This window comes from Fictibacillus marinisediminis (assembly GCF_023149135.1).
GTDB lineage: Bacteria > Bacillota > Bacilli > Bacillales > Fictibacillaceae > Fictibacillus_C > Fictibacillus_C marinisediminis.
The window spans coordinates 397,262-512,604 of the sequence record NZ_JAIWJX010000002.1; the positions used below are offsets into that span (position 1 = coordinate 397,262).

119 protein-coding genes, 4 pseudogenes and 2 riboswitches (2 of these 125 running past the window's edge) are annotated in these 115,343 nt (G+C 41.6%); of the genes and pseudogenes, 84 read left to right on the top strand and 39 right to left on the bottom strand.

Annotated elements, in window-relative coordinates:
• From LCY76_RS02310 to LCY76_RS02320, 3 genes are all read right to left on the bottom strand, one after another.
• Window positions 1-2,509: the 5' portion of a hypothetical protein gene (locus LCY76_RS02310; protein ID WP_248251284.1), read on the bottom strand. Its footprint begins 809 nt before the window's first position; 2,509 of the gene's 3,318 nt are visible here — the first part of the coding sequence; the start codon lies at window positions 2,507-2,509; its stop codon lies off the left edge, out of view.
• On the bottom strand, window positions 2,509-3,375 hold the full coding sequence (locus LCY76_RS02315; protein WP_248251285.1) for a DUF4007 family protein: 867 nt from the start codon (window positions 3,373-3,375) through the stop codon (window positions 2,509-2,511). Before LCY76_RS02315 ends, LCY76_RS02310 begins: the two co-directional genes overlap by 1 nt.
• A gap of 419 nt (window positions 3,376-3,794) precedes the next feature.
• The gene (locus LCY76_RS02320; protein WP_248251286.1) at window positions 3,795-4,019 is read right to left on the bottom strand and encodes a hypothetical protein; all 225 of its coding nucleotides are present in this window, start codon (window positions 4,017-4,019) and stop codon (window positions 3,795-3,797) included.
• 456 nt (window positions 4,020-4,475) lie between these two features.
• Here LCY76_RS02320 and LCY76_RS02325 point away from each other — a divergent pair, with 456 nt between their 5' ends.
• The 3 genes from LCY76_RS02325 to LCY76_RS02335 all read left to right on the top strand — a co-directional run bounded on the left by LCY76_RS02325 (window position 4,476) and on the right by LCY76_RS02335 (window position 9,507).
• Window positions 4,476-5,189: a hypothetical protein gene (locus tag LCY76_RS02325; RefSeq protein ID WP_248251287.1), complete on the top strand. Its 714-nt coding sequence runs from the start codon at window positions 4,476-4,478 to the stop codon at window positions 5,187-5,189.
• A 908-nt stretch (window positions 5,190-6,097) separates the two neighbouring features.
• Window positions 6,098-6,517, top strand: coding sequence for a hypothetical protein (locus LCY76_RS02330; RefSeq protein ID WP_248251288.1), 420 nt, complete (start codon window positions 6,098-6,100; stop codon window positions 6,515-6,517).
• Between the two features lie 179 nt (window positions 6,518-6,696).
• On the top strand, window positions 6,697-9,507 hold the full coding sequence (locus tag LCY76_RS02335) for a DEAD/DEAH box helicase (RefSeq protein ID WP_248251289.1): 2,811 nt from the start codon (window positions 6,697-6,699) through the stop codon (window positions 9,505-9,507).
• An 18-nt stretch (window positions 9,508-9,525) separates the two neighbouring features.
• Here the strand turns inward: LCY76_RS02335 and LCY76_RS02340 are convergent, their stop codons facing one another.
• Window positions 9,526-9,927 (bottom strand): (deoxy)nucleoside triphosphate pyrophosphohydrolase, encoded by a 402-nt coding sequence (locus LCY76_RS02340; RefSeq protein WP_248251290.1) that lies wholly within the window; start codon window positions 9,925-9,927, stop codon window positions 9,526-9,528.
• A 168-nt stretch (window positions 9,928-10,095) separates the two neighbouring features.
• On the opposite strand from LCY76_RS02340, the gene LCY76_RS02345 reads away from it, so the two are divergent.
• The 8 genes from LCY76_RS02345 to LCY76_RS02380 all read left to right on the top strand — a co-directional run bounded on the left by LCY76_RS02345 (window position 10,096) and on the right by LCY76_RS02380 (window position 20,419).
• Window positions 10,096-11,160 carry a hypothetical protein gene (locus LCY76_RS02345; RefSeq protein WP_248251291.1) on the top strand — a complete coding sequence of 355 codons (1,065 nt, stop codon included), beginning with the start codon at window positions 10,096-10,098 and terminating at the stop codon, window positions 11,158-11,160.
• 2 nt (window positions 11,161-11,162) lie between these two features.
• The gene (locus LCY76_RS02350) at window positions 11,163-13,169 is read left to right on the top strand and encodes an McrB family protein (RefSeq protein WP_248251292.1); all 2,007 of its coding nucleotides are present in this window, start codon (window positions 11,163-11,165) and stop codon (window positions 13,167-13,169) included.
• Window positions 13,153-14,937 (top strand): DUF2357 domain-containing protein, encoded by a 1,785-nt coding sequence (locus tag LCY76_RS02355; protein ID WP_248251293.1) that lies wholly within the window; start codon window positions 13,153-13,155, stop codon window positions 14,935-14,937. The genes LCY76_RS02350 and LCY76_RS02355 overlap by 17 nt, the downstream gene beginning before the upstream one ends.
• A gap of 242 nt (window positions 14,938-15,179) precedes the next feature.
• Window positions 15,180-16,229 carry a LacI family DNA-binding transcriptional regulator gene (locus LCY76_RS02360; protein ID WP_091008341.1) on the top strand — a complete coding sequence of 350 codons (1,050 nt, stop codon included), beginning with the start codon at window positions 15,180-15,182 and terminating at the stop codon, window positions 16,227-16,229.
• Between the two features lie 324 nt (window positions 16,230-16,553).
• Window positions 16,554-17,900 carry an L-fucose:H+ symporter permease gene (gene fucP, locus LCY76_RS02365; protein WP_248251294.1) on the top strand — a complete coding sequence of 449 codons (1,347 nt, stop codon included), beginning with the start codon at window positions 16,554-16,556 and terminating at the stop codon, window positions 17,898-17,900.
• A gap of 64 nt (window positions 17,901-17,964) precedes the next feature.
• Window positions 17,965-18,987 (top strand): aldose 1-epimerase family protein, encoded by a 1,023-nt coding sequence (locus LCY76_RS02370; RefSeq protein WP_248251295.1) that lies wholly within the window; start codon window positions 17,965-17,967, stop codon window positions 18,985-18,987.
• A gap of 12 nt (window positions 18,988-18,999) precedes the next feature.
• The gene (gene rbsK, locus LCY76_RS02375; RefSeq protein WP_062238998.1) at window positions 19,000-19,920 is read left to right on the top strand and encodes a ribokinase; all 921 of its coding nucleotides are present in this window, start codon (window positions 19,000-19,002) and stop codon (window positions 19,918-19,920) included.
• Between the two features lie 103 nt (window positions 19,921-20,023).
• Window positions 20,024-20,419, top strand: a complete 396-nt coding sequence (locus LCY76_RS02380) for a VOC family protein (RefSeq protein WP_248251296.1) — start codon at window positions 20,024-20,026, stop codon at window positions 20,417-20,419.
• 165 nt (window positions 20,420-20,584) lie between these two features.
• Here the strand turns inward: LCY76_RS02380 and LCY76_RS24105 are convergent, their stop codons facing one another.
• The 6 genes from LCY76_RS24105 to LCY76_RS02410 form a co-directional block, all read right to left on the bottom strand.
• Window positions 20,585-20,716, bottom strand: a complete 132-nt coding sequence (locus LCY76_RS24105; protein ID WP_419714971.1) for a branched-chain amino acid transport system II carrier protein — start codon at window positions 20,714-20,716, stop codon at window positions 20,585-20,587.
• A 288-nt stretch (window positions 20,717-21,004) separates the two neighbouring features.
• Window positions 21,005-21,343: a hypothetical protein gene (locus LCY76_RS02390; protein WP_248251297.1), complete on the bottom strand. Its 339-nt coding sequence runs from the start codon at window positions 21,341-21,343 to the stop codon at window positions 21,005-21,007.
• A gap of 442 nt (window positions 21,344-21,785) precedes the next feature.
• A complete protein-coding gene (locus LCY76_RS02395; protein WP_248251298.1) occupies window positions 21,786-23,351 on the bottom strand; it encodes a SagB family peptide dehydrogenase in 1,566 nt (521 codons plus the stop codon).
• 22 nt (window positions 23,352-23,373) lie between these two features.
• Complete coding sequence (locus tag LCY76_RS02400) at window positions 23,374-25,314, bottom strand: TOMM precursor leader peptide-binding protein (protein WP_248251299.1); 1,941 nt, start codon at window positions 25,312-25,314, stop codon at window positions 23,374-23,376.
• Window positions 25,311-27,218: a putative thiazole-containing bacteriocin maturation protein gene (locus tag LCY76_RS02405; protein ID WP_248251300.1), complete on the bottom strand. Its 1,908-nt coding sequence runs from the start codon at window positions 27,216-27,218 to the stop codon at window positions 25,311-25,313. The genes LCY76_RS02400 and LCY76_RS02405 overlap by 4 nt, the downstream gene beginning before the upstream one ends.
• Window positions 27,148-27,636: a hypothetical protein gene (locus tag LCY76_RS02410; protein ID WP_248251301.1), complete on the bottom strand. Its 489-nt coding sequence runs from the start codon at window positions 27,634-27,636 to the stop codon at window positions 27,148-27,150. The genes LCY76_RS02405 and LCY76_RS02410 overlap by 71 nt, the downstream gene beginning before the upstream one ends.
• 344 nt (window positions 27,637-27,980) lie before the next feature.
• Here LCY76_RS02410 and LCY76_RS02415 point away from each other — a divergent pair, with 344 nt between their 5' ends.
• Window positions 27,981-28,850 carry an AraC family transcriptional regulator gene (locus LCY76_RS02415; protein ID WP_248251302.1) on the top strand — a complete coding sequence of 290 codons (870 nt, stop codon included), beginning with the start codon at window positions 27,981-27,983 and terminating at the stop codon, window positions 28,848-28,850.
• A gap of 39 nt (window positions 28,851-28,889) precedes the next feature.
• On the opposite strand, the gene LCY76_RS02420 is transcribed toward LCY76_RS02415, so the two are convergent.
• Window positions 28,890-30,917: a Na+/H+ antiporter gene (locus LCY76_RS02420; RefSeq protein ID WP_248251303.1), complete on the bottom strand. Its 2,028-nt coding sequence runs from the start codon at window positions 30,915-30,917 to the stop codon at window positions 28,890-28,892.
• A 130-nt stretch (window positions 30,918-31,047) separates the two neighbouring features.
• Between LCY76_RS02420 and LCY76_RS02425 the strand changes: the two genes are divergently transcribed.
• Window positions 31,048-31,239 carry a hypothetical protein gene (locus tag LCY76_RS02425; protein WP_248251304.1) on the top strand — a complete coding sequence of 64 codons (192 nt, stop codon included), beginning with the start codon at window positions 31,048-31,050 and terminating at the stop codon, window positions 31,237-31,239.
• 47 nt (window positions 31,240-31,286) lie between these two features.
• On the opposite strand, the gene LCY76_RS02430 is transcribed toward LCY76_RS02425, so the two are convergent.
• Window positions 31,287-31,940, bottom strand: a complete 654-nt coding sequence (locus LCY76_RS02430; protein ID WP_248251305.1) for a spore coat protein — start codon at window positions 31,938-31,940, stop codon at window positions 31,287-31,289.
• 442 nt (window positions 31,941-32,382) lie between these two features.
• Between LCY76_RS02430 and LCY76_RS02435 the strand changes: the two genes are divergently transcribed.
• The 3 genes from LCY76_RS02435 (at window position 32,383) to LCY76_RS02445 (ending at window position 34,185) form a co-directional block, all read left to right on the top strand.
• A complete protein-coding gene (locus LCY76_RS02435; RefSeq protein WP_248251306.1) occupies window positions 32,383-32,781 on the top strand; it encodes a DUF1761 domain-containing protein in 399 nt (132 codons plus the stop codon).
• A gap of 165 nt (window positions 32,782-32,946) precedes the next feature.
• Entirely contained in the window at window positions 32,947-33,723 is a 777-nt protein-coding gene (locus LCY76_RS02440; RefSeq protein WP_248251307.1) for a helix-turn-helix domain-containing protein, read from the top strand.
• 27 nt (window positions 33,724-33,750) lie between these two features.
• Window positions 33,751-34,185, top strand: a complete 435-nt coding sequence (locus LCY76_RS02445; RefSeq protein WP_248251308.1) for an SRPBCC family protein — start codon at window positions 33,751-33,753, stop codon at window positions 34,183-34,185.
• A gap of 68 nt (window positions 34,186-34,253) precedes the next feature.
• Here LCY76_RS02445 and LCY76_RS02450 read toward each other — a convergent pair whose 3' ends face one another.
• The gene (locus LCY76_RS02450) at window positions 34,254-35,132 is read right to left on the bottom strand and encodes a metallophosphoesterase family protein (RefSeq protein WP_248251309.1); all 879 of its coding nucleotides are present in this window, start codon (window positions 35,130-35,132) and stop codon (window positions 34,254-34,256) included.
• A 169-nt stretch (window positions 35,133-35,301) separates the two neighbouring features.
• On the opposite strand from LCY76_RS02450, the gene LCY76_RS02455 reads away from it, so the two are divergent.
• From LCY76_RS02455 to LCY76_RS02490, 8 genes and pseudogenes are all read left to right on the top strand, one after another.
• Window positions 35,302-35,775 (top strand): GNAT family N-acetyltransferase, encoded by a 474-nt coding sequence (locus tag LCY76_RS02455; RefSeq protein WP_248251310.1) that lies wholly within the window; start codon window positions 35,302-35,304, stop codon window positions 35,773-35,775.
• A gap of 71 nt (window positions 35,776-35,846) precedes the next feature.
• Complete coding sequence (locus tag LCY76_RS02460; RefSeq protein ID WP_248251311.1) at window positions 35,847-36,146, top strand: antibiotic biosynthesis monooxygenase family protein; 300 nt, start codon at window positions 35,847-35,849, stop codon at window positions 36,144-36,146.
• Window positions 36,147-36,155: 9 nt separating this feature from the next.
• Window positions 36,156-36,923: an alpha/beta hydrolase family protein gene (locus LCY76_RS02465; protein ID WP_248251312.1), complete on the top strand. Its 768-nt coding sequence runs from the start codon at window positions 36,156-36,158 to the stop codon at window positions 36,921-36,923.
• Window positions 36,924-37,072: 149 nt separating this feature from the next.
• Window positions 37,073-37,537, top strand: coding sequence for an SRPBCC family protein (locus LCY76_RS02470; RefSeq protein WP_248251313.1), 465 nt, complete (start codon window positions 37,073-37,075; stop codon window positions 37,535-37,537).
• A 32-nt stretch (window positions 37,538-37,569) separates the two neighbouring features.
• Window positions 37,570-38,535: a DMT family transporter gene (locus tag LCY76_RS02475; protein WP_419714916.1), complete on the top strand. Its 966-nt coding sequence runs from the start codon at window positions 37,570-37,572 to the stop codon at window positions 38,533-38,535.
• Window positions 38,536-38,738: 203 nt separating this feature from the next.
• Window positions 38,739-39,782: pseudogene (locus LCY76_RS02480) on the top strand (alkene reductase); the annotation flags it as partial.
• A gap of 216 nt (window positions 39,783-39,998) precedes the next feature.
• Complete coding sequence (locus LCY76_RS02485) at window positions 39,999-40,421, top strand: DUF1801 domain-containing protein (protein ID WP_248251314.1); 423 nt, start codon at window positions 39,999-40,001, stop codon at window positions 40,419-40,421.
• A gap of 37 nt (window positions 40,422-40,458) precedes the next feature.
• On the top strand, window positions 40,459-41,088 hold the full coding sequence (locus LCY76_RS02490) for a YczE/YyaS/YitT family protein (RefSeq protein ID WP_248251315.1): 630 nt from the start codon (window positions 40,459-40,461) through the stop codon (window positions 41,086-41,088).
• A gap of 171 nt (window positions 41,089-41,259) precedes the next feature.
• Here LCY76_RS02490 and LCY76_RS02495 read toward each other — a convergent pair whose 3' ends face one another.
• Window positions 41,260-41,685, bottom strand: a complete 426-nt coding sequence (locus LCY76_RS02495; RefSeq protein ID WP_248251316.1) for a hypothetical protein — start codon at window positions 41,683-41,685, stop codon at window positions 41,260-41,262.
• Between the two features lie 269 nt (window positions 41,686-41,954).
• Here LCY76_RS02495 and LCY76_RS02500 point away from each other — a divergent pair, with 269 nt between their 5' ends.
• The 6 genes from LCY76_RS02500 to LCY76_RS02525 all read left to right on the top strand — a co-directional run bounded on the left by LCY76_RS02500 (window position 41,955) and on the right by LCY76_RS02525 (window position 46,298).
• Window positions 41,955-42,491, top strand: coding sequence for a GNAT family N-acetyltransferase (locus tag LCY76_RS02500; RefSeq protein ID WP_248251317.1), 537 nt, complete (start codon window positions 41,955-41,957; stop codon window positions 42,489-42,491).
• Window positions 42,492-42,644: 153 nt separating this feature from the next.
• Entirely contained in the window at window positions 42,645-42,911 is a 267-nt protein-coding gene (locus tag LCY76_RS02505; RefSeq protein WP_248251318.1) for a hypothetical protein, read from the top strand.
• Window positions 42,912-43,056: 145 nt separating this feature from the next.
• Window positions 43,057-43,160: riboswitch (purine riboswitch) on the top strand.
• A 138-nt stretch (window positions 43,161-43,298) separates the two neighbouring features.
• On the top strand, window positions 43,299-44,180 hold the full coding sequence (locus LCY76_RS02510) for a 5'-methylthioadenosine/S-adenosylhomocysteine nucleosidase (RefSeq protein ID WP_248251319.1): 882 nt from the start codon (window positions 43,299-43,301) through the stop codon (window positions 44,178-44,180).
• 323 nt (window positions 44,181-44,503) lie between these two features.
• Window positions 44,504-44,893: a YybH family protein gene (locus LCY76_RS02515; RefSeq protein WP_248251320.1), complete on the top strand. Its 390-nt coding sequence runs from the start codon at window positions 44,504-44,506 to the stop codon at window positions 44,891-44,893.
• A 29-nt stretch (window positions 44,894-44,922) separates the two neighbouring features.
• Window positions 44,923-45,342 carry a GNAT family N-acetyltransferase gene (locus LCY76_RS02520; protein ID WP_248251321.1) on the top strand — a complete coding sequence of 140 codons (420 nt, stop codon included), beginning with the start codon at window positions 44,923-44,925 and terminating at the stop codon, window positions 45,340-45,342.
• Between the two features lie 116 nt (window positions 45,343-45,458).
• The gene (locus LCY76_RS02525; RefSeq protein WP_248251322.1) at window positions 45,459-46,298 is read left to right on the top strand and encodes a DUF2935 domain-containing protein; all 840 of its coding nucleotides are present in this window, start codon (window positions 45,459-45,461) and stop codon (window positions 46,296-46,298) included.
• A 76-nt stretch (window positions 46,299-46,374) separates the two neighbouring features.
• Here LCY76_RS02525 and LCY76_RS02530 read toward each other — a convergent pair whose 3' ends face one another.
• Together LCY76_RS02530 and LCY76_RS02535 are read right to left on the bottom strand one after the other, a co-directional pair.
• Window positions 46,375-47,439 (bottom strand): DmpA family aminopeptidase, encoded by a 1,065-nt coding sequence (locus LCY76_RS02530; protein WP_248251323.1) that lies wholly within the window; start codon window positions 47,437-47,439, stop codon window positions 46,375-46,377.
• A gap of 30 nt (window positions 47,440-47,469) precedes the next feature.
• Entirely contained in the window at window positions 47,470-47,823 is a 354-nt protein-coding gene (locus LCY76_RS02535) for a VOC family protein (protein WP_248251324.1), read from the bottom strand.
• Between the two features lie 284 nt (window positions 47,824-48,107).
• Here LCY76_RS02535 and LCY76_RS02540 point away from each other — a divergent pair, with 284 nt between their 5' ends.
• Window positions 48,108-48,551, top strand: a complete 444-nt coding sequence (locus LCY76_RS02540; protein ID WP_248251325.1) for a DinB family protein — start codon at window positions 48,108-48,110, stop codon at window positions 48,549-48,551.
• 26 nt (window positions 48,552-48,577) lie between these two features.
• On the opposite strand, the gene LCY76_RS02545 is transcribed toward LCY76_RS02540, so the two are convergent.
• On the bottom strand, window positions 48,578-48,961 hold the full coding sequence (locus LCY76_RS02545; protein WP_419714972.1) for a ribosomal maturation YjgA family protein: 384 nt from the start codon (window positions 48,959-48,961) through the stop codon (window positions 48,578-48,580).
• A gap of 633 nt (window positions 48,962-49,594) precedes the next feature.
• Here LCY76_RS02545 and LCY76_RS02550 point away from each other — a divergent pair.
• From LCY76_RS02550 to LCY76_RS02575, 7 genes and pseudogenes are all read left to right on the top strand, one after another.
• Window positions 49,595-50,155: pseudogene (locus LCY76_RS02550) on the top strand (GNAT family N-acetyltransferase).
• Window positions 50,156-50,216: 61 nt separating this feature from the next.
• Window positions 50,217-50,354 (top strand): annotated as a pseudogene (locus tag LCY76_RS24230) (DinB family protein); the annotation flags it as partial.
• Between the two features lie 141 nt (window positions 50,355-50,495).
• A complete protein-coding gene (locus LCY76_RS02555) occupies window positions 50,496-51,338 on the top strand; it encodes an aldo/keto reductase (protein WP_419714917.1) in 843 nt (280 codons plus the stop codon).
• Window positions 51,339-51,468: 130 nt separating this feature from the next.
• Window positions 51,469-52,953 carry an FTR1 family iron permease gene (locus LCY76_RS02560; protein ID WP_248251327.1) on the top strand — a complete coding sequence of 495 codons (1,485 nt, stop codon included), beginning with the start codon at window positions 51,469-51,471 and terminating at the stop codon, window positions 52,951-52,953.
• Between the two features lie 2 nt (window positions 52,954-52,955).
• Complete coding sequence (gene efeO, locus LCY76_RS02565) at window positions 52,956-54,116, top strand: iron uptake system protein EfeO (protein ID WP_248251328.1); 1,161 nt, start codon at window positions 52,956-52,958, stop codon at window positions 54,114-54,116.
• 15 nt (window positions 54,117-54,131) lie between these two features.
• On the top strand, window positions 54,132-55,403 hold the full coding sequence (gene efeB, locus LCY76_RS02570; protein WP_336606240.1) for an iron uptake transporter deferrochelatase/peroxidase subunit: 1,272 nt from the start codon (window positions 54,132-54,134) through the stop codon (window positions 55,401-55,403).
• Window positions 55,404-55,451: 48 nt separating this feature from the next.
• Window positions 55,452-56,006 (top strand): recombinase family protein, encoded by a 555-nt coding sequence (locus tag LCY76_RS02575; protein ID WP_248251329.1) that lies wholly within the window; start codon window positions 55,452-55,454, stop codon window positions 56,004-56,006.
• Between the two features lie 111 nt (window positions 56,007-56,117).
• On the opposite strand, the gene LCY76_RS02580 is transcribed toward LCY76_RS02575, so the two are convergent.
• Window positions 56,118-56,699, bottom strand: coding sequence for an LOG family protein (locus LCY76_RS02580; RefSeq protein WP_248251330.1), 582 nt, complete (start codon window positions 56,697-56,699; stop codon window positions 56,118-56,120).
• A gap of 126 nt (window positions 56,700-56,825) precedes the next feature.
• Here LCY76_RS02580 and LCY76_RS02585 point away from each other — a divergent pair, with 126 nt between their 5' ends.
• From LCY76_RS02585 to LCY76_RS02595, 3 genes and pseudogenes are all read left to right on the top strand, one after another.
• Entirely contained in the window at window positions 56,826-57,761 is a 936-nt protein-coding gene (locus LCY76_RS02585; RefSeq protein ID WP_248251331.1) for a phosphotransferase, read from the top strand.
• A gap of 4 nt (window positions 57,762-57,765) precedes the next feature.
• On the top strand, window positions 57,766-58,353 hold the full coding sequence (locus tag LCY76_RS02590) for a DUF4937 domain-containing protein (protein WP_248251332.1): 588 nt from the start codon (window positions 57,766-57,768) through the stop codon (window positions 58,351-58,353).
• Between the two features lie 28 nt (window positions 58,354-58,381).
• Window positions 58,382-58,447 (top strand): annotated as a pseudogene (locus LCY76_RS02595) (VOC family protein); the annotation flags it as partial.
• An 86-nt stretch (window positions 58,448-58,533) separates the two neighbouring features.
• Here LCY76_RS02595 and LCY76_RS02600 read toward each other — a convergent pair.
• The gene (locus LCY76_RS02600) at window positions 58,534-58,917 is read right to left on the bottom strand and encodes a VOC family protein (RefSeq protein WP_248251333.1); all 384 of its coding nucleotides are present in this window, start codon (window positions 58,915-58,917) and stop codon (window positions 58,534-58,536) included.
• Window positions 58,918-59,357: 440 nt separating this feature from the next.
• Here LCY76_RS02600 and LCY76_RS02605 point away from each other — a divergent pair, with 440 nt between their 5' ends.
• The 4 genes from LCY76_RS02605 (at window position 59,358) to LCY76_RS02620 (ending at window position 62,498) form a co-directional block, all read left to right on the top strand.
• Window positions 59,358-59,924, top strand: a complete 567-nt coding sequence (locus LCY76_RS02605) for a class I SAM-dependent methyltransferase (RefSeq protein WP_272885547.1) — start codon at window positions 59,358-59,360, stop codon at window positions 59,922-59,924.
• Between the two features lie 105 nt (window positions 59,925-60,029).
• Window positions 60,030-60,773: an ABC transporter ATP-binding protein gene (locus LCY76_RS02610; protein ID WP_248251334.1), complete on the top strand. Its 744-nt coding sequence runs from the start codon at window positions 60,030-60,032 to the stop codon at window positions 60,771-60,773.
• Window positions 60,751-61,803, top strand: coding sequence for an ABC transporter permease (locus LCY76_RS02615; RefSeq protein WP_248251335.1), 1,053 nt, complete (start codon window positions 60,751-60,753; stop codon window positions 61,801-61,803). Before LCY76_RS02610 ends, LCY76_RS02615 begins: the two co-directional genes overlap by 23 nt.
• 29 nt (window positions 61,804-61,832) lie before the next feature.
• Entirely contained in the window at window positions 61,833-62,498 is a 666-nt protein-coding gene (locus tag LCY76_RS02620) for a TetR/AcrR family transcriptional regulator (protein ID WP_248251336.1), read from the top strand.
• A 1-nt stretch (window position 62,499) separates the two neighbouring features.
• Here the strand turns inward: LCY76_RS02620 and LCY76_RS02625 are convergent, their stop codons facing one another.
• Window positions 62,500-62,994 (bottom strand): hypothetical protein, encoded by a 495-nt coding sequence (locus tag LCY76_RS02625; RefSeq protein WP_248251337.1) that lies wholly within the window; start codon window positions 62,992-62,994, stop codon window positions 62,500-62,502.
• 96 nt (window positions 62,995-63,090) lie between these two features.
• Between LCY76_RS02625 and LCY76_RS02630 the strand changes: the two genes are divergently transcribed.
• Window positions 63,091-63,675 (top strand): vWA domain-containing protein, encoded by a 585-nt coding sequence (locus LCY76_RS02630; protein ID WP_248251338.1) that lies wholly within the window; start codon window positions 63,091-63,093, stop codon window positions 63,673-63,675.
• A 50-nt stretch (window positions 63,676-63,725) separates the two neighbouring features.
• Here LCY76_RS02630 and LCY76_RS02635 read toward each other — a convergent pair whose 3' ends face one another.
• Window positions 63,726-64,280, bottom strand: coding sequence for a helix-turn-helix domain-containing protein (locus LCY76_RS02635; protein ID WP_248251339.1), 555 nt, complete (start codon window positions 64,278-64,280; stop codon window positions 63,726-63,728).
• Between the two features lie 111 nt (window positions 64,281-64,391).
• Here LCY76_RS02635 and LCY76_RS02640 point away from each other — a divergent pair, with 111 nt between their 5' ends.
• Window positions 64,392-64,979, top strand: a complete 588-nt coding sequence (locus tag LCY76_RS02640; protein ID WP_248251340.1) for a LysE family transporter — start codon at window positions 64,392-64,394, stop codon at window positions 64,977-64,979.
• Between the two features lie 141 nt (window positions 64,980-65,120).
• Here LCY76_RS02640 and LCY76_RS02645 read toward each other — a convergent pair whose 3' ends face one another.
• Entirely contained in the window at window positions 65,121-66,566 is a 1,446-nt protein-coding gene (locus tag LCY76_RS02645; protein ID WP_248251341.1) for a DEAD/DEAH box helicase, read from the bottom strand.
• A gap of 270 nt (window positions 66,567-66,836) precedes the next feature.
• Window positions 66,837-67,027, top strand: a riboswitch (Lysine riboswitch).
• Between the two features lie 94 nt (window positions 67,028-67,121).
• On the opposite strand from LCY76_RS02645, the gene LCY76_RS02650 reads away from it, so the two are divergent.
• The 4 genes from LCY76_RS02650 to LCY76_RS02665 all read left to right on the top strand — a co-directional run bounded on the left by LCY76_RS02650 (window position 67,122) and on the right by LCY76_RS02665 (window position 71,381).
• Window positions 67,122-68,585, top strand: coding sequence for an amino acid permease (locus LCY76_RS02650; protein WP_248251342.1), 1,464 nt, complete (start codon window positions 67,122-67,124; stop codon window positions 68,583-68,585).
• 140 nt (window positions 68,586-68,725) lie between these two features.
• Entirely contained in the window at window positions 68,726-69,286 is a 561-nt protein-coding gene (locus tag LCY76_RS02655) for an MEDS domain-containing protein (protein ID WP_248251343.1), read from the top strand.
• Window positions 69,287-69,435: 149 nt separating this feature from the next.
• Window positions 69,436-69,981 (top strand): sigma-70 family RNA polymerase sigma factor, encoded by a 546-nt coding sequence (locus tag LCY76_RS02660; protein ID WP_248251344.1) that lies wholly within the window; start codon window positions 69,436-69,438, stop codon window positions 69,979-69,981.
• Window positions 69,963-71,381, top strand: coding sequence for a DUF4179 domain-containing protein (locus LCY76_RS02665; protein WP_248251345.1), 1,419 nt, complete (start codon window positions 69,963-69,965; stop codon window positions 71,379-71,381). Before LCY76_RS02660 ends, LCY76_RS02665 begins: the two co-directional genes overlap by 19 nt.
• Before the next feature lie 152 nt (window positions 71,382-71,533).
• On the opposite strand, the gene LCY76_RS02670 is transcribed toward LCY76_RS02665, so the two are convergent.
• Together LCY76_RS02670 and LCY76_RS02675 are read right to left on the bottom strand one after the other, a co-directional pair.
• Window positions 71,534-72,061 carry a hypothetical protein gene (locus tag LCY76_RS02670; protein WP_248251346.1) on the bottom strand — a complete coding sequence of 176 codons (528 nt, stop codon included), beginning with the start codon at window positions 72,059-72,061 and terminating at the stop codon, window positions 71,534-71,536.
• Window positions 72,062-72,290: 229 nt separating this feature from the next.
• Window positions 72,291-73,259, bottom strand: coding sequence for a Gfo/Idh/MocA family protein (locus LCY76_RS02675; RefSeq protein WP_248251347.1), 969 nt, complete (start codon window positions 73,257-73,259; stop codon window positions 72,291-72,293).
• 290 nt (window positions 73,260-73,549) lie between these two features.
• Between LCY76_RS02675 and LCY76_RS02680 the strand changes: the two genes are divergently transcribed.
• Both LCY76_RS02680 and LCY76_RS02685 read left to right on the top strand, forming a co-directional pair.
• Window positions 73,550-74,770 (top strand): MDR family MFS transporter, encoded by a 1,221-nt coding sequence (locus LCY76_RS02680; RefSeq protein WP_248251348.1) that lies wholly within the window; start codon window positions 73,550-73,552, stop codon window positions 74,768-74,770.
• A gap of 64 nt (window positions 74,771-74,834) precedes the next feature.
• A complete protein-coding gene (locus LCY76_RS02685; RefSeq protein ID WP_248251349.1) occupies window positions 74,835-75,659 on the top strand; it encodes a helix-turn-helix domain-containing protein in 825 nt (274 codons plus the stop codon).
• Between the two features lie 35 nt (window positions 75,660-75,694).
• On the opposite strand, the gene LCY76_RS23765 is transcribed toward LCY76_RS02685, so the two are convergent.
• On the bottom strand, window positions 75,695-75,826 hold the full coding sequence (locus LCY76_RS23765; RefSeq protein ID WP_272885548.1) for a Z-ring associated ZapG family protein: 132 nt from the start codon (window positions 75,824-75,826) through the stop codon (window positions 75,695-75,697).
• A gap of 27 nt (window positions 75,827-75,853) precedes the next feature.
• Window positions 75,854-76,231 carry a DUF2500 domain-containing protein gene (locus LCY76_RS02690; protein WP_248251350.1) on the bottom strand — a complete coding sequence of 126 codons (378 nt, stop codon included), beginning with the start codon at window positions 76,229-76,231 and terminating at the stop codon, window positions 75,854-75,856.
• A gap of 161 nt (window positions 76,232-76,392) precedes the next feature.
• Between LCY76_RS02690 and LCY76_RS02695 the strand changes: the two genes are divergently transcribed.
• Both LCY76_RS02695 and LCY76_RS02700 read left to right on the top strand, forming a co-directional pair.
• Window positions 76,393-76,833 carry a hypothetical protein gene (locus LCY76_RS02695; RefSeq protein WP_053355865.1) on the top strand — a complete coding sequence of 147 codons (441 nt, stop codon included), beginning with the start codon at window positions 76,393-76,395 and terminating at the stop codon, window positions 76,831-76,833.
• Window positions 76,821-77,117, top strand: a complete 297-nt coding sequence (locus LCY76_RS02700; RefSeq protein ID WP_248251351.1) for a YxcD family protein — start codon at window positions 76,821-76,823, stop codon at window positions 77,115-77,117. The genes LCY76_RS02695 and LCY76_RS02700 overlap by 13 nt, the downstream gene beginning before the upstream one ends.
• Window positions 77,118-77,134: 17 nt before the next feature.
• On the opposite strand, the gene LCY76_RS02705 is transcribed toward LCY76_RS02700, so the two are convergent.
• Window positions 77,135-77,629: a PaaI family thioesterase gene (locus LCY76_RS02705; protein ID WP_248251352.1), complete on the bottom strand. Its 495-nt coding sequence runs from the start codon at window positions 77,627-77,629 to the stop codon at window positions 77,135-77,137.
• Window positions 77,630-77,795: 166 nt separating this feature from the next.
• On the opposite strand from LCY76_RS02705, the gene LCY76_RS02710 reads away from it, so the two are divergent.
• From LCY76_RS02710 to LCY76_RS02725, 4 genes are all read left to right on the top strand, one after another.
• A complete protein-coding gene (locus LCY76_RS02710; protein ID WP_248251353.1) occupies window positions 77,796-78,332 on the top strand; it encodes a dihydrofolate reductase family protein in 537 nt (178 codons plus the stop codon).
• Between the two features lie 390 nt (window positions 78,333-78,722).
• Window positions 78,723-79,058: an ArsR/SmtB family transcription factor gene (locus LCY76_RS02715; protein WP_248251354.1), complete on the top strand. Its 336-nt coding sequence runs from the start codon at window positions 78,723-78,725 to the stop codon at window positions 79,056-79,058.
• A gap of 12 nt (window positions 79,059-79,070) precedes the next feature.
• The gene (locus tag LCY76_RS02720; RefSeq protein WP_248251355.1) at window positions 79,071-79,595 is read left to right on the top strand and encodes an SRPBCC domain-containing protein; all 525 of its coding nucleotides are present in this window, start codon (window positions 79,071-79,073) and stop codon (window positions 79,593-79,595) included.
• Window positions 79,596-79,912: 317 nt separating this feature from the next.
• Window positions 79,913-80,521: an SAM-dependent methyltransferase gene (locus LCY76_RS02725; protein ID WP_248251356.1), complete on the top strand. Its 609-nt coding sequence runs from the start codon at window positions 79,913-79,915 to the stop codon at window positions 80,519-80,521.
• Between the two features lie 38 nt (window positions 80,522-80,559).
• On the opposite strand, the gene LCY76_RS02730 is transcribed toward LCY76_RS02725, so the two are convergent.
• Window positions 80,560-82,065: an NCS1 family nucleobase:cation symporter-1 gene (locus LCY76_RS02730; RefSeq protein ID WP_248251357.1), complete on the bottom strand. Its 1,506-nt coding sequence runs from the start codon at window positions 82,063-82,065 to the stop codon at window positions 80,560-80,562.
• Window positions 82,066-82,274: 209 nt separating this feature from the next.
• On the opposite strand from LCY76_RS02730, the gene LCY76_RS02735 reads away from it, so the two are divergent.
• Window positions 82,275-83,366: a threonine aldolase family protein gene (locus LCY76_RS02735; protein ID WP_419714918.1), complete on the top strand. Its 1,092-nt coding sequence runs from the start codon at window positions 82,275-82,277 to the stop codon at window positions 83,364-83,366.
• A gap of 239 nt (window positions 83,367-83,605) precedes the next feature.
• On the opposite strand, the gene LCY76_RS02740 is transcribed toward LCY76_RS02735, so the two are convergent.
• Window positions 83,606-84,061 (bottom strand): SRPBCC family protein, encoded by a 456-nt coding sequence (locus LCY76_RS02740; protein ID WP_248251359.1) that lies wholly within the window; start codon window positions 84,059-84,061, stop codon window positions 83,606-83,608.
• Window positions 84,054-84,383 (bottom strand): ArsR/SmtB family transcription factor, encoded by a 330-nt coding sequence (locus tag LCY76_RS02745; RefSeq protein WP_248251360.1) that lies wholly within the window; start codon window positions 84,381-84,383, stop codon window positions 84,054-84,056. The genes LCY76_RS02740 and LCY76_RS02745 overlap by 8 nt, the downstream gene beginning before the upstream one ends.
• Before the next feature lie 204 nt (window positions 84,384-84,587).
• Between LCY76_RS02745 and LCY76_RS02750 the strand changes: the two genes are divergently transcribed.
• Window positions 84,588-84,899 carry a hypothetical protein gene (locus tag LCY76_RS02750; protein WP_248251361.1) on the top strand — a complete coding sequence of 104 codons (312 nt, stop codon included), beginning with the start codon at window positions 84,588-84,590 and terminating at the stop codon, window positions 84,897-84,899.
• A 130-nt stretch (window positions 84,900-85,029) separates the two neighbouring features.
• Window positions 85,030-85,866: a KPN_02809 family neutral zinc metallopeptidase gene (gene ypfJ / locus LCY76_RS02755; RefSeq protein ID WP_248251362.1), complete on the top strand. Its 837-nt coding sequence runs from the start codon at window positions 85,030-85,032 to the stop codon at window positions 85,864-85,866.
• 66 nt (window positions 85,867-85,932) lie between these two features.
• Here the strand turns inward: ypfJ and LCY76_RS02760 are convergent, their stop codons facing one another.
• From LCY76_RS02760 to LCY76_RS02785, 6 genes are all read right to left on the bottom strand, one after another.
• Window positions 85,933-87,432, bottom strand: a complete 1,500-nt coding sequence (locus LCY76_RS02760) for a sodium:solute symporter family protein (RefSeq protein ID WP_248251363.1) — start codon at window positions 87,430-87,432, stop codon at window positions 85,933-85,935.
• A 1-nt stretch (window position 87,433) separates the two neighbouring features.
• A complete protein-coding gene (locus LCY76_RS02765; RefSeq protein ID WP_272885550.1) occupies window positions 87,434-87,634 on the bottom strand; it encodes a DUF3311 domain-containing protein in 201 nt (66 codons plus the stop codon).
• Window positions 87,635-87,868: 234 nt separating this feature from the next.
• Window positions 87,869-88,417 carry a histidine phosphatase family protein gene (locus LCY76_RS02770; protein WP_248251364.1) on the bottom strand — a complete coding sequence of 183 codons (549 nt, stop codon included), beginning with the start codon at window positions 88,415-88,417 and terminating at the stop codon, window positions 87,869-87,871.
• 21 nt (window positions 88,418-88,438) lie between these two features.
• Window positions 88,439-89,035 carry a TetR/AcrR family transcriptional regulator gene (locus tag LCY76_RS02775; protein WP_248251365.1) on the bottom strand — a complete coding sequence of 199 codons (597 nt, stop codon included), beginning with the start codon at window positions 89,033-89,035 and terminating at the stop codon, window positions 88,439-88,441.
• Between the two features lie 69 nt (window positions 89,036-89,104).
• Entirely contained in the window at window positions 89,105-90,568 is a 1,464-nt protein-coding gene (locus LCY76_RS02780; protein ID WP_248251366.1) for an FAD-dependent oxidoreductase, read from the bottom strand.
• Window positions 90,569-90,571: 3 nt separating this feature from the next.
• A complete protein-coding gene (locus LCY76_RS02785; RefSeq protein ID WP_248251367.1) occupies window positions 90,572-90,982 on the bottom strand; it encodes a hypothetical protein in 411 nt (136 codons plus the stop codon).
• Window positions 90,983-91,165: 183 nt separating this feature from the next.
• Here LCY76_RS02785 and deoR point away from each other — a divergent pair, with 183 nt between their 5' ends.
• From deoR to LCY76_RS02830, 9 genes are all read left to right on the top strand, one after another.
• Window positions 91,166-92,110, top strand: a complete 945-nt coding sequence (gene deoR / locus LCY76_RS02790; protein ID WP_248251368.1) for a DNA-binding transcriptional repressor DeoR — start codon at window positions 91,166-91,168, stop codon at window positions 92,108-92,110.
• Between the two features lie 178 nt (window positions 92,111-92,288).
• A complete protein-coding gene (gene deoC / locus LCY76_RS02795; protein ID WP_248251369.1) occupies window positions 92,289-92,966 on the top strand; it encodes a deoxyribose-phosphate aldolase in 678 nt (225 codons plus the stop codon).
• 260 nt (window positions 92,967-93,226) lie between these two features.
• On the top strand, window positions 93,227-93,622 hold the full coding sequence (locus LCY76_RS02800; RefSeq protein WP_248251370.1) for a cytidine deaminase: 396 nt from the start codon (window positions 93,227-93,229) through the stop codon (window positions 93,620-93,622).
• Window positions 93,623-93,671: 49 nt separating this feature from the next.
• Window positions 93,672-94,853: a NupC/NupG family nucleoside CNT transporter gene (locus LCY76_RS02805; protein ID WP_248251371.1), complete on the top strand. Its 1,182-nt coding sequence runs from the start codon at window positions 93,672-93,674 to the stop codon at window positions 94,851-94,853.
• 318 nt (window positions 94,854-95,171) lie between these two features.
• Entirely contained in the window at window positions 95,172-95,804 is a 633-nt protein-coding gene (locus tag LCY76_RS02810; RefSeq protein WP_248251372.1) for an AmiS/UreI family transporter, read from the top strand.
• Between the two features lie 89 nt (window positions 95,805-95,893).
• Window positions 95,894-96,472, top strand: coding sequence for a YdeI/OmpD-associated family protein (locus LCY76_RS02815; protein WP_248251373.1), 579 nt, complete (start codon window positions 95,894-95,896; stop codon window positions 96,470-96,472).
• Window positions 96,473-96,511: 39 nt separating this feature from the next.
• Complete coding sequence (locus LCY76_RS02820) at window positions 96,512-97,204, top strand: pseudouridine synthase (protein ID WP_248251374.1); 693 nt, start codon at window positions 96,512-96,514, stop codon at window positions 97,202-97,204.
• 25 nt (window positions 97,205-97,229) lie between these two features.
• The gene (locus LCY76_RS02825; RefSeq protein ID WP_248251375.1) at window positions 97,230-98,099 is read left to right on the top strand and encodes an SPL family radical SAM protein; all 870 of its coding nucleotides are present in this window, start codon (window positions 97,230-97,232) and stop codon (window positions 98,097-98,099) included.
• Window positions 98,100-98,288: 189 nt separating this feature from the next.
• Window positions 98,289-99,230, top strand: coding sequence for a transporter substrate-binding domain-containing protein (locus LCY76_RS02830; RefSeq protein ID WP_248251376.1), 942 nt, complete (start codon window positions 98,289-98,291; stop codon window positions 99,228-99,230).
• Between the two features lie 236 nt (window positions 99,231-99,466).
• Here LCY76_RS02830 and LCY76_RS02835 read toward each other — a convergent pair whose 3' ends face one another.
• Entirely contained in the window at window positions 99,467-100,261 is a 795-nt protein-coding gene (locus tag LCY76_RS02835; protein ID WP_272885551.1) for a peptidoglycan-binding protein, read from the bottom strand.
• A 254-nt stretch (window positions 100,262-100,515) separates the two neighbouring features.
• Entirely contained in the window at window positions 100,516-101,049 is a 534-nt protein-coding gene (locus tag LCY76_RS02840) for a GNAT family N-acetyltransferase (RefSeq protein ID WP_248251377.1), read from the bottom strand.
• Window positions 101,050-101,261: 212 nt separating this feature from the next.
• Between LCY76_RS02840 and LCY76_RS02845 the strand changes: the two genes are divergently transcribed.
• From LCY76_RS02845 to LCY76_RS02900, 12 genes are all read left to right on the top strand, one after another.
• Window positions 101,262-101,924 carry a 5-bromo-4-chloroindolyl phosphate hydrolysis family protein gene (locus LCY76_RS02845; RefSeq protein ID WP_248251378.1) on the top strand — a complete coding sequence of 221 codons (663 nt, stop codon included), beginning with the start codon at window positions 101,262-101,264 and terminating at the stop codon, window positions 101,922-101,924.
• Entirely contained in the window at window positions 101,914-103,092 is a 1,179-nt protein-coding gene (locus tag LCY76_RS02850; RefSeq protein WP_248251379.1) for a toxic anion resistance protein, read from the top strand. The genes LCY76_RS02845 and LCY76_RS02850 overlap by 11 nt, the downstream gene beginning before the upstream one ends.
• Window positions 103,093-103,470: 378 nt before the next feature.
• On the top strand, window positions 103,471-104,424 hold the full coding sequence (locus LCY76_RS02855) for a heme-dependent oxidative N-demethylase family protein (protein WP_248251380.1): 954 nt from the start codon (window positions 103,471-103,473) through the stop codon (window positions 104,422-104,424).
• Window positions 104,421-104,882: a hypothetical protein gene (locus tag LCY76_RS02860; RefSeq protein ID WP_248251381.1), complete on the top strand. Its 462-nt coding sequence runs from the start codon at window positions 104,421-104,423 to the stop codon at window positions 104,880-104,882. Before LCY76_RS02855 ends, LCY76_RS02860 begins: the two co-directional genes overlap by 4 nt.
• A gap of 16 nt (window positions 104,883-104,898) precedes the next feature.
• Window positions 104,899-105,864: a PDR/VanB family oxidoreductase gene (locus LCY76_RS02865; RefSeq protein WP_248251382.1), complete on the top strand. Its 966-nt coding sequence runs from the start codon at window positions 104,899-104,901 to the stop codon at window positions 105,862-105,864.
• Between the two features lie 20 nt (window positions 105,865-105,884).
• Window positions 105,885-106,067: a hypothetical protein gene (locus tag LCY76_RS02870; RefSeq protein WP_248251383.1), complete on the top strand. Its 183-nt coding sequence runs from the start codon at window positions 105,885-105,887 to the stop codon at window positions 106,065-106,067.
• A 210-nt stretch (window positions 106,068-106,277) separates the two neighbouring features.
• Window positions 106,278-108,332, top strand: coding sequence for a BglG family transcription antiterminator (locus LCY76_RS02875; RefSeq protein WP_248251384.1), 2,055 nt, complete (start codon window positions 106,278-106,280; stop codon window positions 108,330-108,332).
• 20 nt (window positions 108,333-108,352) lie between these two features.
• Window positions 108,353-108,634, top strand: coding sequence for a PTS sugar transporter subunit IIB (locus tag LCY76_RS02880; RefSeq protein WP_248251385.1), 282 nt, complete (start codon window positions 108,353-108,355; stop codon window positions 108,632-108,634).
• 21 nt (window positions 108,635-108,655) lie between these two features.
• Window positions 108,656-110,026: a PTS ascorbate transporter subunit IIC gene (gene ulaA, locus LCY76_RS02885; RefSeq protein WP_248251386.1), complete on the top strand. Its 1,371-nt coding sequence runs from the start codon at window positions 108,656-108,658 to the stop codon at window positions 110,024-110,026.
• Between the two features lie 27 nt (window positions 110,027-110,053).
• On the top strand, window positions 110,054-110,905 hold the full coding sequence (locus LCY76_RS02890) for a transketolase (RefSeq protein WP_248251387.1): 852 nt from the start codon (window positions 110,054-110,056) through the stop codon (window positions 110,903-110,905).
• The gene (locus LCY76_RS02895; RefSeq protein ID WP_248251388.1) at window positions 110,902-111,864 is read left to right on the top strand and encodes a transketolase family protein; all 963 of its coding nucleotides are present in this window, start codon (window positions 110,902-110,904) and stop codon (window positions 111,862-111,864) included. Before LCY76_RS02890 ends, LCY76_RS02895 begins: the two co-directional genes overlap by 4 nt.
• A 287-nt stretch (window positions 111,865-112,151) precedes the next feature.
• Window positions 112,152-112,754, top strand: coding sequence for a YiiX/YebB-like N1pC/P60 family cysteine hydrolase (locus LCY76_RS02900; protein WP_248251389.1), 603 nt, complete (start codon window positions 112,152-112,154; stop codon window positions 112,752-112,754).
• Between the two features lie 43 nt (window positions 112,755-112,797).
• Here LCY76_RS02900 and LCY76_RS02905 read toward each other — a convergent pair whose 3' ends face one another.
• Window positions 112,798-114,948 (bottom strand): SH3 domain-containing protein, encoded by a 2,151-nt coding sequence (locus LCY76_RS02905; RefSeq protein ID WP_248251390.1) that lies wholly within the window; start codon window positions 114,946-114,948, stop codon window positions 112,798-112,800.
• 257 nt (window positions 114,949-115,205) lie between these two features.
• On the opposite strand from LCY76_RS02905, the gene LCY76_RS02910 reads away from it, so the two are divergent.
• Window positions 115,206-115,343: the 5' portion of a fatty acid--CoA ligase gene (locus LCY76_RS02910; protein WP_248251391.1), read on the top strand. The gene runs 1,422 nt beyond the window's last position; only the first 138 of its 1,560 coding nucleotides appear in the window; the start codon lies at window positions 115,206-115,208; its stop codon lies beyond the right edge, outside the window.

Sequence of the window (115,343 nt, forward strand, 5' to 3'; positions counted from 1 at the left end):
CATTAGAATAAAATGCCATCTGATGCCACTTATCTTTAAGTAATGCAACGATCAATAAAGGCACTAGTGGTGCACGAATTCCGAATGGTTCTAATAAAGCAATTGAAAATAAACTATAAATAGAATTTCGCTTCGAACTTTCTAAATGGCCTAGAAGTCTTTTACGCAATTCTGCAAGTTCACGGACGGGTTGTTTGTCTAAATCAACAAAGTTAAAGTTTAAATTTTTAAAAGTGGTTGCATAAATTAAATAATCCGGTCCATTCCCGGATAACTCAAATGTACCATCAAATGTTTGTTGGAGAATTTGTTCTAAAATACTTATTGCTGATTTGCGTTGAATCGCCATAATAGTTCGTTTATTAAAGCTTTCGTTTCGGATTTCTGGTGTATAAGGGAAACGATCAAACATCCATTTATCTAGGAATGATTCAAATTGATGCATGTTGTTAAACGAGACTTCTTGTCTTCCTAAATAATAACAAACGTCGTCTTTGTTAAATTTCTTTAATGGCTTAAACATTTGTTGGATAACAAATGTGATTGATTCAATTTGAAGCGTAATTTCTTTTTCTAAATTTGCATCTCTTTGTAAAATATCAGGCTTTTGTAGCATGTTATTTAAAACTAAATATTGATTGATATGCTCGCTTAATTTTACGAAATCAATGTTAGTTACACCGAACAGGATATCTTTGTTAATGTAATTCTTAATTCTTTCTTCTACTTGCTCTCGTTCATTTTGACTTCGAGTTATCACGTACAGGAGCATCCCGTCTTCATACGGATCTATTTCGAATGGCTGCTCTCCAAAGATAAATCGTATTTCAAAGTAACGAGTAATAGCTTTTGCATTGTTATAACCTAACGGAATGTAATATTTCTGTCCAAAAAGATTTTCAATCGCTTTAATTCGTAACTCATCGTCTAAAACCGATGATTTTTCAACCTCTTTATATATATCTTCCAATGCTATTAAAGAGCCTTCAAATAACTCATATGCTTTAGTAAAGGGATTTAAGCGCAATAACCTTACTTGGACTAACTCTTCAATTGATTTTTGTGCAGTCGCTTGATCGATGCCTAATGCAAATTGTAAAAAATCCGTTGTAATTGTAAAACGATTATTTAATATCTTCAATAACGTCGCTAATTTAACAACACGCAAAGATGGTTTCGACACTTTATAGCTAATCGCTAATCGATAAAATTTCATTGTATCGAGTGTTAAAATCATCGATTCGTCCGGATAAAAATATTCAAATAATTGATCTGCATAATACCAATTTCCCTGCATATTTTCTATTTTAAATTCATTTAGAAACATATACAAAGTTCTATCATTTTGTCCAAGTAAGTTTGAAATACCCGGTAATAGTTGTATTGTTACAGGATGAATTGGCTGACATCCTTCAATGATTGTGCCACCTATTTCTTCGGTTGTCATATTTGGAAAAAGGTTGTATTTCATAATTAAATATTGAAACTGTTCATAGTCGCTTGCTAAAAACATATCTGGCTTATAATCTTTAGGTTTGTTGAGTAATTTATGAGCAGAACGATAAAAGATAGATGAATCGCTTTCTAAACGATGCTCTAAAAAACGCTTCTCTACCCGTTCTAATTCATCTTGCGTTAAGTTCGTATTAGCATTTACATATTGCTGTAAACCCGTGTGTGTTATCATTAACAAAAATGCATTTTGTTGTCGATTAACTAGCTCTGCTAAGTCCTGAATATGCTGCATAGTTAAATGAATTTGCGCATTAGAAACTGTTTGTAAGAACCTTCCAAACTCATCGAATACAATTAATAAACCGGCCTTCTTCTTAGCCAGCTGTTCAAATATGTACTGTAATTGTTCTGTAAACGCAATTTTATGAGGATTATAATACACGGTTCCAAAAGCAATAGTAGGATAGATTTCTTTAAATAAATGAACTGCTGACTCAGAATTATTGTTTAATTCCTCTTTAAATTGTTCAATCGTGTACTGTGATTTCTGAAGATGATTTTCCAAACTTACATAAATATCATTGAAATCCTGTTCCCAAATATCTATTAATTCTAATATATATACTATGTCATTCTTGAGCGTTAATCCTATGCCATTTTCTTCGCATTTCCTTTGAATGCTTTCTAAAAGAATTGATTCAAAATCGCCCGTTTTGCCTGTAATCAATATAGGCAACCATTTTATTTTGTTTTTTATTAATGTTTCGCGTAAATCCATTTCTAATTCTGGACTTACAGTATTTACATCTTGAAAAAATTGCTTTATCGCTTTATTAATTTTATTTTGTGTGAGTAAAGATGTAATCATCGCACCAACTAAGGATTTTCCAGCCCCGTATGGTCCCACTAGCAAATGTGCATGTTGCTCTGTTTCAACTAAATCTTTAATCATTTGATCCATTATATCTAATTGTTTTATATTAGGAACATAATTCTCAAATAATTGGACTTTCCCGATATCATACATAATATTTATACTTGGTTGAAAGGACATTATTTAAATACCTCGTTTTTGTAAGCTACTTTAATTTCATTTAACCATGATGAATCTGTATTTAAACGAATAACATCTAAACGATTTGTTCTCGTAAAAATAACTGGGTAGTGTTTTTGTACTTCTTCTAATTGCTCAATAATTGCATCACGATTCAAATTAAATACTTTTCCCCATAACTCTTCCCCATTTATTAGATCGTTCAGACTCACTTCTTTTATGTTATGTTTTTCTGAATACCTTAAGAGGGTAATATACAGAACGTTTGATATTAAACTATAATGCGTTTCTGATTTAACGAAATTTGTACCTATCGTTTGATGTATTAATCCTAATGATTCAAATGGGCTTTTAATTACATCTTCAGGCGTTTGGTTAATATATTCTTTCGCTGTATAAAGTTGAATAAGACAATCTACATCTCGTTTTAATGAGTTTAGCGATACTTCTTTTTCAAAGTTCTCCTCCACCCAGTTTTTCAATTTTTCTACAAGCATTTGTTTGGAAAAAACACGCTCATTGAATACATTAAAAAACCAATACCAAGTGGATGCTTCGTTTTTTTCGGTTACTAGTAAATAGTGCAATATATATAATGTATACCTTGTTTTTATATAAGGATCATATTGAAAAATGACTTTTGCTAAATCAGTCATGACAAATTCAGTTTTAATAGAACGTTTTTCCTCGATTAATTGTGTTACGTTTAGCCAATGCCTAATTGATTTGGCCATGTTTTTTCCTACACCTAAAATTTCAAAATGTTCAGGTTCATAAAAAAAACGGGGGTTCTTTTTTATTTCTGTTAAACCTTTGGTAATCCATTGCTGCCTTAAATAGAATGTTTGGTGTTGACCAAAACCCATTTTTAAACGCCACCTTAAAAGCTTTTATTTTTCATAATAAAACAATTCACTTCAATTTTAACCTAAATAATACTCTAATGAGAGGCTTATTTTAAGGATATATTCTTTATATTTTACAATGAGTTATAAGGTATAAGAGGAAGGCTTGATTGATTTAATTCGAGGGCTTTTCATATTGGTGATTTATTTCCCATTTTATGGGGTTGATCTTACAAATGTATAGAGGTGAATATCATGATATAGTGTTGTCTGGAAAAAACATAAATGGACAAGCCCGTTAGGGTTTGCAGAAATATTAGAAAAAATTTATTCTTGAAACAAAGACGAAGAGTAATTGCTTATGCTGATATTTAACCTTTATAGAAATGAAAATTTAAAAACACGACAATTTGACAATAGAAGCATCCTTAATAATCTCATTATGTTTCTTCTTCCATTAATTGTTGCCGTTTTAATTCATAATCTTCTTCTGTTCCATATTTCCATTGAGCATCCAATAGTATTTCAGACCATTCATTTATTGGTATATTAGAATCTAAATACAACTTTTTAAGCATGAACTTCATCTGATGTTCATTGTATAGCCCATCATAATAATCAAGATATATTGCTTCTAGACAAGCTATTATTTCATGTATGTGCATAACATTTACATCCTTTTTTAAAGTTTTCTTCCGAACATCACAAAGAATAGACTAGTTTCATTATATCCTTTTTTATAGAATAAATCGTATAGCTAAGCGAATATCTATCACACATTCTTTAAACTACTTCATAATAAAAAATTTTGTTTCTACGTTGCTCCACGGGGTAGTGGTTGAAGAGAAAGCAGATGAATATATATGGACTGAAATAAAGGAAAAAACCAAGCGTGACAGCTCGCATAAAAAAATATAAATTCAATATAGTTAAAGGATTAAAAGAGCGTTTGGAGGAAATAGAAAATACATTGTATCTTTAATTTTGGATTTTAAGACTTTTGTTTAAAAATTTAAATTAAATTCTAACAAAGCTCTGTTAATAGCTTATTAAAAAGTTAACCAATTTATTTAAATACCGATACTATTATTAACTACTTAATAATAGATGAGGTATCTAAAATGAATAGAACTCTTACAGAAATAGAACTCGATTGTTTTGATCCTGGAGCTGCGATATTCTATTGTCTTGAAAATGCAGCAGAGACAATATTAATTGCAGAAGAATCTATATTTATTCAAGAGTTAAAAGAGGTTTTTAATAAATATGGGCAAATTTATAATGAAATTGAAGCTGTTAATGATGGAGTAAAAATTGAGAGATGTTTTTTTAAAGGGATCACTATACAAAGAGACAGGTTTAATAATACTGAAATACCAGACTTTTCAAATGTAGCGTGTCAAATTGATGGTTGCCTTGAAGAGTTATATCATATTTTAGATATTATTAATACAGACTGGTTATTAAAAGAAATATTAGAATTCGAACAAATACTTTTAGAATTTGGGGAAAAATGCAGAAAAGCAGAGATGTTTTTCAAAGATGTTCCTTGGTTTGAAAAAATTTTTAACCCAATAGTCTTTTATAAAACAATGATTGAAAGTGGTGATCCACAATACAAAAATTACTTTAAGAAGAAGTTAAGCCTTGTTGCTGTAATTAAACCTAAATCGAAAAAAATACATTCAACCAATAGGTGGAATTTTAGCAAAACCTCTTATCAATCAAGTGCTCCATTATTTGAACATGGTCGTTCACGAAATTCAATTAGAGTAAATAAATTATTTAATCCACAAGGAATTTTATTAGTGGGACCGTATAGCCGGTATAAATAAGAATGTTGGAACAACTAATCAACATGCATATTTAGAAACCGGATTTCTAAAACAAGTCCATTAAGAGGATAAAATCGGATATTGAAAAGTATTGTAGAATGGAAAGCATTTTAATATTCCTCAGTTAACTGTTCAGGTAGTTTCTCATAGGCATTTAAGACTCAGTTAAAAAAAACAGATGCAGCATCTAATTCGCTGCATCTGTTTTTTATTAATCACCTAATACTTTATTGATTTTTGACATGGATTTGTAAACTTGATTTTTCTTAGACTCACTAAATTTTTTTCGTGGAACGGTTTCTAAGTCTATTTTTACATCGATTAAATCATCCATTCAATTTTATGTAATTCAAATATGATAGTCCACGATTCGTATTTCTCTTCTGTATGCATCCACATAGTGAAATTTCCCAATAAGTAAATGAAAACTATCTCTTTGAAAGTATGTAAAGTATACAAATGGTTTCTTTAATCATTTCTAATTGTTGCTCATCAAGTTCCAGGTTTAACTTTTTTCTTTTGATCCCAATAAAGTTCACGTAACTGTTTTACATGTTCAGGTAACATTAATGAAATCCATTTCTGTCATGAAGGGGCATCTTACATCAACTCCTTACTTTAGTATACACCGCAAAATAGGAATGTAAGTTCCCTTTTTATTTATTTATCTTAGTAAGTACCGATATATTTATCAGGTGGGGTTAAATGGATAGTAATCTAAAAGTATTGAGACAGGTTACACTGATTAGTAAAATCATAATATAGGTTGGTGTTAATACTTTTGTTCATATCTGAACTTTGGTTTTATTCTCTTGGATTAGGAAGTTAATAAATAAATGATCTAAGATCTAGATTACCGGAATTTAACAATAAATTCTTTTACGTCTAAAAAATTGGAGGATCCAATATTGCAGGAACAGATAAGACATATGAAAAACGCCTACGCTCAACTTTATGAAATAGAAAATACTCTACGTTTAATCATTACTTCAACAATGGAAACAAAATACGGGGCTAATTGGTATAACATCATTTCAATTAAGCTTTTAAAAAGGAGACCTCATAAAGAGTTTATAAATCTTAATTTCCATGAATTAATTACTCTATTTAGAATCTCTCCTGAATTAATTAAAATTTTTCCAATAAATATAATTAAATCATTTCCATCAATCTATCCTATTCGAAATAAAATTGCACATTGTAAATATTTAAATGACGATGAATTATTAAAGTTAAATAATTTTCACCTTAGATTTATAAATGTACTCTCCAGTATGCAAAAGGTAAAAATTGACCGGTATAGTATTGAAACCTTTGGTAAGCATTGATTTAAGCAAATACATAGAATTTTTGTTTTTTGAATTTTTATTCTATATGTATATTGATTCCATTTTATTTTAAATTGATTATATGTAATACTTTTGAATAAGTGATTTTTAAAAACCGAACAAATGATGTTTGTAAATTGTAAACATTTGTTTAAAACCTTAAAAAGGCTGGAGTTAGTATGAACTTTGAAAAGAAATTAATTGTCAACTCAGACAAAGAGAATTTACTTACAGAATTAATAACATCTATGAATGAATGTGTTTCCTTTTATTTTAGCGTAGCCTTCGTGAATTTTAGTGGACTTCAACTTTTATTAGATCCTTTAAAAGAAGTGCAGGAGAGAGGGATTAAAGGGAAGATAATTACCTCTACATACCTGAATTTTACTGATGCCAAAGCTCTCGAAAGGTTAAGTGAATTCAATAACGTCGAACTTAAAGTTTTTGTCACAGATAAGGAACTAGGGTTTCATACTAAGGCCTATATTTTTGAATACAGTGATTGTTATAAGGTAATCATTGGTTCTTCAAATATTACGCAGAGTGCACTAAAAAGTAATATAGAGTGGAATGTTGAGATCATTGCTAAAGAAGATGCTCATTTTATCAAAAAGGTGCTAAATGAATATAATAATCTTTGGGATTATAGTACGTTGGCTAACGCTGAGTTTATTGCTCATTATGAAGAGTTTTTGAAGAGCTTAAAGAGAAGTCAGCTGACTCAGCAGATGATTTATGAAAATAAAGATTATATTATTCCTAATCGAATGCAGAAACGAGCGATTGAGAACTTAGATCGTCTAAGACATTTTGGAGAAAGTAAGGCATTGGTCATTGCAGCAACTGGAACAGGAAAGACATATATGTCAGCTTTTGATGTGAAAGCGTATCAGCCTAAAAAGCTATTATTTATTGTACATAGAGAAGAGATCTTACGAAAAGCAAAAGAAACCTTTGAAACCCTCCTACCTAATAGTAAAAAGACATTTGGCTTATTAACAGGGAATTACAAAGAAAAACATGCCGATTTTGTGTTTGCTACTATTCAGACGCTATCAAAATGTTATCACGAATTCTCTAGAAGTCACTTTGATTATGTCATTATCGATGAAGCGCATCATGCAACTAGCCCTTCTTATCAAGGTGTGATTGATTACTTTACTCCAGACTTCACTCTCGGTATGACAGCAACGCCAGAGCGTAGTGACAGCGGTAATGTATTTGATTTGTTTGATAATAATGTAGCGTTAGAAGTTCGGTTACATGAGGCATTAGAGGATGTATTAATTATTCCTTTTCATTACTTTGGGATTACAGACATAGAGTCTGTAGATTTAAGCGATGTAAATATTGATGATATTGCTGAGCTTACGAAACGACTTAAAGTAAATGAACGAGTAGATTTTATTATTGAGAAAATGAACTTTTATGGCCAAGATGGAGAGAAAAGGAAGTGTCTAGGATTTTGTGCAAGCATTGAACATGCTCAGTATATGGCTGCTGAATTTAATGCTAGAGGCTATAAAAGTGTCTGCTTATTTGGTAGTCATTCTCCAGAACAAAGGGAACGGTATGTTCGGAGGTTAGAAGATGATCAAGATGAGTTTGAATTTATATTTACAGTTGATATTTTTAATGAGGGGGTAGATATTCCTTCCATTAATTTAGTATTAATGTTGAGGCCAACAAACTCTCCAATCGTATTTATTCAGCAGCTAGGACGAGGGCTACGAAAGCATGCGAATAAATCATTCCTAACAGTTCTTGATTTTATAGGCAATCATAACAAAACGTTTTTAATTGCTATGGCCTTAAACGGAAGTCGTTATTATGACAAAGAAAGCTTAAAGGTTGCTATTGTGACAGGCTTTGCCAATGTGCCCGGATGTACTCATATTCAGATGGACAAAATCTCTCAAGAACGCATTTTACAACAAATCGATAACGAAAACTTCAATTCAATGAAGTATTTAAAGGAAGAGTACTTTGAATTTAAGAAACTAAATCAAGGTCATATTCCTTATTATCTAGTTGATTACTTAAAATATGACGGTGCTCCAGATCCGATTAAATTCATTGATAAAGAGAAGTCGTACTTACAATTTGTAGCCAAGGTAGAAAAGCATGATAAGTTAAAAACTCTATTACTAGATGATTTGTTTGAAAGCGCGATTAAAGAATTATCTAGCATGCTCCCTCTCAAGAGAATCTATGAGTTCGTTGTTATTAAGTATCTATTAGATTACGACGAAATGGATATCCATACAGCAAAAATGGAAATCTTAAAAATGATTAAGCATGTGGATGATGATAGCATTCTGCATGCCTTTGAGTGTCTTAATCAAAACTATTATGATAGTGGTCAAAAGAAAAGTAAGCCAAAGCTATTTCAGTTACAAGATATGGTGCTCAGGAAAACGGAGCCTTTTGCAAATCTCTTACTGAATGAGGAGTATAAAAGGTATATTGAAGATGCTATATTATACGGTATCTTCAGATATGAAAAAGAATATAAAGAAGAGTATTACGGTGTTCCTCACTTCAAGCTATATGAACAGTATCAAATGATGGATACCGCATTTCTTTCAAACTTTAGAAAGACTCATAGCTCTTTTCGGGGATCTGGTTTACTAGCCAATGGTAAAGAATACTTTTTATTTATCGATTTACATAAAGAAGAGAGTATTAAGGAGAGCTTAAACTATAAAGACAAGTTTCTTGATGAGCAACATTTCCAATGGCAATCTGTAAATAATACAACACAGGCGTCAGAAAGAGGACAAAATATCATTAAGAATAAAGAGAGAGGCGTAAATCTCCATTTATTTGTTCGCAAATTTAAGCAACTAGATAATAAAGTGGAGCCCTACATTTATATAGGGAAAGGTGATTCTATTGCCTATGAAAGCGAACGGCCTATAACTGTAAAAATTAAATTAGAGAATGAAGTGCCCGCTAGCCTTTATAATGAATTCACTATACAAGTATAGACTTCTCAGTTGAGAAGTCTATTTTTTTAGTTCTTCAATTAATCCTTCAACAGCTGGTATGTCAGCAGGTGCCCACTTTAATGACGATAAGTTATCTCTTTTTAACCAAATAAGAGTGGAATGCTCACTAGGTATAGGAGTCCCCTCGACAATTTTACTTTTAATCGCAATTAAGTTGATGGTGAAGGAGTCATATTCGTGAGTGTGATCATTAAAGTAATCAATAGTCTCAATGGTGCACCCTAACTCCTCTTTAATTTCCCGCTGAAGTGCAGAAAACATATCTTCACCTGACTCAACCTTTCCTCCAGGAAACTCCCACATGTTGGGTATAGACATTTCCGGTGACCTTAAGGCACATAAAATTTCATCTTTTTCATTTTCAATAATTGCAGCAACAACTTTAATGATTTTTTTCAAAACGTTCCTCCACAGAGATTAAAAGTTTATTTTGTATATAATAACATAGTTTTGAGGAGGGGAATTTATCATTTATTATTAGAAATTATCAAAATATGTTAGAAATTGTAATGTTTTGTTGGTATAATTTATCTAGGTAAAAATTACCACGAAACAAGGGGGATCATCATGAATGAAAAGGAAATATGGAAATGGATATTCGAAACAATGCCTCAGGGAGAGTTATTAACACTAGGAAAAACATGTAAAGTTAAAATAGCAGGGTTCAGGCAAATCAATTGGAAATCACAATTCAAAATCCTTAAACCAAAATTAATTAATAGTCTATTAGAACCACTTAAGATTAAAGCAATAAAAGAAATTACCAGAATGGAAGTTGAAGAAAATGATGAATATTACGAAATATTGACCAGTACAGAAACAAATTTAATTAATAATATATCCAATCAACAAGATGGAAGAAAAATATTGAGAATTTTATTATCTTCAATAGAAGAAGATAAACACAAACTGGCTTACACTTTGTTTGAAAATAAAGTACAAGGACTCCCAAATGAAGAGATAGAGGGGAAAAATGAAAAAAGTGAAGTAAAAACAGATGAAAAAAAAGAAAGAATTGTAAGTAAAGATATCAAATCACTTGAAACTCAAGTAAAGAAAAAAGAGATACAAATACAAGAATTGCAAAAGATAGCTTCAAAGGCAGAAAACAATTTAAAAAAAGAACGAGATAAGTGGGAGAAGGAAAAAAAACAATATCTTGAACAGATCCAGAATCTTAGAGAAAAAACTACAAATCAAGAAAATCAAATAAATGAAGATTTATCCAAAGTAAATTCGTCAAGTAAGGAAATATCTAAGCTTAATCAAATTCTCGTGGAAAAGCAGGATGAAATAAATCGCCTTCATGCTATATGCTTAACATTAAAATCGAACGAGCAAGTGGCTGTTACTGTAGAAAAACCCAAAAAGAAAATAGCTCTAATTGGGAATGAGAGAAGTCTTAAAAATGTTAACTGTTACAGCCACAATCCTGAAATTATTGAACCCGCAACTATTGATGAAATTGATAACAATGAAATTTGGAGTAAATTTGATGAAATTCATGTTATATCATTCGAATTAACATCAGGTAGACTTAGAAAACTTAGAAATATGGCATCTAATGAAGTATTAAAAGAATTTAATACAATACATAACTTAATTAGCTATGTAGATGCACAGGGGGTATAAGAATGATTAATCACAAAACATGGGATGTATTTTTATTAGGAACTTTAGCTGAAGATGAATATGTTGAACAGGAAACAGGCCGTAGAAAAGGTATATTTATTAACAGCCAGAATGTCATACAATTCTTAATAAAAGTTATTTCACAAGAACCGGATAATTTTCCAAATGAACGGTTATTTACGGGCTATGCTACAGATTTGGAGCCTTATGGATTTGTTGATGATTTAACAAAAATGGATTACCAAAGAGAAGAAAATTTTGTGAATTTTATTAGCGACTTTGTCCTTGTTTTTAGTCCTGCCAAGAAAATGACTACATCACAAAATGAGGTATATCATGCTAAAGATCTACAATTAAAAAGAAAAGTTGATAGCCATCTCGACAACGACACTTTGGTTCCCTTACCAGTTTTTAGCCAACAAAAGCATGGATATGACTATGAGGAATTTATTCAGCGTTTGTTGTCCAAAAGGTATGTGGGAAAAGTAGATAAGCTCTCTATCGAGCAGAATGATACACCACAATATATTTTATGGAAAGACGATAATGGTTCATACAAGGTAGTTGGAGATTTTGATAATCACTCATATGCACATGGGGGTTTTTGTTTTACATATGCAGATCAATTAAGATTAACAAGCTTAACGGATGACTGGATCGATGAATCTTATGAAGTAAATGATTCTATTATTTTTATAAATATTAATATGTTTGATTCATTGGAAGATCTGTTAAATCTGGATAATGCAGAAATTTTGGAACCAATAACTATTGCATCTGAAGAAGTTGCAGCTGCAGTTGCTGATCCTCCGGTACAAAAAGTAAGCGACTTAACGATGAACACCTTAAATACTTCTATATTGCCTGTTGATCATCAACCGATAGTAATAACTGATGAAACTGAGGACGAAGAGCATAAATTCATTGAACAGTTTATTCTTGTTACACGCGATAATGGGTTGCAGTATGAAGAAAAAGATTTAATTAATTTTCATACCGCAATGAAAACTTCTAATCTTGTTATTCTTCAGGGAATGAGTGGGACCGGGAAATCAAGATTGGTTTCCTCCTACGCAAAGGCACTCCAGATTCATAATGATGAGCAGCTAACCATTATACCTGTACGTCCTGCCTGGAGTGATGATGCAGACTTAATTGGTTATGTAGACTCCATGCACATGGTCTATCGACCAGGTGATTCCGGTTTGGTTGATACATTAATTAATGCATCCAAAGAAAGAAATAAGTTGTTTATTATAGGATTTGATGAAATGAATCTTGCCAGGGTAGAACATTATTTTTCTCAATTTCTATCTGTACTTGAAATGGAACAAGGTCGACGCGTATTAAAGCTTTATAATGAGAGCCTTGAAAACCGTCTTTACAATTCAGCCCAGTATCCTTCTTCTATTCCAATAGGAGAGAATATTATGTTTGTTGGGACTGTTAATATTGATGAATCAACTTATCACTTTTCTGATAAGGTGCTTGACCGCTCAAATGTTATTTCATTAAACGTGCTTCCTTATGATCAATTGAGAGAAATAAAAGAGGAACGGAAAAGAAATGACAGTTATGATAAAATCTCCATTCAGGCATTTAGTGGGTTTAAAAACAACAGCCAGGTTTTGCAACTTACAAGTGAAGAAACTGATTTACTTTGGGAACTACACACGGAATTTCAAAAAATTACTGTTAATATGGGGATCGGCCCACGTGTTGTGAGACAAATTGATATGTATCTAAAAAATTTACCACATAGTCTTTATTTAAATAGAAGACAAGCCTTTGATCTACAGCTGGTACAGCGTATTTTAACAAAAGTAAGAGGGCCGGAAGAATTCTTAAAAAATTTAATTGGGACTTACAATATAGAAACAGATGAACTCTCTGAAAGTTTATTAAGTGATATTTTATTGAAAAATAATAATGTATCTGATTTTGAAAAAACATTTAAAATTTTAAAGCATAAAGCGAAAGAGTTGAAAGTTAATGGATACACTTTCTAATCTCCCATTTATACTGGAATTTAATATTGGAAATAAACTTCCTAATCGAATTGTAGACTTTTATAGTGATGAAAACTCTGTCTCTGAAGATACTTTGTTAGAAATTACTGAAAATGTACCAGTAGAAGTTCTTTTTAAAAGTGAACATGAAGATTCAAAATTATTTTTTGAGGGTCTGGAGTCTATTCCAGAAAGGTTTGTCGAGGAGGAGGATGGAATACCTTATCTTGCGCCTGCTGAGTATCCTATTAAAATTTTTAAACAAGAATCTTACCCATTAATACCAGGAAAGTACCTATTGCGTGTGGACTGTCTGAGTATTAGTTATTACACTCTTGTAGCAGTAAAGCCTAATCGTGTTACGGAAGAACAGTGGGAGATAATGAAGGAAGAGGTTGAGGAGCAACTTTCGGGATTAGCACAAGATCTTATAAAAAGCAGAATGGGGTTAGTATATAAAGAGTTGAAAATGCTTGCTCCAAGGCAAATCAGTCAGTTTCTCATCCTTCAAAAACATTATGCAAAAGCACTTGCCGCTATTACTGATTTATATACGAAAGCAAACTATAGGATCAAGAAGAATTATCAAATGGTTCCTATTGAGAGGGTTAAAACAACTGATGAAAAGTCAGTAATTCATCGATTAAAATATCCTGAAAAACAGACCGAGCTTAAATCTCCAATTAACACATTTGAATATGATCTACCGGAAAATCGTTGGGCCAAAAAAATTGCTCAGTTTGTAATTATTAATTTGAAAGAATTTAATAATTTAGTTACAAGTTATGCAGAAAATATAAAGTTCGAAATTGACTATGAATTAAGGCCGTATGCTGAATTTCAAGAAAACACTAGGAACGTATTAATCGAAAAAGAAAAAGTACTATCAAAACTTGAAGAGTATTTAATTGTTACAAAAAAAATACAAAATGCTTTTCAAATGCTTCAGTCTGCTAAATGGTATCATGAAGTAAATGAACACAAGCCATGTCCTTTACCTCATGTTATGCAGCTAGATGCACGTTATAGAGTGCTTTACCAAATGTATAGAGAAATGAAGCAGGAAAAGCCTGAACTAGGCATTGATCCTATTTATGCTTTGCAATGGAAACGAACAGACAAATTATATGAAATCTGGGGATTTGTCCAACTCGTAAATGCAATTAAAGAGCTGGAGTTTAATCCGATAAACGGCTGGATATATAGTGGAGCGTTTAACCAACAAAAAAACTTAATACCGAATTTAAATGGTGGAACTACCATAACTTTTAGAAATGAAAAATTAATTCTCAAGTTAACATATGATGGAAAAATTCCTTATCAGCGGCAGGATACAGATCCTTTGAGTGAACCTTTATATATAAGTAGTAATAATAACCGTCCTGACTCCAGATTAGATGTATATGAGGAAGATATATATATTGGCAGCCTTATTATTGATTTTAAATATAGGTCAAAAAGAAGTGTATGGGATTTAGGGATCGTAAATACCAGTCATAAAAGCAAAACAATGTCTCAATTGTTAAGCTATGGGAGTTCATGTAAATCTATTCATTTATATGGTGCAAATAATGGTATAACCCACAATAACCCAATTCAAGAGGTATGGGCTATATATCCATCACAATACAATTCCAACCATCCTATAGAAGATTATGAGGATCATCATTTGCGTTTGATAAAGCTTAGTCCAATACACAATAAAGACTATTTGAAGACAGCTTTTCAAGAAGTAATAACAAAATTAATAAGCAGAAGAAATAAATAGAGATTTAGATGATTCACTTTGAAATAGCTCCCACCCAAGGGAGCTATTTCATTTAGTATGATTTAACATGTAAACGCATACAAAAACTTCTTGCTTTCTATCTTTAGTCATGCTAAATTATACCCAAGAACAAAAATCTAAACGTTTACATTATGGTTCAACCGGTCAACTAAGAATATTGCATATAAATTCTATTTTTTTCTGTATAAATCTAAACGTTTACATTTTAGGAGTTTTGTCCAATGGAAGGTAAAGCGAATATTCAGGATGTGGCCAGGCGGGCGAATGTGTCGATTGCGACGGTTTCTCGGGTAATCAATAACCAGGGCGGCGTGCGCAAGGTGACGGAGGAGAAGATCCTTAAGGCCATTCAGGAGCTCGGGTATATCCGCAATGCGGCGGCCCGCACGATGAAGAGCAAGGATACGAAGACGATTGGTGTCATTGTCCCTGACATCAGCAACCCGTTCTTTCCGCTCGTCATGGCTGGGATTGAACAGAAGGCCCGGGAGAAAGGGTACTTTGCCATTTTGAGCAGTACGAATGAGTCGCCGGTCGTGGAGGAAGAGATTCTGAAGAACTTCATCGAGCGCGGCGTGGATGGTGTCATCATTACGACGGCCAACGAGAACGGCGACCATCTAAAGCAGCTTCACGAGCAGGGCATTCCGATGGTGGCGGTCGACCGCAGTATTCAAAGCTATGATGTCGATACGGTGCTGGTGGATAACGTGAAGGGCTCGTACCAGGCGGTTCAGCACATGATCCTTCAGGGGCATGAGAAGATCGCAATCATATGCGGTCCGCAGAACACGACGCCGGGGCGTGAACGGTTCATCGGCTACAAAAAGGCACTCGAAGATTACAACTTGAAGCTGGACGAGCGTTACATCTTTCAAGGGGACTTCGGAGAGCGAAGCGGCTATCAGGCGGCTCACGAGTTTTACTCCCAGAACGACCGGCCGACCGCCATCTTCTCGTCCAACAACTTGATGACGACCGGGTGTGTGAAAGCCATCGGTGATCTGGACTGGAAGCTTGGCGAGGAAATCTCGTTTTTCGGCTTTGACGATGTGGATATTGCCACGTTCCTGAACCCGAAGCTCAGTGTTGTTTCACGTCCGATGAATGCGGTAGGGGAGATTGCGTTTCAGCTCCTGCATGAACGAATCCATTTTAAGGGTGAGATGCCGAAGCGGGAGTACAATCTGTCACCGGAACTCATTATTCGTGATTCCTCCCGGCTGCGTTTTCCGAAAGGTGCACACACTGGACAATCTCTTAAAAAGTAAATGAGGCACTGGAGCAGGTCACTCTGTGCCTTCTTGTTACCGGTTATCTGTAAGCGCTTTAATAAAGGCTCTTTTCTCAAAGATTGTTGCTTTTGGAGTTTATTATATACTTCATTGCTAAGAGTTGATTGGAGTGCAAGGTGCGAGACTCCTGCGGGAGTAGCGTGACAGGTGAGACTAGGTAGGCGTTTACGCCGGTCACAGGCTCACCGCACGCTCCGCGGAAAGCGAGCGGCCTGGAACGGAAATCAACGGCCCACAAGTGCAACAAAGATTAAGAAAACAGCCTTAATAAACTAAAAGTTAGAAAAGGGGATGTTACACATGAAGAACAACCAATTGATTCAACTGCCGGACGGTTACTTGAACCGCACACCGATTTTCCAGTTTATCCTTGTTTCCATGCTGTTTCCGTTATGGGCGGTTGCGGCGAGCTTGAACGATATTCTCATCGCGCAATTTAAACATGTGTTTGAATTGAGTGATTTCGCAAGCGCTTTCGTACAGAGTGCGTTTTACGGAGGCTACTTCCTCGTAGCGATTCCGGCGTCGATGGTTATTAAGAAAATGAGTTATAAGTTTGCGATCATGACAGGGCTTCTGTTTTATATCGTTGGCTGCTCGTTGTTTTATCCGGCGTCACACATGGGGACGTACACGATGTTCCTGTTTGCGATCTTCGCGATTGCGATCGGGCTAAGCTTTTTGGAAACAGCGGCCAATACGTACAGCTCGATGATCGGGCCGCGTCAATACAGCATTCTACGCTTGAACATTTCTCAAACGTTTTATCCGCTTGGTTCTATCGCAGGGATTTTACTCGGAAAGTACCTGGTGTTCCAGGAGGGGGCAAGCCTTGAATCACAGATGGCGAAGATGTCTCCGGCTGAAGCACAGGCATTTGGCTTGAAGATGCTGCAGCATACGCTTGAACCATATAAATATATTATTTTCGTACTGATTGCCATGTTTGTCTTGTTTGCCTTGACGAAGTTCCCGATCTGTAAGCCGGTTGCGAATCGTGCAAAGAGCGCAGAAAAGGCACCAGGAATCGGTCAGACGCTCAAATATTTGGCAGGCAACAAACGCTTCAAAAAAGGGATTGCAGCACAGTTTTTATATGTAGGAATGCAGGTAGCCGTTTGGTCGTTCACGATCCGTCTGGCACTTGATCTGAACCCGGATTTCAATGAGAGAACGGCTTCCAACTTCATGGTCTATAGTTTTGCGGGCTTCTTTGTCGGCAAGTTCATCGCGAACTTCCTGATGGCACGCTTCTCATCTTCAAAGGTCTTGTTCGGTTATTCCATTCTCGGATCGGCGATGCTGGCATATGTCATTCTCGTGCCGAACATGACGGCAGTTTACGCGGCCATCGTAGTAAGCATGCTGTTTGGACCTTGCTGGGCAACGATTTATGCTGAGACGCTTGAAGTGGTAGATAAGAAGTACACGGAAACAGCAGGGGCGATCCTGGTAATGTCGATCGTCGGTGGCGCGGTCATCCCAGCTCTTCAAGGGTACGCGTCTGACGCATTCGGCTCCATGCAGACGGCGTTCCTCGTATCGATGGCGTGCTTCGTATATGTCGGCATTTACTTCTTTGGTGAAATGAAGAAGCAAAAATCTGGAGTGAAGAAGACTGACGAAACGATCGAAGTGGCTCAGTAAAAATAGCAAACCTGCGTGGCAGCCGTTGCTGGCTGCCTGGACGGGTTAATTTAGCAGGAAAGGGATGCTAGAAATGAGAGGAACCATTGAACTTCAGCGCGAATTTTTTAAAGAAAGCAAAAAAGTAATCTATCGAGATCATGAATTTACAGCAAGCCTGTTCCGCTATCCGTCAGGGGTGGAGGCGATTGAGCTGACCAACTCACGGGGGCGAATGGTTGTGCTGCCGTATATGGGACAGATCATCTGGGATCTTGAGTTTGACGGTACAGATCTGAAGATGAAGAACATGTTCTCACAGCCGAAAAAGGTTAATGCGATCGTTGATACATACGGTTGCTTTGCGTTCCACTCCGGCTTGATCGCCAACGGCTGTCCTGGACCTGACGATGACCATGAACTGCACGGTGAAATGGCGTGTGCCGAGATGGACCGGGCATGGCTGGAAATCAGTGAAGAAGGAATCAGTGTTTGTGGGGAAACGGAGTATGTGAAAGGTTTCGGACATCACTATTTAGCGTCTCCGAGTGTTAAAATGATGAAGGAAAACTCATTCATTGAGATGAATATGAAGGTGAAGAACCTGTCAGGGTCCGGCATGCCGCTTCAATACATGTGCCACACGAATTATGCGTATGTGGATGGTGCAGAGATGAAGCAGAGCATTCCGGACGATTGCTTAGTGCTTCGGGAATCGATTCCAGCCCACGTGAAGCCGACCGAACAATGGCTGGCGTACAATAAAAAGCTGTTGAGCGGGGAAGAAACGCTGAACGTGCTGAACAAGCCGGAGATGTATGACCCGGAGATTGTCTTTTTTGCCGATAAGCTGGATGCCTACGGTGAGGAAGCAGAATTTGAGATGACGTCACCGGATGGCACGTCATTTTTCACGAAGTTCTCAACTGCGGAATTGAACCATGCGACGCGCTGGCTTTTGCATAACAGCGACCAGCAGGTAGGAGCGTTCGTCCTGCCTGCGACATGCCGGCCGGAAGGATTTTTGGCCGCAGAAAAAGCAGGAACATTGATCACGTTAGGTGCCGGGGAAGAGCGTTCCTTTACGGTCGTGACCGGGAAGAAATAAGGAGGAAGAAACATGGATATTGCAGTCATCGGATCCAACATGGTGGATCTCATTTCATACATTGATAAGATGCCGAAAGAAGGAGAAACACTTGAAGCGCCGGATTTTGAAATCGGATGCGGCGGAAAAGGAGCGAACCAGGCAGTAGCGGCAGCGAAACTTGGCTCCAACGTCATGATGGTTACGAAAGTCGGAGATGATTTGTTTGCCGACAACACGATCAACAACCTGGAGAAGTACGGCATTGATACGGAATTTACCGTCAAGGTGCCTGGTACCTCAAGCGGGGTTGCGCCGATCTTTGTGGACCCTGAGTCCAAGAACCGCATCCTGATCATTAAGGGAGCGAACCAGCATCTTTCACCAGAGGATGTGGATGGGGCGGCAGAAAAGCTGAAACAGTGCTCGCTTATCGTCCTGCAGCTGGAGGTTCCGCTACCAACGGTTTACCGTGCGATTGAGTTCGGAAACGAGCATGGGATTCCGGTGATCTTGAACCCGGCACCAGCTTCCAAGGAACTGGATTTTGAGTATGTTTGCAAAAGCGACTTTTTCATTCCGAACGAAAGCGAACTGGAAATCTTAACAGATATGCCGGTGGACACCGACGACCAGATTCGAGTGGCTGCCATGACCTTGATCGAACGGGGCGTGAAAAACGTGATCGTAACGATGGGAAGCCGGGGAGTGATGTGGGTGACAAAGGATGATGTTCAAACGGTAGCTTCACATAAGGTTGATGCAATAGACACAACGGGTGCCGGCGATGCGTTCATCGGCTGCTTCTCTCATTATTTTGTACAGAGCGGTGATGTGCTGGAGGCGATGAAAAAAGCGACGGCGTTTGCGGCATTAAGTGTGATGAAGCGCGGGACACAGACTTCATATCCAGGTTTGGAAGAAGTTGAAGAGTTTTTAAAAGAGAGAGTTTAAATTAAGAAAAAAGCAAGAAAAAGAAGGGAAGAACTTATCGTAAATCGAATTATTCCATGTTCTTATACTATTGAATAAGTAAGGTGAAAAATAGGAGGGAATCATGGGAAGATTAGTTCATTTTGAAATTCATGTAAGTGACATGGACCGTGCAAAGAAGTTTTATGGAGAGGTATTCGGATGGTCATTTCAGGATTGGAGTGAGTATGCAGGAATGCCTTACTTTGGAGCAGTAACTGGCGATGAGAGAGAACCTGGAATCAATGGTGCTTTGATGCAAAGGCAAAGTGCTTCCCCGGAAATCAACCAGGCGTTAAATGGATTTGCTTGTACAATGGGAGTGGAAGATTACGATTCCACGGAAGCTAAAATTATGGAGAATGGCGGCAAGGTGGCAATGCCCAAATATGCCCTGCCAGGAATGGCGTGGCAAGGATACTATATTGATACAGAAGGAAATATATTCGGAATTCATCAACCCGATGAGAATGCAAAATAGAATCTATGAAATTGAAGCAAGCACTATATCGGGTTTCTTAAATTAAATACGTAAACAAAGAAGCAGGTCCATTTTGGATCCTGCTTCTTTGTTCTATTATCCTCTTACACGGCTTATGAAGCTTTCAGTTCCTCTCCTACATCTGAAGGTTTCCTGCTGAATCGACTAATCCAGCCCTGCAGCTGTACCAACAAGTGCGGGTACGACCCATCCTAATCCTACAGAAGACAACGGCAGGAAGTCAGTCATCGTTTGAACAGGTTCCAGCTTCAGTCCAAACGCCTGTAACCCGCCGATGACGGCAAATACATCTGTAAATAAGAGGGCACTTCCGCGATCAACACGTCGTTAACGGATAAGCTGTGACAAGGACCGGCACTGAAACTTTAAGGATTGGGTTTAACCCCAGGTTTTAACAATTCAAATTATTTAATAGGAACGACTAGCACCTGTTACTTGAATATGACATATTATGCAGTAAACCCATGCTGACAAAAAGCACGGGTCTTTGGATAAGTTTAACTATCAGCAAATAAAGCTGGTGATAGGTGGACTTAGCAGGAAATAAAAAGAAAATATGTTTTCTTATTTGTTTCCGCTTAACGATTTAAATATATCATCACCTGGAGCAACAGGGGAAGAACAAGGAGCATCACCCTGCATAACACCAAACTCTGTTATTTCACAAATACTTATTACTAATTCTGTAAATGATATATAACCTGCCTGAAAACAACAACTCATCTTATCTGCATTCTTAAGGATAAGAACCGAATCGCACTTTACATCTTTTATAGTGCCGCGAGCTATATCGCCATTTCTTTCATAAACAACAACGAAGTCTCCTCTTCTTTTTTCTAGTTGTTCTGCCAGTTCTTCCACACAGTCACATTGACAATTTGATTTTTTATGGCTGCTTGACAAAGTACCCAACTCTCCCTTCAAGAGTAATGTAAATGAAATTTCTATATTCAGGATTCTTGCTTTTTGTTTCTATGTTTTATAGTTTAAAAGAAATTTCTATTTAAGATATTCAAGATTCATAGTTTTTGTTTGTATGCTTGTCTATTAAAACCAAAATCATTTAATAGATTCTAAAGAAAAATTGTAAAAAATGCCCATGACAAATTGAAAATGGCAAATAGAAAACATGCAAAAAAAGAGTGAAGGGCTGTAAGGCCCATCACTTTTTGGGGGATTTGGTGAGATTGAAGGCTCGTTTTTTCCCGGCTTTTTCTCCGAGCGTGGAGGAAGTGGAAGAGTTTAATCAAACGATTGTTTAATAAATAGTAAACCCTGTAAAGCGAACATAACCAATCTCTGCTTTACAGGGCTTGAAGAATTTCATCTAGTATAGGTAACCGCATCAGCCATGCAGGCTTCCCTGTAATCTGGGATGTGGGCTGAAATGGCCCAAAGGGATTTGGAGCAGGCTGGTTTTTCCTTTTCCACTCAGTTTATAGAGGTCATCATAGGATTGGACATCAAATCCGAGAAGGGGATGCCCGCCCATATTTAATGCCGAAGCTGCCAGAAGCAGGTGCTGAGACAGAATTCCAGCTTCCATGTGCTGAATGCGATGTCCCCTGTATCCATAAGCGTTCTTGTAATGATCCTTAGGGCCGGAGATCGTGAAGGAAAGTGGAACTTGAGTCATGTTTACAGTATCAGCAAGCAGTCCGTCTTGCAGCCGGCATCGGAAATCACCCTCCTGAATAGGCTGTAATGCATGGTTGGATCCATCATAAGAATAGGAGCCATTGGGTACACCTTTTATGTTATACATACAACAATAGAGTGAAACACGGTAAGGAGGTTTCTGAAAAGAATTGTCTAGATCATTTCGGTAAGAAAAAGTGGAGAAGGCTTCGAATAGAAGGGCTGATAAGGTTTGTTGGTTTACGGGTTTTTGAACAAAGTCCATTCCAGGCGAATATCGATTTCGGCAGGCGGAAGAGAAATCATACGATAACCGGTCTACACGAGGCAGCAGGTGAAACGGATGTGCTGGCTCTTCTTTCTTTTCTTTTTCCATTTGCTCATGAGTGGGGAACGAGTCCAGCATGCACGCTTCATTCATCTTAATCAGCATGGGATAGTCGCTGATTTTCTTGGAACGGACGTAATGCTGATGGTCAAGTGGTTTCAGTTCACCGCATAACGAAGCAGCAGTGGAGGGTTCCTCTGTTTCATCACTCGTAAACCAGTTCATGGCTGGATCAACGGAAAGAGGAATCACCGCATACACACTTTCTTCTTGCTCGGATAGTCCTAAAAGATGATGAATGGCACGGTCAAGAAAATGGTAATACACCCCCGTCTCAAAGCCCATGCGTCTTCCTGTTTCCAGCAGCTGACCGATCATAAAGCCGGTATCCAGCCCTTGCAGACGGTAAGAAAAGTTATGGTATTTGAAAAAATTCTTCCAAAAAAACGTGGAGCTAAATACGGTGCCAAAAGTGGAGGACACGTCACAGCGATTGCCCAGAGCTCTGTTCAAGTAGCTGTCAAAATTCCCTTCCCTTAAACAAACTAAACGATGGTGTGCAGCATCATAGTGATAAATGCCTTCAGGGAGATCCTTGATTTTCAAATAGATGTAAAGTTCGCTTGGATACAGTGCACCGCCGGATGGAGCAAAGCGCCGGTATGCTGTCCATTCTTCGGTTTGTTCACCAAAAGGAAGCGTTTGGCTAACCTGTGTAAGCCCGTAGGTATATTTAAGAAAGTGACTCATTTCTTGGAGATTCGGTTTGGCGTTTCTTTTCTTTTGTTCGAGATGGAGCGGAATATCTGCGGGTAATTCCACTACAGGCAACCCCCGGTAAAGCTTATAGGGAAGGGGGGCGTCGTCCCAATTCGCCTCCCATTCCCGGGGTTTTATTTTGTCAGATTCATAATGCAGGTTATGCAAAAATTCATCGAGGTTCATTCCTTTTCCCCCTTTGGGACTGCTATGGAAATGGATGAGGATACGGGTTAAGGCTGCTATAAGTCAGCGGCTTTCTCGCATATCCGAGTTTCGCTGGTATGTTCAACACCCGATCCAATCCCTTTAGCCGGGTAAGGTGATGTCCAAATGTCATAGGCAGCATCCCGGGTATCACTACTTTTACACAATGTAGCCCGTTTCGTTTCAGTTCAGGGCTTGTTTGGTCCACAACAATGACCTCCAGCTGAAGCTGGCGAAAAACTTCCAGGATCTCCACAACATCATCCAATAAATCAGCGGATTTACGAACGGTGTGAAATTCCTGTTGAAAGCTCCTTTTCGGGCGCTGATCGAGAAGGAAGAATAAGCGTTCCTCCGCTTCCTTTAACCCGTATAGCATCGAATGGTCTTCCATATGATGAACGAGTAACGAATCATCATACATCTGCCTATATTTCTCCCGATCTTTTTCCAGCTTATCGTCCATGTTGAGAAGCATGCCTGAGAGTTCTTGAACGGCTCCTTTTACCGCTCTTAAAGGATCAATGTGGGCTCCAGCGGCACATAAAAGATTCATGCCCGTTTGCTTCGTGTTTTTGGCAAGCGCCCAAATGCTGGGAATGCCGTTCTCGGTCGTCGAATTAAACAAATGCACCTCATATCCGGTCACTGCGTGTATGCGCTGGATCATGAGCTGAAGCTCCAGGTCGTCTATGGTAGACAGATCCAGACGAGGAATAGGGAGTTGGCCGTACCATGTCATTAAAAATGAATCCCGCTCAACAATTTCGAAAATACCGTAAAGAATCGCTTCCTCCATGCTTCCGCCGAGTGCACAGCCGTTAGAGGTTTCATAAACAAAGCCTTCCCCGCCACCCAAGCTGTAATAAGCGAACGTCTCTGGTACCAGGATGGGCCGGTTCTGTGATAAAGAATAGCCCCAAACCCAATGAATGGGCCGGTCGGGGTCCAATGGCCTGAAAGGAAATCCTGGCATGTCATATTGTTCCTTTGTATGAAGTCCTATTGATCCAGGGTTAAGGGCATGCTTTTCCACCTTGGAATACGGTTCATAAACCATGGTCCGTTTACCCATTGGGGAATAGCCGCAGTATCTCTCCAGTCCTTCTAAGATGGCGGATTGTTCACTTTGAGCATACGAATGGGTTCGCCCACCCGTTAACTCGTCGCCTGATAGTAGAGGAAGATTGACAATCGTATCGGCAAAAGGGGAAATGAAGTCATATCGTTTATGATTAAGAAGGCCCGTTCTGCTATCCAAGTAATCCTTGCCCAGAACCTTCTCCATATCTTCCAGCGAGCGGCAGCGATAGCTATCGATTGATGTCTTCGGGCTTTGTTTCAGTATGATCTCTGCGGTATCCGCTGTATCCTCTGGAAGATCGCCGCACACAGGGCAGTATGGGTCAGGCAAAAAGAAATGATAGGATAGCCGGAGCGTATTTAACTGCAGAAGAAATACATGTTCATACGTGCGGGCTTTTTCTCCTTTTAACAATCTATGGACCTCTTCTTGAATGAGATAGGAAGTTTGCAATAATCCTGAAGCGGAAGCCCAAGGATCTTTCTCGATACCAGGTTGATCCATCTTGTATTCTTTCATTTGGAATTGTTCTCTCCGGTCAGAACCCGCCATAAAACGTCGCCTATCCGCGCACTGAGAACACCCCTGTTTGTCTGGAAGAACAAGCGGTCCAATGTTGGCTTCACCAAATGATACGAATCCCCGAAGCCAAGGGATGCCAAAGAACGAAAAGGCCTCATCGGCTTCTAGGTGTTCAGCCGGAACCCAGGAATCGTGGAGCACTAATGCCAGATTTCCTTGATTCGGAACGGCTTCTTTTACAGTGGCCCAGCGTGTAATGGAATAGAGCCCGCTCAATTGTTCGCTAACGGTGTCAGCTAACATTCCGTTTCCGATGATGATGATGGAGTGGCTCATGGAAGTTCCTCCCCGCTTAACGCAATCCCATAAATGCCAGCCGTATTCTCTTTAAAAATCGCTTCCAGATGAAGTTCAAAGATGTTTGCTTGTTTTTTATTCTGCCTTAATCGATGTATTGCAGAATGGAAGGTTTCGTCTAACGGCTTTTCTTCAAAAGAAGGAACCGGAACCTTCTGTTGAGCATCCTTTTGCGATGTAATGGAGGAAACCACAACCCCGTAGGGATAATGTGAGGTTTCTCGATTTTGAGAATCCATCACAGCCGTTTGTAATGCTCTGCTTAAAGCCATCTGCATATTCAATCCAACGCTTCCATACCACTTGCCGTTTGATTCAACCCAAACGACAGGAAAATCCAGTACTTCACGGCCCCAAAAAAATTCTGGTTCAGACTTCTTGGTTCTCAGAGCCTGCAGAAAAAATTGGCAGCGATGATCATTGACAAGGCTTACATCCAATGTGGCTTTAGTGACACCGTGATCTGCTTGCTTCACAAATTCTTCATGAAGTGCGTTTTGCAGTGCCCTGCATAACCCTTCTGCAGGGGTCTTGCCCATCCCGATTCCCCATGATAAAGGATGCTCACTGAAAAAGTCATTCCCAAAACTCCTGGCATACGTTTCAATTCCAAGCAGACCTGCCTCCAGGCGAGCTTCTTCATGCGTGAGTCCTGAACAGACAGTCTCAGGATAGAGCTTGGCAGGGCCTTCTGAACGCGGATCAGCAACCTGGACTTTGCATTGGGATAACGGAAGCTGGAGTAGATCTGCTTCCTCCCAAAGATGAAAAACACCACATTCTTTTGAAGTAATCCGGTAAAACAGGGAATGCAGGTCCATTTGTTGATGATTGCCTGTTTCAAGGAATGTAGCCGGGTCCTTAATCGGTTCGGCATAAACACGCCCGGTAACCAGCGGGTGAGGGAGAAAGGTGTGCCAGCTTCCTTCGAGCGTTTCCAAGTTAAGCAAGTAAAATGGTCTTTCTTTTTTTTCCTCATGTACGCCCGTGATTTCTTTAAAAAGCTCAAAAACCGCCACATTGGCTAATAGAGCACCTGCTGTTAGTGATAAGGAGTGAGAACCATTGCCTTCTTCATTCAGCGTCTGGTGCAGTCTGCGGAAGGCAGACTCCCAGCACGAATCGGATTCAGCAGAAACGAGCGGGCCAGCAAAGGCTAAGTCTTTTAAAATAGTAACGGGAAGAACAGTCTTCTTTTGTTCCTTGCAGATGGCCAGAAGGGTACGAAGTTGAGATAAATCACTGTCCTTGCATCCATATAGGATGCAATCAAACGGTTCTGCATTTTCTCTCCATGAATTTTTCCCGGAACTTAAGATGGTGATTTTGGTTTCGGGCTCTGACTTGCGTGCTTCAGCTATCATCTCATTTAACCGCTGCTGAATCGTTGGGTGTGATTCAGTGAGTATGACGCTGAAAGAAGGAAGCCCTGATTCAATCAATGATCGAACGAGAGAGAGGAGAAGCGAATCCGAACCGATCACCGCTACTTTTGCATGGCGGTAAACTTGGAATCGATAACCGCCCGAATCACGAATATGATCTAAATATTCGATTTGGGAGGCATACTTAGCAAGGATGCGATCAGGAAGCTGATGTGGGAGATCCTGGCTTACATCACGGACAAAACCGTTCTCGTACAGAACATGTGCGATCTTATACACTTGTTCTTTATAAGCATCTGGTAAACCGTTTGTGACAGAATCAAGAGTATGGGTTCCGTCGAAAATAGGAATTAATTTTTCCAGCCATCGGTCAATGGTGCTGCCTTCCATTCTTAAAGATTTTACGTTGTTCCGGAGATATACACCTTTAGCTGAATCCGGAAAAACAAACGTGTCTCTGTTCACTTTTAAACACATAGAAGGATTTAATTTTTGCATGATCGACCTCCTCTTTAGAATGCTCTACATCTTTTACATCATTTAACTCTATGGATGCCTGATGTCCATTATGCCTATCCAAACGATAAAAGCCCTGCCGAGGGATATGCAGGGCCGGTCTTTTGTTAAAATACCTATTACTACCGATCGGAAGCTTAACTGCTTCCGCCACGACCGCAGCGGCCGCAGCCGCCACAACGCGCACAGCCGCCACAGCCGCCGCAACGGCCAAAGCAGCCGCCACAGCCGCCACAGCCAAAGCAGCGGCCAAAGCAGCCGCCACAACCGCCACAGCCACCGCATACACCAAAGCCACCGCAGACACCAACACAGAAACCAATGCCAAAGCCAACACAGAGACGAGCGGAATCACTCGTATCTTGATCCTGAGGATAATTCGGGGTAACATTGCTGACATTTACACCATCAGTGTGCAGCCCCTGAAGATCCCACTTGAATTCTTCATTCAATAAAAAAACCTCCTACTTTATTTTACGGGTTTAACGAGCTGAGAAATCGCCAGAACACAAACGTTTTTTCTGGAAAAGTACCCTCAAAATAAAATATGGGATGTACTTGTCCCAAGTTACTGTCCATATGCCCAGTTAACATGCACCATTTCAAATGTAAGGAAAGCAGCCGTTTGTCCAAAATACGGCCTTCTCATATGGAGATGGCCGTTTTTCGATTAAACCGGTGCACGAATTGTCGGATCGGTTGGTTTTCTCTTGATATGATAAGGATGAAAGGAGGGAAATGATATTGGATTCGCTTAAAAGCATGAATGACGCATTAATGTATATAGAGGAAAAACTGGATGATGAGCTCGATTATCGGGAGGCTGCAAGAAGGGCGTGTTGCTCGGAGTATCATTTTAAACGGATGTTCTCGTTTCTGGCAGGGATCCCGTTATCGGAATATGTTCGCCGCCGCAGATTAACACTGGCTGCTTTTGAACTAATGGATGGTAACTTAAAGGTCATTGATGCAGCGGTTAAGTACGGGTACCATTCAGCCGATGGTTTTACAAAGGCCTTCCAGCAATTACACGGCGTTACCCCAACTGAGGCAAGGAAGAATGGCCATTCTCTAAAAGCATTTCCGCGTATGTCCTTTCAGTTATCCATTAAGGGAGGAAATGAGATGAATTTTCGGATCGTCGAGAAGGATGCGTTTCATATCGTCGGGATCAAAAAAAGAGTACCATTGATCTTTAGTGGGGCTAACCCTGCGATCGATGTGATGTGGCAGAGTGTAACCCCCGTTCTCATCAATGAGTTAAAAAGTTTATCTGATGTTGAGCCAAAAGGGCTGATCAGTGCGTCCACTCATTTTTCGGAGCGGCTCGCCGAGAACAGTGAGCTTGATCATTATATTGGGGTTGCCACGACAGGCGGGTGTCCAGAGCACTTGGAGAAGCTGGATGTAAGACCGTCTACATGGGCCGTTTTTGAATCAGTGGGACCGTTTCCTGACACCTTGCAGAACATTTGGAGCCGGATTTATTCAGAGTGGTTCCCGTCGTCGTCTTATGAGCAAGTGGAGGGACCGGAAATTCTCTGGAATGCAGATAAAGACACCGCATCCAAAGCCTTTAGAAGTGAAATTTGGATTCCAGTGAAGAAGAAATAACAAGAGCAGCATCGGTTTGAGTAGGCCGATGCTGCTTGTTTAATGAGATTGAACGCTCGTTTCCTCCATCCAATACGCCTCCCGAATATTGATCTGCTTACGAATATCTCTGAGGATGTCATTGGTGACGTCCCCTTCTTCGTAAAGATGCTGGATTTCGTCCCTCTCTGCCTGGAACGCTTTGATCTGGAGCTCTCTTTTCATCTGGGTGTGATGGATGGATTCCTCGCTTTTTTTCGCAAGCCTGAACGTCATAATTAATCGATTGTATTCCCCTATAACCCCTAGATAAATGTGTTTATTTTCTGGCGTGATATGGTTCTTTAAATAGTGAATGGCAGCCTTCGCCATGTTGACTTTTAGCTTAATCAGCTTTTTTGTTCGCAAGCGGCGATTTTTACGACGTTCCTTGTGTTTTGGTGTGAAAAGCTTTACGAAAGAAAGTAAACTTCTTTTAAAAAGCGTCCAAAAGAACGATCTTCTATACTGCAACCGGTTTGTTTGAGCGAGCCGCCTTCGCTGGATATGTTCCTCAATGAGATTCACCGTATCCCTGTCAATCTTTCCTGTTCTTTTTAAATTCTCATAGTAGCAGACTTCCGCCTCAAGTGCCTTCAGCCGAACCTCGGATTCTTCCAATTTCACTTGCTCCGAACTCTTTTCGCTTACCTCATTACGAATCGTATTGTAAGCGGTGATGACGGATACTGCTGCACCCCGATTCTCATCCGTTAAGGATTCCTCAACAGAATGGATGGCAGCTTCAAGGGTTCGCAGCCTTGCCGTCCGTTCCATTTCCTCTTTCAGCTTTTCACTGTTTCCTTTTTCCGTACGTGATAGAAGCGGAAGGAATACACTTGCAGCGATTAAGGTAACCAAGATCACTCCGGCTGCGATAAAGATGATTAATGAACGCTCCGGAAAGGGACTTCCTCCGGCTATCACATAGGGAATCGTAAACGCACCAGCGAGGGTTACCGCCCCTCGTACTCCTGAAAGGGTAAGGATGGATATGGCTCTCACAGAATGAGTTTGAGGCTGTTTCCTGTCCAGCCATCCCCAGCGCCAGGTTGCCGAAATCCAAAGGAAACGAAGAAGAATAAGGGCTGCCCATAGGATGAGGATGTAGCTTGTTGCCTGCCAATTATTAAAGGAGGGATCCTTAAATATTTCACTTGCCACCCTTGGGATCTGCAAGCCTAACAGCACAAACACCAGCCCATTTAAAATATAGATGAGAACCGTCCATGTACTTTGGGAAACCAATTGCAGCTGTCCAACTGGAACCCGGCTTCGATCCTGATGGATGGTGTAGACAATCCCGGCTGCTACAACCGACAAGATACCGGAGAGATGTAAATGCTCAACAATGTAAAAAATGACAAAGGGGGTAAGGAGCTGGATGAGCATATGAATCGTAACATCCTCCATACCAAGCCTTCGAATAGATGTCTTCAACTGAATAATCAGGATGGCTAAAATGACACCGCCAAGGAACCCTCCAATCGATATGACTAAAAAACTCCAACTGGCTTGTGCCAATGAAAAAGCGCCGGTCACGGATGCGGCAAGGGCAAATTTAAAGGCAACCAATCCTGAAGCATCGTTCATTAATCCTTCACCTTCGAGAACATGCATAATCCGTTTCGGTATCTTCACACGGCTTGAAATGGAACCTACAGCAACAACATCGGTAGGAGAGAGAATCGCTGCAAGGGCAAAGGAAGCAGCCAATGGGATCGTTGGAATGAGCCAATGAATTAAGTTGCCAATGGCAAATACGGTGACGAAAACCAGACCGAGGGCCAGCAAAAGAATCGGTTTACGGAGTTTCCATAAAGCGTGCCTCGAAACATGTCTGCCATCGTGAAAAAGTAAAGGGGCGATAAAGAGAATGAAAAATAATTCCGGCTCCATGGGGATCTGTATTCCCGGCGGAAGGGAAGCAAGCGTTACCCCTAAAGCAATCTGAATAATGGGTACGGGTATGTAAGGGATAAAATGATTAATCAGGCTGGATAGGCCGATAAGGGACAGCAGTAATAAAATAACGAGAAAAAACTCCATGATCTACCTCCTCTCCTATCTATTTTGTAACATAATCGTATTTTTAAGTGTACCAATTGGCCTTTGGATTAAAATTTTTCAAACGGGAGTAAATATCTTTATATGATGTTTGATTTCAAGAAGGCTTAGGATGAGGGAATTTCATTTCAAGCCAACGCTTTCACTTCTATTCGGGATTTTGTCGATCATCAAAGAGATAGTCAGTATTAATCAAAAGGATCAGCGGTTAGCTTCTTCAGGGAAAATTTGCAGCCTAATTGGATTAGGGATTAATTTTTTTTATTTTCTCCCGATTGTATGGTTTGCGATCGCAGGATTTTAAGCGAATGAAAAACTCGCCGATTTGGCGAGTTTTCTTAGTTTCTTTGATTATTGTTGAAAAGGCTGCTGCCCTTGTGACGGCATTTGGGGCTGGCTGGTTGCCGGAATAAAGCTTTGGGTCATCTGCTGCATATCTTGAGGTGATAATTGTGGTACCTGGTAATACTGGTGTTTATTTTGGTAAAGAAAAATTTCATAAGCCATCTCGACATAGTTGGCTGCATTGTCAGCCATGACCCTTCTGACAACGGGGTTCGTTACTTCCACTGAAGTCATCGTGAGCAGGGAGGCTGTGGATTTTATGAGGCCAAGCATATGACCTGAAAGGCCTTGATCCTTAATTTCTGAAATGGATTGATTCGGCTTTTTAGGCTGTGAAGGCTTTAGCCCATAGGTAACTGTGTTGTTCTGCTTCATCCTGTATTCTGATGTCGGGTGAGAGGGATTTGCACCCGACGTAAAGCATTCACAAAGTATGTTGTAATGATCAAGAATAAACCTATATTGCCTGTCCAGGATGTCGATCAACTCTGGATCTTTCGCAAAGGATCGAAACATCATGTATTGATCAAGAACGTTGATTAACCCCGAAAGGATCTCGTGAAGGTCAAATACTTCATGACCTCCATGATTCATTTGGTTCGGTACTTGCTGTGTATTGAAATTGGGCGGATTCGTTTGTTGGCTGTACTGGTTTTGCATCAAAATTACCTCCTGACATTCGTTCAAGATGAACAAATTTATTATTAGCATAGAGGTTTCTCTTATCACGTTTTCTTTTTGGTAAAAAACAGTAAGAAGGCAAGTTTCGCTCTAAAATTCTTTCGGCAATCAATATTGTTTTAGCAGCTACGGCACTAATCATTTTTGTTGCTGGATTATTTCGTAATGATTTTGATGGACCCGCAATGAGAGGAACAGGGTTTCTTTTCATAGGGATTTCAACAATAATCAGTTCTTTTGAAAATTTTTACGGGGAAAATGGATAATTTTAACGATTCTGCCAACACGTCGGTGGGATATGGAGATTCAAATAAAATGCAGGTGTCTTGGTCTTGGTGCCAGGCACCTGTTTTAATTTTGAAAAAGATGCCGATAAAATAAATGTCGGTCATTATCACAAAGTATAAAGGAGAACAAAAATTTGGATTTAAGCAGTCTCAATTACTTGCCGATCATCGTTGGCGGTATTGTTTATATGCTGTATGGCGGCATTTATTATTCCATTGTTTTATCAGAAAAAAAGAAAAGCACTCATAAGGAATTTGCAGCCAATGAAAGCAAAGGGCCGGGAAACTACATCTATTCCGTGATTACCGCATTTATCATTTCATTTTTCATGGCCGTCCTTGTCCAGTCCATTGGGGCAGACACTCTAGGGACCGGGCTCGGGATGGGTTTCATCATCGGCTTGCTTATTACGCTCGTTTATTTAAAGAATTCATTGTTCGGACTGATGTCCAGGAAATCATTTTTCATTGCGATTGGAGACCACCTTGTCATTTTCACGGTGCTTGGTGCGATTCATGGGTTTTTAAATTAGTCCGATAGCAAGGAGGAGGACAGACTAAATTTAGCTGTCCTCCTTTTTTTATGGAAAGGTTATTGACGAAGATTTTAGAACGTGTTACCATAAGGTCACTTATTACATGTGACCTTTCATTCACATGTTAACCAGCCTATCTATTTTACTGAAAGGATCGTTGAAATGGATGAAAACCTTTCTATTGTATTTAAAGCATTAGGACACCCGATCCGAAGGCGAATTCTCGATATTCTCAAGCAATCGCCAAAAACAACAGGTGAACTAAACGAATTCTTTCCGGAAGTCACCAGGTACGCTATCATGAAGCACTTGAAGATTCTGGAGGAAGGGAACTTGGTGCTCGTTCGGCGTGAAGGTAAATATAAAAGGAACTTTCTGAATGCGGTGCCTCTTCAAGAAGTGCATAACCGCTGGGTAGGAAAATATATGGAGACAACGGCCAGCTCGTTGTTAAATCTGCAGTCGGCTGCAGAAAAAAAGGGAGGAAAAGAAACAATGGCAAACACTAAGGATTTTCATATTGAACAAGAGGTATTTATCAGTGCATCAAGGGAAGATGTTTTCGAAGCGTTAACAGAAAAGGCTGGAGATTGGTGGGAGTTTCGTATCGCACCAAAAGGAGTGTCTTCTCATTTTACATTCGATCCGGTACCAGGGGGGCTCTTCATGGAAAAATGGGGAGAGAATGAGGGAGCAGTCTGGGGCAATGTGTATTATGTAAATGCTCCTGAAGAAATTCGTCTGCACGGACACCTTGGCATGCGGGGAGCTGTAAACAGCGCCTATACGTATCGTCTTCTCGAGAAAGAAGGAGGAACATTGCTTCAACTTTCTCATTCAGCATCTGGTATCCTGCAAGAGCAATGGGAACAAGAACACGCTAAAGGATGGGAGTATCTTCTTGGAACCCTTCTTAAAAATTACGTGGAAAATAAATGATAGCTGTGATAATCGGAGGAAGCCAAGATGGTAGACGTTTTTACCGAAATCAACATTAACCGCCCTGTATCACAAGTATCAGAGTATGCAGCAGATCCTGATCATGCGCCTGAGTGGTATGTGAATATCCATTCCGCTGAGTGGATCACGCCAAAACCGCTCAAGGTCGGTTCTCAAATCGCTTTTAAAGCGAAATTTCTTGGCCGGGAACTTGCTTATGTTTATGAAATCATTGAATTTATTCCGGGAAGCAAACTGGTGATGAAGACAGCTAACGGACCTTTTCCGATGGAGACCATCTATACATGGCATGCGATTGATCAGAATCATACACGCATGACATTAAGAAACAAAGGAAATCCAAGCGGCTTTTCCAGGATGTTTTCTCCTTTTATGTCTTCCATAATGAAGAGAGCAAACATGAAAGATTTAAAGAAAATAAAAGACATGCTTGAAAAATGATCTGCAAGAAAGGCTGACCACAACTACTCACGATGATCGGTGAGTACCTGGGTCAGCCTTCTTTTTTCTTATAGCCCCGGCACACGGACAGGTGTATAAGACATGGTTGGATTGGAAGTATTGAAGTTATTCCATGTTACTGCATAGTAATTGGGGCAGTCTGGCCGGCTTGTTACGTTTCCACCGCATCCTGTAATGAGGTATGGAATCTGGACGGAGGTGCCTCCGAGTGTCGTCTCGATCGTATATTCGTAGCTCGTATGACGATGATGGTTGAAGATCGCTTTTACGCTGGTGTTGATGTTTTGAAAGAAGGCATCGGTTTCGGGAGTTGAAAGAACTGCATAATGACCTTCTGGAAAGCTTCTATTTTTGCCCACTCTTAAAACGGCATGGAAATCGATGAGAACATGGCGGGATGCCGCTGTTCTTTGTTTGAGCCAGGCCAAATCGGCCGGACGAAAGTAGGGAGCTCCGGCTAATCCAGGGAAATACGTCGGAATCCGAATAAGATGAACGTTTGCCCCGTGTATATGAATATCCTGGCGGACACTTCCTATATATTTTTCAAAGATTCGGGTGGGGAGGTCGCCATTTTCCCAGATCATATCGTGGTTGCCGATACTAACAAAGATGGGGAGACTCGCAGCGAAAAGGACTTCCTTTGACACGGCGGCAAAAGCTTTCATATTTTCGTCTTTATTTCCCTCACCGATCGTATCGCCGCCATGCACAACAAAAGAGGCGGTGCTGCTGTAATTCCTCGCCATGTGCTGTAAAATCCTGCGATATCTCTCTCCTGCTGTATCGAGTATATAACGATTTCGTATACGGTCATAACCCGTTGTCCGTACATGACTGTCTCCCAGCACAAGAAAGGTCAGCCGATCTGAAGGGATATCTTTATGATTCAAAAGCTGAATAGATTCGGTATTCAATCTTGCCATCACGTAACCTCGTTTCATTTCCAAAATCCATGTTGATTCATCCTATGTTCGTTTAAGGCTATTGTTTATAATAATCTGAAACCACAAGAGGAAACAGTAGAAGGTGAAAATCTAGGCCGTGGCGAATTAAAAATTATAAATCAACTGACTGAAACTGAAGGGGATTAACATGCAGTTATCGATTGTAGACATCAATGAGGATTTTGCAGTAAATATTCTGAATTGGAGATATGATGCTCCTTACGATTTTTATAACAATGAAGTAAGCCCTGATTCTATGAAGGAAATGCTGGACAACTCGTATCGAGTAATCTTGGATCGATATCAAGGTATCGCAGGATTTTTTTGTACCGGAAGTTCGGCTCAAGTACCTGCCGGTCACCAATATGGTGCTTATTCTGATGATTTGATTGATCTTGGGATTGGGATGACCCCTGAGCTAACAGGCCAGGGTTACGGTTCTGAGTTCTTTTCGTTCATTCTTCGCCATATTCAAGCTGCCTTTAGCGGTGTTTCCATTCGTTTAACGGTTGCAGCATTTAACCATCGAGCCATTCATCTTTATGAGAAACTTGGTTTTGTTAAGCAAATACAGTTCAATAATGGAAGAACTGATTTTATTACGATGGTCAGACCCGTTTAGTGCCATGATACGAGTTGCTTTGTCAGCTCTTTTTTTCGTAATGATATACTTTTATAAAAAGGGGTGATGACATGATCTTGGAAGCTGTTATGCTTCAGGTAAAGAGAGGCATGGAAGAGGAATATGAGGAAGCGTTTCGTAAGGCGTCAAACATCATTTCCTCCATGAAGGGATACCGATCTCATGAGTTGCAGCGATGTATGGAGGTGAAGGGGAAATATTTGTTACTGGTGAAGTGGGAGAGCTTAGAGGATCATACGGTAGGCTTTAGGAAATCCAGTGAGTATCAAGAATGGAAGCAGCAACTGCATCATTTCTATGATCCCTTTCCAACGGTTGAGCATTTTGAACGTGTTTCTATAGAAGATTAAGAGGGAGGTTTGATTACTATCGAATATTCCATAACACTTGAAATCAACGGGTTAACCCTGCGCGGGATGGCTCATAAACCGGAATCAGACGGCTCATCAAAAAGTCCTGTGGCTATTCTTTTTCATGGGATAACGGGTTCTAAAATTGATGATCATTTCTTGTTGGTGCGATATGCCCGTGAACTGGCAAAACAGGGGATCGGCTGTGTGCGGTTTGACTTTTCGGGTTCGGGTGAAAGTGATGGTTCTTTTTCAGAGATGACCTTCAGCGGGGAAGTGCATGAGGGAATAGAAATCGTGAATTTCGTTAAAAAGTTGGACTGGGTGGATTCAACGAAAGTTATGTTAGTGGGGCACAGTATGGGTGGTGCGGTTGCTGCCCAAGTGGCCAAGGAAATTCCTAATGACATACATAAAGTTTGCTTATGGGCACCAGCTGGCAACATGAATAAGCTGGCTGCTTCTTATTTTGAAAAATACCCCAAGCTTCCGAACGGAAATGTGGATTTAAATGGACTTGAGCTGGGCCGTGGATTTTATGAAGATTTAAAAAATCGTAATCTCTATCATGAAATCACATCATACACTAATCCGGTCATGATTATTCACGGGACAGAGGATGAAGCGGTTCCTCATGAATATGGACAAAGGTATTACGATACGTATGTGAACAACGATCGCGGCATTCATTTAATGGAGGGTGTTGACCATGTTTTCGGAAGACTGAGCTGGATCGATGAACTGTTTGATCACAGTATTCAATTTTTGAACAACTAAAGTGCAGTTTCCGCTTTCTATAATAAACTCCTAAGCAGGATTCTCCCATAACAAAGAGAAGTGTACAGAGTGATCAAAGCTTATTCGGAAGCAAAATCTGTATTTGTATATCGTGTAGTGCTTCATCCATAATGAAAGGAGATCTCATGATGCCTGAGCTATACCACACACCGGTTGTAAGAGCAGAAATGCTTATTAGAAGACCGGTGGAAGTCGTATTTGAGGCTTTTATCGAACCGGCGATTACGACCAAATTTTGGTTCACTAAAAGCAGCGGCAGAGTAGAAGAGGGGAAAAAAATCCAATGGGAATGGGAGATGTACGGTGTATCGGATCGCGTTTTTGTAAAAAGACTAGAGGAAAACGAACGCATTCATATTCAATCGTCGGACGGAACAGAGGTGGAGTGGACCTTTGTTTCCAGAAAAGATAACGAGACGATGGTCACGATACTTAACTCGGGATTTAAAGGAAGTGGAGATGAGATCGTAAATACCGCCATTGATTCCATGGGAGGGTACACGATGGTCCTCTGTGGATTAAAGGCGCTCCTGGAACATAACATCATCTTAAATCTTGTGCCGGATAAAGCGCCTGACTTTCATGTTAAATAAAACAAGGTCCTTTTCGCTATATCGGTTTAAGAATGGAGTTGCTGCTGCAGCTCTTTATTTCTGTCCGTTTAAATAAGAATGAACTGAAGGTGAATGAGTTGAACGCAAAGACTTTCTTTATGGCACTTATTACGATTATCATTTGGGGATCAACATTTGCGGCCATCCGGGCGGGGCTGCATGGCGGTTATTCGGCGGGACACTTAGTTCTCATTCGTTACTTAATAGCATCCGGTGCTTTTATCCTTTACGCTCTGTGGCCGGGTGTGAAATTTCGGCTGCCGAAAAAAGAAGATCTTTTTAGGCTTTTGCTGCTTGGATGGATTGGAATCAGCATCTATCACATAGGGGTAACGTTCGGTGAGCAGACTGTATCGGCAGGAACTGCCGGCATGCTGATTGGAGCAGCGCCTGTCTTTACGGCGCTCATTGCTGTTTTCGTATTAAACGAGCGTTTAGGGAGATTTGGATGGCTGGGTCTTGGCATCGGTTTAGCTGGCGTTATATTGATTACGTTGGGTAGTTCTGGCCCGTCCCTGACGATTTCTAAAGGAGCTTTTTTAGTATTGATGGCTGCTGTCGCTACGTCTGTCTTTTTTGTTTTCCAAAAACCGTTCTTACATCGATATACGCCGATTGAACTGACGGCTTATGTGACCTGGGCGGGTACACTGCCTTTTTTCTGGTTCTCTCCTGGACTCTTTGACTCCATTCAGCACGCTACCATGGAAGCCCATATATCGGCGCTTTATGTAGGGATTTTCCCGGCGGCGATCGCTTATGTCACATGGGCGATTGCCCTCTCGACAGGCAATGCCAGTTCTGTGGCGAGCATGATGTACCTGGAGCCGGCAATCGCCATACTTACCGCATGGGTTTGGCTGAACGAGTGGCCGAGTACCCTTTCGCTGATCGGAGGATTGGTTGCCATATCGGGTGTTCTTGTGGTTAATGGCTTGGATAAGAAGCGTGTTACGGCGGAAAAGAAGTCAGCATGAATGTTTATATCAACTCAAGGGTTAGAATCCAATGAAAGATCAACTGCTCTAAGATGGCAGCTGGTCTTTTTATTTTATTTAGTCCCTGAGTCAATCATTTGAAAATTAGCCTTTTCTAAGATAATCTTACACATAATGATTACTTAAAGTAAGTTTTTTCAATAAACAAGAGGTTAATAGGAGGAATTTATTTGAGTACAATTTCTAAGCTGTTTGAACCCGTAACCATAGGTGCATGGAACTTAAAAACAAGAACAGCAATGGCTCCGATGACCCGGTCGTTTGCGGATGATAAAACCGGTGTGGTGAATGACCAAATCGTAGAGTATTACCGAAAACGAGCTCAAGATGGAGTAGGGCTCATCATTACAGAGGGTGTTGTGATTTCTCCAAGAGCAAAGGGAAATCCTGGTGTACCTGGGCTATATACTCAAGAGCAAATCCATGGCTGGAAAAAAGTAACCGAAGCTGTACACGCTGAAGGCGGAACGATTATTGCGCAAATATGGCATGTCGGCCGGGCAAGCCATCACGAAATTGCAGGAGGACTACCTCCACAGGCTCCATCGCCTATTGCGGCTGAAGGAAAAGTGTCACGATTCGGTAAATCTTTCGATGTTCCTGAAGAAATGACTGAAAATGATATTAAAGAAGTCGTAAATCAATACGCACAAGCTGCAAAAAATGCGATGGAAGCTGGCTTTGACGGTGTGGAAATCCATGGTGCACACGGTTACTTAATCGATCAGTTTAACTCGGACGTTTCGAATAAAAGGACGGATCGGTACGGCGGTGATTTAAAACAGCGCCTGACCTTTATGAAGGAAGTTCTAAAAGCAGTCATTGATGCCGTCGGAGCAAACCGTACCCTTATTCGTTTCTCGGCTTTCAAAATTGATCAGCCCACTTACATGTGGGAAGATCCTGAATCAGCCATTCAAACATTTATTGAAGCGTTTAAAGAAACGGGTGCTGAAATGATTCACCCTTCGACCATGGAATTTACCAAACCGATTGCCAGAGGGTTAACGATGCATGAATTGACACGCAGCCACTGGGATGGAGTTATCGTCGGCGTAGGTGGGCTTGATGCGGAAACAGCAGAAGCCGCACTTGAAAAGGGCACGATTGATGTTGCTGCGATTGGCCGGCCGCTTATTGCCAATCCAGATTATCTGGCACGAATTAAGCAGGGTCAACAACTTGTCGAGTATGAAGCAAAGAAACATTTAACTCAATTGGTGTAATAGAGAATGTAAAGACCAGCTGCTCTAATGGAAGCTGGTCTTTTTAAATGATAAATCCTTTTCTTTTCTATTGACGAAACGTTCAGGTTAGTTAAACACGGAATAAAAGGATTTGTACCAAGAAACGCAGAATATAGACATCTATCACAGATTGAACCGGTAAGGCAGGAATATCGGCAGTAAAACTAAGGCTAAAGAAGAGGAGAGAATCTATTCATGTACGAACTAAAAACCAAAGAAACCGACAGTAGTGTCATTGAGTTTATTGAAAATGTTGAAAGCCCTAAAAAACGTGAAGACGCATATAAATTATTAGATATTTTTACAGAAGCGACAGGTTATGAACCGAAGATGTGGGGACCGAGTATTATTGGATTTGGTGCATATCATTATAAATATGAATCCGGTCATGAAGGCGATGCGCCACTCGTTGGCTTTTCACCTCGAAAAGCTAAAATCAGTTTGTATTTTGCAACGGGTGACACGAAACGAGAGGAATTATTAAAGGACTTTGGCAAACATACCACTGGAAAAGCGTGTGTGTACATAAATAAGGTAGCAGATATTGACGTTGATGTCTTAAAATCATTAATCAATCAATCTGTAAGGTTTTTGAAAGAAACCTATACATATCATTAAATAATCGGACAATAAGCAGGGGAATTGAGGTATAGAGATGAATAAATCATTGCGAATCTTACGGCTTTTGTTTGGGCTTTTTTTATTTGCGTTGGGCTCTGTGATCGTTATGAAAGGAAATTTAGGCTTTGGTCCTTGGGAAGTGTTTCAGGCAGGGCTCACCAACTATCTTCCATTGACCATCGGGCAAGCCACCGTTCTAGTAAGCGTGATTATTGTTGGTTTGATTATCCTGCTGAAAGAGAAAATTGGAATCGGCACCTTGGCCAATATGATTCTGATTGGATTTTTCATGGACTTCATTTTATGGACCGATGTACTGCCGAAGGCGTCCGGTTGGCCCAGTGGCTTGGGTATGCTGATGCTGGGGCTGTTTACCACAGCGTTGGGCAGTTATTTTTACATAAGTTCTGGCTTTGGGGCGGGGCCGCGTGATTCACTCATGGTGTCGATCCGTAGGCGCACGGGTCTTCCAATTGGGGTCTGTCGTTCTTCATTGGAATGTTCAGTTGCACTGGTCGGTTGGCTGCTGGGAGGGCCACTAGGGATGGGAACAGTGGTTACTGCATTTGGACTTGGAGTATTTGTTCAGCTGATCTTCCGTCTTTTCTCTTTTGAAACAACGACAATCCATCATGAGAACTTGCGGGAAACCTTTAAAGCGTAGGCTTTTTTTGAATATGTAGTTCTTGTGTTGGGAGGATGATGTTTACTAGTCTGATGATTCATAAGGAATACCCCTTAGATTATAATCTAAGGGGTGAAATTTTCTCAGCTTGATGGAAAAGTTGACAGCATCGCTAATACACGCATGTGTTATGTGTGGAATAACATCTCTTTAACAATTGGAATTGGTGCGCGCATCAATAACAGTACACTGTCTGGCACCTTGGCGAATTAATCGTCTCGCTTCTTCCATGGAAATCTTTACAAATACTGCCTCATCAAAATCGTTCTCCACATCAAACAATGCAAAGGCCTGATTACGGTTAATAAATATACACTTAAACTCAACTTCAACACCGTTTCTTGATCTAGGTGCAGAATTTCGAACTTCACACAATTCCAAACCAGCATTGTTTAATCGTCTTGCAGTCGCTTCATTTATGCGAATAATCACAAATTCCTCTAGATCCACTCCAGGAACCTCTGACTCAATTTCCACCACCGCAAAAAAACGGTTTCCAAGTACCAAAAGGCAATTAGCACCTATTTCAAAAATTTCTTCGTTGTTCATATTCATATCCCTATTGAATAAACTCATAAACTTTTATCCCCCTCGTAGTTAAATCCGTTGAATGGATGCTGGTATAGCCACTTGCTCTTCATGGCAAAAAGATAATCTTCCTTGCATCATTCACTTTAGTATATTCTGCACAAGCACAATTGCTACTAAAATAGTGATTTAACTATTAGGGCATTGGTTTTCCCCTATTATTTTTTACAGTCTAACCAGCTTACCTGAACAAAGGCTTTTTAGCCGAAGCTATAGAATAATTACTGTAGCTTTATGAAGCAGAAAGGGAGAGTTTCGTGTTAAATGTTGAGATTAGAAGGCCGGCGATTGAAGACCTTTCACCGTTACATGAATTTTTCCGGATCGTCATTACAGATACCTTTGCTAAAGAGGGAATCGAAGAGAAGCTGGATGATCTAAAGGATGAAATTGAGAGTAAGAAGCGTTATTTAGAAAGTGATTTAAAAAGCGAAGGAAGGGATCGCCATTTCCTAATTGCGATAGAAAGGAATCAAATGGTTGGTTCCATCGAATACGGTCCCGCAAGTGAACTGATCTGTACTTGTACAAACGGTGCTCTAAAAGAGCTGATTGAGATCGGTACTGTATTTGTTCATCCTGACTATCAAAGAAAAGGGATAGGGAATCTCTTATTGAACACCATGTATGCCACGCTGCGGAATAGAGGCATTAACGAATTTTGTTTAGACAGCGGATACCGCAGCGCACAAAAAATTTGGACAAAGAAGTTTGGCGAACCGGATTACCGGCTTAAGGATTATTGGGAAGAAGGCTTTGACCATATGATATGGAAAGTAAGTGTATCTGTTTAATAACAATAGAGGGGAAGAATAGTGATGAAGCTAGTCTTTTTGTATCATCGGGTAATATAGCTGAAAACATCGGATCTTGATGAGGAAAGTACTATATATGAAAACTACACCATAAGCTTCCTTAGAATGAAAAATACAGAAGGGGTTTTTATCATGCGGCAGATAAAATTCATGCTGAAACAATTTCTAAAGGAGCCTCTGTGGTTTAAACTGCTAATCATTGCAGCGTTACTTATTTCTATTATTTTTAGCAGTTCATATTTTTCACACCATGCTTATAATGAAAGCATCTCCAAATTAGCTGCGGCTATCTTTTTAGGTGCTTATGGAATTAAATTTAGGAGAAGTCCTGTAACTTCTATCATTTTATTTGTTGCAGCAGCTATAGGCATTTATCTGGCCATTTCAGCAGTAGTTTAGCAGTGAGGCGGTAAATATTAAAATAGTCCGCAATTGAATCAAGGAACTTAAATAGCCGGTAAAAACCGAACAATAAATTTATTAATGTAAATAAAATTCGTATTTTTATTGTAGATTGTTTAGTTGTTTGCTATATTATCAAAGTAATCTTCTATATATCATTACTCGTATATGCTCGGAAATATGGTCTGAGTGTCTCTACCTGGTTCCCATTGCAAGAACTGGACTACGGGTTAAAGTATTCGATTTTTTAGCTTTTTTCAGCTGATTTCATTTTGTATACTTTGACTTTCGCCGGTCCAGTGGGTAGAACGTATTCTACCTGTCTGGACTTTTTTCTTTGGGCCAGATCTTCGAGTATATCAAACCACTAGGAGGATCATGGATATGAAAAAGATGAAAACAAAATACGCTCTATTAGCGGTGGTTACAGCACTGTTACTTGGGGCAGCTGCAGGATGGAGATCTGATTCACCGAATGAAACAGTACAAGCCAAGTCTCATCATAAGCCGATTGTTATTCAAGGACCGATGCCGATTGAAGCTGAAAAATTTGCGCAAAAGCTAAAGAATGTGAAAGTGGAAAAATCAGGCACTTTTGTTTTTTATAAAGGTACGCTTAACCATTATCCCGTAATCGTGGCAAAAACAGGCAAGGGAATGGAAAATACAGCAGCCGCTACATCGATCGCTATCGAAAAATATCATCCAATTGCCATCATCAATCAAGGAACATCAGGCGGTCATGATCCAGAACTGAATGTTTTTGATATTGTGTTAGGAAAACAAACAGTAAATCTCGGCTCTTTAAGAACAGGGGAGAAGGGTGAAGGCGAGGGAATGGATCCTGCAGCATGGAAGCCGATGGATCTTATGGCTTCTGAAGGAAGTGCAGGAGAAGATCCGAATGCTGAAAAACCTCGTTTCTACGCAGGGAATAAGGATTTGCTCGAAGCAGCTAATGAAGTTAAAGATAAATACACCAAGGGTAAGGTTGTAGAAGGTACGATAGGTTCGGCAGACGTTTGGAATAATGAAGTGGATCGAATTAAATGGTTCCATTCAAAGTACGGTACATCGGTGGAAGAAATGGAAGGTGCTTCAGCGGCACAAATGGCCCAGGCCTATAATGTACCATTCTTGGGAATCCGAGTATTGTCCAATAATAAAACAAATGGCGGTAAATACAACCCCAATACAGCAGAAGCATGTCAAAACTATGTTTATCAAGTAGTTGAAAAATATATTTCTGAGATACCTAACAAATAATAGGTTCCAAAGGGGCTGTCCAAGAAGTCTGTAAGCTGTTGATTTCCGTTCCAGGCTGCTCGCTTTCCGCGGGGCGTGCGGTGAGCCTCTTGGTGCAAGCACCGGCGGGAGTCTCACCTGTCACGCTAGTCCCGCAGGAGTCTCGCATCTTCCACTTCAATTAACTTTTCATTGAAGATTTTTCAAGCCAAAAAGGGGCTGCCTGAAGGTCAATTTTCGACTTTCTGGACAGCCTCTTTTTATATGAACTAAAAGGAAAGTTAAATAAACATGTGTAATACAGATAGTAATATGATGTGCAGCAAAGCTGGGAGGAATATAGTATGGAACATGATTTAAAAGAGTTAATTAATAAGTGTGACTTGGCAATAAAGAAGGAAGATCTTGATACGCTGATGAACTACTATACTGATGATGCAGTTCTGGTTGTAAAGCCAGGAATGATTGCACGAGGTAAAGTAGAAATCAAAAAAGCATTTATTGCCATTGCAGAGTATTTTAATAACAGTATTGTACCAACGCAGGGGGAGATGACTATTTTAGAGGCTGGGGATACTGCGTTAGTTATTTCCCAAACGTTGCTTGCTGCCGATAAAAATGATTCCGAATATTCCATGGATAGAAGAGCAACATACGTGTTTAAGAAAAATTCAAACGGCGAATGGCTTTGTGCAATTGATAACTCATATGGTACTGACTTAATTAATAAATAGAGTTTTCAACGATCACGGAGGAAGTGGAAATGAAAATAACGCAGCAATGGAATCAAGAAGATAGTGATTATATTCGTAAAAAGGTTATTGAATATAATTTGTCAAAAATGCCTGATGAGACCATACCTCCCGTCAAAAACATTAGCTTTATCCTTAGAGGTGAAGATGGAAGCATTTTAGGGGGTATAACAGGAAAAATATCTTCGTCACTTATAGTAGATTACTTATGGGTGGATGAATCACTAAGGGGTAAAGGATATGGGAAAGAGCTATTAAAGCGTTTAGAGGAAATGGCGAGAGAGAATCATTGCAGACTGGTACAGCTGTTTACATTCAGCTTTCAAGCTCCGGATTTTTATCAAAAGAATGGATATGAAATTGTAGGTGTAGTTCAAGAAAATCCTACTAAGGAACATCAGCAGTATTATTTAATGAAGAGACTCACTTAAACAAATAAAATGAAAATAGGCTGCCGAATCAGGCAGCTTATTTTCATTGAAGGTATTTTTATTTGAATTTATTAATAAAGATAGAATAGACGTTGTATTTACTGGGAGGGTTAGGAATGAATGGAGATGAAGCTATATTACATCCTGATACGGGTGTAACTTCTGTGATTTTTGTTGAGCGATCATTAAATGAAATTCGTTTTTGGTCTAGAATCATGAAAGAACATTCTTTATTTCTCCGATTGGGTTTTAGAGCGGAGGATACTCAATTAATCAATGAGGCTAATCAATTTTACCGATTGTTCGAACGCATCGAACAAACCTCACATTCCTTTACAAATCAAACAGATCCTGAGCAAATTAAAAGATTTAATACAGAAGTACAACAGGCTGCAACCAATATTTTCGGATTTAAACGAAAAATACTGGGATTGATTCTTACATGTAAATTGCCAGGGGCAAATAATTTCCCCCTGTTAGTGGATCATACAAGCAGGGAAGCGAATTATTTTAGAAAACGATTAGGTGAATTAAATGAAGGGAAATTGAAACCTCTTCCTGATGCCATTATAAAAGAAAATGTCTTCTTCTTAAGGATTATGGCAGACCATGCTAAATTTATTGGTCATCTGCTGGATCCGTCCGAAAGGAAGCTAATTGATATCGCCCGAAATTTCAGCAATGATTTTGATCAATTGATGTATCAAGCCAGGGACCTAGAATCGATGAAGCCACAATCTCAAACGGTTCCTCTTCTGGATCAATTCCTGGATCAGAATCGTGTGTCGGTCTCATCTCTTCGGGACTTCAAGAAAACGGCACGTGATTTAATTGAGCAATGTAAAATAAAGAGTATCATTCATCCGCTATTAGCAGACCATGTTTTCCGTGAAGCTGATCGATTCCTTGAAATAATAGACATGTTCGATGCTCATCTTACAAGCGGCACCCCATAATCAAAATAATTGTCCATAAGCTGAGGAGCTAACAATTTATTGTTAGCTCCTTTTTATTGAGCCCTTTGGCTTCACGTTACGCCAATCTAATATTAAATTCCTGAATTAAATCTTTAAAAGCAGGCCTTTCATTTCCATCTCTTCCGACGACATGCGTGGCTGTCACTAAAGAATTTAATACGGACTCTTCAACAGCCTCCCCAACGGCCCGAAAAGCCGTATCCATCTCTTCCTCATGAATCGCAGGAATGCTTAAACAGTGGTTTGGGTTGTCATGAGGGATTTTAGTGGCGGTTGAAAAACCAATAATAACTTCTCCGCTGCCATGCGTAATGATGGACCCTGTCCGTGATAGGCCGGCAACCGACCGCTTGATGATGCGATTGAGCTGACGTTCTGAAACCGGCAGATCCGTGGCAACAATGATCATAATCGATCCTTTATCCTTTTCCTCCCAAGATCGGAGCAGCTCTTCTTTCAGCTCTTGCCCAATCGCCCTGCCATTCATCATGAGATCACTTAAAATACCAAAGTTCGATAGGACGAGCACCCCAATGGTGTACTCTCCATGAGCCAATTGAAACTGTCTTGAGGCAGTGCCGATTCCTCCTTTTAAGGAATAACAAAGCATGCCCGTTCCCGCTCCGACACTTCCTTCCTCAAATTCAGTTGAAGCGTTATGTATGGCTTGAAAAACATGTTCCTTCTCAATAAATTGAGCTCTTACATCATTGAGGAACATATCATTGCATTCCCCGATGACGGGATTGACCGTCCCAGTCGATCGGCCGATTTCCGGGTTCTGCTCCAGCATGTATTGAATCAAGGCATCTGCAGCTGTACCGATACTTAAGGTGTTTGTTAAAATGATAGGCGTTTCTAACACACCCAACTCTTGCATTTGAATGGTACCCATCGTTTTTCCAAAGCCATTGATAATATGGCTTGATGCTATCAGTTTTTCCTTAAACGTGTTGCCAGTGTGAGGGAGGATGGCTGTTACTCCCGTTTGCATGCTCTGATCACTAAGTGTTACGTGGCCGACTGTAACGCCTTCGACATCGGTAATTGCGTTGTAGCGTCCGGTTTCTAAGCATCCTATTTTAATACCATAATCGCGTATTCTTTTTTGGTGACGCATTGAAAAGATCACCTTCCATCGTTATTGTTATCAACACTTACAAATCATGAGATGATTTCCATCAGGGTCTCTAAAATTAAAATAGTGATGATGTTCAATTCCAGTGATTAAATCAACCTTCTTTTTTTTCATAAACTGATAGGCTTCTTCAATATTTTCTGTATTGAAATGAAATAAGGGGGTTTTTACGATATTTTCTTCTGAAAAAATCTTGCTGTCTAATACAATCCCTGTACCATTCATAGGTATGACATAAATATGACCGAACTGTATTTCTCCATCTGCTTGTAACCCTAAAATGTCACAATACCAATCTCGAGCTTGTTCGATGTTGCTTACTGGAATAAAGACCGTTCCTATTTGAGTTAAAACAGGACTATTCAAAAAAATTCCTCCTAATTATTTTCTGGTACCCTTATCTATTACATTCACTTTTTAATATAACTATCCTGTCTGTTATTTGGACATTTTACATAATAATCCTAGGAAAAGTTTAATGCATTGCCTGAGGATAAGAAGCCGCAAACCTATGTTATCCCCGATCATGAAAGCGAGTTTATTAAACAGGCCTGTTTATTTATCATCAAGAAGGACTATAGCCTCTTCATGCAGAAAAGAGTAGGAAAAATTTCTGACCCTTTGTTTAGAGAAATGATGGAGGATGTTAAATGAATAAGTTAGTGTCTGAGCTAGAAAGTAATCTATCTTCAATGCCGAAAAGAATTAAAACAATTTCGGATCTCGAGGCCAAACCTCTGCCGTCCAAATGGTCTAAAAAAGAAATTCTTGGACACCTTTGTGATTCGGGTAATGTGAACCACCAGCGCTTTGTTGATATCATCGCCTCAACTCAAGTGGTTACCCTGAAGAGTTATAATCAGGACTTTTTTGTGGAGATTCATGACTATCAGCATTCATTTACTGTTGAAGACATTCTTCAGCTATGGATTTCAATCAATAAACAGATCGCAGCACTTCTTGTGAATGTTTCGGAGGAACAATGGAAGCTTGAATGTAAAGTAGATGCACAAAACATTCAAACGTTAGAGTGGCTGGTAAGGGATTATATTGATCATATGAACCATCATCTTGGACAAATTTTGGCGGATTGAATGAGCCCTGCCCTGAAATTGGCGATTTATTTGCGGAGAGTGAACATAAGTGTCATTTTATCCAAGATAGTGGCAATCAGGATTCCTGCTGTGTACCGAATCAGATCTACAATAAGAAAACCTTTGCCCAGGATCAATGCTCCGAGCAATGTATCACGAATAGGCTTGATCCAGTTTTCCTGATACAGCTGACTGAATTCAATGCCGAAGCTGAATAAAAAACTGAGCCATAAAGATGTGTGCAGGCTTTTACGCACCAGTAATAAACGGAATCCGAAATAGACCATCATGGCCCATAGCATATCTCCGGCGTTCTGCGCTGCAACTAACGGAAAAAGATGGCTCCACTTCCTGGAGGCGAGCCCTAAAAAAATGGTGATACCAACAGCTATACTATAAGCTATCCTCATTTTACGGTAATGCGGTTTTATCGTTTCCTTTTTAGTAGTCAATCGAATCCCTCTTTACCATGATATTGATATTCATTGTACTATAAAGGTTCATTCGTAAATGAAAGTAGAGCAATCTTTTGTGTAGGGAGTGCTGAATCCGCCCGTTTTTACCAGCAAAGTCGACACGCCATATTTTTTATTTTCAAATTACAGTTTTTATGTTCAAAAACGCCGATTTATGTTCAAAAAATCTGATTTATGTTCAAAATCAACTCATTTATTTTCAAACGGTTTATACTCGACACCATACGACAGGATTCAACGTGTTTATTTACAACATGGTAAATAAAGGATATAATCTAAAAAATCAAATGTTGATATAAGCGTTGGAGAGAAAAGTAGTTAGGAAATGAGTATTTTCAGAGAGCTCCTATTTGCTGAGAAGGAGCAATATTCGTCTTAACGGAAAAAGCCTCGGAGTTGAGATAGGGTATGGAAGTACCTGAAGAGGTTGATATGGTGACATATGAACAAACTGAGGTGGTACCACGATGCTGCAACTCTCGTCCTCAAGGTCTTTTTGATCTTGGGGGAGGGAGTTTTTTTAGTTCTAGAAGAAAGATGAAAAATAATGAAACGAGGGGTATTGCCATGAATCCGATATTAATGGAGTTCCAACTCAATTGGAAACTGAAAGACTGATCCTTAGAGCTCCTTTACGTTCTGGAGATGGAAAGATCGTCAATCAAGCCATAAAAGCATCTTATCAAGAATTAAAAGCGTGGCTGCCATTTGCTCAGACCCTTCCTGCTGTAGAAGAAACAGAAATTAACTTGAGGGAGGCCCATATCAACTTCCTAAAAAGAGAGAACTTTCGTTTCCTGATTTTCCACATGGTATCCAATGATTTTATAGGAACCACCAGTCTTCAAAGCATCGATTGGACTATTCCAAAATGCGAAATAGGATACTGGATCAATACCAAATTCAGTGCCATGGCTATATGACAGAAGCTGTAAAGAAATTGACGGACTTGGTATGGAACAGCTGCAATTTAAAAGAATTGAAATCAGATGTGAGTCTACAAATACGAGAAGCCGTTCTATACCTGAAAAATTAGGCTTTCCATTAGAGGGCATTCTCAAAAACGATGATTTATCTGCAGATGGAACCAGACTGACTGATACTTGTGTTTATGCGAAAACGAGTTGAGCAGGTACAGGATATTGCTGAAGAAGGAAGAAATGAATGCTGTGAGCTAAAGGATTAAACGTTAAACGATACGGTTGAATATGAAGGCAACCAAGCAACCATACAATGGAGCTTGTGGCATATAGCGGATCATAACAGATATCATCAAGCGCATATTAACCAGCTGCTTACATGGTTTCATTATCATAAAAGGGGATAATGCTTTTTTTGACAGGTACCAAAAAGTAATCAAAGAACTTAATAGTTCCTACGTCACTTTAAAGTGCGTACTTCTCTTTCTCCTGTAAATATTCAATAATTAACTTGTTTGATTGGCTCTTAAACAAGGGGAGGAAAAACAGTGGCAAATCATTTACAGGATACAACCACTTTGCATAATGGAGTAAAAATGCCATGGTTTGGATTAGGGGTATTTAAAGTTGAAGAGGGGCCGGAGCTTGTTAATGCAGTAAAAGCAGCCATTCGGCATGGCTATCGCAGCATTGACACAGCAGCCATATATGAGAATGAAGAAGGAGTCGGAAAAGGGATTCAAGAGGGTTTAGCTGAAAGCGGCGTTGAAAGGCGAGACCTATTTGTAACATCAAAAGTCTGGAATGCTGATTTAGGCTATGAATCAACAATAGCGGCTTATGAAGAGAGCTTACGGAAGCTTGGTCTGGAATATCTCGATCTTTACCTCATCCACTGGCCTGTTGAAGGCAAGTATAAAGATGCTTGGAGAGCTCTTGAAACATTATATAAAGAGGGCAGAGTCAAGGCGATAGGGGTAAGTAATTTTCAAATCCATCATCTTAAAGATGTGATGAAAGATGCTGAAATAAAACCGATGATCAATCAAGTTGAATATCATCCGAAATTGAGCCAAAAGGAGCTTCAGGAGTTTTGTAAAGCACAGGGTATTCAAATGGAGGCCTGGTCTCCGCTCATGCAGGGGCAGCTTCTGGATCATCCTGTTCTAAAGGAGATTGCAGATCATCATAACAAGTCTGTTGCCCAAGTTATTTTACGCTGGGATCTGCAAAACGGGGTGGTTACAATTCCTAAGTCAACCAAGGAAAATCGTCTCGCAGAAAACTCAAAGGTCTTTGATTTCCGGTTAACAGATCACGAAATGAACCGGATCAATGATTTGAATGAAAACTTGCGGGTAGGTCCGAATCCTGATAATTTTGATTTTTAATATTCGATATTGGTTTGAAAAGACGCGAAAATTCGCGTCTTTTTTTATGCCAAAGGTTATTGACAAAGCGGGCTTTTGAAAAGATAATTAATAATGATAATTATTATCAATTAGGTTAGGGGAATTATTGATGATTAGAAGAAGTCTCTCTATCTTTATTTTCGCCTTTTTTTTACTGGTGGGAGCACCCTTTCATGTTGTGGCTAAGGAAAGCAGCTCTCAAGTCAAAGTGTCTCATACCATTCCTTACATAGATGCTTCTATTGATGCGGTAAAACAAAAGGACTTCAATCAGGCTGAAAAGTCTTTTAATATGTTTAAAGAAAAATGGGCCCGGGCAGAAGGAGAGATCCGCAGTGAAAATTTGAGCGGATATGGAAAAATTAAAACGAAAATGGCAGCTGTTTCCGTAGCGTTGTTGAATGAAGATCAAAAGAAATCAGAAGAATCTCTTCAAATGCTAAAGGTGCTGCTTAAGCAATATAAAGAAGGACAGCTAACCAATTCATCAGCCAAAACATCATCCAAAAACGTAAGTATCTCTGCGTATTTACTAAAAATTAAAGAAGCGAAACAATCTCTTGATGAAGGAGATCAGGCCCAATCAAAAGCTCAGGTTGAGGAGTTGAAATCTCTTTGGCTCAGCGTAGAAGGAAACGTAGTAGGGCAATCCCAAAAAGTATATAACAACTCCGAGCGGAGGCTGGTTCTGCTTGCCTCTTCTGTCGATGACCCGAGTGAAAACAAGAAATCCATTCAAATGCTGGATGACATGCAGAAGGACCTGGGGCCACTTGCGAATTCTTCATATGGCATGTGGGATGCAGCAATGATTCCGCTTCGGGAAGGCCTTGAAGCCTTACTTGTGATCGGTGCACTGTTAACTTTTACAAAACGAAGAGAAGAAAATAAAGGGGCTCTTTATGTCTGGAGCGGTACGATAACAGGAATCGCTGCCAGCTTGGGGGTGGGCTTCCTCGTAAGCTATGTGCTGAGTTCAGCTGCTTTCGGCCAGAATAATTTTCTCATTAATGGCTGGTCTGGGGTCATCGCCAGTCTCATGCTGCTTTACGTCAGTTACTGGCTGCACAGAAATACAAATGTGAACCGCTGGAACTCCTTAATGAAGGCAGAAACAGAAAAAGCCGTAAGCGGAGGCAGACTTATCTCTCTCGGTATATTGGCATTCCTGGCAGTTCTCCGTGAAGGGATTGAAACCGTTATTTTCTTAATCGGCATGGCGAACCAAATGTCCTTGACCTCATTAATCACAGGAATCACAGTCGGATTTGGAATTCTGGCAGTCATTGGAGTATGCATGCTGAAGCTAAGCGTTCGATTGCCGCTAAAGCCTTTCTTCATGGTATCCAGTATGATCGTTTTTTATTTATGCTTAAAATTTATGGGATCTGGCATACACAGCTTGCAGCTCTCAGGGTTCATGCCATCAACGACCGCTGAATTCATTCCTACCATCCAGTCAATTGGTGTGTATCCGTCCTTGTACAGTACGATGCCGCAGATTATCATACTCAGCATTGCTATCATTGTCATTTTTACACAGCAGTTTAAAAAGAAAAAATACAACCATAAACGGCAGCAGGAGGCCAGCTAATCATGAAATTATCCAAATCCATTATCCATACCGCACTGACCCTTTCTTTAATCACAGTACCTGTTATTTCGGGCTGCAGCAATGACGCGGCATCATCCGGTGAACATAAAAAAGCATCATCATCCAAGAAAAACGAACTGAAATCCCAGGTGAAGGAAATGCAGACGTCACTCCATAATCTACAGGATTCCCTAAAAGATAAGAATGAAAATCAAGTAAAAGAATACGGCAAACGCCTTAATAAGCAATGGTTATCCTATGAGAACAGCATCCGGGAAAAGTACCCGCTGCTGTATACGGATACTGAAAAATACTTGCTCCCTTTGTATGCTGAAGTAACAAAAGATAACTATAGCAGCGGCAAGGTTCAGCAGCTAAGCGTGGACTTGGATCGTTCTCTGACAAACCTTGAAAAAGCAAAAGAAACAACACAGAAAACGACAGAAGTATTGGATACAGCAGTAAAGAAATATAAAGCTTATGTGGATGAACAGACAGAGGAACTCGTTAAATCAACTGCCGTCTTTACAGATGCAGTAAAAGCGAACGACACACAAAAAGCGAAAGAGGCTTATGCCGAAGCTCGTGTTTACTATGAGAGAATCGAACCGATTGCTGAGAGTTTCGGTGATCTTGATCCAAAAATTGACGCTCGTGAGAACGATGTTGAAGGTGAGTGGACAGGTTTCCATAGAATTGAAAAAGCCTTATGGAAAGACGGCAGCATAAAAAATATGAAGAAATATGCAGACCAGCTTGATCAAGATGTTGCAGAGCTGCAGAAAAAGATTCAGGATGTCAAATTGAATCCGACTCAGATTGTTGCAGGATCCATGGAGCTTCTGAATGAAGCCGCGATTTCCAAGGTAACGGGAGAAGAAGAGCGTTATTCGCATATTGACCTGGTCGACCTTGCTTCCAACGTGGAAGGTTCTCAGGCGGTATATCATGCGGTTCTCCCAGTTCTTAATGAAAAAAACAAGGACTTGGCACAAGACTTGGATACTGAATTTAATAAGATTACAGCCTTGCTGGAAGAGCATAAGAAAAGTGGAGCTTACTTGAATTATATGAAGCTCACCAAGCCGCAGGTTCGTGAACTGAGCCAGCAATTAAACACGTTATCTGAATCCATGGCACAAACGGCTGAAATTTTTCAATAGATTAGGAGAATCAAAGTGAAAAAACAAGAAGACCAAACGGTAGAGGAACAAGAAGAACCTAAACATTATTCAAGAAGGGACATGCTGAAAATGTCTCTTCTGGCCGGGGCTGGAGTTGCCATCAGTGCGAGTGGCATCGGTGCCGTCACCACCATGACAAATGTATTTGGGGAAACCACGAAAAAATCAGGGTCTTCTGCCGAAAAGGAAAGCGTTCCGTTTTACGGTAAGCATCAGGCTGGTATTGTGACACCGCAGCAAACCTATGCTTATTTGGCTGCCTTTGATTTTACAACGAATTCTAAAAGTGATGTTATCCGGCTGTTGAAGGAGTGGACGGTTCTTAGCGAGTACATGAGCCAGGGCAAGGCAGAACAGAATTTTAACAATGACTGGCTTCCTCCAAAAGACACCGGCGAGGCTCTGGACCTTCCTCCTTCCCGTTTAACGATGACCTTTGGTTTTGGACCTTCTTTTTTCAGTAAAAAGGGAATCGACCGGTTTGGAGTAAAGAGTAAAGCGCCTAAGCATCTCAGGGACATTCCGGCCATGCCGAGGGATAATCTCCAAGAACCATTTATTGGCGGGGATTTGTGTTTGCAGGTTTGTGCCGAAGATCAGCAGGTAGCTTTCCATGCCATCCGGAATTTTATTAAAACAGCAGTGGGTAAAGCCGAGGTCAGGTGGATGCAGTCAGGATTCATCAGTGCCAAGCATGGAAAAACCCCGCGCAATCTTTTCGGATTCAAGGATGGAACCGCGAATGCAGGGCCGAAGGATACAAAAGCCCATAATCAGACTGTCTGGGCAGGACAAGGCGAGCCAGTGTGGATGCACGGCGGTTCATATATGGCCTTCCGTAAGATTAAGATGTTTCTTGAAGTCTGGGACCGTTCTTCTCTTAAAGACCAGGAGGACACGTTCGGACGAAAGAAGGAGAGCGGTGCTCCATATGGTAAGATAAACGAGCATGATAAAGTGAATCCGATGCAAATGCCTCCTGACGCTCATACAGCGATCGCCAAACGATCAGGCCAGCAAATGTACCGCCGGGCTTATTCCTACACGGATGGAGTGGATTCCAAAACGGGTTACGTTGATGCGGGCCTAATGTTTATCAGCTATCAAAAAAATCCGGACGAACAATTTGTACCAATGCTTAAAATGATGTCAAAGGCAGACAAGCTCAACGAGTATACCCAGCATATCGGAAGTGCGTTGTTTGCCGTTCCCAGAGGGATTAAAAAGGGTGAATATATTGGACAACCTCTTTTTAGCAGCTTTTAAGAAAAGAAAGAACCCGATGAATACCAAAATTGAAGGCAGGTAACCCAAGTGTTGTACGGTTTTGCAAAATGCAGTGTAGATGACCCGAACGGTGAGCAGCAAGTAAAGTCATTAATAGAATATGGTGTACAGAAGGGTAATCTCTACCTGCAGCAGAGTGAAACAGAAGTTACGACTCCTCGTGTGTTTTACAAACTTTTTCCTCAGGTGAAAAAAGGGGATACGGTGGTGGTTCATAGATTTAGCAGTATCAGCCAAGACACCACTTTCTTCATCAACCTCATCAGCAGTTTTCAATCGAAGGGCATTCATTTTACCTCTTTAAGTGAATCCGTTGATACTGCTGCCTCTGAAGGCCAGGTGATATTCAGGCTGTTTCAGGGACTGGCACAATTAACTCAGGACGGAGTTACGGAAAAAATAAAGTCAAGTGTCAGCCTGGCAAAAGTAAGAACGGGTGGCAGACCTAAAGTGGATCCCGTCATGCTGGAACTGGCATTGAATATGTATTTCGATGAAGACAACCCCTGTTCAATTCATGAAATAGTACAGAAAACTGGGGTAAGCAGGGCTACATTCTACCGGTATCTAAACAGAAAGTGAAGCATGTTCCTGGAAGTACATTTAAAAACAGTGCATCATATCCGTATTTTTCGGATGATGCACTGTTTTTTTATCTTTCATATCTCTTTTGCTGTGTCCTGATCCCGACATTTACGTTTGATCTTCGGTAAGGTATGTTTTTACGGCTGGCGGTTCATAGTTGCTGAATTGATTCAGGAGGTCTTGTGGATTGGGAGCTGTTAGTGCCATCTCACGGTACTTTTCTTGCATAAATCCTTCGGCCGTCATGTGGTTAAACAAGGAGATCAGAGGATCGAAATAGTGATTGATATTCAACAGACCGCAAGGCTTTTGATGTAAGCCTAATTGTGCCCACGTGAAAATCTCAAAGAATTCTTCCATGGTTCCTGGTCCGCCGGGTAAAACGATGAACCCGTCCGCCAATTCAGCCATTCTTGCTTTTCTTTCATGCATGGAATCTACCACGATAAGATTGGTTAAGTTCTTATGGGAGATTTCTCTTTTTTTCAGAAAGTCTGGCATGATTCCGGTTACTTGTCCACCATGCTGCAGTACGGAATCAGCAACGGCTCCCATCACGCCTACACTTGCCCCGCCATACACGAGTCCGATGTTGCGTCCGGCCAGTTCTTTCCCCAGTTTCGCAGCTTCTTTAACATAGATTTCCGATACACCATTGCTTGAGCCACAGAATACAGCTAGATTTTTCAAATGAATCTCCTCCTTTTATCTGCAGTTAAAATTATATCAGTTCCTTGGGCTGCTAACAGGAAGGAGATTTTCACCCCTCTTGACGAATACACGTAAGTGGAAAATAAAGGTGGAGGTTTTTTAAGAATGAAGTTAGATTGGGTGAGATCAAGGATAAGATCGCTTTCGACTGCTGAAAAAATGAAGCATATTCCTAAAGGCTATTCTGGAGATCAGAAATACGCTGTAACATTAAAGGACGGCAATAAGGTTTTATTGAGGATTGCCGCTATAGGGGATTATGAAAGGAAAAAATCCGAGTTCCAGCTGTTAAGCAAAATCATGAGGTATCCCGTTCAGACACCGGAGCCTATTGAAATAGGAAAGCTGGAGGAGATGAACCTCTGCTTTTATGTCCTCTCCTTCATCGAGGGAGAGGAGGCGAATGAGGTCTTACCTCATTTAACTGAAAAGGAGCAATATGAGATTGGTGCAAGAGCGGGGAAAGAGCTGAGAATCATGCACCAGTATCCTGCGTCCGAGGAGATTGAGACTTGGTATGAAAGAGTGATGAGCAAGTACTATCGATATGTGGACGCCTATAAGACATGCGGTGTCAAAGTAAAAAATGAGGAGAAAATCTTCGCGTTTATCAACAAGAATAAACATTACTTAAAAAGTCGCCCCAACCGTTTTCAGCATGACGATTTCCATCCAAGCAACCTTATTGTGAAGAACAAACAATACGCTGGAGCCATTGATTTTAACCGCTTTGATTGGGGCGACCCTTATCATGACTTCTGTAAGGTCGGTTTATTCAGTAAAGAGGTGAGTGTTCCGTTTTCCATTGGACAAATCAATGGATATTTTGAGAATAAGATCCCTGAGGATTTTTGGATAATTTACTCTCTTTATATGGCTATGAATGTTATGTCTGCCATCGTATGGACGATCAGGGTCACACCAGATCAAATCGATGAAATGGCAGACCGATTACACCAGGTGCTGGAGGATCATCAAGATTTTAAAGTGCTGGAGCCGAAATGGTATACAGCTCATTCCTTCTCGGTTAATCAGGTATGAACTGATGCTTATTAAACGAATATCCTGCAAAGTAAAAGAAGGACATCAAGATTTATTTTATGACTGTCAAAAACAATGGGGACCGCTTAGTCAGGTGAAGGGGTTTATGGGGCAAGTGGGAGGGTGGAGCGACCATAAGCAATCGACTGCTTGTATCTATGCTTTCTGGGAAAGTCAACAGGATTATCAGTATTTTATGGATGAGATCCATAATCAGATTTTTGCAGCCTCAGGGCAAGGAAACACCTATACTTCGATAGAGATAGATTTTTTCCAAGAAGAGCTGAGAATCACCGGTTTGGAAAATCAATTTGCAGATGTTATAAGAAATGCCCAATATATTTATTCAGTTATACAGCAAGCTGAAAAACATAGCTGGAATGCAGGCTTGCAAAAAGCCAAGGGAATGCTGGGAGGCACATTTGCATCGTCCCAAAAAGATAGGGACACTTTCCTTGTATGGTCGGCCTGGCAGTCTGAGAAGCAGCAAAGAAGGACTCTGCCACAAGGTGGTGCGCTAGAATGGGCAGATGAAAAGTTTAGTGTCATAGAAGCTTGGCGAGTTTGTCCGAGCATTATTGATAGAGACTGAAGAATGATAAGCAGGAGGTCCAGGAACGCTGTACGAAAACCATGTCAAAACCAAAAATTTAGAAGAGGCTATGGAGTTTTATACGAGGTTAGGAGAAGGATGTTATGTACTTAAGTGAATGGGAGATACTTTCGTAAAAATAGATGAAGCAGGAACTGTTTGGGTCCCTGCTTTTCCTTGCTAGCAGTTACAGATCATTAAAACGTTGCCGTCTAAATCCTGAAAATTAAAATAGGCAAATTCTCCAATGCGTTCTACGTTCTTCACGATGGTGATGCTATTTTCTTTTATGAATTCATAGGCTTTATCAATATCCGGTACATAAAAATTAAACAGCACATGCGAAGAAGGTTTGAATACAAAGTCGGGATCAAACGTGTGGTCGTCCAATGTTAGTCCTGTTTCATTGGTTACAGGCAGGTTGTAAACAGGAGAGTCTACGTTTTCAGGATTGAAAGGTACGCCAAGCAAATGACTGTACCATTCTGCAGATTTCTTTAAGTCCTTAACATGGATAAACACATTATTCACCTTGCAAGCGATGGGCGACACGGTTGAGTTCATGATCTTACCACCTTTTGGTCATATTTTACAATTAGTCATTCAACAATAGTAAGGGAAATCCTTTTATAAACCGATGGAAAATAAACAAGGCTCTTTTCTAAAAGATTGTGGCTTTGGGGACATTTATGTATAGCAACTTCATTGATCAGTTGATTGGAGTGCAAGGTGCGAGATTCCTCGAAAATGAATTTCACATTTTCTTCGTGCGATATAACGCTGCCGAAGCCTTCCTTGTCCGGCGGGAGCAGCGGGACAGGTGAGACCCGCAGGTGCCTGCGCCGAGAAAGTAGGCGCTGGCGCCGGTAAGGCTCACCGCACGCCACGCGAAAGTAGGCGTTTACGCCGGTAAAAGCGAGCAGCCTGAAACGGAGATCAACCACTCCCAAGAGCAGCAAAGGTTACGAAAACAGCCATAAACAAAAAGGATTGAGGTGATTGAAATGCTGCAGCACGCAGAAAAGAAGATAGTTATTGGGGCAGGACCCTATAATAATAATCCTGGGTGGATTCATACACAGGAAGAAGAATTGAGTTTATTGGACAAGAGGCAGTGGGAAAATGCATTTGAAAAAAATTCAGTGGCCGCCATTCTAGCTGAACATGTGTGGGAACACCTTACGTATGAAGAGGGAGTAAAAGCTGCTGAAAACTGTTATGAATTTTTAAAGCCGTCTGGTTACATCCGCTGTGCTGTTCCAGACGGATACTTTCCCGATGAGGAGTATCAGCATAACGTACAAGTTGGCGGGCCTGGACCTAAAGACCATATCTGCGCAAGCCATAAGATTGTACATAACTATAAAACGTTATCGGCTATGTTTGAAGCAGCGGGCTATACGGTAAGGCTGCTTGAATATTTTGATGAGACTGGGAGCTTTCATTTGGAAGATTGGAACGGGGATGAAGGCATTATTTTCCGATCAAAAAAGTACGACCCAAGGAATCAAGGAGATAAAATAGTGTTTGCTTCATTAATAGTAGATGCCATCAAGCCTCCAGCAGACTGATTTCCAGGAAAACCTAAATGAGTAAGCACTCACCTTTTATTGACGAGAGGCATAAATATGATATTATAAAAATGAGTGAGTACTCACTTTATTAGGGGGCTGGTTATGAACTATAGTGTTGAAATTGAGAACGTTAGCAAAAGCTTCGGTAAAAAAGCGGTTTTAAAAGAAATCAGCTTAAATATTGAAGAAGGAAAAATTTATGGATTTATTGGCCCATCAGGTTCTGGAAAGACCACTCTGGTAAAATTGCTGGTTGGAATGGATGATCCTGACAATGGGATGGTACATGTGTTAAAGGAAAAGGTTCCAAACCTCGGACTGCTGCAGAACATTGGCTATATGGCGCAGTCTGATGCTTTGTACCTGAATTTAACGGGCAAAGAGAACTTGAAATTTTTTGCTTCACTTTACAAGATGCCGAAGTTAGAGGTGGCTGAGCGGATATCTTATGCCGCTGATCTCGTAAAGCTTACACCTGATTTAAATAAAAGAGTTTCGGCCTATTCGGGTGGTATGAAACGCAGATTATCTCTGGCTATTGCTTTAATCCAAAACCCTAAACTTCTTATTTTGGATGAGCCGACCGTGGGCATTGATCCGGAATTGCGTTTAACTATTTGGAATGAATTATTGCGGCTGAAAAACGAAGAAGGAAAGACGATCATCGTAACGACGCATGTCATGGACGAAGCGGAACGGTGTGATTTGATTGCAATGATCAGAGAAGGCCGCATATTGGCTAACGGCACACCAGATGAATTAAAAGAGTTGTATCAAGCAAAGAATTTTGATGAAGTCTTTTTAAATGCGGGGAGGAAAAGTCATGAGAACAGCCGCTCTAATTAAACGGATCTTTCAAGAGATGTTCCGAGATAAACGAACGTTAGCGCTGTTGTTTGTTGCTCCTTTGCTGATTTTATCCCTGATGTATTTATTATTTAACTCCGACACTATCAATCCGAAGCTGGGAGTGACTGGTGCGGATCATCAGCTTGTTGAGGCACTGGAAAAAGCCGACATTCATACGGTTCACTATAAGAGAATCACCAATACGAAGAATACGATAAAAAGTGAAAATCTTGATGCTATTTTACAGTATAAAGATTCTCACTGGAAATTAACCCTGCAAAATAACGACCCGACAGCCGCCAAAGCCTTGCAGATGAAGGTTCAACAAACCGTATCCCAATTTCAAACAGCACTTATGAATAAAGGGAACGCAGGCCTTCCAAAAGAAAATATTAAGACAGCATACATCTATGGAAATAGCGATACCGATTTTTTTGATGTCCTGAGTCCTACGCTGGTTGGTTTTTTTGTTTTCTTTTTCGTTTTCCTCATTTCGGGTATTGGTTTATTAAAGGAACGGACATCAGGTACTTTGGAACGATTAATGTCTACACCCATTCGCAGATGGGAAATTGTAATGGCCTATCTGGTTGGATTTGGAACGTTTGCCGTCATACAAACCGTAATTGTCGTCCTGTATGCCATCAATATTTTAGATATGGTTCTGGAAGGATCCATTTGGAGTGTTATTTTGATTAACTTATTATTGGCATTGGTAGCTTTGTCATTGGGAATCCTTTTATCCTCTTTTGCTGCATCCGAATTTCAAATGGTGCAATTTATCCCAATAGCAGTCGTTCCACAAATCTTTTTTTCAGGAATCATTCCCCTTAATGGCTTGGCAGACTGGCTGCAAGCCGTTGCTAAAGTGATGCCGCTTTATTATGCGGCAGATGCACTAAAAGGTATAATGTATAAAGGAATGGAATTAAGCGATATTAGTGGAGATCTTATTGCACTCGTGCTATTTGCTTCGTTCTTTACTGTACTGAATGTATTTGCATTAAAAAAGTATCGTAAATTATAAAGGTTAAAAGCTCGAAAGTAGGGATGAGAGTGTTTAAAGGCAGTCTCTTGGAGGCGATGGTTGCCCATGCATCTGATAACAAAAAACAAACGGATAAACAGCAGAAGATTTTGGAGTCGGCCATTAGAATCTTTGCAGAAAAAGGATATACAAACACCTCGACAAGTGAGATTGCCAAAGCAGCGGGTGTAGCTGAGGGGACCATTTTCCGTAAGTATGGAACAAAGGATAATTTATTGCTCTCGGTGATCGTTCCCTTTATAAAAGACTTATTTCCTGCTATGGCTGAGGGTGTTTTTAATGAAGTGATGTCAAAAGACATTCTTAGTTTTGAAGATTTCTTGCGGGCTTTCTTGAAAAACAGAATTGTCTTCTTTAAAGAGAATATGGAAATCTTTCAGATTGTTGTGAAAGAGATGCTCTATAACGTGGAATTACGAAAGGAATTACTGCCTTTTTTTAAGGAAAATGTCACTCCGCGTCTCATTAAAGTCATCAACATCTTTAAAGAACGAGGAGATTTAGCAGATATTCCAACAGGGTTGATTCAAAAAATGGTGTTTACTTTCGTTGGCGGATATTTTGTTTCTCACTTCGTCTTGCTGCCAGAAAACTCATTTGGGGATGAGGACGAAGAAATTGGAAATATGATCAGATTTGTGATGGATGGCGTACGGAACAGGAAAGAAACTTAAATTATAAAGGCTTTACCCCTAAATTGTCCAACGCCTCATTCACATCCTGAAGATTATAGATTTCCTTCTCCAAACAAAATTGAATGACCAGGTCTGATGTATCACTGTCAGACAAAGAGAAGCCGGCAGAGCTTAGAAGCTCACCGGCTTCTTCTATGTTTAATTGAAGAGCCAGGGCGAGTAAAATGACCGTATTTTTTCGGGGGCGGTAATCAGGATTGGAACGGATTTTTGAAAAATGGCGGCGGTCAATTCCTGCTTTTTTGTAGATTTCGGAATCACTGGCGCCTCTTTGATCGATATAGCTGAACAAGAGATGACGGAGGGAAGGTTTGCGTCTGGACTGGATAAACTCGTCAAGGTCCGCTGGCTGTCGATCTTCTTCAAGGATTTCGCTCTCTAGAGGTGCACAGGCATGTAAAATCTCTGCCGGAGAATGGTTCAGGCAGTAGTCTACATATTCTTTTAGTTCAATCAGAGTTTTTTCTGCGAGCATTGTGATGACCTCCCCAAAATGTCGCTTGCCAGGCGACCAAATGATGGCAGAATCCAGCTATTATTATAGCATGATGAATAGAAGGGGATGGGTCGCATGAATCACAATAAAACGGAGATTATCTTTCTGCTGGACCGGAGCGGATCAATGGCAGGGCTTGAAGAGGAAACGATCGGCGGGTTTAACAGGCTGATTGAAAAACAATACCGGCCGGAAGGAGAGACGGAAATTACGGCGATTCTCTTTGATGATCAGTATGAGGTCGTATGGACTGGCAAAAACGCCAGAGAGGTAAGGCTGTCAGACAAAGAGTATTTTGTAAGAGGCTGTACCGCACTGCTGGATGCCATAGGTAAAGCGATCGTGGATACCGGGCACAGGCTAGCAATGACAGACGAGAATGAAAGGCCAGGCAAGGTCATCTTCATTGTTACAACTGATGGGATGGAAAACGCGAGCACGGAATTTACCTATCCCAAAATAAAGGGGCTGATCAAGCACCAGCAGGAGAAATACAGCTGGGAGTTTATATTTATGGGAGCGAACATCGATGCCGTGGAGGAAGCGGACAGCCTTGGGATTTCAGTCGACAACGCCTATAACTTTGAGGCTTCATCACATGGGGTAGAGGAGATGTATGCTGTCATGTGTGAAGCGGTGGCGGAGAAAAGGGGGAAATGATTATCATATGGGCAAAGGAGCACCCAACGTTTTTTTTCGGCGGGTGCTTTTTAGTTCGGATAATAGATGGTCATGCTCAAGCGGGTCAAAGTGTCACCGGAGTTATGGTAGACGTGAGGCCTGTCGGCTCTGAACCGGATAGAGTCCCCATTTTTCACGGTGTATTCTATATTGTTCACACGTACGGTTAATTCCCCGTCAAAAACGGTTACAAATTCTTCGGTGCCTTCTCCATGAGCGTCAGAGCTTAGAAAGCCGCCTTTGTCGATCTCGACGGAATACATTTCAAATCGGCGGTCATCCTGAAATGGAAAGTAGGGATATACTCTGTATTTTCCGTTGTCCTCTGTTAAGGCTTGTACTTCGCTTCGCAAGACTACTTTCGTATCGGGCTGCGGATCATTGATCAGGGAAGTAAACGAGATCTTTAGTCCATTGGCGATTTTCCAGATCGTCGTAATGGTAGGGCTGGATTCGCCTCTCTCAATTTGTCCAATCATTGTTTTGCTTACACCGGTCAGTTCAGCCACTTTTTCAAGGCTTAATTTTTTGTATTCCCGAAAGGCTTTTAAATTTTTCGCAATGATAAGATGGATTTCCTCCATAAATAACCTCCAGACCTATTTACAATATAGCGACCATTCTGTACAATATATTGAAAATCGTTATAGTGTTCAATATAGACATTATAACATACACAACGGAGGGGGATCACAATGTCCATTTTGTCTTTTTTGTTGTACGTGTTTGTTACAAGCTTCACTCCAGGACCGAATAACATTATGGCGATGCTGTTTGCCAATCAATACGGTTTGAAGCGAACCCTCAGATTCTGTGTTGGAGTTGGAGCTGGATTCTTTATCATCATCATGCTGAGCAGCTACTTTAATCTTTGGCTGAAGAACTTCATACCAAAGATCGAGTTTGCGATGACGATCCTCGGTGCGGTATATATGCTGTATCTGGCTTATAAGGTGTTAACCAGCAAAAGCAAGACTAAAAACAGCGAACGAGAAGACAAGAATAACAGTTTTAAAGCAGGCATGCTGCTTCAGTTCGTTAATCCAAAAGGCCTCTTATACGGCTTGACTGTCATTTCCACGTTTGTGATTCCCTTTTACCATTCCAATGCCAGCCTGCTGCTGATTTCATTATTTCTAGCGTTTATCGGCTTCCTGGCTACGTTTAGCTGGAGTCTGTTCGGTTCCATGTTTCAAGTCTTTTTATCAAAATACAGAAGAGCATTCAATGTGGTGATGGCCCTTTTGTTAGTGTATAGTGCGGTTTCGGTGGTTGTGGAATAAGATATCAATGATTAAAACGATCGTTTAAAGAGGCTGGTCATTAGGTCAGGTCTCTGTCTTCATATAATCTGGATCGATAGAAAAAAAGAGCACTGGCTGAGAAAAATGCAGCCGTGCTCTTTTGCTTACCAGAAGGATTATTTACTTTTTCGCCTTGCTGACTTTCAGTTTCTTGCCTTTAACTGTGGTATTTTCCATGGCCTGCAGGACAAGTGAGCCTTTTCCGTTAAGAATATCAACATAGGACCAATTCTCCTGGATGGTGATAATGCCGATATCATCTGCTGAGACTCCAGGGATTTTTGCGATGGTTCCAACGAAATCGACCACTCGGATCTTCTTGTTTTTTCCGCCGCTGAAGTGGAGTTTCGTAATATCCTGGTTGATTCGGGCCGTTTTATTATTTCTCATGACTCGGCGCCCGCTGAGCTTTTCTTCAAAAGCTCGTTGCATTTTAGCCACTTCTTGTTTTGTCGGTGCTTCTTCTTCATCGATCTCAAAGCCGATGTATCTTTCGATGGCTCTAAGATATTTTCCTTCATAAGGCAATGCAAACGTAATGGCTCTTCCTTTTTTGCCGGCCCGGCCAGTTCTTCCTGTACGGTGGACATAGCTCTCTTTTTCCATGGGAACGTCATAGTTGATAACAAGGGTTACATTATCAATATCAATTCCTCTCGCAGCTACATCCGTGGCGACAAGGTAACGGAAATTCCCGATCTTGAACCCGTCCATCACCGCAAATCGATCTTCTTGTTCCAATCCTCCATGAAGCTTTTCAACAGAATACTGAGAGGCTTCGAGCTCTGCAAACACGGAATCGACGTGCTCTTTCGTATTGCAGAAAATGATGCAGCTGTCCGGGTTTTCAACGACCGTCACGTCTTTCAGAAGAGCAAGCTTTGCCTCTTCCTGAACGTTGATTAAAGAATGCTCGATCGTATCTGTCGTCATCCCGGCAGAAGCTATTTCGATTTTTGCTGGATCCTTCATATATTGATGGCAGAGATTTTCGATATCTTTTGGCAATGTTGCAGAAAAGACCATGGTCACTCTGTTTGAAGGAAGTTGTTTAATAATCTTTTTGACTTCATCAATAAAGCCCATGTTCAGCATTTCATCTGCTTCATCAATGATCAGGTACTTGATTTGGTCCAAGACCAGGGTTTCACGCTCGATATGGTCCATGACGCGTCCCGGTGTACCGACGACGACATGCGTTTTTTGTTTCAATTCTTCTTTTTGTTTCGCAAAAGGCTCTTTACCATATACAGCAACAGCTTTAATCCGCTTGAACCTTCCAATGTTGGTCAGGTCTTCACGAACTTGAACAGCGAGCTCACGCGTGGGAGTAAGGATCATTGCTTGTGGCCGTTTTTCTTCCCATTCCAGCATTTCGCATACCGGAATACCAAAGGCTGCTGTTTTTCCGCTGCCTGTTTGGGATTTTACGACGAGATCTTGTTTTTCCAGAGCTAATGGTATGACTTCAGTCTGAACCTCAGTCGGAGTTTCATATTTCAACACTGTAAGTGCTCGTTTTATTTCATCGCTTATACGATAATCGTTAAAACTTCTATTATTCATGTAGGAACCTCGATTTTTTATATTATCCAGAATCAGCATAACCTGAATAGTGTTCATTATACTTGAAATGATGGACAATCGGGTTTAATTTTAAACGATTGTTTAAATGAACCCTTCCGTACGATCGCAGGTGATAGGTAAACAATGATATAATGAGGGAATTAATTCAAAAGTAAAAAACTGGCAACAAAAAACAGTTGAAGGAACGATAGCGCTGTTTTATAATAACTCTTAGCGTTAACTAACTTGATATTAAAATCCTCATCAATCCGATGAGGTAGAGGTCGCGGCTTTTATTAGTAGGACGTACGAGATGAAGAGGACATCATAGACTCCGTGTGAAAGGAAAAGCTGCCGAAATTTGTGCTTAACTCTGGAAGTATGAATTGGGGCTGTATTCGAACAGGAACAGCACTGTCACACCCACGAATAACCGGTGGGTGGGATGCGCTATCTTACGGAAGGCATGATGCGGATTAATACTAATCGTCGCCCAATGCTTGGCGGCTTTTTTTATTTCCCACTCCTTCCTAAAACGAAAAGGAGTTTTTTTTTATGCGAAACACATCACAGAATCCATCACAGCCGCCGTCGCCAAACGCGGACAATGAATTAAAGCGGGGACTGAAATCCCGCCATTTAACGATGATCTCCCTTGGGGGAACAATCGGAACAGGATTATTTTTAGCAAGCGGAGGATCCATTCATACTGCAGGGCCAGGCGGCGTTCTGTTTTCATATGCAGCGATTGGAATCATGGTGTTCTTCTTAATGACAAGCCTCGCAGAAATGGCGTCTTACATGCCGGTTGCCGGTTCATTCAGCACGTATGCTTCAAAATTTGTGGATCCATCACTAGGATTCGCGCTCGGCTGGAACTATTGGTACAACTGGGCAATCACCATTGCAGCTGAACTTGCAGCCGTAACATTAATCATGAAATTTTGGTTTCCGGATACCCCTTCATTTATCTGGAGTGCACTGTTTCTAGGCATTATGTTCTTATTAAATTATTTATCGGTAAAAGGGTTTGGTGAAGCAGAATATTGGTTCTCGCTGATCAAAGTCATTACCGTCATTATCTTCTTGATCTTAGGAACACTTATGATCTTCGGCATTTTAGGCGGAGATCCGATCGGATTTAAGAACTTTACGATCGCTGACGCACCGTTCCACGGCGGATTCTTTACGACGCTTGGCGTATTCATGGCTGCAGGTTTCTCATTCCAGGGAACAGAACTGTTAGGGGTTGCGGCAGGAGAAACGGAGGATCCGAAAAAGAACATCCCGAAAGCAATCAAAAGCGTGTTCTGGCGTATCCTTTTGTTCTATGTTCTGGCAATCTTGGTCATTTCTTTAATTATTCCCTACACAGACAGCCGATTGGCAAGCAGCGATATTACTGTAAGTCCATTCACACTTGTCTTTGATAAAGCAGGAATTGCGTTTGCGGCTTCCGTTATGAACGCGATCATCTTAACAGCAGTATTGTCTGCCGGTAACTCCGGTATGTATGCATCGACCCGTATGCTTTGGGATATGGCACGAGACGGAAAGGCACCTAAGTTTCTGGCGAAGCTGGATTCCCGCGGTGTACCGGTTCCAGCCCTAATTGTAACAGCCGCTGTTGGAGCTGTAGCTTTCTTTGCTTCACTGTTCGGTGACGGCGTCATCTACACATGGCTGCTGAATGCCTCCGGGATGTCCGGCTTTATCGCCTGGCTCGGAATTGCGATCAGCCATTACCGATTCAGAAGAGCGTATGTGGCACAGGGGCGGAATTTAAAAGAACTGCCTTACTTGGCAAAATGGTTCCCAATCGGTCCGATCTTTGCTTTCGCTCTCTGTTTTGTCGTTATCCTCGGCCAAAACTATTCTGCCTTTACAGGCGGAAACATCGATTGGAAAGGAGCCCTTGTTTCTTACATTGGGATTCCAATCTTCCTGGCCGTTTGGTTAGGCTATAAATTCAAACACAAAACAAAAGTCGTACCGCTTAAAGAGTGTGATTTTGAATAAGAAATAAGAGAAGCAGGAGCCTTTCGGGGTTCCTGTTTTTTCATAATGGATTAGAAGTGAAAAGTTTAGGGAAAAAGGTATCGACTTCTGAATGTAGAACATATAAACTAACACTTACGTCAAGTGAAAGGAAATAGGAAATGAACAAAAGTGTAATGCAGTTATTCAATAACTCCGAAAGGTTACAAGGAATCCATGTGTTTTACTATTCATTTGAACTAGAGAGCTATATTGAGAATGCCGTATCCTACATTGTTAATGGTGTTGAGCAAGGCGATTACATACTGTTCTTGGAGAATGAACGAATCTATCCTTTGATTATTAAAGAGTTGGAAGAGAAATTAACAACAGATCAACTCAAAAAAGTTCGTTTTATGAATAACTTTGATTTTTATTTTTGGAATAACAATTTTTACCCGCAAACGATTTTGTCTAACTTCTCCGATATCGTAACTCCCTGGATCGAGGAAAATAGGTCCATTAGAACATGGGGCCATGTGGAATGGGGAGACAGGAAAGACTTTGAAAAAACACTTGAGGAGTTCGAAGTGGAAGTCGATCAAATGATAAAGAACGTAAAAGTCATCACGGTATGTGCCTATGATGCCGGCCGTGTGTCTGATGACCTCAAAGTGAAATTAATGGAGCATCATGATTTTATAATGACCGATAATGAAGTCCTTCCAATAAACAGATCTTGAAATAGCGATTTACCTGAGGATTCGTTCCTATCCAGAAAAGGCACCTGAATGAGGTGCTTTTTGTTTTGTCTTATAAGCCAATAAATAATTTGATCCATTGAAACTTTTTTCCACCTTTCCTCCACTAATCTATTGAAAGGAGTTGTGAAATGGAAGAGCAACAATACAAATTAATTAAAAAAGCCATAAAAGGCAACAAAAATGCTTTTGAACAATTAGTAACACAGCACTATAAACAAATCTACCGGACGGCTTTCCTTTATGTTCACAATCAAGAAGATGCATTAGACGTTGTTCAAGAAGCCACATATCAAGCTTTAATTTCGATTCACACATTAAAGAACGCAGAGTATTTCATGACATGGTTTACAAGGATTGTGATCCGCTGCTCAGCACAATTGCTCACAAAAAGGAAAAATATCATCCCGTTAACAGAAGAGGTTTTATCTAGTATTCAATCCAGCAAAGAGCCTAAAAGTGAAGATGCATGGGAGTTATTGGATGCCATTGGACAATTGAAAGAGAACTACCGGACAACTATCATCCTTTTTTATTACTATGATTACTCCATTAAAACCATTAGTGAAATGATGGAGATACCAGAAGGGACAGTGAAGACATACCTAAACCGTGGGAAAGAAACATTGAAAAAAAACTTCGGAAAAGAGGAAGAGCAGTGGATCATAAGAAAATAAAATATGTTATTGACCAAATAGAAGTCCCTGAGGCTGAAGTTCTTCATGCAATCGACAGAGGCATCAAACAAAGCAAGCAATCAGAATGGGGCCGTTCTTCTCAAAAAAAGAAAATAATGATTAGCTGTATAATGGCAGCCTCTGTCTTCGGATTAACCTTATCCTCTGGATTTATCAATTCAAACATGAATAAAGTCCTTGCTGATGCTCCTGTGATTGGCGGGATATACGAGAGGTTTGGAGATAAGATGGGATTGAATTTGGAAAAACAGCATTTGGTGACTGAATTGGACCAAACAATAACCAAGAATGGTGTTTCCGTTAATCTGAATAATGCCTACTTTGACGGTGAGGTCGTTTCTGTTACAGGGCATGTAAGTGGTGACTTGGATAAGGGGACAAACGAAAAGGGCGAAGTCAGTTTCAATGTGAATTTTGAGGACAATAAAGGGGATTCTGATCCTTGGTTAAATGGTAAATCAACGGATATTAACAACACAGGTAATGGATATGATTTTCAATGGAAGCTGGCATATCCTTATCAAACGATGAAAAAAGATTTAAACTTGCCAATATCGATCCATTATATTAATGGAATTAAGGGAGACTGGAATTTTAATATCCCAATTACGCAGAAGAAAAATAAAACGTTAACCATTAATCATTTAAAATCCTATCAAAATGAAGATATCCAAATAAAGATTGATAAGATCAATTGGGCCAAAGCATCTTCAACAATGTTATTTGAAACCGTTTCTAATTATAAAGACGACCATATTGACATTAATAAAGCGAAAGACGAAAAAGGGAATGTATTATTTCATTACGCAAATAACACGAGGCTTTCTCAATCCAAGGAAGAGGATGGCTATCATACCGCTTTAAGAAAATCTCTGAATAAAATAGATAAGAATGTAAAATCTATTGCCTTCTATCCATTTGTGTCAATCTCTGATCCGCCAGTTCAAAAAGTACTTACTTCTTCAACATTTGTTTTACAAAGTAAGCGCACGAAAATGGCGATTAAAGTAAATAATGTTAGCTGCAAGAACAACAAATTAATTCTTGATTATCAATTCCTGGGGTTGCCAGACCACATGAGCAAAAACCGCTTTGATATCTTGACTCACAATTTATCCTATGAATTTTTATTGGTGGATAAACAATATGCAGGAAAGATTAATCCGGAAAACCCGGTGCCGCCTAAAAACCACAGTATCTCAAGAAACCATGTAAAAGTTCTTGATAAAAAAGCGTATCAATTTCAATCTGTTTTTCAATTGGATGGAGAAGATCAGATCGAAAACTTCTCATTACAAGATACTGTCCTGCAGTTTGATTTCTCAAGTTTTATTGAAACTAGGGAGTTGGCTCCGTTCACGGTTCATTTATCTAAGTGAAATCACAACTGAAGGTGAATGAGAAATAGAGAACGCAGGAGCATACAGGGGTTCCGAGTGTAATATGTAGCGAATCAAAGAGGCCAAGCTCAAAATTGAGCAGGGTCTCTTTTGTGTTAGAAGTATTTACCAATTGGGAGTTGTTTTACTAGTTAGTAAAACAACTTTCTAAGCACATTCGGAAAATGGTAAACAGGGTTATGCATGTACCCTCGTGTTTTTACATTTCTTTTGCGCTCTGATTTGAAAAGATTTTTGTTCCCGTGGTAAAGAGAGATATACCAGATCTTCACCATCTTGTAGAACTCGCGATACTCACGGTTAGCCAATGAGAGATCTGGCGGAAATCCGATATCATAGAGTCGCTCCATAAAGAAGGTTTCGGCAATCTTATCGGTTTCCTCGGAGATCTTCCCGCGCTTCACATCAAAACCTTTATGCTGCAACTGACGCTCGAATCCATTCAGTGTATTTCCTCTGCAGAGCAGCACGGCTTCATCTTTTGGAACATTTAACTGGGTGAGAAGAGACATAATGTACTCTTCTTTAGAGGTTTTTAATGATGTTTCAGAGGGGAGCGGGACATAGACAGCCGCTTGTTCTCCCGTTTCTACTCTTCTGGCTGCGAACACTTCTCCTAATATGGGGCATCCATTTCCTGCATCATCTACTTCAATCATTTAAAAGACTCTCCTGTGTATATTCTAATAGAACATTAACTCTCAGCTTCAGATGAAAGCCGTCTTTTTATTTGGCTCTTTTCTGAAAGATTGTTGCTTTGGGTTCACTTTCATTCTTAAAATTTCCTTTCGCATTGAAAATGTTACATCTTCCATTATACAGCAACCACTTAAATGAACAAAAAAGCAGAAGTCTTTTTTACTGACTCCTGCTTACTATCGGTTTGCTTTATTTTGTTTGTAATTGAGAAGAAAGAAGCTGTTCAAGAACTTTTTGTACTTCCAATCCTTCAGAGAAGGTAATCAAGTCAGCTTCTTCTCCTTGGAACTTTTTCACGAACTGGTCAATCAAGCCTGCTCCACGGTTATTGTCTTCCAAGTCAATTTTCTTCAAGTCTTCATTGTCAGCCCCATAGTAGAGTTCACTCCAATTCACAAGAGAAAGAGTGCCTCTTGAGCCATAAAGAGTAAATTCAATGTGCTCTTCCATGGCAATGTCACTGACAGCATCAATGGATACAACGGTTCCATCCTTTAGGGTCAATACCGCTGCTAAACTTTGTTCAGAAGAAACGCCATCGGAGGGATAGTCAATCGTTGAAAATTTTACTTCCAGCTCGCCGAACAGGTGCTGGGTCAATTGCAGGAAATGCGGAAGGACTTCTTTTGTGAAGCCGCCCTGTTCCCGTAAGGCAATCCATTCTACGTTTTGCCATGCACGGGGCCACTGATGAAAGTAGGCAGATATTTTAATTCTTTTGATTTCTCCCAGGGAGCCGTTTACCACTTTTTCTTTCATGACTTGAAAAACATGCCGGTAAGGAGTAGGGAAGTTGATCGCATGAATGATGCCGCTCTGATCAGCCTTTCCTGCCATTTCCTCAGCTTCCTGCAGGGAGTTTGCCAGCGGTTTCTCACACAGGATGTGTTTTCCCTTTTTTACAGCATCCATCACGATAGGATGATGAAACTTGGGAGGAACGGCTATGTAAACGAGATCGATGAAATCATGATTGATGATTTCTTGATGATCTGTTGTCCAAGGAACCTGGTGGAATTCGTTTGAAACTTTCTGAGCCGCCTCGGGATTAATATCGCAAATGCCGACTATTTCGGTTTGAGGATGAAGGTCGAACTGCTGCAGAAGTCTTCTTCCCATCACTCCAATACCAATGACACCAACCTTTAGTTTTTTCATGAGTTATCTCCTTTTTAATCATCGGCTTTTTTCTAAAAGATTGTTGCTTTGGGGACATTTATGTATAACGCCCCGCGGAAAGCGAGCAGCCTGAAACGGATATCAATCACTCCCAAGAGCAGCAAAGGTTACGAAAACAGCCTAATCATCATATTTTTATTTTATCGCTGTTTGAACGATCCGGCACTGCAATTATTGCGAAGAAAACGATCGCAATTTTTGATGTGAGATTTCTGCAGCTATGAATAAGGATAGAAGGAGATTGATTTCTTTGAAAAGAGGCGTTATTCATGTGGAAATTCCATCCGCTCGCACGAGGGATCATTTTTGGAACATTTTTGGCACGTGCTGGCTTTTTTATGAGTCTTCCATTTTTGGGCATCTATTTACACGAAGCTAAAGGCATTGACCCGGCAACTACAGGAGCGATTCTGGGAGTAAGTTTCTTTGTCAGCACCTTTGCGGGATTTATAGGTGGAACCCTGTCGGACAGGGTAGGGAGATTTCCGTTGTTGTTTTTCTCTATGGTCCTCTGGGGAACGGTTTTTATTGGGTTTGCATTGGCTGAAAGTGTGTGGTTCTTTTTCGTATTGAATGCGCTAAACGGTTTGTGCAGGGCGGTGTTTGAGCCGATTGCCCGTGCTTTTTTAACCGATGTGACATCAAAGGAGGAGAGAGTGGCCGTTTTTAATGCCCGTTATTTTGCCATCAATGCCGGAGGCGCGATAGGTCCGCTCATCGGCCTGGGGCTGGGTGCTTCAAAAAGCTCTTTGCCATTTTTCATAAGTGCACTCATTTATTTTGTATACGGCCTGATCATTTTAAAGTGGACGTTCCATTATAAAAAGATATCCAAAGATAGAACGTCCTTGCCGGATGTTTCGTTTAGACACAGCTTAAAAGCTGTCGCTAAAGACAAAGTATTTACCTGTTTTTTGCTTGGTAATATTTTTGTGACGGGAGGCTATTCGCACCTCGATACGACGCTTGCTCAATATTTCGGTCATCAACATCTCAAGGTTTATTCGCTTTTATTTGTAGCGAATACGGTGTATATTTTGCTTTTTCAATATCCGATCGTACGGATGATGAAGCGGTTTGCGGCGCTCACTTCCTTAAAAGCGGGATGTCTTCTCTTCGGGTTGGGCCTGTTCGGGTTTGGGGTGTCTCATACTTTGCCTTTATTGATGCTGTCAATGTTCTTGTTTACGGCAGGAGAAATTCTATGTTTTATTATCGGTGATGTGTTAATCAGTGATATCGCACCGGATCATTTGCGCGGAGCGTATTTTGGAGCATCGGGTCTGCAGTTTCTCGGACAGGGTGCAAGCGCATGGGCAGGAGGGGTGCTGCTCAATGTATTGGGGTCGAGCCATGGCATCATGATCTTTGGAATACTGGCTGGATTAACGGTGGCTGCCTTTCCGTTTTTTGAATATGGAGAGAAGCTGTCCCGACGCAATAAGAAATTAAACAGCAACACGTGGAGTTTGGAGACAATGAAAAGCTGAAGACCGAGGAAGGTAGGAAGGTGTATACTAGAAGAAAAAGGCAATTGGGATAAGGAGACGGAACATGAGAGTCCTGAACTTAAAGCTGGCCAACAGCAAATTAATGATGACTCATTTGCCCCCTTTTTCTTCAGACCCTGTAAAGCACGATCATGGCGGAGATTATCAGATTACGATTCCGATTTCGGGAAGCCCTTTTATTGAAATTGAAAAGCAAACACGTTCAATGAATAAAGCGTTGAGAGTGATTACTTCACCAGGAGAAGCTCATTTTCATTATACAGGTGAAAGCGAAAGCAGACTGTTGCTGATTAATCTGCAAAAAGAATTCGTCGATCACGTGGCATCGGCCCGTCTTCAAGTATGCCATATCGATACGGCATTTCGAACATATGGGGAAAACTCATCTGAAAAGCTTGTGAAGATCGCGAACGACATCATCCAGACCAATCTGTTAAATGAAGTCGCTTCTGGCAAGTTGGAAGAATTGGAGTGGGCGCTGGCAGATACCTTGCTTGCCATCCAGGAAGGTTCGCATAGCGAAAAGTGGCGAAAAGAAATTACGCTGAATGATCATCCGTTGATAAAAAACGTCCTCTCCTTTATCCATGAGCACTATGCCAGTGAACTGTCATTGGAGGAATTGGCCAAAGCATCCAGGCTGAGCAAGTATCATTTTATACGAACGTTTAAAGAGGCTGCAGGCTGCACCCCCGGCCAGTATGTTACAAAAGTCAGGCTGGAAAGGGCTATAGATCTTTTGCGTACAACTGGGCTGGATATTACAACGATTGGATTTGCCGTGGGGTTCGGCAGCTTAACGACATTTGAACGATCGTTTAAAAAGGGATATGGCTGTTCTGTATCGCACTATCGAAAGTCGCTTTAATACAAGAGAAAAAAGCCTGGAGGAATCCAAGCTCTTTATTGCTTTTTGATTAGTTTTTCTAATTCAGCGACTTTTTGTTCCAGCTGCTTTATTTTTTTAGTTGCATTCATTGCCGTCACAAATCCCATTAGTCCGAAGACAAATCCTATAAGTGCGTAGGTTTGCACCGTAAATCCTCCCAATACGAATAAATGTTAATGAATTTCGGCTTGAACATCCCGGCTGAAACCTAGATATCTCGTACCCTGAAAGCTCAGTTCGCCTGTATCGCCTTCAACCAGCATACCAAATTCGTTACCTTTAACCTCAAGTTCCATCCGGTCTCCGCTTTCAACCTGGAACGTTACATAGTAATCGTTATGAGCAGAGGTTTCCCCACCGCCGCGTATAGAGGTTCGTTTAGTAACGACTTTAGCCTTTACCGATAATTTGGGTGAATTGTTGTTTTTATTCCATTGTGAAAGGCTGCTGACTATGCCTATTATAATAACAGAAATAATAATAACAAAAATAATTCCAATAAAAATGGGACCGAACTGAAACATAAAATCCCCTGCTGGATCGTCGAACATCTTACATCCCCCTGATGTATTTTTTCCCTTATTTTAACATTTAGGAGTTTGTATTTGAAATACTTCTTTAAAATTTTGGTTTTATATGAAACTTTTTGTTATCCTTTTCGTATATGTAAGAGTTGAGATTTAAGATTACTAAATGGAAGAAGGAATAGAGAATGTTAAAGAAGATTATTGCGGCTACCTTGGTTATGACGTTTGTATTGATGCCTGTGAAAGATATTGTTTTCCATGATCAGTCACAAACGGTAAGTGCGAAAGGCTATCGTTCGGGGGTAAAATCCTTTAACTCTGGTGGTAAAAGCAGCAACAACTCATTTTTTCAAAATAAGAGCCAAAACAAGCAAAAAAGCTTTTTCAACAAAAATAATAGCTATTCTGCGAAAGCTAAAAAGGGCGGATTCATGAAAGGCCTGATCTATGGCGGAATCGCTGGTATGCTTTTCGGTGGACTGTTAGGGAACCTTGGCGCTTTTGGTTCATTCCTTGGGTTAATGATTAACATTATCGCTGTTCTTATCATCATTTCCCTCATATCGAGAATCTTTGCGAACTTAAGAAACAGCCGTAAACCAAAGGATGACCGATGGAACAGATAATGCTATACGAGCAGGACATTATTAATGCTCTCTGCCTGTTCCACGCTCATAAAAAGGAAGTGGAGGCGGAAGATGTTCAAGTCGAACTTCTATATGATGACGATTACGGTTTTTCTGCAGAAGTGCATGTGGCTGGCAGGAAACAAGTGTTAATTGAAGCTAATCTGATTGAAGCCATCCGCTTCTATTTGGATAACCATATGAATATTAATTCCATTTCAGCTGGCCTGGAATTGGTCCTGGATGACGAAGAAGGCATTGTGGCTTACGTTAGAACCAGATAAAAGAAAACACCAATCTTTTAGGGATTGGTGTTTTTTGCGTTTTGCAGGAAGGAATCAGGCATGACAACTGCGGTGACTTCTCCTTTTACACAGAGAGTTTCACCGGCAAACACTTCAGTAGGTACCTTCCATTTCTTCAGATGAACTTCTTCCGGCGTTCCGATAGCTTTCAATGCTATGCCATGCGGGGTAGGTTTCATAAAATCAACCTTCAGCGAGGCTGTTACAAATCGAGGTGGTTCTGCGCCGTCACCAGGTTCATGGCCATTTTTCCGGTGAAGGGCGAGAGCAGCTGAACCGGTTCCATGGCAATCAATCAGGGAGGCAATTACTCCGCCGTATACAAACCCCGGTACAGCCGTATGCTCGGGCTGAGGTGTGTAGATCGTTTCGGTCTTTTCTCCATTCCATCTTGTCTTGAAATGGTGGCCATCTTCATTCAGCTTTCCACATCCATAACACCATGAATAATCGTCAGGATACACTTCCTGAACGGCTTTTTGTTCTGCCAATACACTCACTCCGTTTCTTTGCGGCTCATATGTTTCTTTCCACAGGTTTAGCTGATATTCCTTGTTTACCTTTTAAAAAGACATAGTTTATTTGAAAGTACCTTTTGGATGGTAGACAAATCGTTAGTATACTTTAGTTAAGTATAAACAGTGAGGTGAAGAGATGGTGAAGGAAAGAAAAGTAATCGTATATATTGCAGCCAGTCTTGATGGATTTATCGCTAAGAAGGATGACGATATCAGCTTCCTGTCGATGGTGGAACAGCCTGATGAGGACTACGGGTATGGGGAATTTGTGAGGACGGTCGATACAGTGATCATGGGGAGAAAAACGTATGATAAAGTGCTATCCTTTGGGATTGATTTTCCTCATAAGGAGAGAAAGTGCTATGTGCTCTCAAAGACCAAGAAGGATACGGACGAAAATGTGGAGTTTTACAACGGAAACCTTAATGAACTGATTCATACCCTGAAAAATGAAGAAGGAAAGAACATTTTTATTGATGGCGGGGCAGGGGCGATTAAAGAGTTAAAAGAACAAAATCTTATTGATGAGTACGTGATTTCGATCATTCCTGTTTTGTTAGGGAACGGAATTCGGTTGTTTGCAGAAACGGAGAATGAAAGCAGACTTCAGTTTGTAGAGAGCAAGACGTTCGATACAGGACTGGTACAGCTGCATTATCGGACTTTTAAAGATTAATAATACTAAGGTTGCTTCGGCAGCCTTTTTATTTTGGCTCTTTTCTAAAAGCTTGTTGCTTTGGGGACATTTCTGTATAGAACCTTCATTGACAAGTTGATTGGAGTGCAAGGTGCGAGACTCCTCGAAAATGCATTTCACATTTTCTTCGTGCGATATAACGCTGCCGAAGCCTTCCTTGTCCTGCGGGAGAAGCGGGACAGGTGAGAACCGCAGGCGCCTGCGCCGGTAAGGCTCACCGCCCGCCCCGCGGAAAGCGAGCATCCTGAAACGGAAATCAACCACTCCTAAGAGCAACAAAGGTTACAAAAACAGCCTTTATTTTATTGAATATTCCTTTACAAGAATATTCAATTGGGGTTATATTAGATGTGAAAGGAGAAACGATCGATGAGCGCGAACATCAATGCCACATTATCTGCACTTGCCGAGCCTAAGCGCTTACAAATGATTGAGCTATTGCGTGAAGGTCCTCTCACTGTAGGGGAAATTGCTGAACGGCTTGGCCTTCTCCAACCACAAACTTCCAAACACCTCAGAGTTTTAAATCAAGCTGGATTTGTCGAGGTTCATGCTATTGCTAATAGGCGGATCTACAAGCTGTCTCAGCAGCCTTTCAAGGATTTGAATAAATGGCTAGGATCCTTCAAGAACGTTTGGGAGGAACGATTTGATCGTTTGGATGACTATTTACGTGAGATGCAAGAAAAAACGGATGAAACTTAAGGAGGAATTGAAATGTCTGTAAACTATGGAACAAAATCTTTGAAAACGGCTGTAGAAGGTAAGGTTCTTATGATTGAGAGAGTATTTAATGCTCCGAAAGATATTGTCTTCAAGGCTTTCTCTCAGCCTGAACACCTTTCAAGATGGTGGGGCCCGAAAGGCTGGGAAACTGATATTCGACAGTTTGACTTTCAGCCCGGCGGCGTATGGCTGTATTGCATGAAATGCGTGGATAAGAACCAAGGAGATTTTTACGGCCAGGAGTCTTGCGGCAAAGCGGTGTATCAAGAGATTGTTGCACCTGAGAAGGTTGTTTACAAAGATTTTTTTACTGATGGAGAAGGAAATGAGATGGAAGGCATGCCAGGGATGCTGGTGACCCTCGAGTTTACGGAGTACGAAGGTGCAACGAAAGTAATTACTCGCAGCGAATTTGTGACAGAAGAAGCGCTTAAGCAAGTCAAGGACATGGGTGTCGTCGAAGGATTCTCCTCCCAAATGGAACGTCTTGACGATCTTTTGGAGCAGCTGCAATAAGCGATTGATATTAGTAGGGGCTGTCCGGAAAGTCAGAGCAAATTGACTTTCTGGAAGCTTTTTTTGTTTGCGCCAAACATCTTCAGAGAAAAGTTGATTGTAGTGGAAGGTGCGAGACTCCTACGGGACGAGCGTGGCAGGTGAAACCCGCAGGCGCATGAGCCGAGGGGTTCAGCGCACGCCCCGTGGAAAGCGAGCAGCCTGGAACAGAAATCAACCCCTTTCAGATAGACAGCCTGTTTCACAGCTAGGCTGATTGGCCATGTCTATTTTATATATTAGAATGAAAGCAAGACACATAGACAGGAGCACCTAGAATGACAGAACAGGAATATGACGCCTTGCTTTACATAGAAACGGTCGGGGATCAAAAATGGTTTAATCCTTCTTCCCACTATCATCGTTATGAACCTACGCCATATGCGGCATTGGAGGAATTGGCGAGCCAGTATGAACTGAAAAGCAGTGACCGGTTCGTTGATTTTGGATGCGGGAAAGGCCGGGTCAGCTTTTATATGAACCATTTTCAGCAAGCGACCGTCTCCGGAGTCGAGATGAATGAGGAGTTTTATCAAGAAGCATTGAACAACAAGGAACGTTACAAGGAAAAGCATCACAAGGGAAGGGATGACATCCATTTTCATTTGGGACTGGCGCAGGAGTATCCTGTGCATCCAGAAGACAATCGTTTCTATTTCTTTAATCCGTTTTCCATGCCGATTTTTATGAAGGTCATCCATAATATTGTTTTATCAGTGGAAGCTTCATCAAGAGAGGTGGAGCTGATCCTGTATTATGCCTCTGAAGAGTACACATATTTTTTAGAATATCAGACGGCTTTTGAATTAAAAGAGGAAATAAGGCTGAAGGATCTTTATGAAAAGAATCCTTATGAGAAGTTCTTGATTTATAAGCTGAACACATAAAAACAGGACCTGCCTCAATGGGCACGTCCTGTTTTCTTTTATTCTGCAATACGTTCAATCGGTTTGTCGGACGGAAACTGGGTGATGTTTTCGTATTCACCCGGCCGCAAGACGCTTTGGTCACCTTTCATCAAATAGGTGTAGGCAAACATGGAGATAAATAAACCGAACGTCCAGGCGTTATCCCATATAAAACGAAGCCCGGGAACAATCAAGCCGAGCACGGGTATGGCGACTCCAATAATCAGTGCGTACACACCGTTCTTATTGTAGCCGGAAGTGTAGTTGTACCGGCCGTTCAGTTCATACAATTCTTTCAGGGCCATCTGTCTGCGGCGGACGAGCCAATAGTCGGCGATTGCGATGCCGTCGATCGGGCCAAGCAATGCTCCGTACGTTCCGAGCCAGCCGAAGATATAGTTGCCGAAGTTGGACATGATGAACCAAGGCTGCATGAGGATGGCGAATACTCCAGTGATGAGTGCGCCGATACCGAATGTGATGCGTTTTGGATATAGATTTTCAATTGCACGGGCGGGAGCAACGATATTCGCACCGACATTGATGGTAAGGGATGCCATGGCGATAATAATGGTTCCTAAGAAGATAATGAATGGCGGGAATTTCGCAAGCAGCTGAACAGGATCCCAAATCGCTGAACCGAAAATAACAACCGTGGCTGATGTAACGGCGATTCCAATGAATGAGAAAATGCTCATGGTGAGAGGAAGAGAGAAGCTTTGTGCGATCATTTGTGATTTCTGGCTTTTGGCGTAGCGGCAAAAGTCCGGGATATTCAAGGCAAGGGTGGCCCAAAAGGCAATGACCCCTGTCAATGTAGGGAAGAACACTTTTAAGAACTCACCGGTCGTCGTGAACTTGGATGGTGTGGATAAAATCGGTCCCCAGCCGCCTGCATGAGTGAACGCCCAAATCATAAGAATAATAGCTGAGACTCCAACAACAGGCGCAGCGATCAAGCTTAAAATTTTTATTGCTTCAGGACCTTTGTAAGCCACTCCGACGTTCAACGCCCAGAATAAAGCAAAGATGATGGCAGTATGTCCGGTCAGGTTTTTCCAGGCCGGGAATGAGGCGGATAATAAGACATCGATGGCGGTTGTCCCAATCCATGTATTGATTCCGAACCATCCGGCAGCTACAACCGCACGGGCTAGGGACGGGATGTGGGCTCCCTTGGATCCAAACCACAACCGTGCAAACACGGGATAAGGTATGCCGAATTTTGTTCCGGCATGGGAGTTTAATAGAATGGGAATGAGGACAATCACATTGCCCAGAAAGATCGTTCCAATGGCTTGCCACCAGTTCATGCCGAGAGAGATCATCCCGCTCGCCATCGTGTAGGCTGGAATGCACAAACACATTCCGATCCATAACGTCGCAAAGTTCAGGCCGCTCCAGGTATGCTCCTTTTCTGTCGTAGGCCTCAGATCATCGTTCCATAGTTCACTGTCACTTAAACTTCTAGTTACATCTTCGGACAAGGTTACGATACCATTTTGTTCAATTTGCGTTTTCATCAAAGAATACCTCCCTTTTCTGGCAACTCAAATTAACGGTTCAAAAGACGTGACGTTTCAAGCGACCCTCCTCACCTCTCGTTATTTTGAAACTCAAACTTTTAAAAAATTCGCCATATGAACAATAAAAACCTTCTTCCCAAAAATTAAAGGGGTATTACCCTCAGAAGAGAATAGTATCAAGGAAGTTTCTTTAAGAGAGAGGGAAAGTGAAATTGAGCGGTACATTTACAAAAGCATTTAAACAGGCAGACTATCACGTCAGCGGCCACGGTTCGAGAAATCTTCAAGTATTAAAAGATGCCCTGGAAAGCTATGACGGCGGGATGGAAAGTGATATGTACGGAAGCGGGAAGGTCATTAAAGACTTTCAGGAGAAGATGGCAGAGGTGCTGGGAAAAGAGGATGCGGTGTTTTTTCCGAGCGGAACGATGGCCCAGCAGATTGCCCTTAGGATCTGGTGTGATGAAAAAGGACTGAAGAGGGTGGCATATCATCCACTGTGTCATTTGGAGATACATGAGGAAGACGGGCTGAAGGAGCTGCATCACATCAAGCCTGTTTTGCTGGCTGATGAGAGCCGTTTAATTGCGCTGGAAGATGTCGTGAATATGAAAGAAGAGATTGCTTGTTTATTGCTGGAGCTCCCGCAGCGTGAAATCGGCGGCCAGCTGCCCGACTATTCAACGCTTGAGGAAATCTCTGCTTACTGCCGAGAAAAAGGAATTAAGCTGCACATGGACGGTGCTCGTCTTTTCGAGATCCTTCCTTTTTATCAAAAATCGGCTGCGGAAGTTTGTTCACTTTTTGATAGTGTCTATGTATCTGTTTACAAGGGAATTGGCGGGATTGCGGGAGCTGTTCTGGCAGGTGGTAAGGATTTTATTGATAAATCGAAGGTGTGGAAAAGGCGGCATGGCGGAGATTTAATCAGCCTTTATCCTTACATCCTGAGTGCGGACTTTTATTTTGGCCAAAGGCAGGAGAAGATGGCTCAATATTATAAAGAAGCGAAGGAGCTTGCAGGATTTTATAATGAATGCCATAGGGTTTCTACAAGACCTGCCGAGCCTGTTTCAAATATGTTTCATGTCCATTTTGAAGCGCCTAAAGAGACGATGGAGTCTTTGTTGGCAGGCTTATATGAAGAAACAGGAATTGGTCTTAGCGGCCACATCCGAGAGATTAATGAACAAACAAGCTATTTTGAAGTAAGTGCGGGTGATTTATACGGTAAGGTGCCAGAGGAGAAGCTAAAGTGTGCTTTTCAGAAACTGGATGAGAAGATGAGAGGGCTTTAAAATGAACACAAAAAAGATGCGCTGTACGTCGAGCGCATCTTTTTTATATGGTATCCATCATCCAATCCCGGTGTTCAAAGATTTTGCAGGCCGTTTCTTCCATATCGCATAGAACTTCCAGTCAAGATAACTGTCTCCTTAAATTGGTTTTGTTCATCATTATCCTTTAAGGAGAGGTAATCATAGAGCAGAAAAAAGAAATCTTTCTCTCATATGATGAGAAGGAGTCCATGAATTGTCTAGATTGAAACAGCTGACAGGGTTTGTCCGGTTTCAAGGAAGCTTTTTAAATTACTTATTACCGCTGGCCAGCCATTGTTAAATCCTTCAAATGTATGATTATCCTCTACAATGTCAGATTCCAAAAGATTTTCATGCGTAAGTGTCAGTTTTACGGTCGTGTTTAGAGGATGTAATTCAAAAGTTGCGATTGTAGGACTTTGCCTTGGAGTATCGTCACCCTTATAGGTCCATGTAAAGGAAAGCAATTTGTGCGGTTCACATTTTAAAATCTTGCCGTAGTCGGTAACTTCGCCGTTCCGAGAATAGGTGACATCAGATCCTTCTTTCCATTCAGATTCAACTCGGCTGCCGAAAAAGTATTTCTCTGTAAATTCACCATCAGTTAAGGCATTCCATAGCTTTTCGGGTGTGGTGGCAATATAGGTCACATAAACGAATACAGGCTTAGTCATTTCTCTTATCCTCCTCTAATCTTTTTTTTAGATTATTTAATGCTTCTAAATGATGGCTCTCATATTTATGAATCCAGCGGTGATAAATCTCGCTGATCGGCAGAGGGTTGAGGTAATGAAGCTTCTCCCGCCCTTGCCAAGATATTGCTACAAGATTTGCATCTTCTAAACTGGAAAGGTGTTTTGTTACAGCCTGCCGGGACATTTTAAGATGCTGGCATAATTCGCTCAATGTCTGCCCGTTTTTCAGATACAATTCATCAAGAAGTTTTCTGCGGCTGGCATCGGCAAGAGCCTTGAAGATCTTATCGATGAGTTTCAACCTCCCTTAATACAACATTATAGGCAACTAATAAGTTGCATGTCAAACGTCATTCGTTGTCTTCTTAAAAGTTTTCAGTAAAAGTTTAAAAGCTTTTAGGTAAATGTTCTTATAAAATAGTAATTTTTAGTAATTTCGTCCAATACCTTCATCGTCATTTGTTTCTTACAATAAGGAAAGATAAACAGCAAAGGATGAGGTGCGTTGTTTGATAAGCAAAAAAACAGGCTGCAGGCAGAAATGCTGGAGTGGTATTATGGCAAGTTGGAGCATTTGATGCAAACGCTTGACCAGCTGAGATGGGACCGTAACCGTGTGCTGACCAAAGCACAAAGCTGGGAAAGCAGGAGCAAAGCCACCTACCAGCAGATCATGAGCGAAGCTGCCGTTACGCATTTTGCAGCCGCCAGTACGGGAGAACAGCTGAAGGATGCGTTGAAAAGAGAAGCCTGCCGGCTAAGGGACGAGGCGGACGAATTCGAAGGACGAGAGAGGCTGAAAGAGCAGAACCTTTGAAGAACAGGTGCCAGGCACCGCAATTACACAAGTGTGTAATCGTGGTGCCTGGCACCTATTTATTTTGCCATAAAACTTTGAATGTAGGGTATATCACTAGTAAATGTATATCTTGCTAGGGAGGAATTTTATGAAGTGGAAAGGCAGAAGGCAGAGTACGAATGTTGAGGACCGGAGAGGAATGGGAGGTAAAACACTGGTTGGGGGAGGTATCGGCGGTATTGTGATCGTTCTGATCGTAATGATGCTTGGCGGCAATCCAGGTGATCTGTTGAACGGTATGACGGATAACGGGTCAAATCAATCTGTTCCTTATAAAGAATCAGATCAGGAAAAGGAGCTTGCTTCGTTTGTGTCTGTTGTCCTTGCTGACACAGAGGATGTTTGGACGAAGGAGTTTAAGGAAGAGGGCAAGGTTTACAAAAAGCCAAAGCTTGTCCTATATAACGGCAGTGTCCAGTCTGCGTGCGGGACAGCGGGATCGTCAGTGGGACCGTTCTATTGTCCAGGTGACCAGAAGCTGTACATTGATTTAAGCTTTTATCAGGACCTGAAAAATGAATTTCACGCTCCTGGCGATTTTGCGATGGCGTATGTTTTAGCTCATGAGGTAGGGCATCACGTGCAGAATCTGTTGGGAACGATGGATCAGAACTCACGCCAACACTTGAGCAAGAAACAAGCGAATGCCCAGTCCGTTCGGGTTGAGCTGCAGGCTGATTATCTGGCGGGTGTATGGGCGCATCATGCACAGGGAATGGATCTGCTCGAAAAAGGTGATTTGAAGGAGGCCATCACTGCAGCAAGTGCAGTGGGTGATGACACCCTGCAAAAAAAGGCGCAAGGGTATGCTGTACCTGAGAGCTTTACTCACGGAAGCTCCGAGCAAAGGATGCGCTGGTTTAATAAAGGGTTCAAGAACGGAACAATTGAAGGTGGAGACACATTTCACGCGAAGGATCTTTAAATAACTAAAGGGTGCCAGGCACCGCAATTACACAAGTGTGTAATCGTGGTGCCTGGCACCCTTAGATTATGCTCCTTTGCGGACAGAGGCTGTTTCTTTAGCCAGCTCGTTAAACAAGTAGTCTTTGACTGGGTTGCTTGCACTCTTCGTTTTCTTCACAAACAGCGGATTCAGAACGAAAACGGTCAGGAAGTTTGCAGACAGTCCCCAGAATCCTTCATAGATACCAAACGAGGTGCCGGTTGAATAGACAGTGAAGGTAACCGCTAATCCAACGATCAACCCTATAATAGTAGCTTCTCTCGTCTGGTTCCGCCAGAACAGACTGATGACGATGGCCGGGAAAATCTGCACCATGCCGGAAACGCCAAGAAGCTGCAAGGAAACGAGAGCAGTAGGGAAGACGAGGCCGAACAACAGAGCGAGTCCAATAACGACGAACACCATTCCGCGCGTGATCATCGTTAGCCGGGGCCCTTTCACCTCAGGATTAATCAAGTCACGGTAAATGTTATTGGCAAATAAATTGGATGCACCAATCGCCATGATGGAGCACGGAATGAGTGATGCTAGTGCGATCGTTGAATACGCCAGTCCTTGAGCAACACCGCCATAAGAGGTTTGGATCAGGCTTAATAAAGCAAAGCGGGGATCGGTCCCTTTTGGCAGTACTAGAAAAGCAATAAATCCAAGGAAAACAACGAGAATCAGTACGATATTGTATAAAGGCAGAAACATCGCATTTTTCCGAAGCGCATCACCGCTTTTAGCCGTAAATACACCGGTGGCCGCATGAGCCCACATGAAGAGCGCAAGCGATGAAACCAGGGAAGCGGTAATGAACCAAGGAATTCCTTTCGGCCCTGAGTTTGGAATGGTTAAGAGCTGCGGTGCTTCTTTAACAATGTGATCCACCATAGGGTTCCAGCCCCCAAAGTGAATGATCGGCAGGGATACGACCATAAACAGCATGATCGCCCAAACAAGAACATCTTTAATAATTGCCGTGTAGGTTGGACCTTTAATCCCGCTGAAAAAGGTATAAAGGGCAACCAGCAAAAACGATGTGATGACGACGACTTTTACATTTATAAAACCAGTTCCCGCTACCTGAAGCGTATCCTGAATTCCGCTTAGCTGCAGGCAGATGTATGGAATGAGCATCAGCACCCCGACAATAGCAATGAGTGCGGAAAGAAGCTTGCTGTCAAAGCGTTCTCTCGCATAATCAGCAAGAGTCGTTAATTTATGGTGATTCGCTACTTTCCAAAGTTTTGGAAGGAAAAAGTAAGAGATAAAGAATGCGAGTACGGAATATGGGATAGCAAAGAAGGCAAGGCTTCCAGCGGTATAAGCCGTACTTGTCAGTCCAAGGAATGTATAGGCCGTGTATAGATCAGCCCCTACAAGGAACCAGACGAGCAAGCCTCCAAAACGCCTTCCACCGACAGACCATTCTTCAACCGAACTTCGGACGGCCTTATCCCTTCCGGCCAGGAAACCGATTAAAACGACAGTGAGAATAACAAAGATGGTAATGGACAGTGCTGTAAGATTTCCCTGCATTTTAATGTAAGCCTCCCTTTGATTTCTGAAGATGATAGATTCCCAATGTACATAAAGGGGTTAGGACGATCCATAGGAACAGCCAGAAGTGGAGAAACGGCAATCCCAGAATGATGGGGCCGATCCGATTTACAAATGGCAAAATAGCAAGTTGTGCGAGGAAAGGAAGAACAATGAATAAGATCAGTAAAAATTTTTTCATGATGCCGACTCCTTCATAGGTGATTAGTCACAAGATTTTTTATGGAATGTTGACTATCATATCAGCAATGCAGCCGGCAAACAAGAGCAATTAAAAGAATTGTTAAAATATTTAGTATAAAAAGAAAATGATAGGGCTTACATTTAATTTATTTAATTTTTATCCATCAAAGGTATAAAAAAAACTCCTGGATTTTGTATGTGAGCCACACAGATTCAGAAGTAATCATTAAGCCTATTTCTCAAAAACATACACCTTCCCATGTTCAATGCGGCGGCCGAGCTTTGGTCCGGTAAAGCCGCGCTTAAGCAATTCTTTTCTCATGAACATCATCACACCGCCATGGCAGACGATCAAAATGTCTTCGCCCTCGTTTTCAATGATCCGGTTCAGCGTTTCATTCATCAACCGGATGATTTCTTCCTTGCCGGGGGACTGAGAAGGGTGCTTCATCAGCCAGGCGAGCCGGATGAAAAGGAGGTGAATGGCCAGCGGCAGTTTGACTTTGGAACGAAAGAAAGGCGAGAGGGGGATCTCGCGCAATTCTTTCATGAGGATAATCTCTCCATCAAACGCACGGCGGGCCGTCTTTTCTGCCCTTGAAAGATTACTGGAATAACAGGTTTTCCAATCTACACCGCCTAGGTCTATCTCGCTCTCCTCAATTTCTGAAGCATCATACTCTTTAACCCATTCCATCAATTCCTCTGATGAAAAGAAACCATTCGGATACCCTCTTGTTACTTTAAAATGGCGCATCAACCCGACTTTAATAACACGCAACCCCCATCAGCCAACTCGGCCTTATGATTTTGTGAACATCCTCATCAGCATCTCAACCCTCGGCATTTCATAGCCGTCTAATCCAGGGATGTTTAACGTCATCAATCCTGAAATAACAGTGAAATAACAAGAAATTAATTCGCCAATGTCGCCTTCTGCCAGTTCCCCGATTTTCTGGCCTTCTTCAAACAGTGGCTTGAGCATCTCAATATACATCTCCATCGAGGCGCCTTTAAGGAGATGCTTAGCCTCCTCGGGCACTTCTTCAGAGGTACGTGCCTGATGCATGAGCATAAAGTAAAGCTGGCCTTCTTCATCAAGGATTTTTTCGGTCAGCCTCATTAATTTCTCAAGGGGAGAGCCTTGCATATTGTGAACCTGCTCGGTGCCTGACACCGATCCTTGGATGGCCTGCTCGACTAGCGTGGTGAAGAGCTCATCCTTCGACTTAAAGTATCGGTACATAAGCCCTTGGCTGATGCCGGCCTCGGCGCTGATCATGCTCATTTTTGTCCCGATGATTCCCCGGCGCGCAAAGACCTTTAAGGCGGCTGCCATGATCTGTTCTCTTCGCTCATCACGGATTTGACGGAGCTGTTCTTCGTTTAATGGTGGCAAAATAGATTCACTCCTACGTTGTCTTGTTACCAAAAGTATACCAATTTCAATCTCTAAGCTCTATCGAATTCAGCTGATCGGCTGAAAAACTTCTCCCGAGAAGGACGGAAGGATTTCATCCAGGAGTTCCTCTAAAGGCTTTTTGTGTTCTGCGAGAAGTTCATCCAGCCATAAGCGGCCTTCTGGGGACGTTGATAAAACGTCAGTAACGGTTTGAGGATTTAGGATGGACTGTGGAGGAACTGACAAGGTGTTGACGGCCCAATACATCCCATAAAGCTTCCAATCCTGCTCTTCAGTAGCACGTTTGAGATAGAAATCCATGAATTTTTGTCCGAACGCTATTCCTTTTAACGGCTGTGAACCTTCATACTCAACACCCTCCCATTGGAGATCAGCTGTGCAATTCAGCCACCAGGCAGGGGCAATTACATCCTGGATTTTTTGAAGAACGTTCTGCTCAAAAAGAGGTTTCGGATCTGTTTGCTGTTCTCGGAGCAGCGAATGCAGGACCTCAGCTTCCATTGCGGAAACGGTCATGCCTTGGCCAAAAATCGGATCAAAGTTACAGAAGGCATCACCTATAACGAGCAATCCCTCTGGCCAATGCGCCATCTGTTCGAAATGCTGGCGAAATAGTCCTGGTACACGGTAGCTCCTTGGGTTGGTCATCGGTTCAAGTTTACTGATGATTTCCGTAATGAGGGGACTTGGCAGCCTTGCGATCTCTTTTGCGTATGCTTCAGGCTCAGTTGGGGGGTAGATTCCGTCGGGACGGTAAAGCAATGTTTCTGCCACATTGTTTTCAAGAAATGAAAACACGCCATGGAATGTTCCTGTAGATGGATGTCCGGCAATGATAATTGCATCCCATTTTTCTGTAAGATGAAGTAAATGCGAAGGAAGCTTATATCTGCGGGTGCTGTATCCGATGACCGCTGTCATCCGATCAGGAGCAGGTACCTCGTATCCAAGCTCCTCCAGCCATTTGGGAAGCCTGGAGGAACGCCCGCTCGTATCTATCACAAAATCGGCATGGATTTCCTTTTCTTCATTCGTTACGCGGTCTCTTCCAAGAATGCCAGTTATGGTCTGATGGTCTGCCGAGGATAACAAGTGAACAACGTCATGCTTCTGAAGAAACTGTACATTAGTTATGTTCCTCACCCGCTGACGGATCACAAATTCAAGGACAGGCCTGCTGAACTTAATGTCATTCCGCGGATATTGGGCCACCATTGTGCCGTATTGATTATGCTGATGAACGGTTTTGTTTAGGGAGGAAGGCGCTCCATGAGCCTCTAAATCCTTTTCATAATCCGGAAAAAAGCGATTGATCACAGCTTTTCCGCGCCCTGTGATCCGGTGGGGATGGAAGGCCTGCGGAGTGCCTGGGCGAAGTTCGGGCTGATCGGAAAAAGCATCTTTTTCAACAATCACCACCTTGCTGTAAAACTCGGAAAGTACACGTGCAGCTAATAAGCCAGCAATGCCTCCGCCAATCACAACGGCAGATTCCCATCTCATCGCCATCATTCAGTTCCGCCCTTCCAATACTGTTTTTAAATTGTTCAGATCCTGTTGGCCTGTAGTGATGACCTGGGAGAATTTATCGTGTGACATCCCGGGCATCTGAAAACCGGTTAAAAATACTTCACAGCCATCGCCGTTCGTGATGACCCGCATCGCATCACAAATTTCAACACCAGGTGCAGGGATGGAACGATGATCCAGCACGCCGAAGGAATTCTTTTGGGCAACCCTAACTTCAGAAATACAGTAAGGGGTTTCCATCATCCAGGCATCTCCTTCATCAGCCTTTTGAATCGATTGGCAAAAGGATACCCATTGAGGGAAATTCTCCATGTTGTAAGCATACTCATAAACTTCATGTGCTGGACGGTTAATAAAAACACTGATCGTTTGGGAAGAAAGGTAAACAGTCATTTTTAAATGCTCCTCTCAGTTTTGATGAATGAATGATTCATTCACTTTTAAGGTATGCGGTATATCGGCTCAAGTCAACCAAAATTTAGAAAAAACTAGTATTTTTTATTTTACATATGTTCAGGACCGGTGAAATTTTGGTAAGATATTAGGGAAGGATTATGAGAAACGGCGGTGGACCCTTTGGAACAAGAAAAGTTAAAGAAGGTCATTGAAGCGGCAAAGCTCTATTATTTGCTGGATTACAATCAGAACCAAATAGCGGCAGAATTGGGCATTTCGAGACCGACCGTTTCAAGACTGCTTCAGCAGGCTAAGACCGAAGGGATTGTGCAGATCAAAATCATGGATCCCACAAATGGGATTGAACAGCTGGCCAGTGAGCTTGAAGAAAAATTTAACCTTAAAAAAGCAATTGTCGCTTCCATTCCGCAATATGAGAGTACAAGCATAAAGAAGGGTCTCGGTGAGAAAGCGGGTGAGTATCTTTATGAAATCGTAAAAGATGGAGACAGGATTGGGGTTACGTGGGGAACCACTTTATATAACGTAGCCTGCCAGCTGAAGCAAAAGTTCGTCAAGGATGTTAAAGTCGTTCAGTTAAAAGGCGGCATCAGCCACTCCGAAACCAATACGTACCACTCGGAAATCCTCGATCTGTTCGGCAAAGCGTTCAACACCGTTCCAACTCATCTGCCGCTTCCAGCGATAGTTGACCACGTTGTCGTCAAGCAGGCGATGGAAGCCGATCGGCATATTAAACGAATTTTGGACATGGGGAAAGACGCGAATATCGCGCTGTTCACGATAGGACCTGTGAAGTCGGAATCCCTGTTATTCCAGCTTGGCTATTTTTCTGAAGAAGATCTGAAGCATATCCATTCAAAGGCTGTAGGTGACATTTGTTCCCGCTTTATTGATGAAGAGGGAGAAATTCTAAACGCCAGCCTCAATGAACGGACGCTTGGGATTGATTTAAAAGATTTGAAGCAGAAGGAACATTCCATCCTGGTGGCCGGCGGACAGCAAAAAATCGATGGCATTTATGGTGCGCTAAAAGGCGGATACGCGAATGTGCTCGTGACCGATCAGTTTACGGCCAGATTTTTGCTGGATAAAGAAGAGTAAAGTCCATAAAAGTCCCTTTAACAAGGGCTTTTTTTGTTGGAAAAAAATACTTTTACATTTGTTCATTTAATTATTTACAATTGTTCAGTTGCTTGGTATAGTGTTCATGCAAGCAAAAATGCAATAGTACGACTGAAAGCGTTTTATTATATTTTCAAAATAGAAAGGAACGACCTGTATGTCAAACACAAAATTGGTTCAAATGATCGATCATACATTATTAAAAGCTGATGCAACGCAAGAACAAATTCAAGTACTTGCTGAGGAAGCAAAAGAGCACAAATTTGCTTCGGTATGTGTGAATCCGACTTGGGTTAAAGCAGCTGCAGAAATTCTGAAAGATACTCCTGAAGTAAAGGTATGTACGGTTATTGGTTTCCCGCTTGGAGCATCTACTCCAGAAGTGAAAGCATTTGAAACAACAAATGCGATTGAAAACGGAGCAGACGAAGTAGATATGGTAATTAACATCGGCGCTCTTAAAAGCAAACAGTTTGACGTTGTAGAAAACGACATCAAAGCAGTTGTTGAAGCAGCTAAAGGAAAAGCACTAACAAAAGTAATCATCGAAACTTCTTTGCTTACTGACGAAGAAAAAGTAATCGCATGTGAGCTTTCCGTTAAAGCAGGTGCGGATTATGTAAAAACGTCCACAGGATTCTCTACAGGCGGAGCAACTCCGGAAGATGTGGCACTTATGAGAAAAACAGTTGGACCAGATGTAGGAGTTAAAGCATCCGGCGGCGTACGCAGCCTTGAAGATGCAGAGAACGTAGTAAAAGCAGGTGCGACTCGTATCGGCGCTAGCTCAGGTGTTGCTATCGCAAAAGGTCAGACGTCTAATAGCTCTTACTAATAATTTTAAAAGGCTCTTGTTGATTGGAGTGCAAGGTGCGAGACTCCTCGAAAATGCATTTCACATTTTCTTCGTGCGATATAACGCTGCCGAAGCCTTCCTTGTCCTGCGGGAGAAGCGGGACAGGTGAGAACCGCAGGCGCCTGCGCCGGTAAGGCTCACCGCCCGCCCCGCGGAAAGCGAGCATCCTGTAACGGAAATGAACCACTAGTAAGACCAACAAAGCTTACAAAAAAACCACTTGAATGGAGATCTGAAACATGGAAACAAAATGGTTAGTTGATCAAGCAATCAAAGCCCGTCAAAAAGCATATGTTCCATATTCGAAATTCCAAGTTGGTGCAGCATTGCTGACCGAGAACGATTTATTGTTTCTCGGCTGCAATATTGAAAACGCTTCTTTTGGCATGACAAATTGTGCCGAAAGAACCGCGATATTTAAAGCGGTTTCAGAAGGCGAAAACACCATTAAAGCGATTGCGGTCGTTGGCGAAACAGAAGGGCCGATCTCTCCGTGCGGCGCTTGCCGACAGGTGATTGCGGAATTTTGTAATACCGATACCAGAATTATTCTGGCCAATTTAAAAGGCGACATCAAGGAAACAACGATCAGTGAACTGTTGCCTGGATTCTTTTCTTCAAAAGACTTAACTTAATTTCAGTTCTCACACAATGATGTGAAAATAACAACTAGGGGAAATTATTATGACATATATCATTGCGATTTTAGGACTTGTTGTTGTGCTTGGTTTAGCACTTCTAGCAAGCAATAACCGTAAACAAGTAAATTACAAGCCGATTGCCATTATGATCGTCTTGCAGCTTGTATTGGCCTATGTTCTTTTAAACACCAGATTTGGCTTGGTAGTCATTAAAGGATTTGCGGGTGTGTTCGAAAAGCTGCTTGAATATGCAGCTGCAGGGGTTAACTTCGTATTTGGCGGAATTGCCAATGACGGACAAATGCCGTTCTTCATTAATGTTTTGCTTCCTATCGTGTTTATCTCTGTATTGATTGGGATTTTCCAATATATCAAAGTTCTTCCGCTCGTTATGAGAGGAATTGGATTCTTGCTCAGCAAAGTAAACGGCATGGGCAAGCTGGAATCTTATAATGCGATTGCTTCTGCGATGGTAGGACAATCTGAAGTATTTATTACCGTGAAAAAACAATTGGGCCGTATACCGGAGCACCGCTTATATACATTGTGTGCTTCTGCGATGTCTACGGTTTCCATGTCCATCGTCGGTGCTTACATGACGATGATCGAACCGAAATATATAGTAACTGCTCTCGTGCTTAACCTTTTCGGCGGTTTCATTATCGCTTCCATCATCAACCCTTATAAAGTTGATGAAAACGAAGATATTCTTGAAGTTGTGGAAGAAGAGAAACAGTCATTCTTCGAGATGCTTGGCGAATATATTATGGACGGGTTTAAAGTTGCGATTATTGTTGGTGCGATGCTGATTGGATTTGTTGCCTTGATGGCTGCCATTGACAGCGTGTTCGACTTGATCTTCGGCGTAACCTTCCAGCATGTGCTTGGCTATATCTTTGCACCGATTGCCTTCATCATGGGTGTTCCTTGGGCTGAAGCGGTTTCTGCCGGTGGAATTATGGCAACAAAATTAGTAACTAACGAATTCGTAGCCATGATTCAGCTTGGCAAGGTGAAGGACGCAATGAGCCCGCGTACACTGGGTATCATCTCTGTATTCCTTGTATCCTTCGCAAACTTCTCATCCATCGGAATCATTGCCGGAGCGGTAAAAGGCTTGAGCGAGAAACAAGGAAACGTGGTTGCACGCTTTGGATTGAAGCTTCTTTACGGAGCAACACTTGTCAGCGTACTTTCAGCAATCATCGTAAGCTTCATCCTGTAATTCAAAACAAAACATAGGGCATATCCCTTTCTGCACTAGCGGAGGGGATCTGCTTTTTCTTTTTTAGTTTCAATGAAGTAAAGTCTAGCTCCAGCGCCCAGGGCTGAAAACGAATTTCAGTTTTCAGCTTTAGTCCTCGGAGGACGAAAATTAAAAGCTTTTTTTCGTCCTAGGTCGCTTCACTCTTCCCCCTCAACACATAAATCTTGTTGCAGGTTAAGAGTTCCAGCGCTTTGTGGACTTAAACAGGGCGCTTGCGCTTTACAATATAAGTGAGGTGAATTTGTCTGTGAGGTTGTTTTCTCACAGCAAAACATTATGGGTGACGTCGGTTTATTTCTTTCAGGAGCAGCCCTGTTCTTAAACAGCTTCATGCTTTTCGGAAAAGCGGAGGGCAAGAGCGTGGGATATTTCAACTTGTTTGTCGGAGTCCTTCAGGTCGTTATTCCGTTTTATTTGATCGTGATCTCGGATCAGCAGCACTGGACCATTTTTAATCTGGCTTCGATCTTTTTGTTCGGGCTGACCTATTTATTTGTAGGAATCACAAATGTAAAAGGTCTTCACGGCAGCGGGCTTGGATATTACTCGCTTTGGGTTTCCATCATTGCCGTTATGTATGCTGTTGTGTCTTATATGCAGTTTCATGATCTTGTAAGCAGCCTGACTTGGGTCGAATGGACGTATTTATGGTTCCTGTTCTTTCTGTCAGGAGCACTGAATAAAAAAATTGATAACTATATCGGCAAGGTCGCATTCGTTCAATCTTGGCTGACGCTTACGTTTCCGGCACTCCTGTCTCTAGCTGGAGTATGGAAAACGCAGGCTGTTTCTCAAGCATGGACGTACTTGCTGATCGCATCGTTCGTGTACTTTATCGGTTGTACTATACAGCTTATCCTGTCTTCTCAGAAAAAAGAAAAACGGTTGGAAGTACAGGCGGCTTCTTAAATAGAAAGAAATTCTCTCGAAGGATCGGGAGGATTTCTTTTTTCGTTGGCGTAGTAATCAATCAACGAATCGAGAGCGGAGGCGGAAGGATGGCAAAAGAAGAGCTGCCGGCAGTATGGTTTGAAAATCATCAAGCATTGGAAGACTGGCTAGAAGAACATCATGAATCATCTCCAGGCATTCGGCTTCATATTGCGAAAAAGAATTCAGGCAAGGTGACGCCAAGTTATGACGAGGCTGTGGAAAGCGGATTGTGTTACGGGTGGATTGACAGCCAGAAGGAAAAGTATGATGATCAAACTTGGCTGCAGCGGTTTACGCCGAGAGGGCCAAAAAGCATATGGTCGAAAGTGAATAAAGACAAAGCTGAAGATCTCATAGCGGCAGGGAAGATGAAGCCTGCCGGGCTCCGGGCTATTGAAAAGGCGAAGGAAACCGGCCTCTGGGAAAAAGCTTATGCACCCCAAGGCGATAAGACCCTGCCGGAGGATTTTGAAAAAGAGCTTCAGCAAAGGCCAAACGCGAAAGCCTTTTTCGAAACCCTGAACAGCCAGAACCGATATGCCATTCTTTTCAGGCTCCAGAATGCAAAGAAACCGGAAACCCGGCTGAAACGGATGAATCTGTTCCTTGAAATGCTGGAAAATGGGGAGAAGATTTATCTGTAATAAGAGATGGCGGGCATATTAACAGAAAGTGAGCAGACCATGAGAATCAATAAATACATTAGTCAAACAGGGGCTATATCCAGACGCGAAACGGACAGGCTTCTGAAAGCGGGAAGGATTACCGTCAATGGAGCAGTATGTGAAGCGGGCCAATTGGTGAGTCCGGACGACATCGTGCTGATTGATGGGAAACCTATTGAAATTAAGGTACACTCGATATACATTGCATTGAATAAACCGGCCGGAATCACGTGCACGGCCGCTCCGCATATTGAAGGAAATATCATAGACTTTGTAAGTTACCATGAACGGATTTTCCCGGTCGGCCGTTTGGACAAGGCTTCAGAGGGTTTAATTTTGATGACGAATGACGGGGAACTGGCAAATGCCATCTCCCATTCTGATCGCGGACACGAGAAGGAATACTTAGTAACACTTGATAAGACTTACAGCAAAGAATTTATCGAAAGTATGAGGAAGGGAGTTCAGATTCCTGAAGCTATGACAAAGCCCTGTGTGGTCAAACCAGTAAGCGATGATGAGTTCCGTATCATTCTTACGCAGGGACTGAACCGCCAAATCCGCAGAATGTGCCGGGCGTTTGGCTATACGGTCACGAAGCTCGAACGGATTCGGATCATGAATATTGAACTCGGTGAACTTCCCAGAGGCGAATGGCGTGAATTAACGGCTGAAGAAGTTGGAACGCTTAAAGGCTTGCTCGGGATGTAACCTGAAACGGAAGGAGAAATACAGGATGAAGGCACAGCTGAAGGACATCATATCTAAAAGCATCTTAACACCAGGGGTAGGTCAGCTCGATGATTTTTCTCATTCGCTGAATCCCTATGCTGGCTGTACCTTCGCCTGCTCCTATTGTTACGTGAGACAGCTGCCGATTTCTCTTTACCGTGACGAAGAATGGGGCACATGGGTCGATATTAAGAGCAATGCTGCAGAACTGCTCAGGCGTGATCTTTTAAAGGCGAGAAAAAAGGGTCCGGTTACGATCTTCATGGCTTCTTCCACCGATCCGTATCAGCCGCTGGAGCACGAGACAAAGCTGACACGCAGCTTGCTGGAGGTCATGCTCGAAACCCCGCCGGATTTTCTCCATCTCCAAACACGCTCGCCCTTAGTGGTACGCGATATCGACTTATTAAAAAAGTTTGGGGATAAAGTCAGGGTGTCGATGACAATCGAAACCGACAAGGAAGATATCCGTAAAGCCTTCGCCCCAACCGCTCCGCCTATTCCGGCCCGCATGAAAGCGTTGAGGGAAATAAAGAATGCCGGCATCACGACGCAGGCCAGCCTTTCACCGCTGCTCCCATGTTCGAGGGAATTTCCGCAAAAGCTTCGTCCGGTTGCTGACCGGGTAACGATCGATGATTTTTGGATGGGTGACGGCAGCGGCGGAAAGCGCACCGAACGTCTTGGCATCTATGAAATCTACAAAAAGACCGGCATGGAAAAGTGGTACAATCCAAACACCCATAAAGTGGTTTTGAACATGATGAAAGAGCAGATCGGCGATGAGGTTGAAGTGATGCTTTCAAAAGACGGCTTTACACCGGTTGATCCGAAACGGGAACCAGGCATCGGAGAGAACTTGACATTTTTTTAATTGTGAAAGACTGGTCGGACAGACCGGTCTTTTTTTTATGAGGATGTTCGCCGCTTTCGGGCTTTCAGTGACACTAGGACTTTCCTATCCAGACTAACGAACCTATTTTATGTAATTTTCAGAAAATATATGTACTTACCATCCTGCTCTATGAATAATGGATGTATCTCATAGAATGGAGGAAGGCATATGCGAAAGACAACAGTACTTAAGTGGATGGTTGTTTTAAGTTTTTTAGCTGGAATCATTTTTGGCGGAATGAATTTTTCATCGGCCACGAAAGACTCTGGTGATGTGGAATGGAACGGCAGCCAGCTGAGCACGCTGGAGGTCAATGGCAAACCCTATGTGCCGGCGGACGAACTGGCCAAGGCTTCAGGAAGTGAACTGCATAAAAAGCGAAATCATTATACGGTATCCTCAAGGCTTGACCGTATTATGAAAAAGGGTGTAATCCGGGTAGGCACCACTGGGGACTATAAGCCGTTTACCTTTTACAATACAGACACAAAAAAATTTGAAGGCTACGATATCGAGGCTGCAGAATTAATGGCCAAGGACCTGGGAGTGAAGGTCAAATTTGTAAAAACCTCCTGGCCCACACTGATGAATGACTTGCTCGATGACAAGTTTGATATGGCGGTAGGCGGAATCAGCCGCAATACGGAACGCCAAAAGACGGCTCAATTAACCCGTCCTTATATGAATGAAGGAAAGGCACCCTTAATACGTGCAGTGGATAAGGAAAAGTACACGAGTCTTCAAGCGATTGACCAGCCGAATGTTACGATTGGCGTAAATCCCGGGGGAACGAATCAAAAGTTTGTGGATGCCAATATTAAGCACGCGAAAGTGATAGTCGTTGAAAATAATTTAGAGATTCCACACATGGTCGCAGAGGGAAAAGTAGACGTCATGATTACGGACAGTACCGAGGCGATGTACTATGCGAGCAGGGATCAAAGACTTTACGCTGCCCTTACTGATAACACCTTTACGAAAAGCCAAAAAGGATACCTGATCCCTAGAGGCGATTCAGTCTTTGAAAACTGGGTCAACCTCTGGATGGATGAAATGGAGCTCCAAGGTGAGTTTAACCGGTTAAAGGACAAATATATCTACAACAAATAGCTAAAAAAGAATGTAAAAGGAGGCCCAAGGAGACTTTTGGCCTCCTTTTTATGTGATACAGGCAGAGTTCAGGGAGAATTTTAAGAAATACGCGCCAATCTCGGCGAAATACGATCCGATCTCCGCGAAATACGTGCCAATCTCCACAAAATACGCGCCAATCTCATAACAGCCAAATAGGCACAAAAATAATCCTGGGTATCCAAACGGATATCCCAGGATTATCATTTAAACGATTATTTCTCATAAACTGTTACTTTTACGTCTTTACGGCCCCAATTGATTGCATCACCATGGTCTGGAATGAACACATCGATCATCTTGCCGTTGATTCCGCCGCCAGTGTCTGCAGCGATAGCTGTGCCGTAGCCTTCAACCACTACTTTTGAACCAAGCGGAATAACATCTGGATCCACTGCAACTACTTTGCCGTCATTGTATTTTTGCAGATCAATGCCCATTCTTGTTTTGCCGGAACAGCCGTCACAATCTGCAGTATAGGCAGAGCTGTTTACCGTGAAGCTTCGTGTGGAGTAGGAAGGGCTCTTTTGGCGAAGCTTTGAGAATGTCTTAGGTCCTGCGATGCCGTCAGCTGTGATGCCCTGGTCTTTTTGAAATGAAGCCACAGCCGAAACGGTGCTGTCACCGTAAATGCCATCAACCTTTGAATCGTATGTATTCCATGCTTTCAATAAACGCTGTAATTCAATAACGGGTTTTCCCATATCACCGCTGTGTAATACTTTAATTTTACTGATGGTCGCTGATCCTGCGATACCATCAACCTTCAAACGAGACTGCTCTTGAAAACGTTCAACTGCGCCTTTCGTGATCGGACCATAGTAGCCAGTCGCCGTATGATATGGAAAAACACCCTTTGTCATCAAGTATTCCTGCAATTGTTTCACGTCACTGTTGCTTGAGCCTGTAGAAAGCATTTGGCTGCCTAGAGCGGCGCTGCTGTGTCCAGGAAAAAACAAGCCAGTACAGAGGACTGCCATCATCAGCAATCCCATTAGTTTTTTCAACATTATGAATTCCCCTTAAAATTTTTGATTCGTGTAAACCCTTTAGTTTTTTCGCTAAGAAATGACAAAATAGGGGGAAATTTTGAATAAACGCTTCTATTTTCCTATGAACCTTACAAGAAAAGCCAATCGGCTGTTTGCGGCATTTTCCAGCGGGGTATTACTCGAATAAGAGAGAATATAAAGAAAACTGACCCAAAATTGGATCAGTGAATTACCAGATAAGATAGATTTTGGATAAGTACTTAAACAGACGTTTAAAACAATAATCCCATGACCACAGTAGAGTAATAGACTCCGTTAAAATACGTGTCGTTTCGAATCAAACCTTCCACTTCAAAACCGAGTTTTTTGTAAAGAGCGATAGCCCGGTGATTGTCTTCTCGGGTCACTAAGCTGATTCTCCTGGTGATTCGGTTATGCTTAGCCCATTCAATCAGTTCAGTCATCATTCTTTCTCCAAGACCCATCCCTGTATGGGTTTGAGAAATAACAATTTCCAGCATACCGTCATGTTTTGTTCTTGCTTTTTGGGACGAGTTAATTGTGGCGATGCTTATGATAGCGTCTCCTATGGTGGCAAGCAGCATGATGGAGTTTTCTTCTGCAGCCACGTTTTCTATATACGTCTCATATTCGCCGGCATTTCTGGTAAACTCGTTTCCGCCAAAAGAGAGAAAATCAGTCTCACCGCCGACCACATTATAAAAATCGATGATGTTCTGCGCATCAGCCGGAACAGCCTCACGAATCAACACTTTATTGCCATCCTTCATTAAAAAATCTTTCATTGTACACCTCCATTATTATTTCGGTGCCTGGCACCGCGAATGGATCAATCTACGTCTTAAGTCTTAGTCAGTTTACGTTTACGGGGCTATAGAGATGTTCAACATAATCATGTAAGGTAGAGATAGAGAAAAGTAAATTTTTTCTAAAAGTGAAACTCAAGCTTGTTCTCTTCGTAGTATTAGAAAAGACATGATGTCAGGAGTCGATTTACATGAACTGGTTTTTAGCCTTATTCGTCAAGGTGTTCAGTGCGATCAATACAATGGTCATCGTCTGGCTGCTGTCCTTCTTTGCCTTCGATCAGTCTTTCTTGCTCTCGAGCGGTTTTGCGGCCGGGGGAGCGGTGATCGGCTATACGATGACAGCGATGCTCTGGAATTACCGCATGCTGAGAAAATATAAGCTGACTCGCAGCGAATTTAAATATATCAAGAAAAATTTAAATGAAGCAAAGCCAAAGATTTACAGGCTGCAGAAATCGTTGTTTTCCATTCGCGACATTCCAACCTTGAAGCAGAGGATGGAGCTGACGAAAATCACAAGAAAAATATACAGCATGACGAAAAAGGAGCCAAGGCGTTTTTTCCAAGCAGAACGTTTTTACTTTTCTCATTTGGATTCTGCCGTCGAGCTGACGGAAAAATATGCATTCTTATCAGGACAGCCCAAGAAAAACTGGGAGATTCAGGATTCTCTTTCGGAAACAAGAAGGACGTTGAAGGAACTTACCGAATACATTGAAGAGGACCTTTACCATATGATCTCGGATGATGTGGATCAGCTGAAATTCGAGCTGGATGTGGCCAAGCATTCTATAAAAACCTTGAAAGATTCAAAATTAGAAACGAAAGCAGGAGATTATAATGAGCGATAATACGTCCCCTCTCTATAATCATGATGATAAATTGGATATTATGAATGATTTGCTCTCCGATCCGTTCGGAGGCGATGAAAACGTTCAGGAGCTGAAGACAGAAGAACAAGTAAAGCAGAAGAGGCTGATTGATGTTCTGCCAGAGGAAAACAAGGCAAAAGCCTACCAGCTGGCCGAACAGATCGATCCGAAGAATCACCAGGCGATGATTACATACGGAACGCCAGCACAGTCAAAATTACTGTCTTTCTCCAACACGATGCTGGATCAGGTGAAAAAGCAGGATGTCGGACAGGTCGGAGAAATCATACATGACTTGATGAAAAAGCTCAGCCATGTAAATCCTGATGAGCTGCAGTCGAACAAGCCGTCCTTGATTGGCCGCATGTTCGGCAAGATTTCCGGTTCTGTTCAAGAGGTGCTTTCCAAGTATCAAAAGACTGGCTCACAGATTGACCGGATCAGCGTCAAACTCGACAGCAGCAAGAATGTGCTGCTCGCCGACATTGTCATGCTTGAAAAATTGTATGAGCACAACAAAGAATATTTTCAGGCGTTGAACGTCTATATCGCTGCAGGTGAACTGAAGCTTGAGGAATTAAACGGAAAAATCATTCCGGCGCTCCGTAAAGAGGCCGAAGCAACGAACGATCAGATGAAGTATCAGGAAGTCAACGATATGGTGCAGTTTGCCGACCGGCTGGACAAGCGCCTTCACGATTTAAAATTGAGCCGGGAAATCACCATTCAAAGCGCACCGCAGATCCGTTTGATTCAAAACACGAATCAGGCGCTCGTAGAAAAGATCCAGTCCTCCATCATGACTGCCATTCCGCTTTGGAAAAACCAAGTGGCGATCGCACTTACCTTGCTTCGCCAACGAAGTGCGGTAGAGGCACAGAAGCAGGTCTCCAAAACGACAAATGAGCTTTTATTGAAAAACGCCGAGATGCTTAAAGCAAATACAATTGAAACGGCGAAGGAAAATGAGCGAGGATTGATTGATATTGAAACGCTGAAGAAGACGCAGGAAAACTTGCTGACTACCCTGGAGGAGACTTTGCGCATCCAGGAGGAAGGCCGCCATAAACGCCGTTTGGCCGAGAACGAACTCGCTCAGATGGAAACAGGGTTGAGGCAGAAACTGCTTGAGATTAAGGGGCAATAACGGATTAAAAGGCTGTACCACACGAGGTGGTGCGGTCTTTTTTAATGTTCATTCATCTTTGGGGAATCCCCTTTTTATCCATGGAATATAACAGGTATAGGATAGATACTAACGAGTGGAACACCTAATCTCTTTTTTGATTCCAAAAGCAATGTCTTTTTTAAAGGCTGTTTTCGTAGCCTTTGCTTCCTGGGAACTGACGCCGTTGTTTCAAGAGAAGCCATGGTATCCATTGTCGATCCGGATTCCAGCACAACTATCACGACAAGCCAGGCAAAAGCCCACAAAGGTGTGGTCTTTTGCAATTCACTCTTCAGTTTTTCCACACTTTTCTATAAAATAAAAAGAAAGAATATTCTGTTAAGTGAGGAGGGTAATATGCTGAAGCGTGAACTGAATTCTTTTCCTTATCCGTTTAAGGGCGATCAATACCGTTATTCCAACAACTCGGTCTCTATGACTCGGCCATCCGGTATAGAAATTACTCCACAGTATACAGAAGAGGTCCAACTAAAGCGGGACCTGCTAACCCATCATCCTGAACGCTGCTTTCAATCCCTTCCTCACACGTTAAAGAGCCAGTGGGAGATCGTAGACCTGGTAACTGAAAACCTCGTAACCTATTACCCCGATCAGTTTGCGCTTCAAAAAAACGGGGATCACTGGACGTTTGTAAATAAGATCCTTGGAGAGACCTCTCGTTTTACCTATGGCGATGAAACGACGATGCCGTGTGAGCCTTTAGACTTTATCGGCAGGCATGTACAGGAAGATCTCATTTTCATGAAGGAGAGGGATGGGGATCTGTATTTGGATGCGGGGCAGCTCTGCTTTCCAGCCAACTGGTCGCTGGCGTTTAACCTTGGAATGGAATTTAAAGAGATCCATCGCCCGATTCCAGGGTTTAAAGAGGAAGGGCTGGACGGCCGCATTTTGCGTTTTTTAAAGAGGCTGGAGGCTGGAGCCCCTTGGGAACGGCTGAATTGGTCTTTAATGGCGGGGAACAAGCTCGATACGTCATTGGAAACGTTTCATGAATGGGGGAAAGAAAGAAAGAATGTAACAGAAGAAAATGCAGGCGAGCTCGTTCATTTGCGAGTGGAAGTCCAGAAGCTTTTTCGATTGCCGCAAAGCAACGGAATTTTGTTCACGATTCATACACATGTATTGGCCATGGAAGACTTTACTGTCAACAAAGTCTGGCTTCGGCAATTTTATCGAATTATAAAAGAACTCCCGGAACATATTGCGGATTATAAAGGAATCTCCCTCTATAAAAAGCAGCTTCTGGCCTATCTGGAAGAGAAGCTAAAAAGCAGGAAACCTTCATGAGATTTGTGCCAGGTAAGCGAAAATACCTTGTTTCCGGAGATACATATGGAATCAGATTGCTGCAGCCAATCACCCAAAAAATCATGGAACAAAAAAAACCTTTTGAACGAATGGAGCTCACAGATGAGGTGAAGGTCCGAAGCTGGCTGAGCCAACAGAAAATGGGATGCTACCTTTATGTTTCGGCAGCATGGCCAGAGATTGAGAGACTTAAAAACATCACCGAAGAAATCGGCTTCCTCTCTGAGGAAGAGGTGCAATTCATCGGACACGGTGAGCGGGTCATTCAGGTGTTCTGCTGCCGCTGCCACGGACTGACTGAGCTGAAGGTGACCCATTCTGAGACACTTCAGGATGGGATAGAGATCACATGCTGCCAATGCGCCTTACTTCTTTCAGTAAGTGATCATTATTCATCATTAAGAAATGCGTATTTAGGCTATGTAGCCAAACTTTAATTGGAGATGAACGGTGATGCTGCAAGAAAACATGCTTCCTGTTACGGTAACAGCTATCCATAAAGAAACTCTCAAAGTGAAGCGTTTTGAGCTGGCTTCGCTTGACGGCCGGCCGCTTCCGCCATATAGCGGAGGTTCGCATATCGGTATTTTTATAGAAACAGAGAAAGGAGCAATACATCGCCACTATTCTTTAACCGGACATACACGCAAAAAAGGACATTATGAGATTGCTGTGGCGCTTAACGAGGATTCAAAAGGCGGCTCCACTTTTATGCACCATGGAGTAATAGAAGGAGACAGTCTGCACATCAGTTACCCGAAAAATCATTTTCCTTTGAGCTTTAAAGCAAAGCGTCATGTGTTTTATGCTGCAGGGATTGGAATTACTCCCTTTTTAAGCATGATGGAAGAATTGAGAGGGAAAAATGTTCCCTTCATATTGCACTATACCGCCAGGACCAAAGGCACCTGCCCGTTTTATTCTTTCCTGAAAAAAACTTATCCTGAACAGTGCCGCTTCTATTTTTCCCGTGAACCGTTGGTAGAAAGGCTGACTACAGATACTCTCGCTCAACATCCAATCGGTACGCATGTGTACTTTTGCGGACCGGGTTCTTTTATTACTGAATTCACTGATGCAGCAGCAAAATTAGGCTATCCATCTTCCAGTGTTCATGTGGAACGGTTTACCCCACCAAAACCAAGCGTTCGAAACGCTTTTCAAGTAAGACTGAAAAATGGATCCACCGTGCAGGTAGCTGAAGATCAGACCTTGCTCGAAGCTCTTCTTGACCATGGAATCGATACTCCGTATTCTTGCCGGTCAGGACGCTGTGGTACGTGTGAGATCAAAGTTAAAAAGGGGGAGGTTGATCATTGCGACTCTTTTCTGACAGAAGAGGAGAAGGGTACGAATGATACAATCTTAGTATGTGTATCGAGGGCAAAATCACGTGAGCTGGTGTTAGAGATCGAGTAGCAAAAAGGAGGGGAATTCGAGTGGCTGTTTTCGGAATCAGTTTAGGCGTGATCGTCATGAAATTCCTTGATTATTGGCTCTATAAAGATGAAGCGAAACGGTACGATTGGTTTAAAAAGTTGACGAACGCTCAAAAACTGCTTGTTGCTCTGGCTTTTATTATGATTCTCCTTTTCCTTAACTTACTATTTGAGAAACTATAGAAGTAATCTAGACAATTAATAAGCCTGTATCCTAATAATGGATCCAGGTTTATTTTATTTACTTTAGTTTTACAGCCTTTTAAAATGCTTGTAATCGACATAATCCTATCTCGTCACAATTTTGTAAGTTGAATATAACACTTTTTGTAATCAATAAGTATCCAATATGTAAGCGCTTTAAAATATGATTGAAACAGGAGGGATGATGACGTGCAACTGGAAGAACGGCCGGCCTTATTGTTAAACCAGCTTTCTGCACTAAATAAACCAACAATGTCACAGCTCATGGATCAGACAAATTTGACCAAGCGGCAGATAACGTATGATCTTGAAAAAATTAATGAATGGCTGAAGGATCGGAGTCTTCCTTCTATTGCTTATAAACGAAGAACATGGATTGAGGTTCCGGATCGGGTAATTGATTATGCGGGCACAAAGTTAACGGGAGAGTCTTTTATATTTACGGAAGAAGAAAGGCTTTATTCCATTTTCCTATTCTTATTTATCAGAAAAGAGTATATCTCGTCAGCCCACCTTATGTCTCTCCTAAAGGTAAGTAAAAACACAGTGATAGCTGATGTGAAAAAGGCCAATGAAATGATTAGTCCGTTTCTTGTTAAAATACATTACACAAGGGAACGGGGATACCACTTAAAAGGAACCGAGCTTGATAAAAGGGTTCTATTAATGAATCATTTAACAAAACTTTTTCAGAAGCCGTCAGGGAAAAAAATAATTGATTATCTTGTGAAAAAAGCAGGTTATGAACTTAGAGCTGATTATATGATCACTCTTCTTCAGTCCCTTGAAAGGGATTCTAATCTCCAATTTGTGGAAGAACGGCTGCACCAGTTTGCTCATTTTCTTCAGTTCTATTATATCCGGCTTCTGGAAAAAAAGGTTGTCCGTCTTCATCCTGATGAAATTGAGATTCTGAAACAAGACCATTTAATAGAAACAGCTAAACAAATGATTCACCTTTTAGAGCTGGATACCGTTGAATCAGAAATTGCCTACCTTGTCATTCAGCTATTGGGCCTTTCGTTGGGGAATGCATCGGTTATCCAGGATGATTACGATCTGCTGCTGCGAATATGTGAAAGGCTTGTAACAGAATTTGAATCCAAGGCCTGTATTTCATTTGAAGAAAAGAATACAGTCGTGGAAACACTGTATCAGCACCTTAAACCAGCTTATTACCGGATGAAGTACCGAATACCCATTCATAATCCTTTGCTTGAACAGATCCGGGAAGAACATAAGGAGCTTTACACCATTGTAAAAGAACTGCTTGAACCCGTGGAAGTCCTTCTTAATATTTCAGTACCGGAAGAAGAAGTAGGGTTTATTACCATCCATTTTGGAGCTTTGCTTGAAAAACCAAAGCAAATTGCGGCTAGAAAAAAGAGAGCGTTGGTGGTTTGTCCAAGCGGAATCAGTTCTTCGCTGATGGTAAAGCATCAGCTCGAATCCCTGTTTTCAGAGATTACGATTGACCGTACTATGTCATTGCAAGAGTTTAAGCATTGCCAGCTCTCCAATTTTGATCTTATTTTCTCGACCGTACAGCTTCACACAAAGAAACGTTATTTTCTGGTGAAACCGATAATGACACCTGTTGAAAAAAGTACGCTTCTCAACGAGGTTTATCAGTTTTTATTTGGAACACAATACGAACCTGTCACAACAAAGGAAATACTCAAGATCATGGAAGGTTACGTTAATTTCATTGATAAGGACGGGTTGAAGCAGGCTTTAAGCCAATTCATGTTTCAAAAAAGGACCAACGTAAACAGGAGGAACAGACCAGTGCTAAGTGATTTGATTACAAGTGAAACCATTCAATTTGCTGAACAGCTTCCAGACTGGGAGGAAGCGATAAAAGAAGCAGCTCAGCCGCTGCTCTCGAAAGGGGCGATTGAGTCTTCATACATCGATGCCATGATAGAGAATGTATACACAATGGGGCCATATGTCATTTTGGGTCAGGAAATTGCAATACCCCATGCACGTCCGGAAATGGGAGTCAATCAGGTGGGTATGAGTTTTTTGAAGCTGGAGCATCCGGTTTACTTTTTAAACGATGACAAGCATCCAGTGTCCTTATTATTTTGTATAGCTGCGATCGATAATACGACCCATCTGCAGGCTCTATCACAGCTTACTAAGCTTTTGAGCAATAAAGACAATGTCAAACGATTGAAAACGATGAAGAGTGTTGAAGAAATCATGGAATTAATACAAGAGTATTCCAAAGCAGTTTAGTTGAAGGGGAGGCAGATGTAATGAGAATTTTAGCCATTTGCGGTTCAGGTTTAGGAAGCAGCTTTATTCTGGAAATGAACGTTCAGGAAATCATTAAAGAGCTCGGTGTGACAGGCGTGGAGGTAAGCCATTCTGATTTAAGTTCGGCCACCCCTGATATGGCAGATCTATTTATAGCTGCCAGGGATATCGCGGAAAGTGCCACCCACTTAGGAGAGGTTGTAGTTATTGACAGCATTATTGATATGGATGGAATCCGGGAGAAATTAAGAGAAGAGTTTACCAAAAAAGGAATGCTCTAGAGCATAAAGGGGGAACTGGAAATGGGTGAAAGATTTCTTAAATTGATGATGGACATTCTGAGTCAGCCTGCTGTTCTTGTTGCGTTAATTTCTTTTATAGGTCTGCTTCTTCAGAAAAAACCAGCGAGTGAAGTTGTAAAAGGAACAACAAAGTCTTTCCTTGGCTTTCTTGTTATTGCTGCAGGGGCCAATATCCTGGTTGGGGCACTGGATCCATTCGGAAAAATGTTTCAGGAAGCCTTTCATGTAAATGGGGTTGTTCCCAATAATGAAGCCATTGTAGCGATGGCACTGACAAAGTACGGATCGGCAACGGCCTTAATCATGTTTTTTGGGATGATTGCCAACATACTGGTGGCTAGATTTACTCGATTAAAGTATATCTTTCTGACAGGACATCACACGTTATACATGGCTTGCATGATTGCTATCATCTTAGTTGTTTCAGGATTAAAAGGAATAGGTCTGATTATTGTAGGTTCCATTGCCCTTGGTTTAACGATGGCAGTATTTCCGGCTATGACCCAGCCATTTATGCGGAAAATAGTAGGGAACGATAATGTAGGCTTTGGACACTTCTCGTCTCTTGGCTATATTCTTTCAGGATTGGTAGGGAAAGTAGTTGGAAAGGGATCTCGTTCTACTGAAAAAATCAACTTCCCTAAAGGCCTTGCTTTTCTTCGTGACAGTTCGGTTACTATTGCCCTAACGATGACGATTCTTTACTTGGTGATTGCGCTGTTTGCTGGCCCTTCATATGTTGAAAAAGAATTAAGTAATGGAACACATTACCTTGTCTTTGCTGTAATCCAGGCGGTAACCTTTGCTGCTGGGGTATTCGTCATCCTTTCGGGTGTTCGACTTGTACTGGCTGAAATTGTACCGGCATTTAAAGGGATTTCTACTAAACTGGTACCCAATTCCAAACCTGCGCTTGATTGTCCAATTGTATTTCCTTATGCACCTAATGCGGTATTGATTGGTTTCTTCTGCAGCTTTTTGGGTGGAATTGTTGGCATGGCGATATTGGGCTGGGCTGGTGCGGTAATCATATTGCCAGGAGTGGTACCTCATTTCTTCACAGGAGCTACAGCAGGTGTATTCGGTAATGCAACCGGCGGTATACGCGGGGCAACAATTGGCTCGTTTGCTAACGGCCTGCTCATTACATTCTTGCCTGTTTTTCTGCTTCCAGTACTGGGGGATCTCGGTTTTGCCAATACCACCTTCTCAGACAGCGATTTTGGCGGAACAGGAATCATACTAGGAAACGTGGCCGATTCATTCGGTGCAACGGGTGTTACGATCCTTGTGGCAGCTGTGTTAGTTATTGCCGTTCTCTTCGGTTTACGAAAAAAACCACAAAGTGAAAAGGAAGAGATTTCAGCTTGATGCTAGTACCAATATAGGAGGTTTTCTATGAGTCATGCAATTTCCGAAATTGAACAGCTTAGGGATGAAATTCGTTTAAAAACGTTAAAGGAACTCTATCATTTGGGCTTTGGCCATTATGGAGGAAGTTTGTCGATTGTTGAAACTCTGGCTGTGTTGTATGGTGGCGTCATGAAGATTGACCCTGCCAACCCCAGGTGGGAGGACCGGGATTATTTTATCCTATCTAAAGGCCACGGTGGTCCAGCTTATTATGCGGCATTAGCATTAAAGGGATTTTTCCCGGAAGAGGTGCTATACACTCTTAATCAGAACGGGACATCATTGCCTTCTCATCCTGACCGAAACCTTACACCGGGAGTGGATATGACAACAGGTTCTCTTGGCCAGGGGATTTCTGCAGCGGTTGGAGTGGCGCTTTCTCATAAGCTGTCAGGGAATTCTAATCGCACGTATTGCATTGTAGGTGACGGTGAATTAAATGAGGGGCAGTGCTGGGAGGCATTTCAGTTTGCTGCGCATCACAAATTGAACCACCTTTCTGTTTTTGTAGATGATAATAAAAAGCAGCTCGACGGATTAACAAAGGATATTATAGATCCAATCGATTTTGCTGAAAAGTTCAAGGCCTTTGGATTCTATACCCTTAAAGTAGACGGAAGCTCCATTCAGGAAATTTATGATGCTATTAAGCTTGGAAAGACACAAAATGAAAAACCGGTTGCCATTATATTAGATACGATAAAAGGTCAGGGTGTCCCATATCTTGAAACAAAGGCAGCCAATCACCACATCCGTCCGAATGCTGAGGATGAAGCGGCCATACTTGAAGCTATAGCAGAACTTGAGAGAAGGATGGAAAGGACGGTAACAGGATGATTGAATCAGCAGCTGCATCCTATGAAGTGGAAAATGTTGAAATGAGGCAGGCATATGCCAGCACTCTGCTTGAACTGGCAAAACAAAATCCAAACATCATTGCACTGGAAGCTGACCTCATGAGTTCCATTTCTACCAATAAAATTCAAGAGCAAATACCAAATCAGCTTATTAATTGTGGCATCATGGAAGCAAATATGATGGGGATAGCTGCCGGGCTGGCGTTGACTGGGAAAATTCCTTTTCTTCATACATTTGCTCAGTTTGCTACCCGCCGTGCTTTTGATCAGTTGTTTGTATCAGGGGGATATGCCAGGTTAAATTTAAAAATTTTAGGTTCGGATTCAGGAGTAACCGCGGAACATAATGGTGGAACACATATGGCTTTCGAAGATCTTGGTCTTCTTCGTCTCATCCCGAATGCAGTTGTATACGAAGCAAGTGACTCCACCATGCTGTCCTATTTACTCCGTAAAGTTTCCGGTGAATATGGTGTGCACTATATACGGACAATGCGGAAAGCAGCCGTGAGAATTTACAATTTTGGTGAGACATTTGAAGAGGGAAAAGGGAAGCTTCTTCGTGAAGGAGGAGATGCCACTATCATCGCTAGTGGAATTATGGTGGCTGAGGCTTTAAAGGCTGCTGATATCCTCCATGATAATGGAGTCCAGGCAACGGTTATCGATATGTATTCAATTAAGCCGATTGATAAAGAGTTAATTATAAAGTATGCAAAGAAAACAGGTGCAATCGTAACAGCAGAAAACCATAATGTAATAGGAGGACTGGGGAGTGCCGTTGCTGAAGTATTAAGCGAGCATTGTCCTGTGCCTTTGAGAAGGATTGGCGTCAAGGAACAGTTTGGCCAGGTAGGTAAAACGGAATATTTGAAGGAAGTATACAACCTGACGGCAAAGAATATTGTAGAATCTGTAAGAGAGTTGAAATCACAGTGAAAGCAAACCGAACAGGTTTGCTTTTTTTCTGTTGGTTCATGTTGTTGTTTTGGTAGGGTGTGATGGAACTGCCGTCTTATCATCGCCAGCTATCACCCCTTATTTTTGGAGAAAAAGACTTTAGGGCCTCTTTTAAGCATCAGTATGGGATGCCCAATAGGGTTGAAAATCGATTTAAGGAATTCTTACCATGTATAATTAATAAAAAGAGTTAATATATCCCATTCAAACAAAAGGTATTTATGGAATAATATGACTTGTGTTTATTGCCAAAGGAGGAGAATTCCATGAAATTCGTTAAGTCAATTTTGGTTTCAGCTTTATTATTTTCAATGTTTCTTGCTTATGGACCCAGTTCGGCAGAAGCTGCAAAAGTGAAAGGTTTTGATTACAAGCCTGGCGATGTACTAATCACCAAATCGTATAGTTCATACAAACTGGTAGGCCATGCTGGAATTGTGCTGCCTGACGGAAAGAATGTACTTTTTACAAGTACCAGCAACAACAAAAAGCCTTACGTTTGGAGTATCAGCAAATGGCTGGATCACTATGATACAACCAAGGTAGTCCGGCATAAGAGTACTGCTGTAGCAGGAAAAGCAGCGAAGAACGCTTATGATAATTACTGGAAAACAGGTGCCAAGTATAAAAACAGTACATACAAGGTTTCTACTGATCCTACAAATAGAAAATATCTTTATTGTTCTGAAATAGTTTGGCAGGCTTACTACTATGGAGCAGGTGTTGATTACCAAATGAAAATGTGGAATCAAGGGACTTCAAGGTACATTTATGTTAGGCCATCCATAGTAAAACCGTATTTTTATGTGGACACAGAATTACAAAAGCACAATGGATTTTCTACGGTGAAAAAAATCAACTGGAATTAAGAAAATAAGAAAAAGCAGACAACAAGTCTGCTTTTTCTTATTTTTATTTGCTGATGGTATTATAAGCAGGAATATCCAAAATAAGTTTATAGGATGAAAGCAGTTTGTAAAGATTGTACATCTGGGTCGTCTGTTTGGAGGCCCACCCGATATCGCTTGCATATTGATGAGTGGCTTTGCCTGTTAGTGACGCAGCTAACGGATTCCATCTCATTTTATAGAGCGTATCCTGTCCAGCCTGGATATAGCCATTGGATATAAATTGTGCTCCGCCAATAATGGCAGCATCGGGGGTAAACCATCCCTTATCATAAGCGTATTTTGCCCCCATGTTAATAGGATCGCTGTCAACCGCTCCAATTCCATACATATTGTAAACCATCTGGCCATTATAGAGGATTCCGTTTGCCAGCTTGGATGTACCGTTGCCAGTTTCAAGAAGTGCATGGGAGATCAGGTAGATTTCATTTACTCCATATGCTTTACCTGCCTCAATGAACGCATCTGCCTTTCCTGCAAGAATACCTTTGCCTGCAAGGATCCGATCATTGACTTCACTGTTAAGAACACTTGCACTTTGAGAGAGCTTTAAAAATTGTAAGGACTTTACCGTATCGCCCTTAAAATTGTTAACGTCCAAATAATATTTTACGTCATCAGGGCTCGCATTGACCCACTTGTTATTGTAGATCACTTGATACCAGTTGTAGCCGTCAGCGCCTTTCACGGTGTTAACGATCTGAAGGATGTCCCCGTTGCTGACATTGCCTACTGCCCAGTACTGGTCTCCGGCACCGCCTCTGACGCGCCAGCCGGTTCCATCAACAATTCCGGATGTACTGCTTGTCAGATCAAGTGCATCTTCGCGGATAAACGTATTGTACTTTTTATCGGTCAGAGGGTTTACCTTCATCTGAATGGCTACCATCTCATCCAATGTCTTTCCGTAGGCAGTATTTGTGATACCAGGTGTTGCTTCTACCTGATCCACCAGGTAAGAGGAGCTGACATAGCCGGTTTTTCCGCTTGCGGATACTTTGGCCCAGCCTTTGGTCTCTGAATGAACGGTAACTGGCGTGTTGTGTTTAAGAACGGCCATTACGGAATAGGTAGTGGCCGGGCCTGAACGCATGTTAAGGCTGGAGCCGACCTTCACAAACTTAATGATCGTCTTTGCTGGCTCAGCCGGTTTGCTGACTACCGGTTTTGTAGCAGAAAGGTAGCTTGTATTGACATATCCATCTTTGTTATTGGCCTTGATCTTGGCCCATCCTTTTGATTCGGAATAGACGGTAACTTCCAGGCCATTTACTAGTTTGGTGATGATGGCTGCATTTGCAGAAGGGCTTTTCCTAAGATTAAGTGTATCGGATGTTACCTTTACATATTTGGTTGTCGTCTTAGGGGCAGCAGGCTTGGGTGCACTAACCACCGGCTTTTTGGCAGAAAGGTACACGGAGCTGACATACCCGTTTTTGCCATTGGCTTTGATTTTGGCCCACCCTTTCGACTCGGTATATACCGTAACAGCCAAACCATTCTTTAGTTTCGTTACGGCCGTTGAACTGGCGGAGGCACTTTTTCTCAGCGTGAGAGTGTCTCCTGATTTCACCATAACATATTTCGTAACGGTTTTCGGTTTAGGTGCTGCAGTGGTGGCTGCTGGTTTGGAGGTGGACAAATAAGCCGAGCTGACGTAGCCGATTTTTCCGCTTGCTGCAATTTTAGACCAGCCTTTTGATTGGGAATAAAATGTAACCTTTGTTCCTTTTGCTAATTTGACGATGACCGTTGCACTGGATGAAGCGCTTTTGCGCATATTCAACGTGCCCTGGGTCACTTTTACATACTTAATGGCAGTTGTAGGTTTAGCGGCACTTATCGTGGTTTTGGTGGTTGAAGGCTTGGAAACCAGATATTTTGAACTGACATAGCCATACTTCCCGTTGTATTTGAGCCTAGCCCATCCTTTGCTTTCAGAATAGACGATTACTTTGTTGCCTTTTACGAGCTTGCCAATGACGGCTGACTTTGTCGTTGCGCTTTTACGCAAGTTCAGGCTTGAGCTTGCACTGACATTCACATACTTTGTTTTTAACTCCTGAGCGGACACGGGATTGGCATGTATACCCTGGTATAAAGCGGCTGTGGTTAGTACGGCAAAACAAAACCCCGGAATTGCTAGCTTTTTCATCTCAATCTCCTCTGCACATCATTCTAAAATCAAAACGTTTCACAATTGTTTGATTCATAGATGTGTATCGGCAAATGGTCTAAATTGTTTTATTACATTTAGTTAACAATTCGATAAAATAGTTCTATTTTAGTAGTTAAATAACAAGGGATTCTAATAGTTCTGGGGAAATAGTACCTAACAGGAAATAGGGGCTCTTACAACTTTTGTGATGGCATTGCTCGATTCTACTCTAAAAATAATGGGAGGAAGAATGAATGTATCCGACGATTGGAAGGTTATTTGAGCAGACGGTAAGAAAGTATCCAGGTAAAGAGGCGCTGGTCGATCTGTCCCGGAGCCAAAGATGGACGTACGGAGAATGGGATCAGTATGTCAACCGCACGGCACAGGCG

Coding starts and splice junctions, on each gene's coding strand:
- LCY76_RS02315 (WP_248251285.1), bottom strand. CDS start 3,375: ATGGGTTTTGGTCAACACCAAACATTCTATTTAAGGCAGCAATGGATT.
- LCY76_RS02320 (WP_248251286.1), bottom strand. CDS start 4,019: ATGCACATACATGAAATAATAGCTTGTCTAGAAGCAATATATCTTGAT.
- LCY76_RS02325 (WP_248251287.1), top strand. CDS start 4,476: ATGAATAGAACTCTTACAGAAATAGAACTCGATTGTTTTGATCCTGGA.
- LCY76_RS02335 (WP_248251289.1), top strand. CDS start 6,697: ATGAACTTTGAAAAGAAATTAATTGTCAACTCAGACAAAGAGAATTTA.
- LCY76_RS02345 (WP_248251291.1), top strand. CDS start 10,096: ATGAATGAAAAGGAAATATGGAAATGGATATTCGAAACAATGCCTCAG.
- LCY76_RS02350 (WP_248251292.1), top strand. CDS start 11,163: ATGATTAATCACAAAACATGGGATGTATTTTTATTAGGAACTTTAGCT.
- LCY76_RS02355 (WP_248251293.1), top strand. CDS start 13,153: ATGGATACACTTTCTAATCTCCCATTTATACTGGAATTTAATATTGGA.
- LCY76_RS02360 (WP_091008341.1), top strand. CDS start 15,180: ATGGAAGGTAAAGCGAATATTCAGGATGTGGCCAGGCGGGCGAATGTG.
- fucP (WP_248251294.1), top strand. CDS start 16,554: ATGAAGAACAACCAATTGATTCAACTGCCGGACGGTTACTTGAACCGC.
- LCY76_RS02370 (WP_248251295.1), top strand. CDS start 17,965: ATGCTAGAAATGAGAGGAACCATTGAACTTCAGCGCGAATTTTTTAAA.
- rbsK (WP_062238998.1), top strand. CDS start 19,000: ATGGATATTGCAGTCATCGGATCCAACATGGTGGATCTCATTTCATAC.
- LCY76_RS02380 (WP_248251296.1), top strand. CDS start 20,024: ATGGGAAGATTAGTTCATTTTGAAATTCATGTAAGTGACATGGACCGT.
- LCY76_RS02395 (WP_248251298.1), bottom strand. CDS start 23,351: ATGAACCTCGATGAATTTTTGCATAACCTGCATTATGAATCTGACAAA.
- LCY76_RS02400 (WP_248251299.1), bottom strand. CDS start 25,314: ATGAGCCACTCCATCATCATCATCGGAAACGGAATGTTAGCTGACACC.
- LCY76_RS02405 (WP_248251300.1), bottom strand. CDS start 27,218: ATGCAAAAATTAAATCCTTCTATGTGTTTAAAAGTGAACAGAGACACG.
- LCY76_RS02410 (WP_248251301.1), bottom strand. CDS start 27,636: ATGTCAGCAATGTTACCCCGAATTATCCTCAGGATCAAGATACGAGTG.
- LCY76_RS02420 (WP_248251303.1), bottom strand. CDS start 30,917: ATGGAGTTTTTTCTCGTTATTTTATTACTGCTGTCCCTTATCGGCCTA.
- LCY76_RS02425 (WP_248251304.1), top strand. CDS start 31,048: ATGAGGGAATTTCATTTCAAGCCAACGCTTTCACTTCTATTCGGGATT.
- LCY76_RS02430 (WP_248251305.1), bottom strand. CDS start 31,940: ATGCAAAACCAGTACAGCCAACAAACGAATCCGCCCAATTTCAATACA.
- LCY76_RS02440 (WP_248251307.1), top strand. CDS start 32,947: ATGGATGAAAACCTTTCTATTGTATTTAAAGCATTAGGACACCCGATC.
- LCY76_RS02445 (WP_248251308.1), top strand. CDS start 33,751: ATGGTAGACGTTTTTACCGAAATCAACATTAACCGCCCTGTATCACAA.
- LCY76_RS02450 (WP_248251309.1), bottom strand. CDS start 35,132: ATGGCAAGATTGAATACCGAATCTATTCAGCTTTTGAATCATAAAGAT.
- LCY76_RS02455 (WP_248251310.1), top strand. CDS start 35,302: ATGCAGTTATCGATTGTAGACATCAATGAGGATTTTGCAGTAAATATT.
- LCY76_RS02460 (WP_248251311.1), top strand. CDS start 35,847: ATGATCTTGGAAGCTGTTATGCTTCAGGTAAAGAGAGGCATGGAAGAG.
- LCY76_RS02470 (WP_248251313.1), top strand. CDS start 37,073: ATGCCTGAGCTATACCACACACCGGTTGTAAGAGCAGAAATGCTTATT.
- LCY76_RS02475 (WP_419714916.1), top strand. CDS start 37,570: ATGGAGTTGCTGCTGCAGCTCTTTATTTCTGTCCGTTTAAATAAGAAT.
- LCY76_RS02485 (WP_248251314.1), top strand. CDS start 39,999: ATGTACGAACTAAAAACCAAAGAAACCGACAGTAGTGTCATTGAGTTT.
- LCY76_RS02490 (WP_248251315.1), top strand. CDS start 40,459: ATGAATAAATCATTGCGAATCTTACGGCTTTTGTTTGGGCTTTTTTTA.
- LCY76_RS02495 (WP_248251316.1), bottom strand. CDS start 41,685: ATGAGTTTATTCAATAGGGATATGAATATGAACAACGAAGAAATTTTT.
- LCY76_RS02505 (WP_248251318.1), top strand. CDS start 42,645: ATGCGGCAGATAAAATTCATGCTGAAACAATTTCTAAAGGAGCCTCTG.
- LCY76_RS02510 (WP_248251319.1), top strand. CDS start 43,299: ATGAAAAAGATGAAAACAAAATACGCTCTATTAGCGGTGGTTACAGCA.
- LCY76_RS02515 (WP_248251320.1), top strand. CDS start 44,504: ATGGAACATGATTTAAAAGAGTTAATTAATAAGTGTGACTTGGCAATA.
- LCY76_RS02520 (WP_248251321.1), top strand. CDS start 44,923: ATGAAAATAACGCAGCAATGGAATCAAGAAGATAGTGATTATATTCGT.
- LCY76_RS02525 (WP_248251322.1), top strand. CDS start 45,459: ATGAATGGAGATGAAGCTATATTACATCCTGATACGGGTGTAACTTCT.
- LCY76_RS02530 (WP_248251323.1), bottom strand. CDS start 47,439: ATGCGTCACCAAAAAAGAATACGCGATTATGGTATTAAAATAGGATGC.
- LCY76_RS02540 (WP_248251325.1), top strand. CDS start 48,108: ATGAATAAGTTAGTGTCTGAGCTAGAAAGTAATCTATCTTCAATGCCG.
- LCY76_RS02545 (WP_419714972.1), bottom strand. CDS start 48,961: ATGAGGATAGCTTATAGTATAGCTGTTGGTATCACCATTTTTTTAGGG.
- LCY76_RS02560 (WP_248251327.1), top strand. CDS start 51,469: ATGATTAGAAGAAGTCTCTCTATCTTTATTTTCGCCTTTTTTTTACTG.
- efeO (WP_248251328.1), top strand. CDS start 52,956: ATGAAATTATCCAAATCCATTATCCATACCGCACTGACCCTTTCTTTA.
- LCY76_RS02585 (WP_248251331.1), top strand. CDS start 56,826: ATGAAGTTAGATTGGGTGAGATCAAGGATAAGATCGCTTTCGACTGCT.
- LCY76_RS02590 (WP_248251332.1), top strand. CDS start 57,766: ATGCTTATTAAACGAATATCCTGCAAAGTAAAAGAAGGACATCAAGAT.
- LCY76_RS02600 (WP_248251333.1), bottom strand. CDS start 58,917: ATGAACTCAACCGTGTCGCCCATCGCTTGCAAGGTGAATAATGTGTTT.
- LCY76_RS02605 (WP_272885547.1), top strand. CDS start 59,358: ATGCTGCAGCACGCAGAAAAGAAGATAGTTATTGGGGCAGGACCCTAT.
- LCY76_RS02610 (WP_248251334.1), top strand. CDS start 60,030: ATGAACTATAGTGTTGAAATTGAGAACGTTAGCAAAAGCTTCGGTAAA.
- LCY76_RS02615 (WP_248251335.1), top strand. CDS start 60,751: ATGAGAACAGCCGCTCTAATTAAACGGATCTTTCAAGAGATGTTCCGA.
- LCY76_RS02625 (WP_248251337.1), bottom strand. CDS start 62,994: ATGCTCGCAGAAAAAACTCTGATTGAACTAAAAGAATATGTAGACTAC.
- LCY76_RS02630 (WP_248251338.1), top strand. CDS start 63,091: ATGAATCACAATAAAACGGAGATTATCTTTCTGCTGGACCGGAGCGGA.
- LCY76_RS02635 (WP_248251339.1), bottom strand. CDS start 64,280: ATGGAGGAAATCCATCTTATCATTGCGAAAAATTTAAAAGCCTTTCGG.
- LCY76_RS02640 (WP_248251340.1), top strand. CDS start 64,392: ATGTCCATTTTGTCTTTTTTGTTGTACGTGTTTGTTACAAGCTTCACT.
- LCY76_RS02645 (WP_248251341.1), bottom strand. CDS start 66,566: ATGAATAATAGAAGTTTTAACGATTATCGTATAAGCGATGAAATAAAA.
- LCY76_RS02650 (WP_248251342.1), top strand. CDS start 67,122: ATGCGAAACACATCACAGAATCCATCACAGCCGCCGTCGCCAAACGCG.
- LCY76_RS02655 (WP_248251343.1), top strand. CDS start 68,726: ATGAACAAAAGTGTAATGCAGTTATTCAATAACTCCGAAAGGTTACAA.
- LCY76_RS02660 (WP_248251344.1), top strand. CDS start 69,436: ATGGAAGAGCAACAATACAAATTAATTAAAAAAGCCATAAAAGGCAAC.
- LCY76_RS02670 (WP_248251346.1), bottom strand. CDS start 72,061: ATGATTGAAGTAGATGATGCAGGAAATGGATGCCCCATATTAGGAGAA.
- LCY76_RS02675 (WP_248251347.1), bottom strand. CDS start 73,259: ATGAAAAAACTAAAGGTTGGTGTCATTGGTATTGGAGTGATGGGAAGA.
- LCY76_RS02680 (WP_248251348.1), top strand. CDS start 73,550: ATGTGGAAATTCCATCCGCTCGCACGAGGGATCATTTTTGGAACATTT.
- LCY76_RS02685 (WP_248251349.1), top strand. CDS start 74,835: ATGAGAGTCCTGAACTTAAAGCTGGCCAACAGCAAATTAATGATGACT.
- LCY76_RS02690 (WP_248251350.1), bottom strand. CDS start 76,231: ATGTTCGACGATCCAGCAGGGGATTTTATGTTTCAGTTCGGTCCCATT.
- LCY76_RS02695 (WP_053355865.1), top strand. CDS start 76,393: ATGTTAAAGAAGATTATTGCGGCTACCTTGGTTATGACGTTTGTATTG.
- LCY76_RS02700 (WP_248251351.1), top strand. CDS start 76,821: ATGGAACAGATAATGCTATACGAGCAGGACATTATTAATGCTCTCTGC.
- LCY76_RS02715 (WP_248251354.1), top strand. CDS start 78,723: ATGAGCGCGAACATCAATGCCACATTATCTGCACTTGCCGAGCCTAAG.
- LCY76_RS02720 (WP_248251355.1), top strand. CDS start 79,071: ATGTCTGTAAACTATGGAACAAAATCTTTGAAAACGGCTGTAGAAGGT.
- LCY76_RS02725 (WP_248251356.1), top strand. CDS start 79,913: ATGACAGAACAGGAATATGACGCCTTGCTTTACATAGAAACGGTCGGG.
- LCY76_RS02730 (WP_248251357.1), bottom strand. CDS start 82,065: ATGAAAACGCAAATTGAACAAAATGGTATCGTAACCTTGTCCGAAGAT.
- LCY76_RS02740 (WP_248251359.1), bottom strand. CDS start 84,061: ATGACTAAGCCTGTATTCGTTTATGTGACCTATATTGCCACCACACCC.
- ypfJ (WP_248251362.1), top strand. CDS start 85,030: ATGAAGTGGAAAGGCAGAAGGCAGAGTACGAATGTTGAGGACCGGAGA.
- LCY76_RS02760 (WP_248251363.1), bottom strand. CDS start 87,432: ATGCAGGGAAATCTTACAGCACTGTCCATTACCATCTTTGTTATTCTC.
- LCY76_RS02765 (WP_272885550.1), bottom strand. CDS start 87,634: ATGAAAAAATTTTTACTGATCTTATTCATTGTTCTTCCTTTCCTCGCA.
- LCY76_RS02780 (WP_248251366.1), bottom strand. CDS start 90,568: ATGGCGATGAGATGGGAATCTGCCGTTGTGATTGGCGGAGGCATTGCT.
- LCY76_RS02785 (WP_248251367.1), bottom strand. CDS start 90,982: ATGACTGTTTACCTTTCTTCCCAAACGATCAGTGTTTTTATTAACCGT.
- deoC (WP_248251369.1), top strand. CDS start 92,289: ATGTCAAACACAAAATTGGTTCAAATGATCGATCATACATTATTAAAA.
- LCY76_RS02800 (WP_248251370.1), top strand. CDS start 93,227: ATGGAAACAAAATGGTTAGTTGATCAAGCAATCAAAGCCCGTCAAAAA.
- LCY76_RS02805 (WP_248251371.1), top strand. CDS start 93,672: ATGACATATATCATTGCGATTTTAGGACTTGTTGTTGTGCTTGGTTTA.
- LCY76_RS02810 (WP_248251372.1), top strand. CDS start 95,172: ATGGGTGACGTCGGTTTATTTCTTTCAGGAGCAGCCCTGTTCTTAAAC.
- LCY76_RS02815 (WP_248251373.1), top strand. CDS start 95,894: ATGGCAAAAGAAGAGCTGCCGGCAGTATGGTTTGAAAATCATCAAGCA.
- LCY76_RS02820 (WP_248251374.1), top strand. CDS start 96,512: ATGAGAATCAATAAATACATTAGTCAAACAGGGGCTATATCCAGACGC.
- LCY76_RS02825 (WP_248251375.1), top strand. CDS start 97,230: ATGAAGGCACAGCTGAAGGACATCATATCTAAAAGCATCTTAACACCA.
- LCY76_RS02830 (WP_248251376.1), top strand. CDS start 98,289: ATGCGAAAGACAACAGTACTTAAGTGGATGGTTGTTTTAAGTTTTTTA.
- LCY76_RS02835 (WP_272885551.1), bottom strand. CDS start 100,261: ATGTTGAAAAAACTAATGGGATTGCTGATGATGGCAGTCCTCTGTACT.
- LCY76_RS02840 (WP_248251377.1), bottom strand. CDS start 101,049: ATGAAAGATTTTTTAATGAAGGATGGCAATAAAGTGTTGATTCGTGAG.
- LCY76_RS02845 (WP_248251378.1), top strand. CDS start 101,262: ATGAACTGGTTTTTAGCCTTATTCGTCAAGGTGTTCAGTGCGATCAAT.
- LCY76_RS02850 (WP_248251379.1), top strand. CDS start 101,914: ATGAGCGATAATACGTCCCCTCTCTATAATCATGATGATAAATTGGAT.
- LCY76_RS02855 (WP_248251380.1), top strand. CDS start 103,471: ATGCTGAAGCGTGAACTGAATTCTTTTCCTTATCCGTTTAAGGGCGAT.
- LCY76_RS02860 (WP_248251381.1), top strand. CDS start 104,421: ATGAGATTTGTGCCAGGTAAGCGAAAATACCTTGTTTCCGGAGATACA.
- LCY76_RS02865 (WP_248251382.1), top strand. CDS start 104,899: ATGCTGCAAGAAAACATGCTTCCTGTTACGGTAACAGCTATCCATAAA.
- LCY76_RS02880 (WP_248251385.1), top strand. CDS start 108,353: ATGAGAATTTTAGCCATTTGCGGTTCAGGTTTAGGAAGCAGCTTTATT.
- ulaA (WP_248251386.1), top strand. CDS start 108,656: ATGGGTGAAAGATTTCTTAAATTGATGATGGACATTCTGAGTCAGCCT.
- LCY76_RS02890 (WP_248251387.1), top strand. CDS start 110,054: ATGAGTCATGCAATTTCCGAAATTGAACAGCTTAGGGATGAAATTCGT.
- LCY76_RS02895 (WP_248251388.1), top strand. CDS start 110,902: ATGATTGAATCAGCAGCTGCATCCTATGAAGTGGAAAATGTTGAAATG.
- LCY76_RS02900 (WP_248251389.1), top strand. CDS start 112,152: ATGAAATTCGTTAAGTCAATTTTGGTTTCAGCTTTATTATTTTCAATG.
- LCY76_RS02905 (WP_248251390.1), bottom strand. CDS start 114,948: ATGAAAAAGCTAGCAATTCCGGGGTTTTGTTTTGCCGTACTAACCACA.